This window comes from Actinomyces respiraculi (genome assembly GCF_014595995.2).
Lineage (GTDB): Bacteria > Actinomycetota > Actinomycetes > Actinomycetales > Actinomycetaceae > Actinomyces > Actinomyces respiraculi.
This window is the reverse complement of the sequence record NZ_CP063989.1, coordinates 1-115,343: the sequence shown is the minus strand read 5'-3', so window position 1 is coordinate 115,343 and position 115,343 is coordinate 1. Positions and strand designations below refer to the sequence as shown.

Sequence of the window (115,343 nt, the reverse complement as noted above, 5' to 3'; positions counted from 1 at the left end):
CCCACGTGCTCACGCGGGCAGCTGGCGGGCACGCCGGAGACCAGGGCGTGCTGGGCGACGGCGGTCAGGGCCTGGCAGGACTCAATGACCCGACCCAGCTCCGCGAGCGCATCCTCGTAGGCCCAGGCGATCGACGAGCCGGGCAGGATGTCGTGGAACTGGCACAGCAAGGTGGTGCGCCACAGCTCGTGCAGGTGGGCCGCCGGGTAGGCGTCGTCGGCCAGCAGACCCCGCGCCCAGGCGGTGGTGCGCCAGGTCTCCGCCTCCCGCAGGGCCGCCTCGGCGCGACGGTTGGCCCGCTTGGTGGCCGCCTGGGTGGTGAGGGTGCCCCGGTGCTTCTCCAGGTACAGCTCGCCCACCCACACCGGAGCGTCCGGGTACTCCTGGCGGGCCTGGGTGAAGAACTCCTGCGGCGTGGTGTGCCGGGTGCGCGGCATCCCGGCCAGGTCCGCCACCCGCTCGACACGCTCCACCATCTCGCGGGTGGGGCCGCCCCCGCCGTCGCCGTAGCCGTACAGGAACAATTCGGTGGAGGCCCGGCCCTTGTCCTTGAAGTTGACCTCGGCGTGCCGCAGCTGCTCGGCGCTGACCTCCGCACCGTAGGTGTCGGCGGGCGGGAAGTGGGTGAAGATCCGGGTGCCGTCAATGCCCTCCCACCACAGGGTGTGGTGGGGGAAGACGTCCACCTGGTTCCAGGAGATCTTCTGGGTCAGGAAGTTGTCATAGCCCGCCAGGTGGGCGATCTGCGGCAGGGAGCCGCTGTACCCGAAGGAGTCCGGCAGCCAGATCTCGTGGCACTGCGCCCCCAGCTCCTCGCGGAAGAAGGCGGTGCCTTCGGTCAGCTGGCGGGCCAGCGACTCCCCGGAGGGCAGCACGGCGTCGGGCTCCACCCAGGAGCCGCCCACCGGTACGATCCGCCCGGCCGCCACCTGCTCCTTGACGCGGGCAAAGACCTCCGGGGCATCCTGCTGGAGCCAGGCCAGGTGCTGGGCGGCGGGCAGGGCGAAGACCATGGGGGCACCGTCCTCCAGCAGTCGCAGCACGTTGGCCATGGTGCGCACCACCTTGCGGCGGGTCTCGCGCACCGGCCACAGCCAGGCGGAGTCGATATGGGCGTGGCCCACGGCCCCCAACCGGATCGAGTCCGGGGCGGCGGGCACGGCCAGCAGCGGGGCCAGCAGGGCCCGCACCCGCTCCGCCGAGCCGGGCACGTCCGCCAGGTCCAGCTGGTCCAGGGCCTGGCTGGTGCCCAGCAGCACCGTCCAGCCGCGCGGAGAGTCCTCCGGCAGGGTGCGGGCCAGGCCCAGTAGGACGTCGACGTCGGCGGCCAGGGCCCGCACCTGGTCGTGCACCTGAACCAGGTCGGCCGTGGTGAAGGTGTAGATCGGCTCGTGGCCCTGGGTGGCGCGGGCGCCGTCGTCGGTGGGCAGGAAGGGGTGGATGTCCAGCAGCAGGGGGTTGGAGGCGGCCTCGAGGTAGAGCTCCAGGGTGCCGTCGGCGTCCAGCAGGTCGCTGGTGACCGGGACCCAGCGGTTGCGGGGGTTGACGGCCTTGAGCGCCCGCCCGGCGGGAGTGAGCACCAGGCCCTCGCACTGGAAGCCGGGCGAATGGTCGGCCCAGCCCAGGTCCAGGTCCAGCTCCAGGTGGCGCTCGCGCAGCGCCTCGGGCACTCTCACGCGCAGGCGGAACCAGGTGGTGCCCCAGGGCGGCCCCCAGCGCAGGGGCAGGTCGCAGGGGGTGTACTCGGCCTGCCGGGCCTGGGCAAAGGGCACCGGCTCGCCCGCTCCCGGCACCCCGGCCACCGGTCCGACGGCGTCGGTGAGCGCCCAGTACGCGGTCTCGACCTGGCGGACGGTGCGGGTGGCTGCTGGGTACAGGCGCTCTGTCAGGATCCGGTCGATGTGCTTGAGAAGCATGGGGCGGTTGTCGTGCATGGCGTGGCTCCTGGGTCAGCAGACCGGCTTCTGAAGGGGCGTGGACCGGCGGTGGCACCACGGTGGCGCGACCTTGCGCCGAACCCCGAGACTAAACCGCATTAGGACGTGTGGTCAAGCCGATCTGAGGGATCTGTGTAATCGCTTCAGTGATGACATACTGACCCCATGGAACGCCCCACGATCCGGGACATCGCCAACGTTGCCGGCGTCTCCCCCTCGGCTGTCTCCTTCGCGCTCAACGGCCGCCCTGGAGTCTCCGAGAACACTCGCCAGCGCATCCTCGCCGTCGCCAACGATATGGGCTGGACCCCCAACGCCGCCGCCCGCGCCCTGTCCGTGTCCCGGGCCGGCACGGTCGGGCTGGTGCTGGCCCGCCCCAGTCAGTCCGTGGCCGCGGAACGCTTCTTCTTCGAGCTGATCATCGGTATGCAGGCCACCCTGGCCACCGCGGACCTCGCCCTGCTCTTCCAGATCGTCGACGACGTCCACCAGGAGGTCGCCGCCTACCGCAGCCTGTGGTGCCAGCACCGCGTGGACGGCGCCGTCGTGGTCGACCCTCGCCAGCACGATCCCCGCCTGCCCGCGCTCGCCGGGATCGGCATGCCCTACGTGCTCGTGGGCGAGGAGGACCCCAACGGCATGCCCTCGGTCACCGGCGACGAGGAAGGCATGATGGCGCTGGTCGTCAACCACCTGGCCTCCTGCGGCGCCCAGCGCCTGGCCTACGTGTCCGCCCGCACCTCACTGCTGCACACGGAGCGGCGCAGCCACGCCCTGACCCGCATGGGGCGCGAACGCGACCTGGAGGTCATGTTCTCCAGCGCCGTGGACTACACCGAGCGCTCCGGGGCCCAGGCCACTGCCGAGCTGCTGTCCGGCACCCGCACACCAGACTCGATCATCTACGACAACGAGGTCCTGGCCCTGGGAGGCGTGACCGCCGCCCGCGAGCTGGGCTCCCGGCTGGGGCAGGACCTGGCAGTGGTCTCCATGGAGGACTCTCCCCTGTGCCGCCTGCTGACCCCGGCGGTCAGCGCCGTCCACCGGGAGCCCGCCGTCATGGGGAACCTGGCCGCCCAGCTGCTGGTGGAGCTGCTGGACGGGCAGAGCGCCCGAAGCGTCAAGGCCCCCACCCCGGAGCTGGTGGTGCGCGCCTCCTCAGCCGGCCAACGGTAGAGCTCGGGCGCGCCGAACCATCCCAGACCCATGACCATCTCCTTTGACGCGCGGGCGGACGACGACGTCCGGCCCCTGGGCGGAACGCCATCGCAGCGCCGAGCCGCCTCGTAACGGTTCCGGCGCCCAGCCTCCATAATGGACGAGGACTGTCGCCACGGTCGGGAACGGAGCCCAGGTATGCGAGCACACGCCAGCCCTCGCCCGGTTGCTCCGACGCGGGCGCTCATCCTCGCGTCCATCCGCCGTGCGGGCGACGGCCTGACTCGCGCGCAGATCAGCCGCGCCACGAGGATCGCGCCCCAGACGGTCTCGAACGTGACCCGCGACCTGCTGGCGGAGGGCCTCCTGCGCGAGACCGGTGTCGTCCCGCCCGAGGGGCGCGGACGTCCGGGAACCGTGCTCGAGCTCAACCCATCCGGCGGCTACGCGGCGGGGATCCACCTCGACCCGTCCGCGCTCAGCATCGTCGTCGTCGACCTGCTCGGCCACATCGTCGCCGAGGACCACGGCCCGCTGCCGTCACCGGTGTCGGCGGACGCCATCGTCGAGCACGCGCGCAGCACCGTTGAACGCCTGTGCGCGCAGGCCGGGGTCGCCTCAGAGCAGCTGCTCGGCATCGGTCTGGCCGTCCCCGGCCCCGTCAACCACGAGGACGGCACGACGTCGCCGCCGCTGCTGCCAGGGCTCGGGACGGTCCCGTTGCGGCGGCTGCTCGCGGAGGCGACCGGGCACCTCGTGCTCATCGACAAGGACCTGCCGGCGATGGCGCAGGGGCACCTGTGGACCGGCGAGGCCCATGAGGGCGACACGTTCATCCTGCTGTACATGGGGGCGGGCACGGGCATGGCCACCGTCGTCGACGGCCGGGTCCTGCACGGGCAGACGGGCAACGCCGGCGAGACGATGCACCTTCCCGGCAACCCCTTCTCCACGCGCCCCGGCAGCCACTTCCTCGGGGACTCGCTGAGCGAGCGGATCCTCGCCCTGCAGGCGCGCAACCGTGGCCTCGCGCTGCCGCACCCGGCCGACACCTGGGACCCGCACTCGATCAGCGAGAACCTCACCGCCCTCATCGCCCTCGCGCGCGCCGGCGACGCCGACGCGCGAGCCGTCTTCGAGGATGCCGGCGAGACGCTGGCAGCGACGACGCTCGCGCTCACGGAGGTCCTCGACATCTCGACCGTCATCATGACCGGCCTGGTGTGGCAGTCGTTGGAGGACCTCGTCGCCCCGACGCTGCACGCCCGTCTGGCCGGGCACACGATTCACGGCGTCGCGCGTCCGATCTCGATCAGCACGTCCGCGATGGGCCGCAACGTCGGCACAATCGGGGCCGCGTGCCTCGTCCTGGAGTCGGTGCTCGGCACGACGACACCCGCTGCCCGGGAGCGGTGAGCCCGCCGGGCGCCGGTGCCGCCGTCGGACCCTGCCGGGGTGCCGAGCCCGGAGGCCCGCCGGGGCCCGCCCGGGGTGCTGGAATGTAACAAAACCATCACAGCGTTCATGTGACCGTTGACACTATTTTATCCACCTGATGTAGTTAATCGGTCCTGGCATCCAGAGCGGATGCCCCTCGGTGCAAAGGAGCTCCGGAGATGACCCCCACCCCCGTCCTGTCCCAGATCACCCCGAGCCGACGCGCGCTGCTGGGCGGCGCCATCACCCTCGCCGCAGCCGGGGCGCTCAGCGCCTGCTCAGGCCCGGACGGCTCGTCACGCAACGAGAACACCTTGCGCGTCGTGTACCAGAAGACCGCCGCGTTCCAGCAGCTTGAGCACGTACTCACCAAGGCGAAGGAGGAGTACGAGGCCTCCCAGTCCACTGTCGCCATCGAGCTCGTCCCCATCGAGGCCGAGCAGGACAGCTACTTCACCAAGCTCGCCCTCATGAACGGCTCACCGGACACCGCCCCGGACATCATCTACGAGGACGCCTTCCAGATCCGTACCGACGTCGCCGCCGGGTACCTCCGACCGATCGACGAGTACGTCGCGACGTGGGAGGAGTGGAACATGTTCCTCGACTCGGTCAAGGATGTCGGCAAGGGAGACGACGACAAGCTCTACGGCATCTCACTGGGCACCGACACCCGCGGCATCTTCTACAACAAGAAGCTCTTCGCCCAGGCCGGCCTGCCCGAGCAGTGGCAGCCCACGACCTGGGACGACATCCTCCAGACCGCCCGCACCCTCAAGACCGCGCTGCCCGACGTCATCCCCTTCAACATGTACGCCTCCAAGGCCTTCGGCGAAGGAACGTCGATGCAGTCCTTCGAGATGCTCCTGTACGGCACGCAGGACACCCTGTACGACACCGACACCAAGAAGTGGGTCACCGGCTCCCAGGGCTTCAAGGACGCACTGACCTTCCTCAAGACGATCTACGACGAGGGCCTCGCCCCCGGGCTCGACATCGCACTCGACACCAACATCGGCTCGCGCATCGCCACCGAGCTCCTGCCGCAGGGCAAGGTCGCCATGTGCGTTGACGGCTCCTGGCTGCCCGGCGGGTGGATCAACGGCGACAACGCCTGGCCCCAGTGGGAGGAGAGCATCGGCTACGCGGCCATGCCCACGCAGAACGGCAAGAAGCCCGGCTTCACCTCCATGTCCGGTGGCTGGACCCTCGCCATGGGCTCCCAGACGAAGAACCCTCAGGCCGCCTTCGACTTCATGGCCGTGGCCCTCAACAAGGACAACGCCCTGAAGTACTACACGGAGAACTCGCTCATCGCCGTCCGCTCAGACATCGCCGAGATGGAGGAGTACCTCACCTGCAACTCCTCCTTCGAGTTCTTCTCCAGCCTCGTGCAGTACACCCACTTCCGCCCCGCCACGCCCGATTACTCGCGGATCTCCGGAAGCATCCAGATCGCCTGCGAGGACGTCGTCTCCGGCGGGGCCTCCCCCGAGGAGGCGGCCGCTACCTACGACAAGAGCCTCGTCGGCATCGTCGGGGACGACATGGTCCAGGCGGCCTGATGCACCAGTCACCCGCCTGCGGTGTGCCGACGGCGGGAGGCGCCTCCCGCCGTCGGCACACCGGCAGAGCACTCAGGCGCGAGCTGCCGCTCCTGCCCGCGGTCCTCATGCTGCTGGCCTTCATGGCCGGCCCCATCGCCTACGCCTTCTACGGGGCCTTCACCAACCGCACCATGAGCGGGTACAAGGCGGTCAACCCCGACTTCATCGGCGTCGACAACTACGTCTCCCTCTTCTCTGACCCCGACTTCTACACCTCGGTCCTGCTCACGCTCGCCTTCCTGCTCGGCTCAGCCATCATCGGGCAGAACGTCCTGGGGATGCTCGTGGCGGTCCTCATGCGGCACACGCCCCGAAGCGTGTCCAGCGCGGTCGGCGCCTGCATCGTCGGGGCCTGGGTCATGCCCGAGATCGTCGCCGCCTTCGCCTGCTACGCCTTCTTCCACACCGAGGGCACGCTCAACACGGTCCTTGACGCCATCGGCCTGGACGGCCCCGCCTGGCTCGTCACCTTCCCGATGCTCTCCGTCATCCTCGCCAATATCTGGCGCGGCACCGCCTTCTCCATGATGAACTACAACGCCGCCCTCGCGGAGATCCCCCCGGAGATCAAGGAGTCCGCCCAGATCGACGGGGCCGGAGCCCTCCAGTCCTTCTTCCGGATCTCTCTGCCGATCATTCGCCGCACCATCGCCACCAACCTCATGCTGACGACCTTGCAGACCCTGGGTGTCTTCACCCTCATCTTCGTCATGACGGGAGGAGGCCCGGGAACACGCTCCTCGATCCTGCCGGTGCTGGCCTACCAGGAGGCCTTCAAGTTCTCGCAGATCGGCTACGGCTCGGCCATCGCCACCGTCACGCTCGTCATCGGGGCCGTCTTCTCGCTCGTCTACACCCGCGTCCTCAGGCCGGAGGTCGAGTGACCGTGAGCGCTCACAGCCTCTTCGGCGGCTCCGCCCGCCTTGCCTCGCCCCGCGGCCGTGGCCTTCGCGTCACGGCGACAGCGGTTCTCCTGCTCATCGGCATCGCCTTCGTCCTGCCGCTGGCCTGGCTCGTCCTGGCCTCCCTCGACGACGCGGCCACCCTCAGCGTCCGCCTCCCTCGGGTCTGGACCGCCGACAACTTCACCGAGATCCTCACGCCCGAGCAGACCTTCCGGCCGCTGTGGAACTCCTTCGTCATCTCCCTGGGCACCGCCGTGCTCACGATCGTCGTCTCGCTGCTGGCCGCCTACCCCCTGTCGCGCTACAGCATCCGCTTCAACAAGGGGCTCATGTACACGGTCCTGTTCGGAACCTGCCTGCCGGTCACCGCGATGATGGTGCCGGTCTACTCCCTCTTCGTCTCCTTCAAGCTGCTGGACTCCCTGGCGGGCACCATCGTGTTCATGGCCTCGACGTCGCTGCCCATGGCGATCTGGATGATGAAGAACTTCATGGACTCCGTGCCCGTCTCGCTTGAGGAGGCGTCCTGGGTCGACGGCGCCTCCTCCATGACGGCCCTGTGGCGCGTCGTCGTCCCCCTCATGAGGCCCGGTATCGCCGTCGTGTTCATCTTCGTCTTCACGGGGGCGTGGGGGAACTTCTTCGTCCCCTTCATCCTGCTGTTCTCCTCCGAGAACCAGCCCGCCGCCGTGGCCATCTACAACTTCTTCGGCCTCAACGGCGCGATCGCCTACGGCAAGCTCGCCGCCTTCTCCATCCTCTACTCCCTTCCCGCGGTCCTGCTCTACGTCATCACACAGATGCGCTCAGGCAACAGCTTCGCCATGGCGGGCGCGGTCAAGGGCTGACAGACGCGAACAGATGCTGACAGACAAGGACGTCACCATGACACACTCCAACCCTGACCTCACCGAGCGCCGCGCCCACCGTATGCTCCACGAGCAGGTGCAGGCGGCCATCTACGCAGAGACCGTCCCGCTGCAGCTGAGCGCGTGGGAGGCGCCGGGAGAACCCGTCGCCTTCGCCGAGGCCGTGGCCGCGAGCTACACGCCGATGACCACCGGAACCCCCTGGGGGCTGCCGTGGGGCACAACATGGCTCCATGCGACAGGCCGTGTTCCCGCCGAGTGGCGTCAGCGCGAGGACTTCGACGTCGAGCTCGTCGTCGACCTCGGCTTCACCTCCACGCAGCCCGGCTTCCAGGCCGAGGGCCTGGTCCGCCGTCCCGACGGCTCAGCCGTCAAGGCGGTCAACCCGCTTAACCAGGCTGTGCCGTGGGCGAGGGAGCCCGACGCCGTCGACGTCTACATCGAGGCCGCCTCCAACCCCAACGTCCAGGGAGCCGACCCCACGCGCCCCGGGGAGGGCAGCTACCGTCCCACCCTCATGGGCCGTGTCGAGACCGCCCCCAAGGAGCACCTGTACACCCTGCGGCGCGTCGACGTCGCCCTGCGGGACACCGAGGTGTGGGAGCTCGCCCAGGACCTCACCGTCCTGCTGCAGCTGGTCTCGGTGCTGCCGCCCGCCTCCGCCCGCCGCGCCTCGATCGACGTGGCCCTGGAGCGCGCGATCGACCGCATCGACCCCCGCAACGTGTCGGCGAGCGCCGCGGACGCCCGCGCGGCGCTGGCCGGCGTCCTGGCCTCCCCCGCCTCGGCCTCCGCGCACCACGTCATGGCCACCGGGCACGCCCACATCGACTCCGCCTGGCTCTGGCCCGTGCGCGAGACCAAGCGCAAGTGCGTGCGCACCTTCGCGTCGGTCCTTGAGCTCATGGACCATGACCCCGACTTCGTCTTCGCCTGCTCCTCCGCCCAGCAGTACCTGTGGGTCAAGGAGGAGCAGCCCGAGCTCTTTGAACGGATCCGCCAGCGCGTCGCCGAAGGACGCTTCATCCCCGTGGGCAGCATGTGGCTGGAGTCGGACACCAACATGCCCGGCTCCGAAGCCATGGCCCGCCAGCTGATCGAGGGCAAGACCTTCTTCATCGACGAGCTCGGAGTCGAGACCACGGACGTGTGGCTGCCGGACTCCTTCGGCTACACCGGGTCACTACCGCAGATCATCCGCGGCGTCGGGTCCCGCTGGTTCCTGTCGCAGAAGATGTCGTGGAACGACAGCGACACGATGCCGCACCACACCTTCGACTGGGAGGGTATCGACGGCTCGCGCGTCCTGGCCCACTTCCCGCCCGTGGACACCTACAGCGCCTGCCTGAGCGCCGCCGAGCTGGTCCACGCCGAGGAGAACTTCGCGGAGAAGGGCCTGGCCACCTCCTCGATCGTGCCCTTCGGGTGGGGCGACGGCGGTGGTGGCCCCACCCGGGAGATGCTCGCGGCCGCCACCCGCTTCAAGGACCTCGAAGGCGTGCCGACCGTCGAGATCGCCGGCCCGAACACGTTCTTCTCCCGCACGGAGGAGGAGTTCGTCGACCGTCCGGTGTGGACCGGTGAGATGTACCTGCAGTTCCACCGCGGCACCTACACCTCCCAGCTGCGCACGAAGCAGGGCAACCGGCGCAGCGAGCACCTGCTGCGCGAGGCCGAGCTGTGGGCGGCGACCGCCGCCGTGCACCAGGGCCTGGCCTACCCCTACGAGGAGCTCCGGGAGTGCTGGCGCACGGTGCTGCGCAACCAGTTCCACGACATCCTCCCCGGCTCGTGCATCGGGTGGGTCTACGACCGTGTCGAGCAGGAGTACGCCGAGGTCGCGGCCGTCCTGGAGGACGTCATCGTCTCCAGCGCCCGAGCCCTGACCGGTGAGGGGGACCGCCTCCTGCGGCTCAACGCCGCCCCGTCGGCGCAGGACGGCGTCCCCTCCCTCGCCATCGGCGAGCCGGAGCCGCCGCGCGGCTCGGTGAGCGTCGAGCAGGGCGCGTCCCTCGTGCTCGACAACGGGCTCCTGCGGGTGGCCATCGAGGCGGACGGGACGATCAGCTCCGTGCGCGACTATGAGGCGGACCGGGAGGTGCTGCCCCCGCGGACGCGGGCGGCGCTGCTCCAGCTGCATCGCGACGTGCCGCGCCAGTGGGACGCCTGGGACATCGACCCCGAGTACCGCAACGTGGTGGAGGACGTCACCGCGGTGACCTCACTGACCGTCGTCCAGGAGCCGGGCTGCGCCCGTGTGCGCATCGAGCGGCCGCTGGGAGAGGCCTCGACCCTCGCCGAGGAGATCACCCTCGCCGCGCACTCCAAGCAGGTCTCCCTGTCCTTCGACATCGACTGGCACGAGCGCCAGAAGCTGCTCAAGCTGGCCTTCCCCGTGGACCTCATGGCGGCGGAGTCCACCTCGGAGATGCAGTTCGGGCACGTCGCCCGGCCCGCGCACCGCAACACCTCCTGGGACGCGGCCCGCTATGAGATCTGCGCCCACCGCTGGATCCACGTCGCCGAGCCCGGCTACGGCGTCGCCGTCCTCAACGACTCGACCTACGGGCACGACGTCACCCGCGGCACCGACGCGGCCGGCCACCCGACGACGACGGTGCGCCTGTCCCTTGTGAGGGCACCGCTCTTCCCGGACCCGGAGGCAGACCAGGGCAGGCACGGCCTGTCGGTCGTGCTGCGCCCGGGCGCGTCGATCGCCGACGCCGTCCAGGAAGGCTACGCGCTCAACCTCGGCACACGGGAGGTCCGCGGCGCCCACGGCATCGACCCGCTCCTGCGCGTGGCCGGCGAGGGCGTCGTCGTCGAGGCCGTCAAGCTCGCCCAGGACCGCTCCGGCGACGTCATCGTGCGCCTGTACGAGTCGCTGGGTGCCCGCACCCGCGCGCAGGTCAGCCCCGGGTTCCCGGTCTCCTGCGTCAGTGCGGTCGACCTGCTGGAGCGGCCGTCCGACGACGTCGGGCTCACGCCCTGCGAGGGGCAGGAGGCAGGCGTCTCCTTCGAGATGAGGCCCTTCCAAATCGTCACGCTGCGCCTGCACCGCTGAGCGCACGAAACCCCGCAGGCCCGCCCCCCGCACTGGCGGAGGGCGGGCCTGCGGGCACGCCTCGGAACCGAATCGGGACCGAGGCGGGGGCTCAGCGTCCGGCGGGCCAGGCCTCCTCCGCCTGCCTCAGAGCCCTGGCGGCGTCGGCGTCGCCCTTGGCCCAGCCCACCAGGGCGTCCCACAGGACCCGGGTCCCCACCTGGGAGGGCATCATGTCGGAGGCGTCGAAGCGGATGACGGACTGGCGGGACTGGAGGATCTCGAAGGCGGCCTCGGCGACCGGGGAGGAGACGCTCACGCCGCGCGCCCCCCGGTTGGCCGAGGCGACCCCACCCAACGAGACCCGCTCGACGGCCCACTGGGCGCTGGTGAGGTAGCTCATGACGGCGGTCCTGGCCTCGCTCGGGGCACTGCCCGCGGCGTCTCCACCATCCGCACCGTCGGAACCGCGCCCGTGCGCCAGGGACACGAGGTAGTCCCCGCCGACGAGGATGGCCCGCTCGCCGTCGTCGACCGAGGGCAGCAGGAAGGTGGACACGCCGTTGGACTGGGTGCCCGCGCCGTCGGTCACGATGGTGCCCTTGGGCAGCAGGGTCTCGAAGGAGCTGGAGGCGTGGAGCATGAGGCAGGAGCCGGAGACGAGCTGCTCACCGGCCTGCTCGACCGTGGTGGTCACAGCACCCTGACCCCCGCCCGTGACGTGCCCCTCGGCCAGGAGCAGCCGTTCGAGGTCGTTGAGGGCGTCCACGGCCCGACGGTCGTCGAGCGGGGCCTCATGCCCTGCCCAAGCGTCGTAGGCGGCGGTGCCCTCAGTGGCGAGCAGGGCGTCCTCGAGCCAGTCGGACAGCGGCCAACCAGTGGTGGCACCGTCAGCGGCGCCCAGGCACCAGGGGGTGACGTCGCCGTCGGGGTGGTCCTTGACGACCTGCCGGGTGAGGGTGAGCAGCTCCTCCCAGGTCTCGGGGACCTCGTAGCCCGCTTGAGCGAAGGCGGCGGGCGAGTACCAGATGAAGGACTTGACGCTGGCCATGAGGGGTGCGGCGTAGAGGGTGCCGTCCACGGTGCCGGTCCGGGCCCACGTGTCATCCCAGCCGAGCTCGATGTTGGCGGCGACAGCCTCGGGCATCTCGGTGATGAGCCCGGCCTGGACGAGCTCGGCGATGAGGCCGGGCTGGGGGACGACGGCGAGGTCCGCGGTCACGGGGCCCACAGCCAGGTCCTCACCCCCGGCGGTGGCCGCGGAGTCGGTCGCGGCGGCATCACCGGACGCGGCGGCCTCACCGGTCGCGGCGGCAGACTCAGACGCGGCGGCCTCAGTCATCGCGGACTCGGCCGGGACGGCCTGCGCCGTCGGATCTGCCGTCTGCTGCGCCGTCGGATCGCCCGCCTGTGCTGAGGGTCGGGCGCTGGCCATGCCCGTGGGCCGAGCCGTCGGGGTGGGCAGCTGGGCGCGCAGGCTCGCCTCGAGCGTGTCGGAGCCCTCCTGCACGATGGTGATCCCGGTGCAGTCGGAGAAGGCGGCGAGGGAGGCGTCGAAGGCGGCCGCCTCCTCACCCGAGAAGGGGGTGGCGATGGTGACGGTGGTGCCCTGCGGGAAGGTTCCGTAGGCCATGGTGAGGGCGGCGCAGGCGGCAGCGGCGTCGGTGGCCCCAGGGCTCGCCTCGTCGCTCGCCCCGGCAGCGCAGCCCACCAGCGCGGCCCCGGCCAGAGCCAGGGAACAGACGACGGCCGCGGCGCGGCGCAGGTCGGCGCTCATGCCCGTGCCTCCGGGTGGGTGGCGGCCCCGGAACGCAGCAGGACGGCGTCGAGCAGAGCCGCACAGCCGTCACGCCACACGGGCTCGGTGACGAGGTCCCCGACCTCCTGAACCTCGGTGGGAGCCGAGCCCATGACGGCGCCGACCCGGGCCCACTGCAGCATCTCGAGGTCGTTGGTGCCGTCTCCGACGGCGATGGCGCAGCTGGCGTCGGTCCCCAGCTCGGTGGCCAGCGCGTCGAGGGCGGAGGCCTTGGTGATGCCGTTGGGGGCGACGTCGAGCCAGGCGGTCCAGCCGATGGCGTACTCCACCGAGTGCAGGCCGGCGCCGACGACGAGCTCACTGAAGCGGCTGACGGGCATGCCGGGAGCCCGCAGGATAACGCGGGAGACGGGCCGCGAGCGCAGGTCGTCGAGGCTGACGACCGTCTGGCGCTCAATGAGCTCGCCCTCGGGGAACAGCCGGGTGGTGCGGAAGCCGGAGTCGACGTCCTCCACGGCGATGATGCCCTCGGGCACGGCCTCGAGCAGGGCGTCGATGGCGGCGGCCGGGTCGAAGGTGATCTGCTCGACGACGCTGTGGCCCGCGGCCTCATTGGGGTCCATGCGCAGGGTCAGGGCGCCGTTGGCGCACACCATCCAGCCCTCGGTCAGACCCACGTGGTGGGCGACGGGCACCGCGGCCTGGACGCCGCGACCGGTGGCGATGACGACGTGGGCGCCGCGCCGCCGCAGGGCGTCGATGCTGGCGCGCACGCGCATCGAGACCCGTCCGTCCATGTCGAGGATCGTGCCGTCGACGTCGAGGGCGACGACGAGGGAGGGTCCGGCCACGAGGTGGCGGCCGCCCGGGTCGAGGCGGTCGAGGTCAGCGGCGCGCTCGCGCACGAGGGCGGCGTACTCGCCGTCGGACAGTGGCCTCAGGGCGCCGCGAGCGCCGTTGAGGAACTCGGTGGAGCCCCCGAGGCCCCGCGGGCCGTCGGGAATCTCGGACAGGTCCTGGCGGGGTCCGCTGGGCAGGACGCTGACGGGCAGGGTGCCTGTGGAGTACGTGTTGCTCACGGCAGCTGCGGGTCAGGCGCGGGGCTCGATGACCTCGAGGCCGCCCATGTAAGGGCGCAGTCCCTCGGGGACAACGACGCTGCCGTCGGCCCGCTGGTTGTTCTCGAGGATGGCGACGATCCAGCGGGTGGTGGCGAGCGTGCCGTTGAGGGTGGCCACCGGGGAGGTCCGCCCATCGCGCTTCTCGCGGATGGCGAGTCGGCGCGCCTGGTAGGTGGTGCAGTTGGAGGTGGAGGTGACCTCCATCCAGCGGTTCTGGGTGGGCAGCCAGGCCTCGCAGTCGAACTTGCGGGCGGCGGAGGAGCCGAGGTCCCCGGCCGCGGTGTCGATGACCCGGTAGGGCAGGCCGACCAGGCGCAGCATCTCCTCTTCGAGGGCGAGCAGACGCTCGTGCTCAGCGACGGCGTCCTCGGGGCGCACGTAGGAGAACATCTCGGCCTTGTTGAACTGGTGGACGCGGATGATGCCGCGGGTGTCCTTGCCTGCGGCGCCGGCCTCGCGGCGGTAGCAGGTGGACCAGCCGAGGTAGCGGCGCGGGCCGTCGGTCAGGTCGAGGATCTCGTCGGTGTGGTAGCCGGCGAGGGCGACCTCGCTGGTGCCGGTGAGGTAGAGGTCGTCCGCCGGCAGGTAGTAGATCTCGTCGGAGTGCTGGCCGAGGAAGCCGGTGCCGCCCATGACCTGCGGGGTCACGAGCGTGGGGGTGACCATCGGGATGAAGCCGTAGCCGGCGGCGGCGTCGAGGGCGGCGGTCATGAGGGCGAGCTCGAGGCGCATGCCCGCGCCCTTGAGGTAGTAGAAGCGGGAGCCGCTGACCTTCGCGCCGCGCCGGGTGTCGATGATGTCGAGACTCTCGCCCAGAGCGAGGTGGTCGGCGGGCTCGAAGCCTTCGACGGCGAAATCGCGGGGGGTGGGGCCCTCGTGGCGCAGGACGATGTAGTCCTCCTCGCCTCCGACGGGTGCGCCCTCGATGAGGTTCTGGAACTGGTGGGCGAGCTTGTCGAGGTGGTCGGCGGCCAAGCCCGAGGCCGCCTCGGCCTGCTTGACCTGCTCGGCGAGCTCCTTGGCCTGGGCGAGGACGGCTGCGCGCTCCTCGGGGGCGGCCTTGCCGACCGAGCGGGAGACGTTCTTCTGCTCAGCGCGCAGGGCCTCAAAAGCACCGAGCCGGGAGCGGCGGGCCTCGTCCGCCTCGATAATGCGGTCGACGAGGTCGACGTCGGCGCCGCGGGCTCGCTGGCTCTCGCGGTAGCGCTCGGGGTTCTCGCGGAGGTCACGCAGGTCGATCATGAGGCCGAGTGTAGCCAGGGCGGCTCGGGCGTCGTCGGCACCCCCTCGGAGTGACCGGCACGGGCCCGCCGGGGCGACCCGCGCGCGGCTCTTTCAAATTGCCTACCGAGTCAGGTGCACCTATAGTCACTTCCATCCCACCTATCCCGATAACTGTAATCGGCGCTCCGTACCATCTCCTCCCGGCGCGACCACCGAGCACACCCCGCGCACCAGCAGCGCCACACTGACAGGACCGCAGCCATGCCCGCCTCCTCCCTGCCCTCCTTCTCCCAGCTGCGCGCCTTCGTCGCCCTGTGCGACCACCAGCACTTCGGCGAGGCCGCCAGCACCCTCGGCGTGAGCCAGCCCAGCCTCTCCCAGGCCATCACCGCCCTGGAGAAGCGTGTCGGCGGTGAGCTCGTCGAGCGCACCACCCGTCGCGTGCTCGTCACCCCCCTGGGTGAGACCCTGCTTCCCTACGCGCGCGAGGCCGTCCTGTCCGCCGAGTCCTTCAACGAGGCGGTCGTCAACCGGGGCCAGGCCCTGACCGGCATGTTGCGCCTGGGTCTTATCCCCACGCTCGCCCCCTACCTCATCCCCGTCATCGCCGACGGCATGGCCAACGAGCTGCCCCGACTCTCCCTGGAGCTGCGCGAGCTCGTCACCAACGACATTCTCGACCAGCTCAACCAGGGACACCTCGACGCCGCCGTCGTCTCCACCGAGGCGGACCTGCCGCGCGTGGCCGCCATCGACATGTACGACGAGCCCTTCGTCGTCCTCGTCCCCGTCTCCCACCCCTGGGCCGGGCGCGAGGACGTCAACCCCACCGAGCTCGATGACCAGGAGCTCCTCCTGCTCGACGAGGACAACTGCCTGCGCGACCAGACCCTGGCCCTGTGCCAGCGTTACGGCACCAACCCGCCCGTCGCCGTCGCCACCACCCTGTCCACGGTCGTGTCGATGGTCTCCCACGGCATCGGCGTCACCGTCCTGCCCGAGGGTGCCCTTCGCATCATCGCCGACCGCCACGGCTACGCCGTCGCACGCTTCGGCGGCACGCCCCCCATGCGCCGGATGGGGCTGGTCCACCGCGCCTCCTCCTCCCGGACCGCGGATTTCCAGCGCCTGGCCCGGGTCATCACCGACCTCGCCATCGACGCCGACCTGCCCGTCACCCCGCTGACCGACTGACCTCCGCCGCAGTCAGCCAGCCACTGGCGGGCCGCCGCAGCCCGCCGCCCGCTAGGCTCCCGGACATGACCCAGGGCACACGCGACGAGGCGCCGCTCGCCTGCGTCGTGCTCAACCCGTCCAAGCCCGCGGTCACCCCGGCGCTGTGCTCCCACCTGGCCGACGCCCTTGAGGCCGCCGGCTACCGCGGCCCCCTGTGGCTCGAGACGAGCCGCACGCAGACCGGCACCGCCCAGGCCCGCCAGTGCGTCGCCTCCGGTGCCCGCCTCGTCCTCGCAGTCGGCGGCGACGGGACCCTGCGCTCGGTGGCGGCGGGCCTGGCGGGCACGGACACGGTCCTGGGGATCATCGCGCTGGGCACGGCAAACCTGGCTGCACGCAATCTTGGCCTGCGTGTGGGCAGCCTCGACGCGCTCATCGCCACCGCCCTGCACGCCCGCCCCCGCGTCGTCGACCTGTCCTGGGTGAGCACGGACCCCTCCGACGCCGACCTCGCCGACCTGTTCGAGGAGCCTCCCGGCGGCTGGGCGCGGCCCTCGCTGGGCCACGAGCATGCCTGCCTCGTCGTCGCCGGGATCGGCTTCGACGCCGACCTCGTCGCCTCGACCCGCCCCGATCTCAAGGCGCGCCTCAAGTGGGGCGCCTACGCTCTGGCCGCCTTCGAGAACCTGTCCTCGCCGCGCATGGACCTCGTCGTGTCCATCGGTGAGGAGGTCGGCGGTCCGGGACGGGCTGAGGTTGTCAGCCCCCGCCGTCACCTCGAGCGCCTGAATGCCCGCACGCTGCTCGTGGCCAACGGCGGGCGCCTGCCCGCGGGCATCGTCCTGCTGCGCGAGGCCGCCATGGACGACGGCGTGCTCGACGTCGCCGCCATCGACACGGTCGGGGGGATCGTCGGCTGGACCTCCCTCGCGCGCCAGGTGCTACCCCCCTACGCGGCCACCTACACCCCGTCGGAGCGGGCGCTCGGTCGCGTGGTGCTGCGGCGCGGGCGCGACGTCGTCGTGCGCACGGCCACGCCCGCGCTCGTCCAGGTCGACGGCGACCTCCTGCCTCCCACGCGCAGCCTGCGGGTACGGCTCCAGCCGGCGGCGGTGCGCGTGAGCCTGCCCGAGGGCGCCCACTGACCCGGGCCGACGCCGCCCCCAACCGAGGAGTTGGGGGCCGGTGGCTCGACTGAGGCGGCTCCCGCGGGGGGCCTGTGCTGTCGGGGTGCACGCTCATGCACGCTCACGCTTTTCGGTCTCCGTCAGAATCCGCGGAATTCTGCGGTTTTCGGGATCGACGCTCTGGAGTCCTTCGGCTCCCATGTGCATGAGCAACGCCCCTGCACATGGGAGCCTCAGAGGCCGTTTCGGCCCGAAGGGCGCGATCCGCGGAATACCAACGAAAAGTCTGAATCGGCCGAATCACACCAGTCACATGAGCGTGCAAGCCCCACCCGGTACCCCGGTCCAGGCACTCATAGCGAGCTCGAGGCCGACGTCGCCACCACGCCCACCCCCGCGCCCGCAAGGAGAGCGCAACGCCTCGAAACTGATCTGCCCGTCTGGCGCAAGCCCACCCGCGCCCGTACGTCAGGCCCGCGCGTCACCGACCGGCCACCCACCACGCACCCGTCGCAGGACACCCCGCGCGCACCAGAACAACGTGCGCGCCGATGGACAACCTGCGTGACTCCACCAGGTTGTCCTACGAGAATGACGTCGTTCTTGGCCGCCTACGTTGTCCTGGCGCCGGCCGCTGAGACCGGCTCAGAGGGTTCGGCCGTCGAGGACGTCCTTGACCCAGGCGCGCGCGACGATGAAGTCCTTGTCGCTCGTGCCCGCGGGCACGACGACGGGGCGGGCGTCCAGGCGCGGGTAGGAGCCGAGGAAGCGCACCTGCGGGCAGGTGCGGTGCAGGCCGATGAGGGCCGCCTGCACGCGCTCCTCGCGCACGTGCCCCTCAATGTCGATGGAGAAGCGGTAGCGGCCCAGGGAGTCGCCCACGGGCCGCGACTCAATGCGCGAGAGGTTGACGCCGCGGGCACTGAACTGCTCGAGCATGCCGAGCAGGGCACCGGATCGGTCGTGCGGGAGCTGGACCTGGAGGGTCGTCTTGTCCGCCCCCGTGGGCTCCCCGATACGCCCGGGGCGGGTGACCTTGACGAAGCGGGTGATGGCGCCGGCGTTGTCCGCCACGCCCCCGGCGATGACCGCGAGCCCGTACTGCTCGGCGGCCAGCGGGTTGCACAGGACGGCCTCGTAGCCGAGCGAGCCGGGATCCTCACTGCCCGCCAGGGCCTTGGCCGGTGCGGAGGTGGAGGTCCCGGCGACGTAGACGGCATCGGGCAGGTTGCGGTGGACCCAGCCCCGGCACTGCGCCCAGGCGTGGGGGTGGGTGGAGATGGCGCGCACGTCCTCCAGGCGGGTGCCCTCGCGCCCGGCCAGGACGAAGGTGATGGGCACGGCCACCTCCGCGGCGATGGTGAGCGGGGCACCGGAGACGAGATTGTCGAGGGTGGCGTTGACCCCGCCCTCGATGGAGTTCTCGATGGGGACGACGGCGGCGTCCGACTGGCGCTCACGCACCCGGTCGAGGGCGGTGGGCACGTCCTGGCAGGAGTCGAGCTCGACGTCGGGCGGGGCGACCTGGCGCAGGGCCATCTCGGTGAAGGTGCCGGCCGGGCCGAGGAAGGACCAGCGCTGGGGGGTGGTGGGGGCCGTCATGGGCTGAGGTTATCGACCGGGCGTGGGCCGTGGTGGATGTGCCTGCCTGATGAGAGGCCGGAATCATCTGCCAGGAGGGTTGCTCACGACGATGACAACCGTAAGGTGGCCGCATGAGTCCGCAGGTCCGCCGCCACCAGCGTCTGGCACGCACGTGCGCGCTCCTCCTGCTGACGGTGCTGGGCGCGGTCCTGGCGGTCGCCACCCCCGCCCTGGCGGGCTCCGCCCCCGCCCTGGCCGCGCCGAGCGCCCCCTCCGGGGCCTCGACCACGGGCACGAAGCCCGCCCCCGTCATCCTCATTGCCACAACCGGCCTGACCTGGGGCGATCTCATCGCCGAGCACACCGCCCCGCTCGACGGCGGCCCCACCCCGGATCCGCAGGATGTCACCGAAACCCTCCTGAGCCTGACCTGGGCGGCCACGCCCGCCAACCTCGTTCAGCGCACCGCCTCCGCCACCACCTGCCCGGCCGACGCCTGGCTGTCGTTGTCCGCGGGCGCCCGCACGCGAGCCCTGCCCTCCTCCGACGGGACCGACTGCGGCTGGCCCACCGACTGGAACGACGCCGTCGCCGCCTCGCAACAGGCCGGCTACGGCGCCCAGCCCGGGGCCCTGGCGGACGCCCTCGCCCAGGCGGGCCTGAGCACGCTCGCGGTCGGTCGTGGCGCCTCGCTCATGCTCACCACCTCCGACGGCGACGCCCCCGCCTCAGTCCGCTCATTCGAGCAGGCCGTCTCATTCAACAGACTGGCGGACCTCACCGTCGTCGACGCGACGGAACCCCACGTGCTGATCGAGTCGCTGCGGCTGGCGTCCGCGCTGGACGACGCCCGCGTCGTCGTCGCCTCTATCGCGGACCCCACGGACCCGGGCCTGCAGGCGCTGGTCCTGCCGAAGGGCACCACCGGCTGGAGGGGCACGGGTGCCGTTCCCGCCGACGCCGTCGTCAGGGCCGACGACGCGCTCCTCGTCACCTCCCCGTCGACCCGCCAGCCGGGCCTCGTCCAGCTGACGGACCTGTCCCCCACACTCCTGACCGCGCTAGGAGTTGAGGTGCCCACCAGCATGACCGGGCAGGCGCTCGCCCTGCCCACCACCTCCCCGGCTGTCGAGCTCAAGCCGCTGGATTCGCGCCACGCGCCCCTGGGCGTCCTGCCCCTGGCCCGCGACGCCCTGCACGCCGAAGCCTCGCAGATGACGACGCTGCCGGTCGGCGGGGCCCTCGTGCTCGCGTCCCTGGCATGCCTCGTTGTGGCCGCGGTGGTCCTGCGCGGCCCGGCGGGGCCACGGCACCTGCGCGCAGTAGGCATCACCGCGACCTGTGTGGCCGCCCTGCCGGCGGGCGCCTGGTTGGGCGCGACGATCCCGTGGTGGCATGCGGGCGCGAGCACCGCCTACGAGCCGGGCCGGCAGGTGGTGCCCGCCGCGCTGGCCGCGACCGTCGTCATGGCCCTGTGTCTCCTTGCGCTCCTGCACGGCGCCTCCGCCGCGGTGACCGCGCTGCACGCTCGTACGCTGCTGCGCGCACAGGCCCCAAGCGCTTCCGAGGCATGGCGCCTGGGGCGCCTGGTTCAGCCCCACTCCTTCTGGGAGCCCACCGCGCCACAGCTGACGGTCGTTCTACTCGCGGCCACCATCGCCGTCGTTCTGTTCGCCGACGGCGCTGCCGGCGCCCCCCTGGGCTTCAACGGCGTGCTGGGCATGGACGCCGTGGTGGCGGGGCGCTTCTACGGATTGTCGAACACGGCTTTCGCCCTGGGGGCGGCGGCGCTGGTCGTGGCGGTTGGGGCGGTGGCCGGGCCGCTCGTCGCAGTTCAGCCCTCGCCGGCGCTCAGGCGCACTGCGGCCTTTGTGGGCGTGGGGGTGCCCGGGGTGGTGGCGCTGATCGTGGTCGGGCTGCCGTCTCTGGGGGCCGACGTCGGCGGGGCGCTCACGCTGGTGGCGGCCTTCGCGGCCTTGGCCGCCGGGATGGCGGGTGGCCGCATCACGTGGAGGCAGTGGCTCGGCGTCGGCGTCGGCGCGGTCACGGTGGTGGGTGCCTTCGGTCTCGCGGACCACGTGACGGGCTCGGGCACGCATATGGGCCGCTTCGTGGGCCAGCTCCAGGACGGGACGGCGGCGACGACGGTGCGCCGCAAGGCGTGGGCGCTGGTGGCTCCCTTCGCGTCCTCGCCGCTGGCCCTGGTGGCACTCGTCCTCGCCGTCGTGGCGGTGGCGGGGGCCTGGTGGTGGCTCGCGCGTGAGCGCTGGGCCTGGCGGGCGGGGGTCTCCGGCTACGCGCCGCTTGTGGCGTCGATGAGCACGGCGGTTGACTCGGCGCAGGACCGGTCGGAGGGCCGGGTCGGGGATGCGGCCGACGGCGGTCAGGTCGGCGGCCCGGACGGCTCAGACGGTCCCAACGGCGGTCGGGTCGATGGCTCGGTGGACGGCCTAGGCGGCCGGGAGGTCACGCAGGGGCTCGTGCCCAGATGGTTCGTGCCGGTGCTGCGCGCGCTGCTGGTGCTCGTCGTCGTCGAGGTGCTTGTCAATGACTCGGGGGCGTCGATGGCGGTGCTGTCCGCAACCTGCGCGGCCCCGCTCCTGCTGGCACTCGGCTGCGCCCGACTCCGGCCCCGCACACGCTGAACCGCCTCGCGCTCAATCGAACCGGCTCAGCCGGGCTCTGCCGTTCAGGCCCGGGCCCCGTGCGGGTGCGGGTTCTCAGTCCTCGCGCACGGCCCGGTAGGCGCGGAAGGGCGACTGGGCCCGCACGGTGTCCTCGTCGAGGCCGCGCACGCGGCGTCCGCGCAGTCGGCGGGCGGCGACGGCGCGCAGGACGTCGCGGTACTGGGTGGCGCGGTGGACCTTTCCGGCCCGGTCATTGCCGGTGACGCGGTGGGTGATGTCGCAGGGGACCTCGATGACGGTGAGTCCGGCGGCGAGCACGTCGATGCTCAGTGCGACTTCGACACCCCAGCCGGTGGCGAGGGGCGCGGCCGCCTCATAGGCCTCACGGGTGAGGCAGCGCTGGCCGGACAGCGGGGCGACGGGCGCCCAGCCGGTGGCGCTGGCGATGGCGGCCCGGGCGGCGCGCACGACCCGGCCCCGGCCACCGGCGCCGACCTGCTTGGGGGGCACGGCGATGGCCATGTCGGCGGCGCCGTCGAGCACCGGGGGGACGAGCTCGGAGCAGGCGGCGGCGGTATCGCCAAGGTCTGCGTCGATGAAGAGCAGAAGCCGGGAGGGGCCGTCGGAGTAGTCGCGCATGGCGACGATGCTGGCGCCGGTCTCCAGGGCGGAGGCCTTGCCCCGGGTGACCGAGTGGCGCACGGTGACGGCGCCGGCGGCGCGGGCGTGGCACTGGGTGTCGTCGGTGGAGCCGTCATCGACAACGACGACGAGGTCAACCCGGGGGATGGCGCGGCAGGCCCGGACGGTGGCGGCGATGGAGGCGGCCTCGTTCTTGGCTGGGATGACGACGGCGGCTCGTTGGTCCGGGGGCTCTGACGGGCTCACGGCACAAGCGTATCCACTTCCGCCCAGGAGATCAGACCACGGCACGCGCACCACGCCGACGGAGCTGGACGCACGGTTTCCCGGGATCTGCCTGCGAGCCCACCACGCGTCAGACGCCGGTGCGCGATAGTCGTCGTTGGTCGTCTTAGGACATGTCCTGAGACGACCAACGGCAGTGATGGTGACGTGGGGTCCGACGTCGTCGGGGCCTCAGGCGACCAGGCCGTGGCGGACGAGGCGGCCGTCGGCGTCGACGACGTTGCTCGGCTCACCCAGGGCCTTGACCTCGCGCTGGGCGGCGAGGTCACCGTAGAGCTCGCCCGTGTAGGGGTTCTTGCGGGTCCTGACGACCTTGAGGGCCATGTAGGCGGCGACAAGGACGTTGCACAGCAGGGCGGCCGCGGAGACGAGCGTGAGGGAGGTGGTCGAGTACGTTGAGCTGACGTGGAAGGCGCCCTCGTCAATGAATGCAGGCACGGTCTGGGCGAACATGCACCACAGGGCGAGGGTGTGGGCGCGGTGCTGGAGCCAGGCGCCCTTGCCCAGCGTGAAGGAGCACAGGGTGGGGGCCAGCAGGAGCGCGAAGCCGCAGTACCAGGCGTGACCGGGCAGGCAGTTGTAGGTGTAGGCGAAGTTCCACAGGTCGTAGGCGATGATCCAGAACCACAGCATGTCCGGCCAGAGCATGTCGCGCGAGCCGTCGCCCTTGACCTTGCGGCGCACGACGATGCCCATCCAGCCGGTGATGGTGATGATGTTGAGGACGCCGGCGGCGGCGTTCATGTAGTTCCAGGGTCCGCCGACCACCCACATGCCGTCGGCGGTGCCGCCGCCCACGTACTGCAGGCCCACCTGGATGTCACGGGCGACGGCCTCGCAGATGTTGAGGGCGAGGATGAAGGGAGGGAAGCTCAGGGCGAGGCGGTTGTCGGCCAGGCGCCAGGTGGTGCCGTCCTTGCGAGTGCCCTGCAGGTAGCGGATGCACCAGAAGCCGATGCAGCCGGCGGTGGCGGAGTAGACCTTGGCCAGGTGGAACCAGTCCGTGTAGGTGGTCTCGGACAGGACGGTGAACCACAGGACGGACAGGACCAGCGGCAGGGCCACGAAGGCGGCGAACCCGACCCACTTGAAGCGGCGGGTGACCTCATTGAAGCCGAAGAGTGCGGCGAAAACGAGGATCCACACGAGCCAGACCTCGATGGCCGAGGCTCCGGCGTCGTAGTTGAAGGTGAACAGCATTGTTCTCTCCTGCGGCAGCGGTGTTCCGGCGCCGTCCTCGGGGTGCGGGGTCGCGCCGGCTGCGGGGCATCCGGGTGGCGGACCTCAATCGCCCGTCGTGGATGTCTACAACATATTGTCCCGTGCGTTGGAGGATTTCTCTGGGGCTGAGGTCCCGGCCCCGGCCCTCAGGTCACGACGCCCGAGCGGGCGGTCCGCGCGTCGTCACCGAGAAGCCGACGGCGGGTGCGCAGGTAGGCGGGGACGAGCAGTGCGACGGCGCCCACCCAGGCCAGGGGCTCACTGGCGCACACGCCGAGGTAGCCGAACAGCCCTCCGAGCCAGACCGCGGCGATGACGCGCATGACGAGCTCGGCCACGCCCGAGTAGAAGGGGGCGCGCATCTTGCCCAGGCCCTGCAGGGCGCCACGCATGACGTAGAGGATCGCGAGGATCCAGTATGTCAGGGAGAACATGATGACCGCCTGGGCGGAGAGGGTGACGACCTGCTCGGAGCCGTCGCCGACGAAGACTCGTGACAGTGGCGCGGCGGTCGGTACGAGGATGAGCGCGAGCACCAGCGAGGTCACGAGGGCCAGGACGTTGCCCTGCCTGACACCCAGGCGCACGCGGTCCAGGCGTCGCGCCCCGAAGTTCTGGGCGACGTAGGTGGACACGGCTAGGCCGATCGAGGACAGGGTGGAGTTGGCCAGCCCGTCGATGCGGATGGCGGTGGTGAAGGCGGCGACGGCGTCGGAGCCGAGCTCGTTGAGCCGCACCTGCATGGCGACCGCGCCGATGGCGATGATCGACATGTTGAAGCCGAGGGGCGCGCCCATTCGCAGGTGGTGGGCGAGCTCGGCGCGGGTGACCCTCCAGTCCTCGCGGCGCAGGTGGAAGACGGGGAAGCGCAGCCGGATCCACCACAGGCACAGCAGGGCGCTGGCGACCTCGGCGATGGCGGTGGCGTAGGCGGCGCCCTCGACACCCATGCCGAACCAGGCGATGAGGGCGATGTCGAGGACGATGTTGAGGCCGGAGGCGATGGCGAGGAAGACGAGCGGGGTGCGCGAGTCCCCGACCGCGCGGATGATCGCGGACAGGTAGTTGAAGGCGACGATGGCACAGGAGGTGGCGAAGCAGACCAGGCCATAGCTCATGGCGTCGTCCATGAGCTCGGCGGGCGTGCGGAACAGCACGAGCAGCGGCCTGAGCAGCACCGTGCCGATGACGGTGAGCACGACGGTCAGGGCCACGGACACGAGGGTGCCGGCCGCCACGGAGCGACGCACGGCCACCTCGTCCTGGGCCCCGTAGGCCTGGGACAGGGGGATGGTCAGGCCGCTGGTCATGCCGAAGGAGAAGCCGATGACGAGGAACAGCAGGACGCCGGTGGCACCGACGGAGGCCAGCGGCAGGACGCCGAGGAAGCGGCCGACGACGATGGTGTCGGCGAGCTGGTAGGCCTGCTGGATGATGTTGCCCAGGACGAGGGGGACGGTGAAGGCGCCGATGACGCGCCAGGGGGTGCCTTCGGTGAGCGGGGTGGGCATGGAGTCCTCGGGTCGGGCGGGGGCGTTCAGATCAGAAGACTCAGCCTAATGGTCTTCCCGATTGTTTTCCTCTCGCATTTTTACGAGTCTCGTCACGTTGCCACCCTCCGCACAGGACACCCTCAGGACAGACGGCCCCCGTCCATCGTGAGGACCCGGTCCGCGACCCTGTCCGCCTCGGCCTCGTGAGTGACGACGAGCACCGCGCTGCCGTCGTCGGCCGCCTGTCGCAGGAAGGTCAGGGCCAGCTCGACGTTCTCACTGTCCAGCCCGGCCGTGGGCTCGTCGGCGAGCAGGACGGCGGGGCCCATGAGCAGGGCGCGGGCGAGCGCCAGGCGCCGCAGCTCGCCGCCGGAGAGCTCCTGGGGACGCTCCTCCGCAAGCCCGGTCAGGCCGACGTCGTCGAGCAGCGTGAGCGCACGCGCCACCGGGGGCTCGGCGTCGCCGTGGATGACCGCGGGCAGCAGGACGTTCTCCAGGACGGTCAGTGAGCGCAGGGCGGCGTGCCCCTGGGGCACGAGGCCGATGCTCTCGTTGCGCAACCGCGAGCGCTCGCCCTCCGCCAGGGCGTAGAGGTCCTGGCCGCCCACCTCGACCGTGCCGGCGGTGGGGGTCAGCAGCCCGGCGAGCATCATGAGCAGCGTGGACTTGCCGGAGCCGGAGCGGCCGGTCACCACGGTCAGACTCCCGGGGTCGAGGTCGAGGTCGGTGGGGGCCACGGCGGTGAGCACCGCGCCCGAGCGGCTGGAGCGGGGGTAGTCCTTGGTCAGGGCCCGAGCCCGAATCGTCAGGTTCGTCATGTCACTCGCCCTCCTTGAGCACGAGGCTGGGGTCCATGCGGTGGGTACGGCGCAGGCTGATGGCCGCGCTGAGTGCCGCGGCGAGGACAGCCCCGGCGAGGGTGGCGACGGCGATGAGGACAACGGCGCCCACCCCCGGCAGGACGAGGCCCACGCCCAGGGCCTGGCCGATGGCCGTGGCGAAGGAGGGCACGAGCACTCCCGCGACGACAATGCCGGTCAGCGCCCCGGTGAGGTTGACGATGACGGCCTCGGCGACGACGGTGCGTGCCACCGCTCGGTCACCGGCCCCCAGGGCGGTGAGGGTCGCGAGCTCCCGACGGCGCTCGTGGACCACCAGGGCGTGCACGAGCACCGTGACGGCCAGTCCCAAGCCCCAGATGAGGGCGACGATCGCGGTGACGGTGCGTGCGGCGCTCTCGAGGGAGGCGGCGACGCCGGCGACCATGCCGGAGGCGGTGGTGACGGTGACCCCGTAAACCTGCGCGGCGATGGCGGCGGCCACGGCGTCAGGGTCGGCGTCGTCGGCCAGATCCACGGTGACGGCGGAGACGACGTCGTCGGCGTTGACGTAGCCGTAGCGGTTGAGGTTCTTGTCGAAGGAGGCCTTGAGGACCGTGGCGAAGGTGTCGCGGGTCATGTAGACGGCGCTGTCGAGGCTGGTGCCGGAGGGGGCGAGCTGGCCGGCGATCCGCAGGTCGTGGTCGAAGAGGGTCAGGCTGTCGGAGATGGTGACATTGGCGCCGACGACGACCTCCATGTCGCCAACACCCCCGTCGTCACCCGCGCCGCCGCGCGAGTCGGCGATCCACGGCTGGATCGTGAAGTCGGTGGCGGGATCGAAGGCGATGAGCTGGAGGCGGGAGGAGCAGCAGGAGGACTTGGCCGAGGCGAGGTAGAGCTGGGCGGAGACGCGCCGGACGCCCTCGACGGCGGCGACCTGTGCGACGACGTCGGCGTCCATGTAGAAGTAGTCGGGCTCGGCGGTCAGGAGGGCCTGCTGGGGGTTGAAGCCGGTGCCGGTGTCCTCGGGGGTGACGAGGATGTCGGCGCCCAGGCGCGTGCGGGCGAGGTCGAGGCCCTGGCGCACGCCCTGGATGACGAGCCCTCCGCCGAAGGCGGCGACGGCCATGAGCCCGGTGAGGGCGAGCAGGGCGGCGGTGCGGGCGGGGTAGCCGCGCAGGTTGTGCCACGGCAGGGTCCTCATGGTGAGCACGTGTGTTCCTCCGATGGTGTCAGACGGTCAGGAGCGCCTGTCCGCCGTCGCGGCGCAGGGTGCGGCGCAGGGCGAGGCGGGTGCTGGCGGCGGCGGTGAGCAGGGTGAGGCCGACGGCGGTCGCGGCGGCGAGGGCGAGGGCGGTGGGCTGCGGTGGTCCACCGGGTAGGGCTCGGCCCGCCAGGGCCAGGGCGGTGGCGGCCACGGCCGTGCCGGTCAGGGCACCGACGACGTGGACGAGCAGCGTCTCGTGGGTGAGGAGGCGGCGCACGGTGCGGGCGCTGGCCCCGACGGTGCGCCAGACCCGGATCTCCTGGCGGCGCTCATGCATGAGCAGGAACTGGGTGACGGCGTGGGCACTCACGAGCAGGGCCCAGGCCAGGGCGGTGGCGCCGACGACGAGGCCCAGGTGGGCGGTGACGGTGGTGGCGGTGGACACCAGGGCGGCGTCGGAGTAGTCGGCGGTGACTTTGCGGACGTAGACGTTGACCCAGCCGGCGACGGAGGCGGCGGCGTCGCGCTCGCGGAGGGTGAGCAGGGCGGCGGAGTAGCTGGTGGCGGGGTCGATGCCCTGGTAGCGGGTGTCGCCCGCGGTGGCGGCGGCGTCGAGGAGGGGGCGCAGCGTCTCGGTGCTGGCCACGACGGCGTCGTCGAGCCGGGTGCCGGTGGCGGCGAGGTGGGCGGTGACGGGCCAGGGGCGGCCCCACAGGGTGACGGTGGTGGGGTCGCCGCCCAGCCGGGTGGCGACGTTGGCGCCGACGGCGAGGGCGCCGGTGGCCGGGTCGGCGTCGGGACCCTCCTCGAGCCAGGCGGACAGGGCGGTGTCGGTGGCGGGCTCGTAGCCGACGATCCACACGTCCTGGCCGTCACCGAGGGTGGTGGTGAGGTAGAGCTGGTGGGTGACGACGGCGATGTCGTCGTTCTGGGCCAGGCGTGCCAGGGCGGTGCGCTCGCGCTGGTAGTCGACGGGGGTGCCCAGGACGGTGAGCGCGTTGTTGGGGATCTGCTGGCGGCCGGCGGTGGGGTAGACGATGACGTCGGCGCCCAGGCGCTGTTCGGCGAGCACGAGCTCGGCCCGGGTGCCGGCCAGGAGGGTGAGCCCGGCCATGAGGCAGGCGGCCTGGGCGAGCGCGAGGGCGAGGAGGATCGCGGTGCGGGCGTGGTGGGCGAGGGCGGTGCGGGCGGGGATGGCACGCAGAGTCAGGGGGCGCTGAGTGCGGTGGCGGGTCACGGGCGCGGCTCCCCGCTCGACGCGCTGGACGGGGTGGTGGTCCCCCAGACGCTGAGCCATAGGGCGGGGCGCACCCCGAGCTCGGCGTCGGCGGCGATCCCGGCGGTGATGGGCTCGCCGTCGGCGGAGACGTACTGGGCGGCGTAGTCGTCTCCTCCGGGCGAGCGCAGCCACCAGTCGGTGTGGCCCTCGTCGTCGGTGTACAGGGCGGGGCTGGAGGCGGCGTCGGTGACGGTGGCCCGGCCGGTCCACTCGCGGTCCCAGTCGGTGGAGAGGTAGATGACGGCGTCGGTCTCGCTCAGGGCCAGGACGCGGTCGGTGGTGGGAGCGCCGCCGTCGGTTCCGGCGATGGACTGGTCGAGGTTGTCCAGGACGGTGGGCTGAACGAGGTCCTGCTCGGCGGGGGTCAGCGCCTGGGTGAGGAAGTCGGTGTTGAGCCAGGCGCGCAGGTCGGAGTCGGCCCAGGTGATGGGCTCGAAGGGGACGTGGTGGTAGGGGCGGGCGGCGACGACGTCGGCGGTCAGCAGCAGGAGACGGTCGTCGATGCGGTCCAGGACGATCCACTCCAGCGGTTCGGCGCCGTTGGTGGCGTCGCCGTCCTGCTCCCAGGTGCCCAGGATGACGACGTCGCCCTTGTGCGCGGTGGCGTAGTCGGTGGTGGGGGTGGGGGCGCAGGAGCCGAGGGCGCCTGGGAGCAGGAGGGCGAGCGCGGCCACGACGGCGCGCACGCGAGTGGTCATCGACCCTGGTGTGGCGGGCCGTCAGGCGGCGGCCTGGGCGAGGGTGCGTGCGGGGCGGCGCAGACCGCGCAGGGTGGTGACCAGGGAGGTGACGCCGGTGCCGGCGATGAGGACGCTCATGATGCGGGTGAAGGGCAGGAAGACGGTGCGGCAGCGCATGGTCTCCATCATGCACAGGGGGCAGATGACGCCGGGCAGGAGGAAGACGACGGCGGCGCCGATGACGCCGAGGGCCTGAAGGCCGGCGCGCAGGGCGCGGTTGCTCACGAAGGCGCTGGAGCCCCAGACGAGGGCGAGGACGCCGGCTCCGGCGGTGACCTGGTTCTGGCAGTGGTGGCAGTGCATCCAGGTGCCGTCGGGCTTGGGGTCGCAGGCGGAGAAGGCGGTGTTGACGCCGACGGCGAGGAGGGCGGCCAGGGCCGCGGCGGCGAGCGGGAGGGAGCGGGCGATCTTCACGGGGGTCCTTAATGGTAACGACGTCCGGCTGGGGTGACGGAGGATAGTTAAGTCTGCCCTAAGTAGCCTCGTCAAAGATGGAGGACGTGGCGTCAGCATCCGCGGGGCGAGCGGAGTGGCCGGGGTCAGGCTCGGCAGACCGTACGACAGGACATTCCTAGGGTCTTCACAGCGTGGACCGGGGTAGTTTTTCAGGGTGCTTGGGTTGCATATAAGTCACCGCCGGACGGAACGGGTCGCGAGGGTTGGGGAGCCCCGTGACCGGCCCGGACCGAGGATGGCGAGGGTCCAAGGGAGCTCTCGCCATCCGTTCTGGCGAAGGAGGAGCGCTCCCCCTGTGAGGGATAGGGCGCGGAGCCCCTCACGACGAAGGCCCCCGGGCCGGGACGACACCCCGGGCCCGGGGGCCTTGTCCGCACACCCAAACCCAAAACCAGCAGGCCCACACGACACCCCCGGGCCCGGGGGCTTTGTTCTTGCCCACGCGGGTGTGCGGAAGCCATCACTGGCCTCACTCAACCCCTCACTGAACCCTCACTGAACCCTCACTGAACCCTCACTGCATACAGTGACGATCTCACTCTCTACAGTGAGGACCACCCGACCCACGACGTCGGACCCACGACCTCGCTGCCACAGTGGCCGCCGACGGCGTCCGGACGGGAGGGGCGGGCCTGGATTTCCTAGGCTCTTTTCAGGTTGACGGGGGGTGGCCTTTCAGGGTGCTTGGGTTTCATATGACTTACCGCCGGACGGAACGAGTCGCGAGGGTTGGGGAACCCCTTGACCGGCCCGCACCGAGAGCCACCAGGGTCTAAGGGAGCCCGGGTGACTCGCTCCGGCGAAGGAGTAGCAGCTCCTTCTCGTTGGGAACCGGGGAGTGCAGCGCCTCACGACGAAGGCCCTCGGGCCCGGGAGACACCTCCCGGACCGAGGGCCTTGTCATTGTTAGCACCGGAACTCGCGGAGTCAGTGCGCGATGAGGTACTTCCTCCTCCGGCTCTGCGGCGGCGCCGTCGCCTCCACGAGTCCCCTCTCCACAAGATCACGGAGCAGAGGACGCACGTAGCCGACGCTCCTGCCCGTCATCTCCGAGACCTCATGGATGGACCGGGGCTCATCCGTGCGCAGGACCCGCAGGATCTCGCGCCGAGCCTCGCTGATCACGCGCATGGCGGACCTACGGCCAGCGGCGTCCGGGAGTTCGTTCGGCCCGGCGTCGGCCTGCGGGGCGAGGGACCCGAAGCGGTCGAGGCGCACGACGACGTGGTCGACGGTGGAGGCGCTGTAGTCGGGGGCGTCGAGCCCCTGCTGGCGCATGGCGACGACCATCCGCAGGACGCCGGAGCCCTGCTGCTCGGCGACGGTGGAATGGCCATCCAGTGGCACCAGACTGAGGAGCCGGACAAGAACCTGGTTCCGAGCCTGGGAGCGACCGTCCGCGACGTTGTCCTTGGTCTTGTCCCCCCAGAAGCCGCCAGGGCTGGAGACCTCCACCCAGTCCGGGTAGACGTCGACGGCGACCTGCTGCCCACGTACCCAGTGGGAGTAGTCGCGGTGCATCACGGCATTGGTGATGGCCTCACGAAGAACCTCCTCAGGGAGCTCTGCGACGTCGCGCCCGCCGGTGCCGTCGACAACTCTGTGCACGCGCAGGTTGCGCAGCACCGCGGCAACGGCGTCCTGGATCATCCGCGGCAGGGGGCCGTCGCAGTTCTGACGGTCGATGAAACGGATGCTCGGGTCCTGCGACGTGTCGAGTCCGGGGTGCACGGCGACGTCAACAGTGAGCTGGGGGTACTCCTGCTGCGGATAGGCGCCGAGGGCGAGATACCCGGCCAAGGTCACCTCGCCGTCCCGGGTGAGGACGTTGATCCTCGCGAGGGCTGCTGCGACGTCGTCGGGAGCGATGCCCTCAAGTGCGTGTGAGCGCCCCGCTCGAAGCACGTCAAGGGTCCGGGCCACACTTTCCTTGGAGAGATCGGCGAGAGTTGCGCCGGGGACGACCTCGCGGTCTGTGCTGTCCATCTGGTTCTGGGTGCGCAGGAGGTACCCCTCATAGGGGGTCAGGCGCACATCGGCGTCGTCGGCCCGCCTGTAGCTGCCGCGCTCGACGCCCTGGTCGTAGACGAAGCACGGCATGGCAATGCCCGGTTCGGCCCGGAGGGGGTGGATGGTGAGGACGAGGACGTCGTGGTCGTCCACGCTTCCCCGTGCCAGCTCGTAGTCGGGCACCGGCTGCACCTTGGGGCTCTCCCCCAGGGCTCGGGAGAGACCGACGCGCAGGCCGTTCACGAGGGCGGGCACGTCGAGGTCTGGAACCGAAGCGAAGCCGGCGCTCTCATCCAGCCCGAGGATGATGACTCCGCCATCGGTGTTCGCGAAGGCCGACACCGACTCGCTGATTCCTCGAGCCACTGTCACACCTGAGGATGCGGCAGACTTGTCACTGTCTATTCATCACGGGCGGAAGGACCAGCGTTGGCAGGCGGAGCGAAGTTCTCGCCGGACGAGGAGCTGGATGCTCACCTCGCCATGATGGCCTGGTTCGACGCTCGTCGCCACGAAGGACGCGAGCTCACCACCTTCCGCGACCTCGAGGTCGGTTTCCTCTGGCACGGACATCGAATCTCTCTCATCGCACGCAACCAGGGAATCTGGAAGCCCGCTGCCTTCGCCGCTGCGTTGACATTCAAGACGACAGCGCCCAAGGAGGGGCGAGAAGCTCCTTACGAGGACCGCATCGATGAGGACGGCACTCTTCGATACAAGATGGCCGCCACCCGGGACAAGGAGTGGACGAACCGAGCCATGATGTTGGCTGCAGAACGCGGCTACCCCCTCGCGTGGCTCGTGGGGACGAAGCCAGCCAACACCCTCTACTACTACGCACGATTTCCTGCGTTCATCACCGGAGTGGATCTCGAGAATCGGGAGTTCCTCATCACCATCGGTGGTGACCCCGACCAGCCTGTTGACCTCTCTGACATCAGGAAGCGCGCCGCCGAAGGAATCGAACGAAAGTACGTCTCTCGCTGGACGAAACAGCGGCTACATCAGCAGCGGTTCCGTGAAAACGTCCTGTCTGCATACGACATGTCATGTGCGGTATGCGACATGCCTCATGCCCAACTGATCGAAGCCGCCCATATCGTGGCCGACGCGGACGACGCCGGCATCCCCGTCGTCGCCAACGGACTGGCCCTGTGCCGGGTGCACCACACCGCCTATGACAAGCATCTTCTCGGCATCGACGAGTCACGCCGCATCCACGTCGCGGAGCGAGCACGACGTCTGGAGGAGGTAACCGGCAGGAGCGCACTCGCCCCCTTCGACGGCGGACGCCTGACTCACGTCCCCGAGAGAAGGGCGCTCCAACCGGACGGTCAGCGCCTTCGCCGGCACTTCGATCGATTCGTCGACCTGAACCAGGGCGGCCTTCTCGGTGCCGTAGACCTCTGAGCTTCCAACAAGCTACAAGCCCAAGCTCATGCTCCTGCCATCCGTCCTGGAAGGAGCCCTTCATGTCCACCGATCGCAATATCGCCTCAGAGGAGCAGGAGTTCATCCTCGCGAACGCACGCCGTCTGTCCCGAAATCTGTCGATAACCTGGAGCCAAGGCACCCGCTACGACGACGTCATGCTCCTCGTCGCCAACCTTCTTGATGCCCACGCTGACACGGGCATCGAACTACAGAGTTGGCCGGTGGCGCTCGACGTCGTCACTTCACACCTCGCTCAAGACGACATCGGCCAGCGCTTTCTTGAGCGAGCGAAGCTCGTCCCCTGGTTCACCGTTGTCGGTACGCGCAGGGATCACAGGCGTGACGCCGTAGCGGTCATCGCCGGGCGCCGCGTTGTCGATGTCGCCATCGGCTGCTGGCAGCAGCAGGTTCAGGCCCCTTCGGCTGCAGCCGCGGTGGAGATCGCCTTACGCGAGACTGCTGTCACCTTCAGCACCGGATGATCGAGCCGATCGTCGTACTGGTCCTCAACATCCCCTAGCCCAACAGATCTCCTGACAGGCCTCACGCTGAGTACACTCCCGCACGGAGCAGCACCCACCCAAAGTCATAGTCATAGTGCTACTCTCGCACTATGACTATGACTGTGAGTTCGGTGGACCTGCCGGGGCTCGTCTCTCACCTGCGTCGGCGTGGGGGTGACTCGTCCGATATCGAGGTCAAAACTGCTCGCGGCGGATGTCCCGCTCTCGGCGAGACGCTCTGCGCATTCGCCAACACACCAGGCGGCGGTCTCATCATCCTCGGCTTGGACGAGAACAACGGCTTCTCCCCCGTCGGCTTGACCAACATCGCCGCGCTTGAGCAGGGCATCGCCGCACAGGCCAGGGAGGCCGTCTGCCCACCTGTCACCTGCGACTTCACCACCGAGGAGATCGACGGCAACGAGGTGCTGCTCATCCGGGTCAACGGCCTCCCGCTGCAGCATCGGCCCGCGCTCTACCGCGGCAACGCCTACCTGCGTCAGTCCGACGGCGACTACCGCATGAGCGACCTTGAGATCGCACAGATCGAACTGCTCAAGATCCAGCAGACCAACCCCACGCACCCGGACCTCGCAGCCGTCCCCAGCACCTCCTTGAACTCGCTCGACGCATCGCTCGTTGAGGCCTACGTCAATCAGGTACGTACTCGATCACGCCGGCTCGCCTCGCTCGACACCGACTCCCTCCTCACCGCCACTGGCGTCCTCACGACCACCGGCGAGGCCACCCTTGCCGGCCTCTACGCACTCGGCACGTACCCCCAGGGTCTGCGCCCCTCTCTCGGCGTCACCGCTGCGGTTCTCATGCCATCAGGCGCCGAGACCCGCACGCAGGACCTCGCCCACTTCACTGGCCCGATCCCGGACCTCCTCCAGGACGTCATGCAGTGGATCGCCCGCAACACCCCCACGGACATGGGATACGACGCCGCCGGTCATGGCCGCGATCTCTCGGCCCTGCCGAATCGTGCGGTGAGAGAGCTCATCGCCAACGCACTCGTCCACCGCAACCTCGACGGCGTCACTGACAGCAAGCGGGTGGAGGTCCGTATCAAGGCCGACAAGCTCATCATCACGAGCCCCGGAGGTCTACGCGCGATCACCGTCGACCAGCTCGGCACACCGGGCGGCAAGGCCGCCGTCAACCCCACGCTCTATGACATCTGCAAGGACGTCAGAACGGAGGACAGCAGCCGACTGATCGAGGGGGAGGGCGGTGGCATCAAGGAGATCCGCGAGGCCGCAGCCGACGCGGGCCTGCCGGAGCCGCTGTTCCGCGACAGCGGCGTCTCCTTCACCGCGATCCTCAGGTGGCGTCACGCAGGAACCACGCCCGTTCCGCCTCCCCGACCACGCAAGGCCATCGCTCAGACGCACCCAACAAGCGTCCGGCCCGCGTCCTTCCCCTCGAAGAACGCGCCTGAGCTCTGGGACCAGCTCGACGCACCACGCACCTTCGACGAGCTGCGCCAACGCACAGGCTTGTCCCGAGCGCAGACGCGCTACGCGATCACCAGCCTGCTCACCGCTGGACTCGTCGAGATGGTCGGGGGCCGGGGAGACCGACAGACGACTTACCGCCGTACCAGCCGGACGCCCCGATACCCAAAGTGATAGTCATACTCTCAAAGTTTGGATATGCGACTATGACTCACAGTCTCACTTTGCCCTTCACCCGTTGAAGGGCAGCGGCGCCAGACCCCTGACACCCGCCTCGGCGTCGTAGCACCTGACCGCCCCACCACGGTGCAGGGCCACCCACACGCCAATCTCGACATCAATCACATAACGAGGGCCAACACTTCACGAGCATCGGCACGATCCTGACGACACCTATCGTGTCCCCGACTCCGGGCGCTTAACCTCGTGCCTGTGCCCGCTCATCCAGGTAGGCGATGAGAAGAGGTAACTGAGAGGAGCGATCCATCGGCCAAACTCCGTCATTCCGCTCACCATTAAGGAAGACCGACTCCCGTCGGCAGGCATTGTCCGTGTTCTCGATCAGCCACTCCGGTATCATCTTGCCCTTCTCATACCGTTCCCACTGCTTGCAGACGAGACTGAAAGCCTCCCCGCTGCTCGTGGGCCGGGACGGCTTATCGAGGTGCTGGAGAATCCAGCCCTCGATCGACACCGCCTGGAGGGCGCTCCTATGGGCGGTATCGCCCTCCCGCCATTTCTCAAGCCGCTCGCGATGCGCCTCATTCTCATCGACGTCGCACACCACCCAGATCACTCTCTGACGATGTCCCCCCTCTTCCGCGAGCCGAGCCTTATCCAACAAGCCCTTGAGAGAGGTGCGCGAGCCCGATCCTGAGCGATGCCACTGCGGGGCGAAAACGTCAGGATACCTGTGATCCAGCAGCGCCTGCAGGTAGGCCTTCTCCGTCGCACCCTCGACGATGAGGTCGATGGTCTCACGAGACTGTCTCATGCCCGTTCGGCGCGAACCTCGTCGCTCGTCCTTCCGCGACGTTTTGCGCTTCTTGACCACGACTGCCCCTCAGACCCGGGGGACGCCGCCGATGCGGCCGGACATGTAGAAGCCCAGGAGATCGGCATCCTTGCGAACCCCCACATCCGCGAAGTCCGACACCCGCGCCAGCACGGACCGCCCATCCACCTTGTCGGCCAGCCAGATCTCGTCACGGCGCAACAGGTCGGAGCGCATGAGCTGGATCTCGTGCGTGGTGAAGATGAGCTGGCGACGACCCTCCGGCCCCAACCCGTCGAGGAAGGAGGCGATGAGCTCCTCCGTGAGCCTGGGGTGCATGGAGCTCTCCAGCTCGTCCACGACGAAGACGCTGCGCTCATCCACCGCCCGCAGCTGGAAGAGGATCGGCAGGAGGTTCATGAAGCGCCGTGTCCCGTCGGACTCCTCTCGCAAGGGCAGGCTGAAGGACCGCCGGTCCTCCGCGCCCGGTCCCAACTCCACCTCATGGCGCGCAACCAGCCGCCGCGCGACCGGCTCCCCGTCGTCGTCGAGGGTCAGGAGGGTATGGTCGCCGTCACTCATTGAGAGCATGACGGTCCCACCCGCCTCCCGCAGCGACTCGACGAGCTTATCCACCTCATCACTGGGTATCGACAGGGCTCCCACGGACATGTCCTCGAAGTCCAGTTTCGAGATGCCTGTGTCCGCCCGCGTCAGACCGGCGTTCATCGCGTCAGCGAAGACGGCGTCGACATCCAGGCGGCTCGGCAGGTGCACATACTCGGCCCCCGGGTGGATGACCGTGAGATGTCGGGCGAACCAGTCATAGGCCACGGATACCACGCCCTCAGAGTCCGCGCCCAGCACACCCAGGAAGGTCTCGTTGTCCGCGATCACCGTCTTGTGCGCGTTCACCCTCTCGTCCTCGTCGAGGTCCCCATACAGCTCGACATTCCTGCCCTCACGCTCGAAGAGGACCTCCTCGGTACGGGACCGCACCTCGACAAGGGACTCACGGTGGATGCGACGCCGGTCGGCAACGACGTCGTACAGGAAGGTGCGATCCTCAACCGCGCCATCCGGCCGGGGGGCGCCGGCGACGAACTCGATGGTGAACGACGTCGGCTCACCCGCACCCTTGAGCAGGTGGGGCGTCAGCCGCAGCATCGCCCCGACGGGCCTCGCCTCGAGGATGAGGCCACGCAACGCCTCCAGCGCGTCGACGAGCGTGGACTTCCCCGAGGCGTTCGCCCCGTAGACCGCTGCGACAGGCAGGATCCGGGAGCGGCCGACCTTCGCCAGGCGCTCACCATGGCGGCGCTCACGCGTCGCCACCATCGTGAACTCGACGGGCTCGTAGTAGGACTTCCAGTTGTGGATCCGTAGGTACCGCAGCATCGCATCCCCCATCCGGATGACGCAGGTTAACTGCGAGAAATGTACGCCAACGCAGCCGCCCGGTCCAGTCCCTCGAGGGCCCGTCCGGCCGCCAGTACCGGACGGACGTCATCCCTACCGGGGCTCACGGCAGCTCCGACCCGCCCCTCACCCCGCGAATGCCAGCGGGGGCAGACCCTTCACCCCGACCTCGGCAACGTACACGGACCCGGAGGCGGGCTCGACATCGTCGGGCAGACCCTCGCGCGACGTCGTGATGAACAGACGGTCCAGCCCCACCCCACCAAAGGTGCAGGCCGTCGTCTTGGAGACCTCCACCTCCACAGCCGGCTCAATGGCCCGTCCCAGCGCTACACCCCGCTCTGGTGCGACGACGGCGCCGCCACCCACCCCTCTTCCGGGACATCGGCGAAGGTCCCTGCCCGTCCATCTCGTTCCTCACCCGTCCATCTCGTTCCTCACCCGTCCATCTCGTCCCCCAGCACTCCACCTCGTTCGATCAAGGAACGAGATCAACGGCAGTAACCGAGTCCTCAGTGGGCCACGACGGGCACCAACCACTCTCAACCAAGCCCGCCCGGGCCCGACCGCGCCCGCCTGTCCGGTCCGCCACGCCCACGAACACGACGAGACGCCCATGACACAGCGCACATCCCGGTCATGGAGCGTGTACCAGAAGATGGTCGCCGCCTACCGCCATCGCGACAGGATCCAGGGCACGACCCTCATGCAAGAGCTGCTCACCAACACCTCCTGGGCGTGCCACAGGCACTGAGCGAGGTCACCACCCACAGAGCGCACCCTGCACACGCGGGCCGCTGACATGCCGACCTACCTCAACAGGCCCCACATCCAACGGCCCCACCCAAGACCCTCAACGGCCGCCTAGAGCACCAACGCGGCTCAGCTCCCGGCTTTCACAACCTCACCAGCTACACCACCCGCAGCCTCCTCGAAACAAGCGGGTCCAGACCCCTCCTACACCCTTAAATCGGAAGAGCCGCTGAGGTCGATGGTCTCACGAGACTGTCTCATGCCCGTTCGGCGCGAACCTCCTCACTCGTCCCTTCCACGACGTCCCGAGCCTCTTGACCACGGCTGCCCCTCAGACCCGGGGGACGCCGCCGATGCGGCCGGACATGTAGAAGCCCAGGAGATCGGCATCCTTGCGAACCCCCACATCCGCGAAGTCCGACACCCGCGCCAGCACGGACCGCCCTGCCGACGAAGGCGTCGTCGACAGGCTGGACGGCCGACACCCGCGCCAGCACGGACCGCCCATCCACCTTGTCGGCCAGCCAGATCTCGTCACGGCGCAGCACGTCGGAGCGCATGAGCTGGATCTCGTGCGTCGCGAAGATGAGCTGGCGACGACCCGCCCCTCACCCCGCGAATGCCAGCGGGGGCAGACCCTTCACCCCGACCTCGGCAACGTACACGGACCCGGAGGCGGGCTCGACATCGTCGGGCAGACCCTCGCGCGACGTCGTGATGAACAGACGGTCCAGCCCCGCTCCACCAAAGGTGCAGGCCGTCGTCTTGGAGACACCCACCTCGACAACCTCACTCACGCGCCCCTCGGCGTCGTAACGCCTGACCGCACCACCACGGTGCAGGGCCACCCACACGCCACCCTCGGCATCGACCGTCAGGCCGTCGGGCTTGCCGACCCCCTCCTCGATCGTCACCCACGGGCGCGGGTTGATCAGCCCGGCCTCGGCGTCGTAATCGAGCAACGTGATCGTGCGCGTCGGGGTGTCCACCCAGTAGGCGCGCGTGCCGTCCGGGCTGAAACCCAGGCCGTTCGCCGTCGTCGCCCCGCCCCAGGCCACAACCGGCTCAGTTCCCGGCCCGTCCCAGCGGTAGACCTTCGCCGCCCCCGCGACCCGATCCCAGGACATCGTGCCGATCCACAGCCGCCCGTCCAGATCGCAGCCGCCCTCGTTCGTGCGGATCGTCGGGTCCGAGTACAGCTCGACGGCCTCCACCAGGTCCGACAGGTCCTCTTCCCGCCCCAGCGCCACACCCCGCTCAGTCGCGACGACGGCGCCGCCACCCACACGCGGGCGGATGACGGAGGCGACGCGCGAGGGGACGGCCAGACGGCGGTGGGCGCCGTCGTCGTCAATCTCAATGACCGCCCCGTGCAGCATGTCCACGAAACGCAGACGCCCGGCGGCCGGCCACCACACCGGGCCCTCACCGTGGTAGGAGATCGTGTCAGTCAGTCGCTGTGCCCTCATGCGGTCAGGCTAGCGGGCGGTGGCGCCGGTCGAGCCCGGGTTCATGTCAGAGACCCACGGCATAATCGTCGGCATGGAGCACTCCCCGGCCGTCTCGAAGAGCCAGGCCTACACCATCGTCGAGTTGCGCGAGCTCGTGCGCGCCGGAGGGCTGCGCGTCCCACAGTTCCAGCGCTCCTTTCGATGGGAGGCGAAGGACGTGAGGGACCTGCTCGACTCCATCCTGCGGGGCTACCCCATCGGCAGCCTGCTCCTGTGGCAGCGCGAGGCCCCACCCGGGCGGCTGATGATCGGTGCGCTGTGCGTCGACGCCCCCGAGCGCCCCGACGCCCTGTGGCTGGTGGACGGCCAGCAACGCGTCACCAGCCTCGTCAACGTCGTCGATCCCGACGGCGCCCAGGACCCGCGCTTCGCTCTGGGCTACTCCCTGCGCGATCACGAGATCGTCGGCGCGCACCGCCTCAACGATCACCTCGTCATCCCGCTCGCGGACCTGTTCGACTTCAGCCGGGCACTGCGCTGGCTCGCCGACAACCCGTTCGCCGCCGACCACGCCGAGCACGTCCAGGACATTGCGGGCCGGCTCAACCGCTTCTCCATCCCCGCGACGGTCATGATGCAGGCGGATGAGGGCACCTTGCGCGAGGTCTTCGACCGGATCAACTCGCGCGGAAAGCGTCTCAACGCCGCCGAGATCTTCAATGCCATCCACGGCGGTCCTGATCCCACGCTCACGACGGCGGGCATCTCGGCGAGCGTTGACGCCCTCACGCGCTTCGGGCAGCTGGGCGAGCAGACGATCGTCCAGGCGCTCCTCGTGCGACGGCACACGGATATCAGCCGGGACATCCACGGGGAGTTCTCCGAGAGCCGACGGCGTGTGAGCAGCTTCCCGGCCGAGAACGAGGCCGACGCCTACCAGGCCACCGAGCGCGCCCTCGTCGCCGCCGTGCGTTACCTCCAGGACTACTGCGCCATCCCCCACCTCAGCTTCCTGCCCTTCCGCTTCCAGCTGCTGGTGCTCACCCGCTTCTTCGCCCTCTTCCCCGACCCGTACGAGCGCAACCTCGTGCTCCTCGCCCGCTGGTTCTGGCGCACGAGCGCGAATGCCGACGTCCTAGGAGTGAGCGGCTCACAGACTGATCTGCGTGCCATGGCCGGCCTCGTGGTACCTGGTGAGGAATCGGCGTCGGTGCAGCGGCTGCTGGCGGCCGCCACCCGGCCCGGGCGGCCGCAGGTCCCCGACCTGTCCGTCTTCCGTGCCACGCGCGCGAGCTCGAAGATCATCCTTGCCGCCCTGTGGAACCGTCACCCCATCGACCCGGAGACCGGCGAGGCGCTGACGCAGGAGACGCTGGCGGACCAGCTAGAGACGGAGACCACGCCCAGCGCACTCGTCACCGACCTCGTCGCGCCGTCGCACCTGCCCACCGACGCTGCGACAGCGGCCACCAAGGTCATCTCCCTCCTCGACCGTCGCGACCTGCTGGGCCTCCTGCGCCCCGACGTCGACCTCGCCTCCCTGCTGCTGGACACGGACATGCTCGACTGCCTCCAGCGCAACGACGTCGACGGGTTCCTCGCCCTCAGGACCGCCGCGCTGCGCCAGTACCTCACGGACTTCCTCGACGTGCACACCGCCTGGGACCACGACGACACGCCACCGCTCGAGGAGCTCATGAGCCCCACAGCGCCTGAGGAGACGGGCTCATGACCGATGTCCTCTACGCCGTCATGCTCGGCGGCGAGCACATCGGCACCATTGAGCGTCGTGACGCCGACACGACCTTCACCACCTTCACCTTCGACCGCGATTACTGGGGCCGCCCGGACCGGCAGGTCCTCGGTGCCTGGTTCGAGAACCACCCGCGGCGGCATCCCCATGCCAACAACCGTGTTCCCGCCTGGTTCTCCAACCTCCTGCCAGAAGGACGCCTACGTGAGCGCATCGCCCGCGAGCAGGGGGTGAGCACCTAGTGGGCCGACGGCGCCGTCGAGCACGCCCCCGAACCCGTGCTCACGTGGATCGATGCGCATCTGGCCGGCACCCGGCAGCGGCTCCTCGGGCACTGAGGAGATCATCGCCCCGGCATCCGCCCACGCCCCCATATTCAGGAAAACACATGGATCACTCAGATTTTATTCAGGAACATCTATGAAACTGGCCTCACCCAATAGCGACGGAGCACCCAGCTCCACCGCAGAACGGAGCTCACACATGAGTGACAACAGCACCTTCGACCAGGTCGCCGGCAAGATCAAGGAGACCACGGGCAAGGTCGTCGGAGACAAGGAGCTCGAGACCGAGGGCGTCCTGCAGAACCTCCAGGGCAAGGCCACGGAGGCCGTCGAGGATGTCAAGGACACCATCAAGGGCGTCGTCGACCACTTCTCCAAGGACGACGACGAGCCCAGCGCCGTCTGATCCCACCAGTCATGCGAGTGCCCCTCGCCGTCGAACACACGACGGCGAGGGGCACCGTTGCACTCAGGCCCGCATCAGCAGGCCCGTTGCGGGGCTCAGAGGTTGACCTGGCGGGAGGTGATGCCCGCCTTGGCGCGACGCGCCTCGGCGTCCAGCGGGGTGGTGTCCGCCAGTGCGGCGTCAAGGCGCTCGCCCATGGCCTTCAGTGGGGCGGTCAGCTCCTCGGCCTCCGTGCCGCGATTGAGCTCCCACACCGGGATCGCCAGGCCGCAGGCGCGGAAGGCGCCGATGAAGCGCGCCCCCTCCTCCAGGTCGGAGGCGCGGGCCGCGTGCACCCGGGCGAAGGCGTTGAAGAAGACGTCCTCGTCCTCGCCACGCACCCAGCGGACGAACTCCTTGCCGTTGATGCGGCACCAGTAGGCGTGCGGCACGCCCGGGACGGCCGCCGTCGGGGCGATCTCCTCCTTGGCATGCTCGAGCTGCTCCACAGCCTCCGGGGCCTTGGCCTCCTCGGCGCCGAGCCAGAAGTCGAAGGTCTCACGCACGCTCACCACCGGCTCCACCGCCGGGTCGAGGATGTCCTGCAGGCGCTCACCCGGCTCGGGCAGGCCGTTCATGAGCAGGCCGGAGCCCTCCTCGAGCTCGAGGGTCGCGAGCACCGCGGCCGCCACGTCACGGCTGGCGTCGCCCGAGTGCATGGTGGTCTGCAGGGCAACGAGCACCTCGCCGTCGGCCCGCTTGAGGCCCTGCGTCAGCTCGGGCAGCAGGGTGACGAGCTGGACGTCCTGCCCGCCGTACTCCTTCGCCAGGCGCACGGTGGCGGTGGCGGCCGGGATGATCTGCATCATCGCGACCAGATCCTCCTCGTTCGCGAGCCCGGCGAAGGGGCGCGCGACGAACTCGATCTTCTGCTTCTTCGGCGCGGCGGGAGCAGCCTGACGCTGCTTGCGCTTCTTCTTCGACATGGACGAAGCGTAGCGGCTGGCGCCGACCCGCCGCCGACCGCTCAGAAGTGCGAGGACGAGCCCGCGCCCGGCAAGGTCACCTGCTGGAGCCACCCAACAGGTCGAGCCCTACCCCCAGCAGGGCCTCAAGCGGATGGTCGCCCCTCTGGTAGTAGTCCTCCTGCGTCTCCTGCACGTAGAAGGCCTGCCCGAGTGCGGTCAGGGGCGCGCACACGCCCTGGAAGGCTGCTACCTCAGCGGGTGGGTGGTTGGGGTTGACCCGCACCGTCTGTTCCGGGCGGTACCTACCGGTGGTCCTTCGGAAGGACCACCTACCCGTATACCGAGTGGTGCTGCGGCCCGTCCAGTAGGCGTTGCGGTAGGACTCATGCATCTCGGCCGCACGCGCGCTGATGTCGTCCCGGTAGAACTGTGTCACTGCCTGACCGAGCCAGTCCGCCTGCACGCGCAGTTGATGGGCCGTCTGATCCAGGGCCTGTAGGGCCTCAACAGGGGTGACCTGGCGTGCCCCCAGCTGTTGGCCTAGCGCCTGCAGCCCCTGAACGCACTGCAGCAGCCATTGACGGGTAGGCGCTGTGGGCACACCGGTCCGGTCCCGTTCCGCGGTCATACACCAGCGGTCCACGGTACCCACATCCTCCATCACCGGCCCCACCTCATTTGCCCACGCCTGGGGCCACTGTGGGCCCAGGCTCATCAACTCCTGTGCGTACTGCATCCGATGTCCTTCCACCGGTTGATCGGGGCACCCACTGATCAGAAGTGCGAGGACGAGCCCGCCCCGGAGAAACCCCCGCCGCCCCCACCGTAGCTGCCGCCGGAGCCGGAGGAGGTGGACGCCGACCAGTTCGCGGCAGTGGAGTAGCCCGTCACCAGGCCGGCCACGGGAGCGAAGCCCGACGCCGAGCCCTTTGCCGGTCCCGCGCCCTCCAGACCGGCCGAGGAGGAGTTCAGGCGGATGGTCGAGGCCGGGTGGTAGGTCCCGGTCGTGTCGCCGACCCTCCACGTGCCTGCATAGGGGTCCGAGCTCTTCTTCCAGCTCTTGCGAACCTCCTTGTACCGCTTCTTGCGGAGGTCGGCACTCGCGGACTGATCGGCGCTGATGGCCTGCTGGGACAGGTCCATCGCACGGCTGCGGATCTTCTCGCTCACCGAGTCCAGGTGGTCCAGGGCCGCCGACGGCGTGACCCGGCGCGCCTCCAGGTCCGCCGTCCACTGGCCGAGGCCGTTGACGGTGGTGCGCAGCCACGCGCGCTGCTCGAGCGTGGAGACACCGAGAGCCTTCCTGTCGATCTGGTCGCACAGGGACTCGAAGGCGGCGGCGTCCTCGTACACGGGCCCGAGCTCGTTGTTCCAGACCTCACGCCACGTCGAGGACATGGTGAGCAGGGCGGAGGCGTTGGCAATCGTGTCGTCGAGCTCGTCGAGGGTGGCGGCCTCCTCGGCGATGGAGCCGGTGAGCCCGATGTTGCGGAAGCGGAACCAATCGGCCCCCTTGTTGATGCTGATCTCCTGCATCTTCTTGGTCAGGTCGAAGTAGCGGCCGCGGAACCAGGAGTAGCGGATGAGGACCTGGGCGCCGTGGGGCTCATTCTCGGGGACCGTGCGTGCCAGGACCTCCGTCTCCTCCCAGTCACGGGTGACGTTGGCGTAGTGGCGCTCGGCCCGCCGGTAGCGGCCACGGCTCATCAGGCCCGCCCACCACACGGACACGGTCCCGAACAGCCCGGCGATGGCACCGACGACCCACACCACGCCGGCGCGGGCGAAGGCGGGCTTTCCGACGGCGAGGGCGGCCTCCCGCCCCATGTCCACCAGGCCTCCGGCCCAGTCGCCGTCGCGGAAGGCGTTCTTGCCCGCCTCCTGGATCCCTCCCTGGGTGGCGGTGTCGACCTTGACGTCCTCGCCGAAGTACACGCCAACCCAGCGCCCCGACGGGGAGACGGCAAGAATCACGAGCCCGTCGGCCCAGTAGTTCGGGTCCTCGGCACTGATCCACTGCGGCTGGTTCTCACGGGCGTACGTGAGGACCTCGAGGTTGAAGTTGGCGGAGTAGTCGGCGTCGAGAGTAACGACGGCGAGGGTGACGTCCTGGCGGAAGCGCAGATCGGAGAGCCTGTCCTCGACGGCGGCCGGCTGCAGGACCCCGTACTCGTCGTGGATCTCGACCTGTGGGGCGTGGGTGCGGCCGAAGGGCCACAGAATCATCAAAGGTGCCAGCGCGATCAGCAGCACGCCGACGGCGGTCTTGGACGTCAGCGCGAGGACGGAGCGGAGTCCGCCGAGTGCCACCATTGGGCCTTCCTTTCCGAAGAGTGCGACCAGGTTATCGATCGGGGCAGGGTGTGCCCGCGCCGACCCCACCGTCGGCCCCTCCGTCAGGAGCGGACGGCGACGGCCTCGATCTCCACGCCGGCCCCCAGCGGCAGGGCGGCGACCTGAAAGGCGGCGCGGGCCGGCAGGACGGGGCCGGTGAAGAAGCGCGAGTAGACCTCGTTGACCGCCGCGAAGTCGGCGATGTCGGCCAGCAGGACCGTGGTCTTGACGACGTCGCCGTAGCCCAGGCCCGCGGCCTGAAGGATCGCGCCGACGTTGCGCAGCACCTGCTCCGCCTGGGCCTGGATGTCGCCGTCGACCAGCTGCCCGGTGGCGGGCACGAGCGGGACCTGGCCGGAGATGTACACGGTGCCGCCCGCCTCGACGGCCTGCGAGTAGGGGCCAACGGCGGCGGGGGCGTTCTCGGTGGCGATGCGGGTGGGGGTCATGACGGTCCTTCCTCGGCGGTCCGGGCGGCTGCCGGGCCTGCCGCCCGACTCAACGCCACCCTAACCATGAGCCCCACCCCGGCCACGGGTCTGCCGGTTGGAACCCGGGTGGTCGCCGTTGCCGGACCGCCCCAGCACCGGGGCGGGGGCGAGACGGACCGGTCCGCCAGCCGGGAGGATTCCGTCCTGCCCAGTGGCCCGTGACACACTGATAACCATGCATGCACGCGCCGGACAGACCGCCCTTCCCGAAGACCTCATCAACGTCGACGAGCTCATCAACGCCTACTACGACCTCGTACCGGACCCCGCTGTCCCCGAGCAGCGGGTCGTCTTCGGCACCTCGGGCCACCGCGGCTCCTCCCTGGACACCGCCTTCAACGAGGCCCACATTGTCGCCACGACCGCCGCCATCGTCGAGTACCGCCGCTCCCAGGGCACCGACGGCACCCTGTACATCGGCCGCGACACGCACGCCCTGTCCGAGCCGGCCTGGCGCACCGCCATCGAGGTGCTCACGGGCGCAGGCGTCACGGTGGCCGTGGACGCGCGCGGCGCCTACACACCGACCCCGGCCGTCTCCCACTCGATCCTGCTGGCCAACGGCGCCGGCACCGAGGCCGGCGTGCGCACCACGGGCCCGGGCCTGGCCGACGGCATCGTCGTCACCCCCTCCCACAACCCGCCGCGCGACGGCGGCTTCAAGTACAACCCCCCGCACGGCGGCCCCGCGGACTCGGATGCCACCAGCGTCATCGCCGAGCGCGCCAACGAGCTGCTGGCCGACGGCTGGCGGGACGTCAAGCGCATCCCCATCACCGATGCCCTGGACTCCAGCTGGGTCATCAAGCACGACTACCTCGAGTCCTACGTCGCGGACCTGGAGAACATCATCGACGTCGAGGCGATCCGCGAGGCCGGTGTGCGCATCGGTGCCGACCCGCTGGGCGGAGCCTCCATCGACTACTGGGGTGCCATCGCCGAGCGCTACGGGCTCGACCTCACGGTCGTCAACCCCACCGTGGACCCAACCTGGTCCTTCATGACGCTGGACTGGGACGGCAAGATCCGCATGGACTGCTCCTCCCCCAACGCCATGGCCTCCCTGCGCCAGACCATGACCCCGGGTGCCGACGGCACCACCCCCTACGACGTCGCCACGGGCAATGACGCCGACTCCGACCGCCACGGCATCGTGACGCCGGACGGCCTCATGAACCCCAACCACTACCTGGCCGTGGCCATCGAGTACCTCTTCACCCACCGTCCCGGCTGGCCTGCCACGGCCGCCGTCGGCAAGACGCTCGTGTCCTCCTCCCTCATCGACCGGGTTGTCGCCTCCATGGGCCGCACGCTCATCGAGGTGCCGGTGGGCTTCAAGTACTTCGTGCCCGGCCTGCTCGACGGCACGGTGGGCTTCGGCGGTGAGGAGTCCGCGGGCGCCTCCTTCCTACGCAAGGACGGCACCGTGTGGTCCACCGACAAGGACGGCATCATTCTGGCGCTGCTGGCCAGCGAGATCATCGCCGTCACCGGCAAGACGCCCTCGCAGCTGCACGAGGAGCAGGTTGAGCGCTTCGGCGCCTCCGCCTACGCCCGCATCGACGCCGCCGCCACGAAGGCGGAGAAGACCAAACTCGCGGCCCTGTCCCCCGAGGACGTCACGGCCACCGAGCTCGCCGGTGAGGCGATCACCGCCCGCCTCGTGCGCGCACCGGGCAACGACGCCGCCATCGGCGGGCTCAAGGTCACCACCGACAACGCGTGGTTCGCCGCCCGCCCCTCGGGCACGGAGGACGTCTACAAGATCTACGCGGAGTCCTTCAAGGGCGCGGAGCACCTGGCACTCGTCCAGGAGGAGGCCAAGAAGGTCGTCTCTGCGGCGTTGGCCTGAGAGGGCGCTAGCCTGAGAACGTGACCGCGCGCTTCGAGGGCCGTGAGCCCGCTCCCATCCCCTCGCACCAGTCCCGGCCTGGCCCGGAGGACGACATCATGCTCGCCACCGGCAAGCCGAGAGAGGAACCGCGTCCGCGCACCGCGGCCGAGCACGTCGAGGCCGCCAAGGCCAAGCAGGAGCGCATCCGGCATCAGCCGGGCCGCAAAGCGTGGGTGCCCAACCAGCACGGCGCCTGGTCGATGCTGGCCCTGCCGCCGGTGGTCGGCTGGGTGGTCGGCGGCTTCTCCTGGGTCAACCTCCTGTTCGTGCCCGCCTGGTGGAGCGCCTACCTCACCTACTGGGCCTGGTCACAGTGGCTGCGCACCCGCTCGCCGCGTCGGCGTCGGCTCATCCTGGTGCCGCTGGCGGTGTACACGGGCATGACGGGGCTGCTTGGCCTCATCACCCTGGCGGCAGCCCCCTACCTGTTCGGTTGGGCGCTGCCGCTGACGCCGCTGTTCGCCGTCGCCCTGTGGGAGGTGTGGCAGGGCCGCGAGCGCTCACTGCTGTCAGGGCTCTCGACGACGACGGCCGCCTCCCTCATGGCGGCGGTGACCTACCACCTGGCGGTCGGCGGCGCCGGCGGCCTGCTGGGACTGACGCCGACGGCGGGCCTGCCGGGGGCGAGCCCGAACGGCGAGCTGACCGGCTGGCCGTGGATGTGGCTGGTGACGGGACTGACGGCCGCGTACTTCTGCGGGACGGTGCCCTACATCAAGTCGATGATCCGCGAGCGCTTCAACAACCGCCTCCTGGCGGGGACGGTCGCCTGGCACACGGTGGTCGCGCTGGCAACAGTGTGGGCGGCGTCGGCCGGGTTCCTGCCCCGGGCGCACGCGCTGCTGTGGGTGGCGCTGGCGGTGCGCTCCTTCGTCCTTCCGAGCGTGCAGTGGCAGCTCGTGCGCACGCGGCACCGCGGCCTGCGCCCGGGGACGATGGGGGTCGTGGAGATCGTCATCTGCGTCCTGTTCCTGCTCACCGTCGCCTCCTGGTAGGCCGGTCGGCAGCCCGGCCCGTCTGGCTGCCCGGACCGGCCGCTCAGGCGCGGGCGCGCCAGGAGGCCAGGGCGCTGATCACCCGGTCGTTCTCCTCGGGCCTGCCAACGCTCACGCGCACACCCTCCCCGGCAAAGGGGCGCACGAGGATCCCGGCCTCGGTGCAGTGCCGGGCCAGCGCCGTCGTGGCCTGGCCGACGGCGAGCCAGTAGAAGTTGCCCTGCGCATCGGGCACGTCCCACCCGCTCTCGCGCAGCGCCGCCACCACCCGGTCACGCTCGGCGGCAACGAGCCCGGCCCGGCGGGTCGTCTCGGCCAGGGCCTGCGGTTCCAGAGCGGCGAGCGCCGCGGCCTGGGCGGGCAGGCTGACGCCGAAGGGGGTCGCGACGGAGCGGACGGCGCCCATGAGCCCGGCCTCCCCCATGAGGTAGCCCACGCGCATGCCGGCCAAGGCGTGCGCCTTGGAGAAGGTGCGTGAGACCACGAGGTGGGGGTGCTCGGCCAGCAGGGTGGTGGCGTCGCCGACGGCGGGGTCGGTGACGAAGTCGAGGTAGGCCTCATCCACCATGACCACCACGTTCTCGCTCACCCGATCGAGCAGCTCGCCGAGCTCGGCGGCGGTCAGGGCCGTCGAGGTCGGGTTATTGGGGGTGCACACCATGAGCAGGCGCGTGCGGGGGGTGACCGCGTTGACGAGGGCGTCGACGTCCTGGCGCGCGTCGGCGGTGAGCGAGACCGTGACGGCCCGGGCTCCGGCGACGGCGACGCAGATCGGGTAGGCCTCGAAGGAGCGCCACGGCATGACGACGTCGTCGCCGTCGTCACAGACCGTGTCGAGTAGGTGCTGGATGAGCGCGGTCGAGCCGTTGCCGACGGCGATGGTCTCGGCGCTCAGGCCGTGGCGCGCGGCGAGGGCGGCGCGCAGAGTGTCCCCGGTCATCTCCGGGTAGCGGTGGGCGCAGCGGGCCGCGGCGGTCACCGCATCGAGGACGCTGTCCTGGATGGGGTAGGGCATCTCGTTGGAGGAGAGCTTGGCGATATCGGACCGGGCGGGCCGCGCCCCGGGGACGTAGGCGGGCAGGGTGGTGACGGCCGGGCGGATGTGTGCGCTCATGCGGGCATCCTCGCACCGTCACCACTGGCTCGCCGACCCGCTCCCCGGGTGCTGGACGACGGGCACGGGGGTGGGTGCGGGCCCGGGCTGGGGGTCGGGCTCGGACCTGTGCTCGGACGTACCCGCCACCTGCTCCCACACGGTGACGTCAGTGCTCCTGGTGATGTCGAAGACGTACTCGGTGGTGACGGCCCCCTCCTCCCCGGCACCCGTGACGTCGGCGAGCTCGGCCTGGAAGTCGGCGAGGGCGGGCTCGGAGTCCATGTGTTCGACCGCCTGCGCGTAGTGCTCGGTGCCGTGCGGGTAACCGTCGATACCGGCCTCGGTGGTGTTGAGAAGAACGGTGGTGCGTGTGGCGCTTGTGGGGTTGGGGGCGGCGTCCAGGGCGGGCACGATGTCGGCCGTGTCTTCCAGGTGGAGGGCGGTGACGTCGTCGGGCACTGCCGCTCCGGCGACGGGACCACCGGCGGTGAGCAGATGGGTGATGTTGAAGTGATCGGCGACGGCGGGGTCGGCGGCAACGTTGGCGACGCTGATGGCCCCCTGGCTGTGACCGTAGATGGCAACGGGGTCGCCCTCCTGGATACCGGCCGCCCGCATGGCGGTGACGACGGCGCTCTCCATGTCGGTGGGCTGTCCAGCCACGGCCTCGAAGTTGGTGAGCAGGTCCTGAGGGTTGGAGTCGCCCATGCCCCAGTCCGTGGTGCCGGGTACGACGACGAGCCAGGAGGTGGTCCCGTCCGCGTGGTCGGTGCGCAGGACGGAGATGACGCCGGTGGAGGGGTCCGTGTCGGCCTTCTTGAGCCCGGCGCTGTAGCGAATGACGTCGGCGGCGGTGGCGGGGGCCGTCACTGGAGTCCCGTCAGTGGTGAGGACGGGGACGGCGGTTCCCAGTGCGAAGGGGTCGACGGAGGGGGTGGGGACGGTGACAGAGCCGCCGCCCTGTGCGGAGACGACGACGCCCGTGCGAGCGCCGTGCAGGCGCGCCCCGGAGGCCGCTCCGATCATGGCGAGGTAGGCGGAGACACGCTGCATCTCGGTGAGGCTGGAGGTGGGGACGCTGCGCGAGCCAACCTGAACGGTCTTGGGCAAGCGCTCGGTCACCACAGGGTTGAGGCGGTGGGCGACGTCGGCAAGATAGGCCTCCACGGCGGCCGCCTCAGTGCCGGTGCCGGCATCCCGGACCCATTGGCTGGCGATGATGACGAGCATGAGGTCCCGGATGGCCCAGAGGGCCAGGGCGTCGTCCTGGAGGAGGCTCGCGACCTGGATGAGGTCGGCGTCGGAGTCGTCGAGGAGGGCGCCGTCGAATGTGAGCGCCCGGATGACCATGAGGGCCTGGAGGCCGAGGATGGTGACGAGCGGGGAGGAGGCGTAGTTCAGCACGTCCGTTCTCAGGTCTGACAGGGTGCCGGTGGCCCAGCGGGCCCGGACCGCCGACTCGGCGCCCGAGTAGGCATCGGCGGCCTCAGTGACCGCGGACGCGAGGTCGTGCAGGGCGCCGGCGGTCTCCGCCAGGGAGCTGGGACCGTCCGCGAGCACCTCGAGAGCATTGATGGCGTGGTGCTGGCCGAGCATGCAGGTGACGTTCCTGCTTAAGCGTCCGACGCCGGGGACGGGAACGCTGTCGTTGTCACCCCAGGCCCAGCCGGCGGTCGTCCCACCTGCGGGCTCGGCGCCGGGCAGGGTTACTGGCACCATGGAGGGGTACGCCAGGACATGCGTCGGGGCCTCCACCGGTGGCGGGCCGGCACTCTCGACCTCGGTGATAGTCTTGAGCACCTCGAGGCGGGCCTGGTCGAGATGGTCGCCCGCGGCGGTGAGGGCGAGAGCGAGGCTGTCGAGGTCCGAGGTGTCGACGGAGCAGGTACCACCGACGACGAGGGCGGTGACAGTGCCGGAACCGGCGCTCCAGCTGGTCTCGTAGGGCTGCTCGACGAGGGGGGTGGCAGTGTCGGAGGCGCCGTCGGAGGAGTAGGTCACGTGGGTCGTGGCGTAGGTGGTGCTCATGGCGTGCCCCAGCAGACGAGCGTGTCCTCGCAGGAGACGGCGGCGAGGGCGCTGGCCGCCTCGTCCAGGAGCGTTTCGACGGTGACGAGGAGGGCACGGGCCTCGTCGAGGTTGCGCTGGCAGGATTCGGAGGCGCCACCGGTCCAGGTGTCCGGGACGAGGGCGGGGACAAGGGCGACGGCCTGCTCAATGCTGGTGCGTGCCGCACCGATATGGAGCGAAATCATGCTCACGACGGTAGGCAGCGGGCCCCGGGTAAGCGAGGCCGGTCGCCGAGCCTGTGGACAACTGGCCCCCAGGGCGTCACGGCAGGGCCCTGTGGTGCCCGGGCCGGATGACTAAGACGGGTGCCCGGGCCGGATTACCGGGCCGGATCAGCGAGGTCGCGACGTCGTCCGGCCCGCAGGGCGAGCAGACCCGCCAGGTCGGCGACGACGGCGAGCCCGAGCACCAGCCACCACAGGCCCCGCCCGAGCGCGAGCACGCCCCCGCTTGCGAGCAGCACGAGAAGCGCAGCGGTGCCAGTGCCGCCGAACCACCTGAGGCGCCATCCCGGGAACAGCTCGTCAACGAGCACGCCCGCCGTCCCGACGGCGATGAGCACGCCCACGAGCAGGGCCGCGCCGACGAGAGCGCCGTCGATCCCGCACAGTGCCGCCGCGGCGAGCACCACGAGACCGAGCGCGGTGCCCACGATGTCGAGGACGAGCAGCGCGGCGAGCGTGCGCCCGCCGGGACGCAGGGGCGCCGTGCTCTCACCGGGCGACGTCGGGGTGGGGCCGCTTCGTCTCAGACGGCCTGTGACCACGCCCGCGAGCAGCAGGCCGGTGACGCCGGAGACGGGCAACAGAGTGGTGGTGAGCCCGCTCGTCCCGGTGCTCAGGCAGGCGCCACCGACGATGGCGAGCACGACCACGACGGCTGTCCAGAGGCTGGCGCGCAGGTGGTTGCGAGCGAGGTCGGCGACGGGGACGAGGTCGAGGATCCACGCGGGAACCTCAACGTCGTCGGAACCAGGAGTGGCTGGGTTCTCGTCGTCGGAACCAGGGGCGGCCGGGCGCTCGTTCACGCTCCGCATTGTCCATTGTCCCCCGACGTCGCGCCCACCCCCACCGCTGAGGCATGACCCTTCCGCGCAGGGCTCAGCGTGAACACGCAGTTCTCAGCGAGCGATGGGCCACAGCCATCCCGCGCACCACGTGGGAGGATCGATCTATGGAATTCATCGCGCGCACCATCGGAAACGCCGCCGGTTTGTGGTTGGCCGCCTCGATCCTCAGCGGCATCCGGGTCACGGGCGGCTCCACGACGTTGGACACCGTCCTCATCTACCTGCTCATCGGGCTCGTCCTCGCGCTGGTCAACTCCATCGTCAGGCCCATCGCCAAGGTGATCGCCTTCCCCCTCTACATCCTCACCTTCGGGCTCTTCGCCCTCGTCGTCAACGGGGCGATGCTCATGCTCACCTCCGCGATCAGCCAGATGACCCCTGCCGGACTCGTCGTCGACTCCTTCGGCTACGCGGTGCTCGGCTCACTCATCGTGTCGATCATCTCGGCCCTCGTCGTCGGCCTCATCGGCCCCGGGGACAGGGACTAAGGCCCGGCAGAAGGCCTCACCGAAGCCCGTTCAGGCAAGGCGGCGCCAGCAGACGATTCCATCGGAGCGACGCCCCGCCTGGCCGTCGGGACCGGTGACGTCCCGCCACTGCTCCGCACAGCTCTCGACCTCCCACGCGCCCTCGGGCAGGAGGGCCAGGACCTCCGCCGCCAGGGCCTCGGGCCGGAAGGAGCGCACGTGGTGACGGCGCCACGGCGGGTTGCTGCAGTGCACCGCCGCGAGCAGACGCCCGCCCTCGACCACACGCTCAGCCGCCTGCACGAGCACGTCCTCGAGGACAATCGAGCCTTCGCTTGGCCCCCCATGCATGAAGAAAGAGGTCACCAGGTCAAAGGGCCCCACCGGCAGCGGTTCGCTGGACAGATCGACGACGACGCCCTCAACCCCCGTCAGCCCGCGCTCGGCAGACCGCGAGCGCAGACGCGCGATCGCCGTCGGGGAGACGTCAACACCCACGACCTGCCAGCCACGCGAGGCGAGCCAGAGGACGTCATCGCCCTCGCCGCAGCCCAGGTCAAGGCTGTGGCCGGGCTGCCACCCCTCAGCAAGGCCCATGAGGAGATCGTTCGGCTCCCCGGACCACAGCTGCCCGACGGAGGCGTAGCGCTCCTCCCACCTGTTCTGCCACTGGCTGCTCATGGGGCGAGGGTAGCGGCTCGCCACCACCCCACCACCCTGTAGTAAGGTGCGCCTACCTTATGCGGAGGAGTGGTGGGATGAGGCATCCACGGCGCCGTGCTCACGGCGCTGCGCGCGCCCGAGCCCGGCCAGCGCCTCCTCCTGCTCGGAGACCCCGCCTCCGCCCCCGCCTGGCAGAATCCTTCTCATGGTCGACCTCTCCACCCTCAACCCTCCCATCGCCCTCGGGCCCCTGGACGGCCGCTACCGCGCCGTCGCCGCACCCCTGGCGAACCACCTGTCCGAGGCGGCCCTCAACCGGGCCCGGCTGAGGGTGGAGGTCGAGTGGCTCATTCACCTCACCGACAACCGCGTCCTTCCGGGCGCCCCAGCCCTGACCGAGAAGGACAAGACCTACCTGCGCGGCGTCGTCGAGAGCTTCGGCGCCGAGGAGATCGCCGAGCTCGCCGAGATCGAGGCCGGCACCCGCCACGACGTCAAGGCGGTGGAGTACCTGCTCAAGCGGCGCCTGGACGCCGCGCCCGCCGACAGCGTCCTGCCCACCGTGCACGAGATCGTCCACATCTTCTGCACGAGTGAGGACATCAACAACCTGTCCTACGCGCTCACGGTGCGCGACGCCGTCGAGCAGGTGTGGCTGCCCGCCGCCCGCGGGCTCGTGGAGGACCTGGCCATCCTGGCCCGGGACAACGCTGACGCCGCCATGCTCAGCCGCACCCACGGGCAGGCGGCCACACCCTCCACCCTGGGCAAGGAGATGGCGGTCCTCGCCTGGCGCCTGTCGCGCCAGGTGGCGCGCATCGAGCGCACCGAGTACCTGGGCAAGATCAACGGCGCGACCGGCACCTACGGGGCGCACGTCGTCTCGGTGCCCGGGGCCGACTGGGAGCAGGTGGCGCGCACCTTCGTCGAGGGCCTGGGCCTGACCTGGAACCCGCTCACCACCCAGATCGAGCCGCACGACTGGCAGGCCGAGCTCTACTCCGACGTCGCCCGCCTCAACCGCATCGCCCACAACCTCGCCACCGATGTATGGACGTACATCTCGCTGGGCTACTTCCACCAGCGCCTGAGCGCGCAGGGCTCCACCGGCTCCTCGACGATGCCGCACAAGGTCAACCCCATCCGCTTCGAGAACGGCGAGGCGAACCTCGAGATCTCCTGCGCGCTGCTGGACACGCTGGCCGCCACGCTCGTGACCAGCCGCCTGCAGCGCGACCTCACGGACTCCACCACCCAGCGCAACATTGGTGTCGCCTTCGGCCACTCCCTGCTGGCGCTGGACAACATCCGCCGCGGCCTGGCCGGTCTCGACGTCGACCGTGCCCGCCTGCTGGAGGACCTGGACCAGACGTGGGAGGTGCTGGGCGAGCCCGTGCAGCAGGCGATGCGCGCGGCCTCCGTGGCCGGGGCGACCGGCATGGCGGACCCGTATGAGCGGCTCAAGGAGCTCACGCGCGGCAAGAAGGTGACACCCGAGGCGATGCGCGAGTTCATCTCCGGCCTGGGGATGCCGTCCGACGTCGAGGAGCGCCTGCTGGCGCTGACCCCCGCCACGTACACGGGGCTGGCCGAACAGCTGGTCTCGCACCTGCACTGAGGGCGGTCCCGACCGGGTGACGGTCCCGGCCGGAGCGAGGCCGGGGCACCGACCAGCGGTCTCGGCTGGGCCCCCGGCTCAGCCGGCGCAGGCGCGAAGCAGCAGCATGAAGCCGAGAACTGCGAACCCGATCCGGGGGACAGGACCAGTCTTCTTCTGCTCACTGGCCCGAGATCGCGGCTTCTGGCGGCGCGCAAACGGATCGGCGGCCGGACGACCCATGGTGTGAGCAAGGCGGCGGCTGTGCTGACGGGGGACGACGGGCGCGGGCTGGCGGACGGGCTGCCCGTACTGGGCCGGGACAGGACCGCCCTGCTGCCCGTACTGGGCCCGCTGTCCGTACTGGGCCGGGATGGGCTGACCCTGCTGCTGGAAGGCGGGCGGCGCCGTCGGGACGTTGCCGTACTGCGGCACACCGGGCATGAGGACCTGCTGCTGGGGAGGCTGGGGCCCGCGGGCCGGGCCGCGGGTCTGACGGTGGGTCTGGTGGTGGGCGGCATCGCGCCTCGCGGCACCCTCCTTGATGCGGTCGGCGCGGGAGACCTGGGCGCGCTCCTCGTCGGACAGGCCGGCCCGGTCCTGGAAGAGGACGTCATCCTCCGGCTGGGTCCCGGGGGTGGCGTCGAGAACGGAGACGTCGAACATCAGCGGCCCCATGAGCGGATCACCAAGGACGGACCCGAAAGGCGTGTCGTCGGCGAACAAGCCCCCGGTGGCCGGGGCCCAGGAGGTGCCGTCGACGGACGTGACCCGCTGCTCGTTCATGAGGCCAGCATCCCATGCCGTCGGCGGCGGGGCGAGGAGATCGGGCGACGACGGGGCGAGACGGGCGGGCCGACGTCGTCATCCCCCGCTACAGGGCCGGACCCGCTCCGACCCACCCACCAGCACCCACCGCAATACCCCTAGGGGGTAGGGGCTGCGAATGCGTACCCCCTAGGGGTACCGTGTCGTCGTCAGCACCCCCACACCAGGAGGGCCCATGCCTGGATACACCGGCACCAAGGAGCAGTACCTCGCACGCCTCGGGCGCATCGAGGGACAGGTCCGCGGCATCTCCCGCATGGTCGAGCAGGACACGTACTGCATCGACGTCCTCACCCAGATCGCGGCCGCCACCAAGGCCCTCGAGGCCGTCAGCCTCGGCCTGCTTGAGGACCACATGAGCCACTGCGTCCTGCACGCCGCCCAGTCCTCCGATGAGGAGGGCATGGCCAAGATCCGCGAGGCCTCCGACGCCATCGCCCGCCTCGTCCGGTCCTGACACCCACACGTCCTGACACCCACACTCGACAAGGAGCACACCATGACCGCCTTCACCTCCGACGGCATCGACCGCACCACCACCCTGCGCCTGTCCGGCCTCACCTGCGGCCACTGCGTCACCCACGTCACCGAGGAGCTGGAGGCGCTTGAGGGCGTCAAGAACGTCTCCGTCATCCTCAACAAGGGCGGCCAGTCCGTCGCCACGGTCGTCTCCGACGTCCTTCTCGACGACGCCCGGCTGCGCGAGGCCATCGACGAGGCGGGCGATTACACCCTCGACGCGATTGAGCGGGACGAGCAGTAACAGCAGTAGCTACTACTGGACTACTGGACTACCACTACCTCCTTCCACTGTTTTCTCTGCCCCCGTCACGACCTCAGGACTCCTCCCATGAGCACACCGGCCCCCATTGCCACCGTGGACCTCGCCGTCGGCGGCATGACGTGCGCCTCCTGCGTAGCCCGTGTGGAGAAGAAGCTGAGCAAGCTCGAGGGCGTCGAGGCCTCGGTCAACCTCGCCACCGAGACCGCCCACCTCGTCCTCACCGCCGACGTCGACGACGACACCCTGGTGAGCACGGTCCTCAAGGCCGGCTACACCGCCACCGTCACCCGACGCGAGACGGCCGGTGGCTCCGACGGCGGGGCGCCCAGCGGCTCCGACGGCGAACCCGCACGTGCCCTGTTGGCCGCCGAGCCGACCTCAGGCTCCGTCGACGCCGAAGGCTCGGCGCCCATCCCGAGCGCCGAGCCCGGCACCTCCAGCGGGCCCACCGGACCCGCCGCGCCCGCCACCCCAGCCCTGGGCGCCTCGCACCTGGAGCGCGCCCGCCACCTGCGCACCCGCACGCTGGTCAGCCTGGCCCTGTCCGTCCCGGTCATGCTCGTGTCGATGGTGCCCGCCCTGCAGGTCTACGGATGGCAGTGGGCGGTCGCGGCCATGGCATTGCCCGTGGCGACCTGGGGCGCCTGGCCCTTCCACAAGGCCGCCCTCCAGGCGATCCGCCACGGCGCCTTCACGATGGACACGCTCGTGTCCCTCGGCGTCATCTCGGCCACCGGCTGGAGCCTGTGGGCGCTCATCTGGGGCGGGGCGGGCGAGCTCGGCACGACGATGGAGATGACCTTCCTGCCGCGCCACTCCGGTCACAGCGCACACATGTACTTCGAGTCGGCCGCGTGGGTCACCACCTTCCTCCTCCTCGGGCGCTGGGCGGAGGCGCGCGCCAAGTACCGCTCGGGCGACGCGCTGCGCGCCCTGCTCGAGCTGGGCGCCAAGGAGGTCACCCGCGTAAGGCTGACGTCGCCGTCGGGCTCCTCAGCGGCCATTGACGTGCTGGACGACGACGGCGCCCCGCGCGCCGACGCCCAACGCCACGAGGAGACGGTGCCGGTGGAGGTGCTGCGTGTCGGCGACCTGTTCGCGGTGCGCCCGGGAGAGAAGGTCGCCACCGATGGCGTCGTCGTCGAAGGGTCCTCGGCGGTGGACGAGTCCATGCTCACGGGCGAGTCCGTGCCGGTGGAGGTCGCGGTGGGCGCCACGGTGACCGGGGGCACCGTCAACACCTCGGGCTCCCTGCTCGTGCGGGCCGCCCACGTGGGCGAGGGGACCACCCTGGCGCAGATCGGCCGGATGGTGACGGCGGCCCAGGCCGGCAAGGCCCCCGTGCAACGCCTCGCGGACCGCGTCTCGGGCGTGTTCGTCCCGGCGGTCATCGTCCTGGCGGTGGGCACCGTCCTGGCCTGGCTGGCGCTCGGGCACCCGCTGCAGCAGGCCTTCATGGCGGGCGTGGCAGTGCTTGTGATCGCCTGCCCGTGCGCGCTGGGCCTGGCGACGCCGACGGCGCTGCTCGTCGGCTCCGGGCGGGCCGCGCAGCTCGGCGTCGTCATCAAGGGCCCCGAGGTGCTGGAGTCCACACGCACAATCGACACGGTGGTGCTGGACAAGACCGGCACGGTGACCGAGGGGCGCATGAGCCTCGACGTCGAGCGCGACCTCGTCGTGCTGGGCGCGGACTCCCAGGCGCGGGCTCTCGCGCTCGCCGGCGCGGTCGAGGCCTCCTCCGAGCACCCGGTCGCCCAAGCGATCACGACGGCGGCCCGCGACCGCCTCGGAACCCTGCCCGCGGTGCGCGGCTTCTCCAACCACGAAGGGCGCGGTGTGTCCGGCACCGTCATGCTGGACGGGACCGAGCACCGCGTCGCCGTCGGACGACCGGCCTGGCTCGTGGAGCAGGGGGTGGGCGTGTCGCAGGAGGCGAGCGCCTCCGTCGCCGCCTTCCAGGCCAGTGGCGCCACCGCCGTCGTCCTCAGTGTCGACGGCGAAGCCGCCGCGGTTCTGGCCGTGCGCGACACCGTGCGGGCCTCCTCTGGTCAGGCGGTCGCACGGCTACGGGCGCTGGGGGTGCGTCCGGTGCTGCTCACGGGCGACAACGCGCGCACGGCCGCGTACGTGGCCGAACAGGTCGGGATCGCGACCGACGACGTCATGGCCGAGGTGCTGCCGGCGGACAAGCGCGACGTGGTGGCGCGCCTGCAGGAGCAGGGACACGTGGTCGCGATGGTGGGCGACGGCGTCAACGACGCGGCCGCGCTGGCGCAGGCGGGCCAGCAGGGGTTGGGCATGGCCATGGGCTCGGGGACGGACGTCGCGATCGAGGCCGCGGACATCACGCTCGTACGGGCGGACCTGGGCGCCGTGGTCGACGCGATCACGGTCAGCCGCGACACGCTGCGGGTCATCAAGCAGAACCTGTTCTGGGCCTTCGCGTACAACGTGGCGGCGATCCCGCTGGCGGCCGCGGGGCTGCTCAACCCGATGATCGCTGGTGCGGCGATGGCTGCCTCGAGCGTCATCGTGGTGACGAACTCCCTGCGGCTGCGCGGTGCAGGAGGCCGGGCCGGCGAGTAGCCTGTGATACCCATGAGTGTGGGTGTTGCACGCTCATGTGACTGGTGTGACTCGGCCGATTCGGACCTTTCGTTGGTATTCCGCGATTTGTGTCCTGTAGCCGGAAACCGTCTCTGAGGCTCCCATGTGCATGGGTGTTGCTCGTGCACATGGGAGCCTAATGACTCGAGAGAGCCGATCCTAAAATCCGCAGAATCCTGCGGATCCTGACCGGCACCGGAAAGCGTGAGCGTGCATGAGCGTGCAGCGCTGGCAGCACAGGTCTCCGCGGGAACCTCCACCACGCCGCAGGACACCCCCTCTGCCGAGGACTTCGGCAGGGTCAGTGCTGGTCGGGCCCCACTCCTACCTACGCACGGGGCCTGTCCTCCCACGAACTGGGGACCGCCCGACACCCCGCCCGTAGACTCCAGGACATGACCGACGCCGTGCTCCCTGACGCCTCGGCCGACGACCTCTCCGGCACGTCCCCCGCCAGTACCGCCTCCGACCGCACCTCCCCGGTCGGCATCCCGCGCATCGGCCTGGCCCCGGTCACCGCCCCCACGCCCCGCCCGACCCCGGCGGTCCGCTCGCACACGCTCCTCGTTGACTCCCAGCCACGGCGTCTGCGCCGCGCCGAGGACCTGCTCGACCTGGTCCTCGCCGTCGTCGGAGCCCTGGCGACGATCGTCCTCGCGATCTACGCGCACGAGACGACAACCGGCGTCACCCAGGACGTGCAGAACGTCCTCACCACGGTCCTGCGGCAGATCCTCGTCCTGCCCCTCCAGGCGGTCGAGGGCCTGGCCACCTTCCTCATCCCGGTGACGGTCCTACTCACCCGCCTGTTCCAGGGCTCGTGGCGCAGCGCCCTGCAGGGCGCCCTCGGCGCGCTCGGCGGCTGGTTCGCCGGCCTGTTCATCTACCAGATGCTCGTCACCTGGGCCCCCGAAGCCCTGGTCGCGGGCTTGACGGTCACGGCCTCGGGCACGGCGCAGATCGGCGTATCGGCAATCTTCGCCGCCCTCGCCGGCCTGCTCACCGGCGCGGGCGACCGGCGCACATCGACAACGGTGCGCGTCGCCTGGGGCGTCGTGTGGGTCATCGTCGGGCTGACGGTGCTGCGCTCGGCCCTCACCCTGCCCGGCGCTCTCCTGTCCGTGCTCATCGGACGCGCCGTCGGCATCCTCGTGCGCCTGGCCCTCGGGGTGGACGACCGCCGTGCGCACGGCGTCGCCCTCATCCGTGCCCTGCGCCGTGCCGGCGTCGACGCGGTGCGCGTCGTGCGCATGGATCCGGCCCCGGACCCGCGCGCCTGGACGGTGACGACCGACGCGCCCCTGGGCTACACCGAGCGCGTGCGCGAGACCCCGCTGGCCGCTCCCGTGGACCTCAGTCCCCCGCCCGACACGGCAGGCACGCCCGACGCCGATGCCGCCGTCGGCCCCTCTGCCCACCCAGCACCCGCCCCGGCCGCCGAGGGGGAGGCCGCCCCACCCTCCTCCCGGCCCCCGCATCAGGCGCCCATTCACACGGAGTCGGCGAACACGATCGCCCCGGCCGACGACGTCGAGACCGCGGCCGCGCTCGCCGAGGCCCACTCCTCCGCGCTCACCGAGGGCCGCCCCTCCGTCCACCGGGTCTACGCCGTGTGGGACTCCCAGGGCGTGCGCCGCGACGTCACCGTCCTGGACGCCGACCGTCAGGTCGCCGGCTTCCTCGCCGGCCTGTGGGACCGCGTGCGCGTGCGCGGCCTGTCCCCCACCCGCGACCTGTCGGTACGGCCCGCCGCCGAGCACGCCGTCCTCATGACCCTCGAGGCCCGGCGCGTGGGCGTGCGCACCCCCGCCCTCCTGGGCCTGGCCGAGGCGCAGGAGTCCGTCATCCTCGTCACCGAGCACGTCGCCGACGCCCGCTCCTTCGACGCCCTGGGCTCCGATGTGCCCGAGGCGGTCCTCGACCAGCTATGGGAGCAGGTCGCGGCCGCGCACGCCTCCGGGCTGGCTCACCGCGAGCTCGACGGCTCGCACGTCGTCGTCGACGCCCGCGAACAGGTGTGGCTGCTCGACTGGGACTCCGGCGAGACCGCCTCCAACGAGATCTCCCGGCGCGTGGACCTCGCCCAGGCGCTCGCCCTCATCGCCTCCGCCGTCGGCGTCGAGCGGGCCATCGCCTCCGCCTCGCGGGCGCTAAGCACCCAGCAGCTCGCCTCCATCGCCCCGATGCTGCAGAAGGTCGTGCTGCCGGACTCCACCCGACAGGCGATGGGTCGGCGCGGCACGGTGCTGCAGGAGCTGCGCGACGCCCTCGTGGCTCTGACTCCGACGGCGCACGCCGAGCCCGCCCGGCTCACCCGATTCTCCACGCGCACCGTCATCATGGCGGTCGTCGCCCTGGCGGCGCTGTGGACCCTGCTGGCCCGCATGAACCTCGAGCAGATCAGCGAGGCGGTGCGCCAGGCGAACGCCTGGTGGATCCTGGCGGCCCTCATCTTCTCCCTGGCGACCTACGTCGGCGCCGGCCTCGCGCTCGTGGCCTTCTCCCCGGTACGCCTGGGCGTGCTGCGCTCCACGGAGGTGCACCTGGCCTCCTCGGTGGTCTCACTGGTCGCCCCCGCGGGTGTGGGTGGTGCCGCCATCAACCTGCGCTTCCTGGCACGTAAGGGCGTTCCGACGGCGATCGGCGTGGCAACCGTGGCCCTCGTCCAGGTGGTCCAGTTCGCCGTCACGGTGCTGCTGCTCGTCCTGCTGGCGGCGCTCACGGGCCGCTCGACAGGACTAACCCTGCCGTCGGGGTGGATCATGCTGGCCGCGGTCGTCCTGGTGGCGGCCGTCGCGGCGGCCCTGCTCATCCCGCGGGTGCGCTCCTTCCTGTGGGACAAGATCGAGCCGACCTACCGGCAGGTGTGGCCGCGCGTGGTGTGGATCCTGTCCAACCCGCGTCGCCTGGCGCTGGGTGTGGGGGGCACGCTGCTGCTGAGCCTGTCCTATGTCCTCGCCTTCGGGGCCAGCCTGTGGGCCTTCGGCTACACCCTGCCCTTCTCGGTCCTGGCGATCACCTACCTGGCCTCGAACACGGTGGGAAGCGTGGTGCCCTCGCCGGGTGGTATCGGCCCGGTGGAGATCGCGCTGACGGCGGGCCTCGTCGCGTCGGGCATCCCCTCGGGCGTGGCCCTGTCCGCCGCCATCGTCTACCGCCTCGTGACCTTCTGGATCCCCATTCCCGTGGGCTGGCTCAGCCTCCAGCGACTGCAACGCGAGGGCGACCTGTAGCGGGGCGGGTACTGCTCCCCTCGGCGCGGACCGGTGGAGCGTGCCAGACTCCTGGCAACCGCCCCGTCCTTCCGGAGGTTCCCTCATACGCTCTGCCCGCAGTCCTGGCCGCCGTGCTCGCCGCCGTGCTCGCCGTCTCCGGCGTGCTGCCAACCGGCTCCGACACACAGGCCGGCCCACAGCCGGCGTGGACGCTCCCGACGCCGTCGACCCACCCAGTTCCGGCTGGCTCAAGAACAGGTAGGTTCCGCGCGCGCCGTCTAGAGTGGGACGTGTAGACCGCCCACCCGGCGAGGAACCCGGTCGCACTGTCGCGGCCCATGCACAAGGAGATCCCATGCGTGCACTGCGCAAGCCGGCCCCGGGACCTGGGCTCGAGCTGCAGGACATCCCCGAACCCACCACCGGATTCCGGGAGGTGAAGATCCGCGTCCTGCGCACCGGCCTGTGCGGAACCGATCTGCACCTGGCCGGCTGGGACGACTTCGCGGCCGCCCAGCTGCACCCGCCGATGACCCTCGGCCACGAGTTCTACGGCGAGATCGTTGAAATCGGCTCCGGCACCGCCACCGACGAGTCCACCGCCGACGACGACACCGACTACCTGTCCATCGGTCAGCGGGTGAGCGTCGAGGGGCACATCACCTGCGGGCGCTGCCGCAACTGCCGTGCGGGCCGGCGCCACATGTGCATCCGCACGAACTCCATCGGCGTCAACCGTGACGGCGCCTTCGCCGACTACGTGGTCGTGCCGGCCCGCAACGTGTGGCCGCAGGCGGATACGATCGACCCGGACCTCGGGGCGCTGTTCGACCCCTTCGGCAACGCCGTGCACACCGCGATGCAATTCCCCCCGGCCTCCGAGGACGTCCTCATCACCGGAGCCGGCCCCATCGGTGTCATGTGCGCCGCCATCGCCCGGCACTGCGGGGCGAGGAACGTCGTCATCACGGACCTGTCCGACTACCGGCTCTCCCTGGCTGAGAAGGTCGGGGTCACCACGGTCAACACCGGCCGCGAGGACCTGCGCACGGTGATGCACGACCTGGGGATGACGGAGGGCTTCGACGTCGGCCTTGAGATGAGCGGGGCGCCGGCCGCGACCCGTCAGATGATCGACGTGTGCAACCACGGTGCGAAGATCGCCATGCTGGGGCTGCCCAAGGCGGGCTACGAGATCGACTGGAACAAGGTCATCACCCACATGCTCACCATCAAGGGTGTCTACGGCCGCGAGATGTATGACACCTGGTACAAGGGGTCGTTCATGCTGGGCTCGTCCGAGCGCCTGCGCAACGAGATCCGTGGGCTCGTCACGCACCGCTTCGCCCCCGAGCAGTGGCAGGACGCCTTCGAGACCGCCCGCTCCGGCGAGTGCGGCAAGGTCATCATCAACTGGGAGGAGTGAGGGATGTTCGCCTTCAAGCAGGAGATCAGCGAGGAGCTGGCCGCCATCGAGTCCGCCGGGCTGTACAAGCGCGAGCGGGAGATCACAAGCGCGCAGGGTTCCGAGATCGAGACCGCCGAGGGGCCCGCCCTCAACTTCTGCGCCAACAACTACCTGGGGCTTGCCGACGACTCGCGCGTGCGCGACGCCGCTCACGAGGCCCTGGACCAGTGGGGCTTCGGCATGAGCTCGGTGCGCTTCATCTGCGGCACCCAGTCCCCGCACCGCGAGCTCGAGCGCGAGCTGGCCAGCTGGCTGGGGACCGAGGACGCGATCCTCTTCTCCAGCTGCTTCGACGCCAACGGGGCGATCTTCGACGTCCTGCTGCGTGCCGGGGACGCGATCATCTCCGACGAGCTCAACCACGCCTCCATCATCGACGGCGTGCGCCTGTGCAAGGCGACCCGCTACCGCTACCGCAACGCGGACATGGAGGACCTGCGCACCCAGCTCGAGGCGGCGAAGGCGGCGGGCGCGCCGCGCATCATGATCGTCACCGACGGCGTGTTCTCCATGGACGGCTCCTACGCGCCCCTGCCCGAGATCGTGGCCCTGGCCGAGGAGTACGGGGCGCTCGTCATGGTGGACGACTCCCACGCCACCGGTTTCGTCGGGGCGAGCGGCGCGGGCACGCCCGAGCTGTTCGGGGTGACGGTGGACGTGCTGTCGGGCACGCTCGGCAAGGCGCTGGGCGGGGCGAGCGGCGGATACATCGCGGGCCCCCAGGAGATCGTCGACCTGCTGCGCCAGCGGGCCCGCCCGTACCTGTTCTCCAACACGGTGGCGCCCTCCGTCGTCGGCGGCTCGCTGCGGGCAGTGCGGATCGCCCGTCACGCGGACGAGTCGCGCGCGGTGCTGGCGCGCAACGCCGAGTTGTTCCGCTCCCTTATGGAGCAGGCGGGCTTCACGCTGCTGCCCGGTTCCCACGCGATCGTGCCGGTGATGTTCCCCGGGATGCAGGGCGCGGTGCTGGCCGGGCGCGTCGCGGACCGCATGCTGGAGCTGGGCGTGTACGTCATTGCCTTCTCCTACCCGGTGGTGCCCAGGGGCAGGGCCCGGATCAGGGTGCAGCTGAGCGCGGCGCACACCGAGGAGGATGTGCGCCGGTGCGTGGCGGCCTTCACCCAGGCGCGCGACGAGGTGCTGCACCGCTGACGCCTCGCCGGAGGGGCCGGCCGGGGCGGCGCCCTGCCTCAGCGACGCGCTCGCCGACGGTGAACCACCCACGCCACCGCCATCGCCGCGAACCACAGAGGCGAGGCGAGGAGCGCTTGGCGGGTGTCCTGCGCCAGCGTGAGCGTCCAGGCGACGAACGCGAAGAAGGCCAGGCTCGCCCAGGCCGCCGCCCGCCCACCGGGAACCTTGTAGGCGCTCGCCTCGTGACGCTCCGGGTAGCGCGTGCGGTAGCGCAGGTAGGACACGACGATGACGCCCCACACGACGATGAACAGCACGGAGGCCACCGTCGTCACCGTCGTGAAGGCCGACATGATCGAGCCTGACAGACTCATGAGCGGGATCGAGGTCAGCAGACCGACGCAGGTCACCAGCAGGGACCAGCCCGGCACACTGCGACCGCTCAGCCGCTTGAACACGCGCGGCGCCTGGTGGGCCCAGGCCAGGCCATAGAGCATCCGGGAGGTCGAGTACAGACCGGAGTTCGCGCTCGAGGCCGCGGCCGTGAGGACAACGAAGTTGACGACACTGGCAGCCACCCCGAGCCCGGCCAGGGCGAACATGGACACGAAGGGGCTGTTCTCTGCGGAGACCTCACGCCAGGGGGTCACCATCATGATGGCCGTCAGCGCTCCGACGTAGAAAAGCACGATGCGCACGGGAATGGCGTTGATCGCCTTGGGCAGGGTGACGTGCGGGTCCTTGGCCTCTGCCGCCGTCGTACCGATGAGCTCGGTGCCGATAAAGGCGAAGACGGCAATCTGGAAGGCCCGGGCGAAGCCGTCGAAGCCGCGGGGGAAGAAGCCGCCGTCGGACCACAGGTTGGTCACGGAGGCGACAGCCCCGTTGGGGGCGGTGAAGCCCACAGCCACCATGGCGACGCCGACAGCGACAAGCGCGAGGATCGCCACGACCTTGATGATGGAGAACCAGAACTCGATCTCCCCGAAGGCCTTGACCGTCGTGAGGTTGATGGACAGCAGCAGCGCGACGGTGACGACCGGCGGCAGCCACAGGGGGACCCCCGGCCACCAGAACCGGACGTAGCCCGTGATGACGATGACCTCAGCCACGGCCGTCACCAGCCAGGAGAAGTAGTAGGTCCAGCCGGTGAGGAACCCGGCCCACGGCCCAACGAGGTCGGCGGCGACGTCGGCAAAGGACTTGTAACTCAGGTCGGAGAGCATGACCTCGCCCAGGGCCCTCATGACGAGGAAGAGGACCGCACCGATGAGGGTGTAGACGACCACCACGGAGGGCCCGGCCAGGGAGATTGTCTTGCCGGAGCCCATGAACAGGCCGGTACCGATGGCCCCACCGATGGCGATGAGCTGGACGTGGCGATTGGTGAGCCTGCGCTGGAGCTGGCCCTCGGCAACGATCTCATCGACGGTCTTCGGCATGCGGCCTCCTGGGAGCGGGACGTGGGGGCAGCCTACGTCCGCGCGCCCCGGTCACCGAACTCAGGCGGCCCCGGTATCTCCTACTCGCTAGGCTCGTCGCCGATGAGCCTTCTCGCACGCACTGTCCGCCGTCCCCCCGCCGACATCCCTCCCGCTGTTGTGGCAGTCGTCGTCGGTGCCGTGCTTATGTGCACGTACTCGGTGGGCCAGTGGGTCTCGATGCAGGTCCCCAGCTGGGACCTGGCGATCTTCTCCGAGCTGGCGAAGGCCTACGCGCACCTCGAGGCGCCCATCGTCCCCATCAAGGGTGAGGGCTATAACTTGCTGGGGGACCACTTCCACCCGATCCTCGTGCTGCTGGGTCCCGTGTGGGCGCTGTGGCCCTCGCCGCTGGCGCTGCTCATCGTGCAGGACCTTCTCCTGGCGGTCTCCGCCTGGCCCATCACCCGGCTGGCGGCGCGCACGACGAGCCCGTGGGCCGGCGGTGCGCTCGGCATCTTCTACGTCCTGGCGTGGGGCATGCAGGGGGCGGTGGCAGCCCAGTTCCATGAGATCGCCTTCGCGGTGCCGATGCTCGCCTGGGCCTCGGTCGCCTTCGTCGAGGGCCGCTGGCTGGCCAGCGCCCTGTGGTTGGTGCCGCTGGTGCTCGTCAAGGAGGACCTGGGCCTGACCGTGCTCATGGCGGGCCTGGCCATCGCGTGGCGTGCCCGCGGCGAGCAGGTCCAGGTGCGAGGCCGGCGCATCTCGGGTGCGGGCCTGGGCCTGGGGGTGGCGCTCTTCGGCCTTGCCGCCTTCCTGCTGACGGTGCTGGTGCTTCTGCCCGCCCTGTCCCCGACGGGCACGTGGGAGTACGGGCTGGGCGGCAACGCAGGCGACGGGTCGACGGCGGCCGCCACCCCCGGCGGTCTGCTGGCCCGGCTGCTGTCCCCATCGGTCAAGCTGGCGACCCTGGCAGTGCTGGCGATGACGGCGGGACTGGTGGGTCTGGCCTCGCCGTGGATGACGCTGGTGCTGCCGACGCTCGCCTGGCGCTTCCTGGCCGGCAAGGAGGCCTACTGGCAGTGGGAGCACTGGCACTACAACACCGTGCTCATGCCTATCGCCCTGGGCGCGCTGCTGGACGTACTCGTGCGTCTCAAAGGCGAGCGCACGTGGATGCAGGCGTCGGTGCCGGTGCGCTGGCTGTCGGTGCTGGCGGTGGGGCTGCCCCTCGTCCTGGGGGTGGTGACGACGCCGCGCCTGGCCTTGGCCGCCATGCTCGAGGAGGGCTGGGGGCAGGAGCCGCCGCGTGCGGCGGCCGCCCAGCAGGTGCTTGAGACGGTGGCCGAAGGCTCGACGGTGAAGACGGACCTGGGGCTGCTCGCCTACCTCGTGCCGCGCGCCAACGTGTACTGGGTGGGGAGCGCCTCAGTGGATACGGATTACGTCATCATCGACACCCAGTCCTCGGCCTGGGGCGGCAACCCGCCGGTCAACGCGGCCGAGTGGGCAACGAGCACGTCGTCGGGGGCCGTGTACGAGCTGGTCCTCGACGTCGAGGGCTACCAGGTGGCTCAGCGAGTGGCACGGTGATGCCGGCCCCGCGCTCGTCTGAGAGACTGTCCTTATGACCACGGTCCCCACCCCAACCCCCGAGTCCACTTCCCCCGCGAGCAACAAGCCGGGCCCTCACCCGGCGGTCCTCACGGTCCTCATCATCATCGCCGTGCTGCTGGCCCTTATCGCGGCCATGTTGGTCGTGCGTGACACCGACGGCCCGGCGGCGTCCACCACCTTGCCGGTGGTGGCCGGCTCACCCACGCAGGAGAGCCAACAGACCCCGGCACCTGCCCAGCCGACGGCGCAGCCGACCTCCGCTGCATCGGTGACGGACGAGCAGGTCCTGGAGCTCATGCACGCCGAGGTGCACAGGGACCCCGAGGACGGTCGGGCCAGAGGCGCCCTGGACGCGCCGGTGGTGCTCGTCCTGTACTCGGACTTCTCCTGCCCGTACTGCACGCTGTTCGCCCAGAACGTCGAGCCGGGTCTGGCCGACCTGGTCAAGGACGGCACGCTGCGCATCGAGTGGCGCGATCTGGCTCAGATCTCCGCCTCCTCGCCGCTGGCGGCGCAGGCGGGGATCGCGGCGGCGAACCAGGGGCGCTTCTGGGAGTTCCACGACGCCGTGTACGCGGCCGCGGACCCGCAGGGGCACCCGGAGTACACCGAGGAGTCGCTGGTGGCCTTCGCCGAGCAGGCGGGGGTGGCGGACCTGGAGCGCTTCCGCACGGACATGACCGCCCAGGAGACGGTGGACCGAGTGAGCGAGGCGACGGCGCACGCCCACCAGCTGGGCATCAAGGGCACGCCCTTCCTCATCGTCAATGACGCGGTCATCGGCGGCTACACGCCCGTGGAGTTCGTGCGCCAGACGGTGCTGGAGCAGGCGGAGTTGGTCGGCTGAGTTCCGATGGCGATGCTGGCGTCCCTCGTTGATCGTCTGCCCCACACGCCATCCACCCCCTCCCACCCCGCCGAGGTCCCCGGCATATGGCTGCGGGCGCGGGCGGGGTGAGGGCGGGGGTGGGGCCACCCGGCCTGCAAGAACCTTGCAGCGTCTTGCGTCGTCCGACACTGTGACCTACGCTGCCGTAGCGCGCCCTCCTCGGAACACACCGGGCATGAGCCTCGCATTCCCTTGGAATCTCATCCTCGTTCCTCCCAGCTGGGGCGCGTCGGCACAGACGAAGGAGTCACCGTGCACATGCAAGCCCTGCACGCCTTGCGATCCATCTGGTCCTGCGTCCCCATCCGGAGCACACACCCCGGCAGAGCAGCACACCCTCCTCGGCTGGTACCCACCCATCGGCACCCCTGGGCACGGGCCCTGACCGCCGCCGTCGCCACGCTCGCACTCGTGGGCGCCTCCCTCAACTCCGCCCTGTCACCCACCGCCCAGGCCGCCGACGAGGCCACCCCCGGCCTCCAGGTCACCGTGCCCGGCAGCCACAACGACGAGATGGGCTGCGCCACTGACTGGGCACCCGACTGCACCGCCGCCACCCTGACCCGCGATGCGCTCTCCGGCCTCTACACCGCGACCTTCGACCTGCCCGCCGGCACCTACGACTACAAGGTCACCATCGGCGCCACCTGGGATGAGAACTACGGCGCCAATGGCGCGGCCGGCGGCGCCAACATCACCTACACCACCGGCGGTGGACCGGTCACCTTCTTCTACGACCCCGTCAGCCACGTGTCCTGGACTGACGCCACCACCCCGTACATCACCCTGCCCGGTTCCTTCCAGGACGAGCTCGGCTGCCCCTCCGACTGGACGCCCGACTGCCTGGCCACCCTCATGCGCCCGGCGGCCGACGGCACCTTCACCTTCACCACCGCCGCCCTGCCAACCGGCTCCTACGAGGTCAAAGTCGCCCACGGCCGCTCCTGGGACGAGAACTACGGCGTCGACGGCGCGCCAGGCGGCACCAACTACACCTTCTCCGCCACCACAGGCAAGGACGTGACCTTCACCTACGACCCGGCCACGCACCTGCTGAGCATCGCCGTCGCCGACCCGCCCGTAGCCGGCACCGGCGAGGAGCGCGCCTACTGGGTCGACGAGACCACCCTGGCCTGGCCCACCTCCCTCCTGCCCGAGTCAGTCACCCGCGACCAGGCGGTGGCCGCGGGCACCCCCGCCGCCGTCAGCTTCGCTCTGGTCACCTCCCCCGACGGCGGAGCGGGCCTGTCCGACGGCACCGTCACCGGCGGCACCGAGACGCCGCTGCGCGTGAGCGGGGACCTGAGCGCCGGCGTCCTCGCCAACCACCCCAACCTCACCGGCTACCTCGCCCTGTCGCTCACGGGCGCCGACGGCACCACGCTGCTCAGCCGCAGCCAGGTCGAGCAGGCCCTGAGCGGTCAGGTCGCGGTCGTCGAGCGCCGTGCCGACGGCACCGTGGCCGCCTTCACCGGTGTGCAGAACGCCGCCGTCATCGACTCCCTGTTCACCCCGGCCCCCGACGCCCCACTGGGCACCACCTTCTCCGACGGCGTGCCGTCCTTCGCACTGTGGGCCCCCACCGCCCAGTCGGTCACCCTGCTCACCTGGGCCACCGGCCAGGCCACGGGCTCAGCCCCGCTGGTGGCCGGGCAGGCCGTGCGTACGCAGGCCGTGCGCGGCAGCGACGGGCGCTGGAGCGTGGCCAACACCGACGGCGCCATCACCGCCGGCTCCCAGTACCTGTGGGAGGTCACCGTCTACGTCCCCGACACGGGCCGAGTCGAGACCAACACGGTCACCGACCCCTACTCGCTGGCCCTGACCATGGACTCCCAGCGCTCGGTCGCCGTCGACCTCAGCCGCCCGGACCTCATGCCCCAGCAGTGGGCCCAGACCGCCAGCCCCGTCGTCACCTCCGACGCCGGCCGCACGATCTACGAGCTGCACGTGCGCGACTTCTCAGCCGCTGACACCTCCGTGCCCGAGGCCGAGCGCGGCACCTACCTTGCCTTCACCCACCCGGAGTCGGCGGGGATGACCCATCTGGCCGAGCTCGCCGAGGCGGGCATCGACACGGTGCACCTGCTGCCGACCTTCGACATCGCCTCCATTGGGGAGGACCGCAGCCACCAGCAGGTGCCGGACATCCCCACGGACGCCGGCCCAGCCTCGGAGGCCCAGCAGGCCGCCGTCGCCGCCGTGCGTGACGCCGACGCCTACAACTGGGGCTACGACCCGTGGCACTACCGGGCGCCGGAAGGCTCCTACGCCACCGACGGCAACCAGGACGGCGGCGCCCGCACCTACCAGTTCCGCCAGATGGTGGGGGCACTGCACGCCGCAGGCCTGCAGGTGGTGCTCGACCAGGTCTTCAACCACACGGCCGCTGCGGGCCAGTCGCCCGCCTCGGTGCTCGACCGGATCGTGCCGGGCTACTACCAGCGGCTCGACGCCAAGGGTGACATCTTCACCTCCACCTGCTGCTCGAACACGGCCACCGAGAACACGATGGCTGAGCGCCTCATGATCGACTCCGTGGTCACCTGGGCACGCGACTACCACGTGGACGGCTTCCGCTTCGACCTCATGGGCTACCACTCGGTGCAGACCATGCAGGCGCTGCGCACCGCCCTGGACAAGCTGACCCTGGAGACCGACGGCGTGGACGGCTCAGCCATCTACCTCTACGGCGAGGGCTGGAACATGGGGGAGATCGCCAACAACGCGTTGTTCACCACCGCCACCCAGGGCCAGCTCAACGGCACCGGCATCGGCACCTTCAACGACCGTCTGCGTGACGCCGTCCACGGCGGCGGCCCCTTCGACCAGGACCCGCGCACCTACCAGGGTTTCGGCACGGGCCTGTACACGGACCCCAACGGGATGGACCCGCGCAGCAGCCAGGAGCAGCTGGCGGACCTGGGGCACGCCACCGACCTCATCAAGCTGGGTCTGGCGGGCAACCTGTCAACCTTCACCTTCACCAACCATGACGGCACGGTGCGCTCGGGCGCCCAGATCGACTACAACGGGCAGCCCGCCGGCTACGCATCCAGTCCGGAGGAGACCATCAACTACGTTGACGCCCACGACAACGAGTCCCTCTACGACCTGGGGATCTTCAAGCTGCCGACGGGCACGAGCGTGACGGACCGAGTGCGTATGAACACGCTGTCCTTGGCAACCGTGGCCCTGGGGCAGTCGCCCACGCTGTGGGCCGCGGGCACAGAGATCCTGCGCAGCAAGTCCCTGGACCGCGACTCCTACAACTCCGGGGACCACTTCAACGCCATCGACTGGACGTACCAGACCAACGGCTACGGCAACGGCCTGCCCGTGGCGTCAGCCAACAGCTCCAAGTGGGACATCATGCGGCCCCTGCTGGAGGACCCCACGCTCAAGCCGAGCCCGCAGGACATCGCCACCTCTCAGGCGCAGGTTCTCGACCTGCTGCGCATCCGCAGCTCAACGCCCCTGTTCCACCTGGGTTCGGCCGAGCTCATCCAGGAGCGGGTGTCCTTCCCGAACTCGGGTCAGGGTGCGACACCGGGCGTCATCGCGATGCTCATTGAGGACCGTCCGCTCCCGGGAGCCGGGATCGCCGCAGGCACGATGCGGGCCGCTTCCACGAGCACGGCCGACATCGACCCGCAGGTCGGGGCGCTGCTCGCGGTCTTCAACGCCACTGATGAGCCGGTGGCCGAGACGATCACCGACCTGCAAGGCCGGCAGTTCGTCCTGCACTCGGTCCAGGCCGAGGGGGCCGACCCGGTGGTGAGGACCTCCACCTTTGATGCTGCGACGGGTACCGCGACGGTTCCCGCCCGCACGGTTGCCGTCTACGTCGAGGTACAGAAGCCGGCTGCTCAGCCGACACCGGAGCCCAGCGCCCCGAGCGGTGACACTCCGGGCGCAGACACCTCGGCTCAGTCGGGTGGTACCTCCACCAAGGCCCCGGCGGGTGACTCGGGTACCAACACGGTGGCCGGGGCGTCCCAGCACGGCGGTGAGTCCACGACGCTGGCCCGCACGGGTGCCGGCGACCTCGTGCTGCTCTGGGTCCTGTGCATGGTGCTGGTGGGCGCAGGAGTGTCTCTGCGTCATCGCCGGGCCTGAGGGTAGGGCGCCGGCGGCCCAGCCTGCGGTCGGGCGAGAAGCTCGCGCGCGGCGGCGAGCACGGCCTCCTCGCTGCGACTGACACGCACAGGGATGGTGCTCACCAGCCCGGGCGGCCTGTGGGGACTGAGCGTCGACCATCTCGGCACACCGGACGGCAAGAGCGCCGTCAACGAGTTCCTGTACGGCATCTGCCGACATGTGGGCGCACGCGACCACCGCGTTATCGAGGCGATGGGCGCCGGCATCCGGACCGCGCGCGACGCTCTGAGGGAGGCCGGCCTCGAGCCCCCGCAGTTCATCGACAACGGGCTGCGCTTCACGGTCATCTTCCCCAACCACGCCTTGTACCCGCACGGAGACCTCCAGTGGCTGGGCACCATCGAGACGACGGGACTCAGCAGAACGCAGCGGGAGGCCCTGCTGCACATGCGCTCAACCGGCCCCATGACGAACGGCGCCTACCGACGCCTCGCCGGGGTGGACTCGACAACCGCCCGAACCGATCTCAAGGACCTCGTCGCCCGCGGACTGGCGGTCCAGACAGGCCAACGACGTGGCACGCACTACGTCCTGGCGCCCGGCCTGGCCTCCGGCATCACTCGCGAACCGGTATGAGATCACTCGACCGGTTGTGAGATAACCCCGGTGTTCTCGTTGACCGCCTCTGCGCCGTCGGAACCCTCGCGGGAGTCCCCGATGGCCTCACGCAGCTCGTCAGAGACGGCGTCCACGGCCTCGTCCATCCCATCACCATCCGGGTCGAGGGCGGCAACCGTGCGCGAGTCCACCGCCCCGGGGCGGTCCACCGGCTCGTCCCCCGCGGACAGGAAGATCCCCACCCAGGCCGAGCGCGGGTCGGAGTCGATAAGGACCGCCTTGGCGAACAGCGTGAGCGGCACGGCCAGGATCGTGCCCAGCGCGCCGATGACGCTGGACCAGAACACGAGCGACAGGAAGGTCGTCGTCGTGTTGAGCCCCACCGCGTCACCGGTGAACTTGGGCTGGATGAGGGTCTGGATGACGAAGTTGAGCACCGAGTAGGCGATGACCACCCACAGGGCGGTCCACGCCCCGGAGTCCACCAGCGCCAGCAGGGCCGGCGGGACGACGCCGATGACGAAACCGATGTTGGGGATGTAGTTCGTGATGAAGGCGAGCACGCCCCAGGTCACCGCCATCGGCACCCCGAGGATGCCCAGGGCCATGACGTCCAGGACCGCAACGATGAGACCGAAAATCGTCGAGACCAGCCAGTAGGAGCGCACCGACTGGGCGAAGCCGACCAGGCCCGTGGCGATCCCCGGTTTGAGCTCGGCCAGGGCCGTCGCCCGCACCTCGACGCGGGCCATGTCGAACATGAGGAAGACCACCGTCATCGCCATGATCATGAGGATCGACCCGAAGGAGGTCAGCTGGCCCATGAGCTGTTGGGCGAGGTCCACCACGCGGCTTGTGGAGACCATCGAGGAGACCTGGTCCAGGAGCGTGTCCTGCTCGATGCCGAGCGAGACCAGCAGCGCCTGGGCCTGCTCCCAGATCTGCTGGAACTTCTCGGTATAGCGCGGCAGCGTCTCGATGAGCTGGGCGATGGCGACACCCAGGGCGACGAACAGCCCGATGACGAAGGTGTAGATGATGAGGATCGCCGCCAGGGCGGACACGGGGCGCGGGACGCGGTGGCGTGAGGCCCAGGACACGAACGGGCGCACCGTGAGCACGAGGGTCAGCGCGAAGAAGGCCGGCCCGATGAGGTTGCGCATGAAGTAGATACCGATGCAGCCGACCACGAGGGCGGCAACGGTGACGATGGTGGCCTCTCCCTGAGTTCGTCGGCCTGCGATAGCGTCCTGGTGGTCACTCATGGCACACGATCCTTCCATGCCACCGGCCAGTGCGCCCTGCGCCCCTGGTGTGAGCCGACGCTCAGCGCAGCATCTCCATGGCCCGGGCGCCGTCGATCGCCCGCAGGTGCGGCAGGGGGTCCAGGCCGGTGCCCACCACGAAGTCCGTCAGCTGCTCACGCACCACCGCCTGCATCTCCTCCGGCCGCCAGGGCTTGGCCACGTAGTGGTCGAGGCCCGCCTCGTTGACGGCGCGGATCGTATCCGCCTGGTCCGCCTGACCGGTGACGAGGACCTTGCGCGCGTCGGCCGTGCGCTCGTCGCCCTCCATGGCGATGAGCATGTCGACGCCGGTGGTGCCGGGCATGCGGTGGTCGGCCAGGACGAGGGCGACGACGTCGCCGTCGGCCTCCACCTCCTGAACGACCTCCCAGGCGTCCTCGACGTCCTCAGCCGGCTCGACACGGACAACGTCCGCGAAGGGCAGCAGGTCGCCGACGACCGCGTCGCGGACCTCGGGCTCGTCGTCGACGACGAGAATAGTGAGCTTCATGGCTGCTCCTTGGGTCAGGGCGCTGGGCGCCGGTTGGTCGGCAGGACAACCCGGACGCGGGTGCGACCGGGACGGGAATCGACGTCGATCGTGCCGTCATGCGCGTCGACGACCGACTTGGCCAGGCCCATCCCCAGACCGAGGCCGAAGCGGACCTTGCCGTGGTTGGTGGTGAAACGCGGCTCAAAGATGCGCGGCAGGGTCTCCGGGGCGATGCCGGGACCATTGTCGACGACGTCGACCCGCACCCCCGCCGCCTCGGACGCCACCCGGACGGACACCTCCGGGTGGAACTCCCGCCCCTGCGCCTCAGCCTCCTTGACCGCGCCGGTCAGGGCGTCCGCGGCGTTGGACAGGATGTTGGTCCACACCTGGGCGAGCTCGCCCGCCCGCCCCGGGACCGTGGGCACGTCGTCGTAGTCGCGCTCGATCTCGACGCCGCGCAGCCGGTGGGCGGTGAGCCTGAGGGAGTCCTCCAGGACCTCGCGCACGTCCACCTCCTGCTCCATCTCCCCTTCGGGGCGCACATAGGTGGACAGGGAGGACACCAGTCTGCGCACGCGCTCGGTGGCGGTGCGCACGTTGCGCTCCTCGCGGCCGATGGAGGCGGCCGCGAGCGCCACCTCCAGGCGTGCCGGATCAGCGACGAGGGCGCGCACCTCCTCGTGGGGGGTGTCCGCGTCCATGCCGAGGCTGACCAGGCGCCGGGCGAGCTCGCGGTCCCCGACGACCTTCTCCAGGGCCCGGCGGGCGGCGCGCTCATCACGGGTGGAGACCGCGGAGCGGCTGAGTGCCGCCATGACGGACTCGCGGATGAGGGGGCCCTGCGGGTGCGTGGACATGATGGTCATGAGGTCGGCGCGCAGGTGGTCGTTGGCGCGCTCGAGGGCGGAGACGGGGTTGTTGAGCTCATGGGCCACACCGGCCGCCAGCTCGCCGAGGGTCGCGAAACGCTCCTGCGCCAGCAGCTCCAGGCGGGCCTGCTCAAGGGCGTCCAGGGCCTCCTGGGTGGCCACGCGCTGAGCCTCGACGGCGGCGGCCAGCTCGATCTTCTCCACCTGCAGGATCTCGGAGCGTGCCAGGCGCTTGGTGAGGGAGGAGATGAGCAGGGCGGCAAGGATCTGCTCGGTGACCGGGTTCTCCTTCAGGGCGCGGTCAAGCTGCTCGATGGACAGCAGGATGAGCTCGACGTCGGTGGTGGTGGTGGCGGTGACGAAGGCCTTGCCGCGCTCGGCCAGGGACACAAGGCCGACGATGCGCCCGGTGGTGGCGTGGTGGAGGATGACCTCGCCGACGGGGGTGTCACGGGTCAGGGCAACGGAGCCGGACAGGACGACGCCGACGGCGTCGACGGGCTGACCCTGGTGGGTCAGGCGCACCCCGGCGGGCAGCTGGAGGCGCGGGCGGGGGCCCAGGACCTTCTCGCAGGCGTCGATGAACTCCTCGGTGAGCCGGTCGGTGGAGTGGGACAGGGACTCGATGAGCGGGGCGTGGGTGAGCGTGGCGGAGCGTCCGGCGCCAAGCAGACGGCGTCGGACGTCGCCGGGACGGTTGTCGCGCATCCACCGGCGCAGCTGGGCGGCGGCACGGGACTCGATGGCGCCGGGGCGCCAGGGCACGGCGATGACCTCGCGCACAAGGTCCGTGTCGAAGGCGTGGCCGATGCCGGTCAGGGCGGTGCGCTCGGTGAGCAGGGCAAGGCGGGCGGTGGCCAGGGCGTGGTGGCCGGCCAGGACGGTGGCGACGTCGTCGAGCCGGCCAACCTCGTCGGTGGCGAAGATGACGGCGACGTCGCCGATCCGCTCGGCCTCGGGCCCGTCAACGAGGGCGACGAGCTCATCGAGGAAGTGCAGGCGCTCGACATTGGCGACCTCCCCGACCGAGCGCCCGGCCTCGTGGGCCACCTGCCCGCCGACCATGCCCGGCGAGATGACGGCGACGGTGAGCGGGGCCTGGGTGTGCTCGCCGTGCGCGTCGGGCCCGCTCATAGCAGCCCCAGGGCGCCCCAGATCGAGGGCATGAACAGCACAAGCAGGACGGTGCCGATGACGCCGACGACGATGCCGACCTTGGTCATGTCCGCGGTGGTGACCTCACCGGTGGCGTAGGCGATGGCATTGGGAGGCGTTGAGATCGGCAGGCTCATGCCCAGCGAGCAGGCCAGGGCCAGGACGACGGCGATGGTGACGGGCTCGAGGCCGTCAATGCCGGTGGCCAGGCCCATGGCCAGTGGGATGAGGAGGTTGGAGGCGGCGGAGTGGCTGATGACGTTGGACATGCCCAGGCCCAGGGCCCCCATGACGATGACGACGACGAGGGCGGGCATAGCGCCCCAGTTGAAGAGACTGAGGATCCAGGCGTCCAGGCCGGTGGCGCCCACGCCGTCGCCGAGCGCGATACCACCGGCGACGAGCCACAGGACCGGCCAGGACAGTCGGCCGAGGTCCTCGCCACCCATGACCTTGGTGACGAGCAGGGCGACGACGGCGAGGAAGCCGACGACGTTGGCGTTGATCCCGTGCAGGGACTCGGTCATCCACGCCAGGATGACGCAGTCGGCGATGACATAGAAGGTCACGGCCTTGCGGTCGGTGGCCCAGGAGGCCTTCATGTCGAGCTCGATGCCCAGGCCATTGGGGATGAACAGGGCGATGAGCAGCAGCCAGGCGCCGATGAGGATGACGAGCATGAGCGGCACGGCCATGACCATCCAGGAGGCGAAGGAGATGTGGTAGCCGCGCTCGGCCAGGGCCCCTAGGGCGATGGCGTTGGGGGGCGTGCCCACGGGAGTGCCGATGCCTCCGACGTTGGCGGCCACGGGGATTGACAGGGCCAGGCCGGTGCGGGGCTTGCCGGAGGGCAGGGCACCGAGGATGGGGATGATGACGGCGAACATGGTGGCCGTGGTCGCCGTGTTGGACATGAACATGCTCAGCAGGGCGGTGATGACCATGAGGCCGAGAACCGTGGTGCGCGCCGAGCCGGTGAAGGGCTTGATGAGGACGGCCGCGAGGTTCTTGTCCAGGTGGTACTTGGCGGCGCCGTCGGCGATGAGGAAGCCGCCGAGGAAGAGGATGATGACGGGGTTGGCGAGCGCCCCGAGGAACGTGGAGTAGGCGGTGGCGTCCTCGGGCACCGGCAGGAGTGCCTGGTTGGACACGAGCAGGACCTCGAGCCCGATGACGAGGACGGCGGTGGCGACGAGCGGGATGGCCTCGGTGACCCACAGGACGATCGCGAGGAGGAAGATCGCGAGCATGCGCTCGCCCATGTCGTCGAGGTCCGGCACGTCGAGGACGAGCGGCAGGAGGAAGGCGATGCCCCCGAGGATGAGGCCGATCACCTGCTTCGTGCTCAGGGGCTCTCTGCGCGCGGGACGGGAGGCGGCGGCGCGGCGATCGCGCACGGCGGCTGGCCTGGAACGGCGCACGGACGGCGTCGGCATGGTCTTCCTTCCTGGGCCCCGTCGTCGGGGTACGGGATTCCCGGCCTCACTGCCGGGGCAGGATGATCTTATGCGGTTGATCACAGGTGCGTCATGGTTCCGGCGCCCGTTCTCGCCGGACCCCGGCCCCGGTGGGACCCCGGCGTGACAGGCGTGACAGCGGACGGTCAGGCGCCCAGGTAGCGGCGCAGCCAGGGGTCGACCACCCGGTGGAAGGCCTGCGGATCGCAGCGGCGCACGTCATGACCGGCACCGGGCACAAGGGCGGTCTCGATCCACGGGTTACCCAGGCGGCCAAGGAGCGCCAGGCCTTCGGTGCCCACGCGGGCCGAGCCCGGGCGGTCGCCGGTCACCAGCAGGGTCGGCACCGCGAGCGTCGCCATGGCCTGCTCCCACTCGGCCTCTGGGGCGACGACGCCGGTGACCAGCAGTGCGGGGTCCGTGTGCTGCTGCGCCCAGACTCCTGCCACGGCCTCGGTCTCGGGCACCTCGTCGTCGGACAGGATCCGGGCGAGGGCGGCGGGCAGGTCCGCCAGGTCCCGGCCGCGCATCCGGGCCCGGGCGGCGCCGCGGGCGCGCAGCTCCTCGGGGCCGCGGGTGCCGTAGCGGGCGGGGTCGATGAGGACGACGCCGCCAAGCAGGTCGGGACGTCGGGTGGCGGCGACCATGGCGGTGGCGGCCCCCATGGAGTGTCCGACGACGACGGGGCGGGCCGCGGCGACCGGCAGGTCGGCACTGCGCCGGGCGTGGCTCTCCTGGGCGAGGTCGGTGAGGGCCTGCAGGAGGTCGTCGGTGAGGATGGCGCCGGCGTCGGACAGCTCCTCCTGGCTCCAGCGGGGCGACAGGCCGTGCCCGCGGGCGTCGAGGGCGATGACCCGGTAGCCGGCTGCGGCCCAGTGCTCGAGGGCCTCCGAGCTGCTGGCGGCGCTGGAGGTGATGCCGTGGAGGTAGACGAGGGTCGGCGCGTCGGGGGCGCCGAGGACGTAGCGGGCCAGCCGACGGCGGGTCGGGGCGGGCGGTTCGGCCTGGGCGTGGGTGTCGGGCACGCCCCCATCCTGCCCTGTCACCCGCCTACCCTGGGGCCATGAGCGAGCAGAACGAGTCGCACACCCTGACCGATGGCCCCCGGATGAACGTCGAGTCCTTCAACCTCGACCACACGAAGGTTCGTGCGCCCTTCGTGCGGGTGGCGGACCGCAAGCGCCTGCCCGGTGGGGATGAGCTCGTCAAGTACGACGTGCGCTTCTGCCAGCCCAATGTCGAGCACCTGGGGATGCGGGCCGTGCACTCCATCGAGCACCTGACGGCCGAGCTCATGCGCAACCACACGGACCGGCTCATCGACTTCTCGCCGATGGGCTGCCAGACGGGCTTTTACGCCCTGACCCTCGGCGTCGAGCCGCAGGAGTTCGCGGCGCTGCTCGAGGTGACCTTCCGTGACGTGCTGGAGGCCGGGCAGGTGCCGGCGGCGAACGAGGTCCAGTGCGGCTGGGGGGCGAACCACTCCCTGGCCGAGGCGCAGGAGGCGGTGCGCGCCTTCCTGGCCGAGCGCGAGACGTGGGACGTCGTCATCCCCGACTAACCCCCCTCGAACTCCTCGGTCTGCTCTCGAACGTAAACGGTGAATCGCCGTACGTTCGAGAGCAGATCAAGGAGTTGGGCGAGAAGTTGGGCGAGGGCACTTTAGGCTCGAAGCATGAGCCTGAGCCCCCGACCGGTCGCCGCCCTCGTCGTCGTCGCCATGCAGGAGGAGGCCGAGCCCTTCCTCCACGCCCTGCCCGCGCGGGCGGAGGCGCCCGCCGTCGAGCTGCCCGGGCGCGCGCAGGCCTGGTCCCTCAACCTCGACGGGCGCGAGCTCGTCCTCCTGCGCTGCGGCATCGGCCTGGTCGCCGCCGCGAGCGCCCTGGCCTCCACCCTGACCCAGGTCACCCCCGAGGCCATCGTCTCGGCCGGCACCACGGGGGGGCTCGCCCGCACCGTTGAGGTCGGTGACGTGTGCGCCTGCACCCAGGCGGCCTACAACGACGTCGACGCCACCGCCTTCGGCTACGCCCTGGGCCAGACGCCGGGTCAGCCGGCCGTCTTCACCGCCGACGACGCCCTGGTCGCACGCGTGCGCGAGGTGGGCGAGGCCGCACTGCTCCAGGCGACCGCGACCTCGGGCGCCTCGCGGGTGCACGTGGGCCAGATGCTCGCGGGGGGCTCTTTCGTCACCGCCACGAATGTGGGCGCCACGCGCGAGCTCTTCCCGCAGGCGGTGAGCACGGACATGGAGACCACCGCCGTCGCGCAGGTCGCGCACGCCCACGCCATCGCGTTCCTCTCGGTGCGCGGGGTCAGCGACCTGTGCGGGCCCGAGGCCGGGCAGGACTTCCACATCGGTGCCGATGAGGCGGCGGCTCGCTCGGCCGCCGTCGTCCTGGCCGTGCTGCGCTGACGGCTGGGCGCTGACTGACAGCCGGACACTGCGGGGCCCGGCTCAGCCGCGGCGCAGGTGCTGCTCGATGCGCTCGACCTTCGCGCTCAGCTGGCCCTGCCAGCCGGGGCGGATGTCGGCCTTGAGCACGAGCGCGACGCGCGGGCTCACCGCGGCCACGGCCTGGCAGGCGCGCTTGACGACATCCATGCACTCGTCCCACTCGCCCTCGAGGGTGGTGAACATGGCGGTGGTCTCGTGGGGCAGGCCGGAGTCGCGCACGACGCGCACGGCGGCGGCCACGGCCTCGGAGACGGAGCCGTCGGGGGCGTCGGTGGTGGTGGGGGACACGGAGAAGGCAACGAGCATGCCCTCAGGCTAGGTGTACTTCCCCGTGGGGTTGTGGACGTGGCTGGCGTGGTCTGGTCGTCCAGGACCTCGCAGTAGACCAGGCGCGAGTGCGCGTCGGTGGTGTGGTGCAGGCAACCGGTAGCCGCCAGTGGCCCGTGCCCTTGCGGCCAGGGTCCCGGTCCTTGGCCCGCTGCGCGCTCAGCGCGGACCGCCATTGATCAATTCGGACCACCTTCGGTCGTTCGGACCACCTTCGGTCGTTCGGACCACCCCAGACGCGTCCGTAGGTGGTCCAAACGACGGCAGGTGGTCCAAATGGCAGTAGGTGGTCCAAATGGCAGCACCCCACCCACCGGCTGACCGTCGCCGGCCAGACCTGCAAGCACTCGGCCGCCCGACGCCGCCCCGCGGCCCCGGCGAGCGGTCAGGAGTTGCAGTTCGGGTGGGCGGTCAGACGGGCGCGGTCCCGGCGGGCGCTCAGGAGGCGCAGTTCCGGCGGGCGGTTCGGACGGGCCGCCAGGCGGGCGTTCAGGCCACGAGCACCAGGACGCCCACCAGCGGCACCAGCGCGCCCACCACCCCCGCGAGCGCACCGAGCAGCAGGGCGCGACCGCCTGAGCGCGCCAGACGGCGCAGGTTGACCCCGGCGCCCATGGCGCACATCGCCATCGTCAGCAGGAAGCTCGCCACGACGTCCACCCCGCTGAAGACGCCTGCGGGGATACTGCCCTCCAGCAGGGAGCGCAGCACGACGGCGGCGAGGAAGCCCAGGACGAAGAGCGGCACGACGGGCGTGCTCGCACGGTGGGTGACGCTCTCTCCGCGCAGGACCTGGCCGACCTCCTCGGCCGCCGTGCGCTGGGCCACCAGCCGTGCGGCCCGGCGGGTCTCCAGGACGCCCACAATCGCGACGAGCGGGGCGAGCAGAACCACCCGCCCCAGCTTGGCGACGACGGCGACGTCGAGCGCGGCCGTGGAGACCAGTCCGGCCGCCGCCACCACCTGGCCGACCTCGTGGACGCCGGCGCCCACCCACACGCCGGCGGGCACGGCGCCCAGGCCGAGCGCACTGACCAGCAGGGGCAGGACGAGGATGGCGACGGTGCCGAAGAGGGTGACGGAGGCGATGGCGGTGGCGGCTGCCTCCTCCACGCTCTCGGCTTCCTCGTCGTCGGCCCGCAGGACGGCGCTCATGCCGGCTACGGCGGCGGCCCCACAGATGGCCGTGCCGGTGGCGGTGAGGATGGTCGTGGCGCGCGGGACGCCGAGCAGCCGCCCGGCCCACAGGGTCGCGAGGTAGACGCAGGTGACAGTGGCGACGATGACGCCGATGGCCCCCCATCCGAGCGAGAGCACGGCCGGCACGGACAGGCGCAGGCCGAGCAGGACGACGCCGGCGCGCAGCACCGTGCGGGCGGTGATCTTGAGGCCGGATTCGGCGAGGGCGGGGACGAGGCCCAGGTTGCGCAGGAGCAGCCCGACGAGGATGGCGATGAGCATGGCCGAGACGAGGGGGACGGCCGTGTTGACAGCGGTGGCCACGGCGGCGACCGCCGCGCACAGCATGATGCCGGGCCATCCGGCGGCGAGGGCGGGCCGGGACGATGAGGAGGGGGTGCTCACCATCCAATCCAATCATGCACCTGCCGCTACAACGCGACGAGCACCTGGACCATGACGATCTTGACGACGATGGCCAGGGCGAAGAGCGTGGCGTAACCGGCCTCGACGCGCTCATCGTCGCGCTTGGACAGGGCGAAGACGAGGATCGCGGGCTGGCCGACGAGTCCGGCGAAGCCGCCGGCGGCGCGGACCGCGCTCACGCCGGCCAGTCGCGCCCCGGTGAGCAGCACCGCGGCGTTGACCAGAACGATGAGTGCGGCCAGGCCCCCAACGGCGAGGCCGGTGAGCGAGAAGGCGGCGGCCGCGAAGTCCGGGCCGGAGGCGAGCCCGATGGCCGCGAGGAAGAACAGCAGGCCGAGCTGGCGGATGGTGGCGTTGGCGGCGTGCGGCAGGCCCCACAGGAAGGGGCCGGAGCGCCCCAGCCGCCCGAGCACCATGCCGACGACGAGCGGCCCGGCGGCGACGCCCAGCCTGAGGGTCAGGCCGCCGGGCAGGGGGAGGGCGACCAGGCCGACCAGCACGCCCAGGGCCATGCCGAGGCCGACGCTGAAGGCATCGATCTGGGCGATGGAGCGCTCGGAGTCGCCGAAGTAGTCGGCGGCCCTCTCCAGCTCGTCGGAGGGCACGACGGCCAGGACGCGGTCGCCGAGCTCGAGGACGAGGTCGTCGTGGGCGAGCAGGTCGAGGTCGCCGCGCTTGACGCGGGTGATGACGCCCTGGAAGCGGCCGGGCATGTCGAGCTCGCCGATGGTGCGCCCGGCCACGCGGGTGGAGGAGACGGTCAGGCGCCGGTGGTCGACGACGCTGTGGTCCTTGGCCAGGCAGCGGTTGAGTCCGGAGCCGAGCTCGTGGACGGCCTCCTCGACCGCCGTCGGGGAGCCGACGACGACGACCTTGTCCCCCGGCAACAGCTCCTCGCCGGGGGCGGCGACGCGGGTGTCGCCGTCGCGCTCGAGGTAGGAGATGCGGATGCGGGCGCGCTGGAAGGCCTCCATCTCGTCGAGCCGGACGCGGCGCAGGAGGTGGACGCTGGTGGCGGTGATGCCGTCGGCGCTGGCGGGTCGGGGGTCGCGTGCGGCGGGCCAATCGCGCTGGATGATGAGGGCGACGACGAGGATGGCGACGGCGACGCCCACGGGGTAGGCCAGGGCGTAGCCGACGGCGGGTTCCTGGGTTCCGGCGGCCTCGATGGCGGCGTCGAGCACGGGGGAGGTGAGAGCGCCGGCGTAGGCGCCCGCGTCCATGGCGGGGCTGACGCCGACCAGCTGGGAGTAGAGGGCCCCGGCGCCACCGGCCAGGACGAGGGCGCCGACGGCCAGGCTCATGAGGGGCAGCTGGCGCGTCAGGTCGCGGAAGAAGGTGTTGCCGGCGGCCAGGCCCACGGTGTAGCAGAACAGGGCCAGTCCCAGGCTGCGCAGCAGGCCCAGGTCCTGGCCCAGGCGGGGGTCGAGGGCGCCGACGGCGAGGCCGACGAACAGGGCGCCGGCGGCACCGAAGCGGATGGGTCCGAAGGGAATGTGTCCGACGGCGGTGCCGAGCCCGATGACGAGGAAGACGGTGAGCAGGGGCACGGCGGCCAGCAGGTCGGTGATGGGGGTCAGGAGGTCGGGCACGCGCCCAGGCTAGCCAGGTCCTGTGACGCCTTCAGTGCCCCGGCGCACTGCCCGGCCGTGGTGCTCGCCGCCCACCCCGGCCTCCCGCACCTGCACTGCTGCGTCGGGGATGTGCCGGGGGTGTGCTGGGGTGCGCCGGGTTGGGTGGGGGCGCCGTCGGCCATTACCCTCTGGCGGGTGAGCGACGCGAGCAGCACCCCCACCACCCGCATGCCCTTCGACGACGGCGCCACCTCGGACGCCGCCCCTGAGCGGGAGGAGCTCACCTGGGAGCTGTTCGGCCGGGCCGAGCGTGAGCTGAGCGAGCAGATCGTCGCCTCCGGCTGGATGCCGGACCTCATCATCGCCATCGCCCGCGGTGGCCTCATCCCAGCCGGCGCGATCGGCTACGCCATCGGGATCAAGGCGATGGGGGCGATGAATGTCGAGTTCTACACGGGTGTCGGCCAGACCCTGCCGGAGCCGGTCATTCTGCCTCCGCTCATGGACGCCTCCGAGCTGCCGGGCAAGAAGGTCCTCGTGGTCGACGACGTCGCCGACTCGGGCAAGACCCTCAAGATGGTGATGGAGATGCTGCGTCACGAGGGCCTGGACCTGGGTGATGAGACGATTGCGGTGGACGCGCGCAGCGCGGTCATCTACCGCAAGCCGCGTTCGGTGTTGACGCCGGACTACTGCTGGCGTGAGACGGACAAGTGGATCAATTTCCCGTGGTCGGCGCTGCCGGTCATGACGCCGCATGCTCAGGACCAGGCGGATGTCGCCGTCGGCTCCTAAGCGACGCTAATCTCACCTATTGTTCTGACATCCCTTACGGCATTGTCTCTTTGGGGCTAGTGTGTCTTATACCCCAACGATGTGGCTTCCTACCCTAAGAAGGCTCGTTCATGGACACAAAGGAACAGTCGGCTCCTTCCTCGTACACCCCTGAGGAAGAGCGGCTCATCATCCGCAACAAGCACGGCGTCGCCGTCGGAATCAAGCCCCACCACACGTGGACCCCGAAGTCGATCGCCCTATGGGTGGGCATCACGGCTGTCGGCGTTCTCGGTTGGTACATGCTGGCCATTGCCCGCGGCGAGAGCGTCAACACCATCTGGTTCGTCGTCACCGCCGTGTGTACCTACGCCATCGGCTACCGCTTCTACGCGCTCTACATTCAGCGCACGATCATGCGGCCCGACGACTCCAACGCCACACCGGCCGAGCGCATCAATAACGGCCGCGACTTCGACCCCACGCACCGCGTCGTCCTCTACGGCCACCACTTCGCCGCCATCGCCGGTGCCGGACCCCTCGTTGGCCCCGTGCTCGCAGCTCAGATGGGCTACCTGCCGGGCACGCTGTGGATCATCCTCGGCGTCGTCGTCGCCGGAGCGGTCCAGGACATGCTCGTCCTGTTCTTCTCCATGCGCCGCGGCGGGCGCTCCCTGGGCCAGATGGCGACCGACGAGATCGGCAAGATCGGCGGCACCGTCGCCACCATCGTCGTCTTCGTCATGCTCATGATCGTGCTCGCCGTCCTCGCGATGGTCTGCGTCAACGCGCTCGCCGAGTCCCCCTGGGGTGTCTTCAGCGTCGGCATGACGATCCCGATCGCCGTCGGCATGGGACTGTGGCTGCGCTTCGTCCAGCCCGGCAAGATCACCCAGGTCTCCATCGCCGGATTCATCATCCTCATCGGCGTCATCATCGCCGGCCGCTGGGTCGCCGAGTCCCCCTTCGGTGAGTACCTGCACCTGTCTCCCACCGTCCTCGTGTGGTGCATGATCGTCTACGGCTTCTTCGCCGCGGTCCTGCCCGTGTGGGTCCTGCTCACCCCGCGCGACTACCTGTCGACCTTCATGAAGGTTGGCACCATCGTCATCCTGGCGGCCGGCATCATCATCGTGCGCCCCGTCGTGGAGATGGCCGCGGTCTCCGAGTTCGCCCTCAACACCAAGGGCCCGGTCTTCGCCGGCACGCTCTTCCCCTTCCTGTTCATCACCATTGCCTGCGGTGCCCTGTCGGGTATGCACGCGACCGTCTCCTCGGGCACGAGCCCGAAGATGATCCAGAAGGAGACCCAGGTGCGCATGATCGGCTACGCCGGCATGCTCATGGAGTCCTTCGTCGCCATCATGGCGCTGGCCGCAGCCGTCTCGCTGTCCCCCGGCATCTACTTCTCCATGAACACCTCGGCCGCCACCATGGACGCGCTGGCCGGGTCCGACGTGGTGGCCGCCGCCGCTGACCGTGAGGACGTCGCGGCTCAGGCCGTGGCGAACCTGGGCGTGACCGACGCGCACGGCGAGTCGCTCGTGCCCGTGTGGGAGTCCTGGGACGAGCAGGGCAACCCGACGACGTACACCGGTGCCGACGCCCTGCGCCAGGTCGCCTCCGACGTCGGCGAGCCGAGCATCGTCTCCCGCACCGGCGGCGCCCCGACCCTGTCGGTCGGCATGTCGCACATCCTGCACCAGATCGGTGGAGGCAGGGCCATGATGGGCTTCTGGTACCACTTCGCCATCATGTTCGAGGCGCTGTTCATCCTCTCGGCCGTGGACGCGGTGACCCGTGTGGCCCGCTTCCAGCTCGGCGACGCCCTGGGCAACATCTGGCCCAAGTTCCGCGACCCCTCCTGGCACGTGGGCGCGTGGGCGACAACCGCCGCCGTCGTGTCCGCCTGGGGCTCGATGCTGCTCATGGGCGTCACCGACCCGCGCGGTGGAATCCAGACCCTCTACCCGCTGTTCGGTATCGCCAACCAGCTCATCGCGGCCATCGCCCTGCTGGTGTGCCTGGTAGTGGTCGTGCGCAAGGGTTACCTCAAGCACGCGTGGATCCCGGCGATTCCGCTGGTCTTCGACACGGTGGTCACCTTCACCGCCTCGTGGCAGAAGATCTTCTCGACGGACTCGCGGGTGGGATACTTCCAGCAGTGGCGCGATGCCAGGGCGCTGGTGGGGACCCTCACCGACCCCGAGGCAATCTCCATCCAGAACGCGATCATCCGCAACACGATGATCCAGGGCACGCTCAGCGTCATCTTCCTTGTGCTCGTCGCCTTCGTCATGGTCTGCGCAGCCGTCACCATGATCAAGGCGGTGCGAGCCAAGGACACGACGACATCTGAGGATCCCTACCAGGAGTCGAACTTCTACGCCCCCGAGCACCTCTTCGCCACCCCGCTGGAGAAGAAGCTGGTCGCGGACTACGAGGTCCTGGGCGACCCCGCCCTCATTCCTGGGCGCGCGCACGCGCACCACTGAACGGAGAACACCATGACGCAGCAAGTGGCCCGCATCCGCAGCGGCTTCACGAAGGCCCGCACCTTGTGGCGGGACTTCACGGGCGAGTCGGCCTACGACCGCTACGTCGAGCGGCATCGCCGCGAGCACCCCGAGTGCGAGCCGATGACGCAGCGCCAGTGGTGGCGGGCCAAGGCGGACTTCGACGAGGACAACGTCCAGGCCCGCTGCTGCTGAGCGCTTGCTGAACGCAGCTGTCACGGAGCGTTCCGACGACGAAGGCCCGGGCTGGGAAACCAGCCCGGGCCCGACTCGTGCGCGGGGGGGGACTCGAACCCCCATGATCGTAAGATCACACGGACCTGAACCGTGCGCGTCTACCAATTCCGCCACTCGCGCGAGAAGCGAGAACGACGATAGCGGCCGCAGCGCCCCCGCGTCCAATCCTGTCCCGCAGCCGCCACGGTGAGACCCGTCACCTGGACGCCTGCCCCGGCCCTGCCCTTCTCCCGCAGCATGACGCCACCCAGCCTCCCCACCGTCCGTGCCTCAACCGTTACGATGGGCGCGGCCGGTCCGTGCCTTACGTGTCGGCACAACAGGGAGGAGAGGAACATGGGGTTCCTTGACAGGTTCGAGAAGGGCGTCGAGAACGTCGCCGGGCGCGCAATGTCCCGCTTCTCCAACGACGTCGAACCCATCGAGATCGCCTCCAAGCTCCGCGAGACGATGGACAAACGTGCTGCCGCCTTCGCACGCGACCGCTCGGTCGTGCCCAACGTCTTCCTCGTGCACCTGGCCCCCTCCGACATCGAGCGCATCAACGCCTGGGGCGGCGACGAGATGGTGCGTCAGATGGTGGAGGTCCTCACCTCCCACGCCGCCGAGCAGGGCTACTCCTTCGTCGGGCCTGTGGAGGTCTCCTTCCTCCCCGACCAGACCCTGACCGCCCCCGCCATCGAGATCGACTCCTCCACGCGCCGCGGCGCGGCTGCCCCGGCCGCTGCGGCCGCCCCCACCCCCTCCACCCCGATCCTCGACGTCGACGGCCAGCACTACCTGCTCACCGGCCCGGTCACCATCATCGGACGCGGCTCGGAGGCGGACATCATCGTCGACGACTCCGGCGTCTCGCGCCGCCACCTCGAGATCCGCCTCACCCAGGGCCACGCCATCGCCACGGACCTCGGCTCCACCAACGGCACCTTCGTCGAGGGCCACCGCATCGACGCCGCCACCCTCCTGGACGGCAACACCCTCACGGTGGGGCGCACCCGCATCATGTTCTGGGACGGCACCCACGGAGCCGAGGCGCACGGGTGAGCGCGCTCGCCTTCACCGCCGCCAGGCTCGGCTTCCTCGCCCTGCTGTGGGTCTTCGTGCTGCTCATCGTGCGTGCCCTGCGCCAGGACGTGGCCAGCGCGGTTCCGGCAAGCCGACGGCGTGAAAGCGGCACCACCCAGGCGGCCCCCACGGGTCGCCGCCGTGGCGCGACGCGCCTGGTCATCACCGAGGGCCCCCTGGCAGGCTCCACCGTCCCACTCACCCCAACGTCCATCACTATCGGCCGCTCACCCTCGTGCACGCTCGTCCTGGAGGACTCCTACGCCTCGTCACGCCATGCCCGGGTCTTCCCCAAGGACGGGGCCTGGTGGCTGGAGGACCTCGGTTCAACCAACGGCACCATGGTCGGCGGCCGCCCGGTGAGGGGCACCGTCGAGCTCCCCGTGGGTGAGCCCGTGCGGATCGGCCAGACCACCCTGGAGCTGCGCCCATGACCACCTCCCTGCGATACGCCGCCCGCTCCTCCGTCGGGCTCGTGCGCGCCTCCAACCAGGACTCCGGCTACGCCGGGCCGCACCTGATGGTCCTGTGCGACGGCATGGGCGGCCCCGCCGGCGGGGACATCGCCTCCGCCGTCGCCATTGACCACCTCAGCCCCCTCGACGCCGACTCCCACCAGGCCGGCGAGCTGCTGGACCTGCTGCGTACCGCCGTGCAGGACGCCCATCAGGACCTCATGTCCCGCTCGGCCTCCGACCCCGCCCTGGCGGGCCTGGGCACCACCTGCATCGCGGTGATGCGCAGCGGCAACAAGCTCGCCATGGTCCACGTGGGCGACTCGCGCGCCTATCTCCTGCGCGAGGGCGAGCTCACCCAGGTCACCACCGACCACACCTTCGTCGAGTACCTCGTCGAGACCGGGCGACTGACCCGCGAGCAGGCCCGCGAGCACCCGCAGCGCTCGGTGCTCCTGCGCGTCCTGGGTGACGCGGAGGGCGATGTCCAGCTCGACGAGTCGATCCGTGAGGCCGTCCCCGGCGACCGCTGGCTGCTGTGCTCGGACGGCCTGAGCGGCCCGGTCTCCGCCGACACCATCAAGGACGTCCTCACGCGCGTCGCCGACCCGGGGGCCGCAGCGGACGAGCTCATCAACCTGGCCGAGCGCGCCGGGGGCCCGGACAACATCACCGCGGTCATCTTCGACGTCGTGGACACGGACGCACCCGCCCAGACGGGTGCCCAGGTGGTCGGCTCCGCCGCTCGGCACCGCGAGCGCGCCGCCGAGCCGGAGGACGGGCCCCGCACCCCCGCCGCCAAGGCCGCCGCCCTCGTCGCCGGCCTGGAGGACACGGAGGGTGACTCCCGCAGCCGCGAGGATGAGGCCCTGGCCTCCCTGGCCGACTCTCATGCCCGCCTGCGCCGCACCCGGCGCCGTCGGGCTGTGCTCAGCACGCTCGTCCTCATCGTCGCCCTGGCCGGCGCTCTTGTCCTGGGCTACCGGTGGACGCAGACGCAGTTCTACGTCTCCACCTCCGGCGGGAAGGTCGCCATCTTCCAGGGGATCCCACAGACCCTGGGGCCGCTGAGCCTGTCGCACCTGGTGGAGACCTACTCCGAGCCCTCCCTGGCCGAGCTCGACGAGCGCATGCGCCAGCGCCTGGAGGAGACGGTCTCCCAGCCCTCCCTTGAGGCCGCCCGCGAGTACGTCAACACGACGGTCGTCGGCTACACGAGTGAGGTCGTCTCCCCCTCGCCGTCGGCCCGGGCGACGCCGACAGACCCGGCGGGCCCGTCCCCCTCGCCGACCAGCGGCCCGACGGGGCAGTGAGGCCGGTCGTGCCCAGTCCCGCTCCCGTAGCCGTCTCCTCCGCCCGGCATCCGTCCGGGCGCTGGGATGAGGCCGTGCTGCTCGTCGCCGCCCTCGCCCTGGGCCTGGGCGGCTTCGTGCTGACCACCATCAACCGCACGGGCAGCCAACCCGCCGATGTGCTGCCGTTGGCAGGCGCTCTCGTGGCGGTCACGCTCGTTGTCCACCTGTGGGTGCGGCGCACGGCCCCCTGGGCGGACCCGGTGCTCCTGCCGGTGGCGGTGGCTCTCAACGGCCTGGGCCTGGCGATGATCTACCGACTCGACCTGTCCTACGAGCGCACCGGCGATATCCACAACTACGGCACGAAGCAGGCCGTGTGGACCGCCCTGGGCGTGCTCCTGTTCTGCCTCGTGCTGCTCGTGCGCGACCACCGGATGCTGCGCCGCTGGGACCGGCGGGCGATGTGGGGGGGGCTGCTCTTCCTCATCCTGCCCTTCGTGCCGGGCCTGGGCACTGAGGTCAACGGCGCCCGCATCTGGATCCGCGTGGGCCCCATGTCCTTCCAGCCCGCGGAGCTGACGAAGGTGCTCCTGGCGGTCTTCTTCGCCTCCTTCCTCGTAGCCAACCGGGACAACCTGGCACTGGCCGGCCGCCGCGTGCTGGGCATCAACCTGCCGCGGGTCCGCCACCTCGGGCCGCTGCTCGTCGTGTGGGGCGCGAGCATCCTCGTGCTCGTGGCGCAACGGGACCTGGGCTCCTCCCTCCTGCTCTTCGGTCTGTTCGTCGTCACCCTGTACGTGGCGACCGACCGCCCCTCCTGGCTGCTGCTCGGAGCGGGCCTGTTCACGCCCGCCGCCTGGTTCGCCGCCACCCACCTGTCCCACGTGCAGCAGCGCGTGACCGCCTGGCTCGACGCCATGGATCCCGAGGTCTTCGACATGCCGGGCGGCTCCTGGCAGCTCGTCACCGGCCTGTTCGGCCTGGCCTCGGGCGGCCTGCTGGGCTCGGGCTGGGGCGAGGGCTACCCCAACCTCGTGACCTTCGCGAACTCGGACTTCATCGTCGCGGCCCTGGGTGAGGAGCTGGGGCTCACGGGCCTGCTGGCGATCCTCATGCTCTACCTCGTGCTCGTCCAACGGGGCATGAGCACGGCCATGCGCCTGCGTGACGGCTTCGGCAAGCTGCTGGCGGTGAGCCTGTCCTTCACCATCGCTCTGCAGGTCTTCGTCGTCGTCGGCGGCGTCACGCGCCTCATCCCGCTGACGGGACTGACGACGCCCTTCCTCGCCTACGGCGGGTCCTCCCTTGTGGCCAACTGGGTGATCCTGGCGCTGCTCGTGCGCCTGTCCGACGCCGCCCGCCGCCCGGCCGTGGCCGCACCGCAGATCATCGACACGGCCGAGCTGCCGACGTCGATCCGCCGCAGCGTGCTGGACGCGGACACCCAGGAGAACAGTCCTGAGGACGCCGCCGAGAATGCCGCCGGGCACAGTCCGGCACCCACGCGGACGAAGGAGGGGTCGTGAACCGTCAGATCCACCAAATGACCGTCCTGGTCCTCGTGATGTTCCTGGCCCTGGCCGCCTCCATCACCTCCGTCCAAGGCCTGTCGCGCCCCGCCCTGTGGGAGTCCTCCTCCGAGCAGGGCACGCTCGTGACCGACCCGCGCAATTCGCGCACCATCTTCGCCCAGTACGGCACGGACCGGGGCCAGATCATCGTCGGCGGCAACGTCATCGTCGACTCCCAGCCCGTCGACGACGCCTACGCCTACCAGCGCCTCTACCTGGGCGGTCAGATGTACTCCCACGTCACGGGCTACTTCTCCACGGCCTTCGCCTCCATGACGGGCCTGGAACAGGCGGAGAACTCCGTGCTCAACGGGGACGACCCCTCCCTGCTGTCCTCACGGCTCAGTGCCCTCGTGACCGGAGGCTCACTGTCGGGAGGCTCGGTCGAACTGACCATCAACCCGCAGATCCAGCAGGCCGCCTGGGACGCCCTGGACGGACGCCGGGGCTCCGTCGTCGCCCTCGACCCCTCCACGGGCGCGATTCTCGCCATGGTCTCCTCCCCGTCCTACGACGCGAACCTGCTGGCCTCCCACGACGCCGACGCCGCCGTCGCTGCCTACTCCCAGCTCCAGGCCGACGAGGCGAACCCGCTGTCCAACCGGGCCATTGCCGGTGACCTGTACCCACCGGGCTCCACCTTTAAGATCCTCACCCTCGCCGCGGCCCTGCGCGCGGGCATGCTCAGCCCTGAGACCGAGGTCGCCGCCCCGAACAGCCTGGCGCTGCCGGGCACGAGCCATGAGCTCATGAACTACGCCGGTGAGTCCTGCGGCAATGGGACGGTGACGGTCGCCTACGCCTTCGCCGAGTCTTGCAACACCCCCTTTGGCCAGATGGCCATGGACCTGGGTGACGCTGCCCTGGCGCAGGAGGCTGCGGCCTGGGGCTTCGGTGCCCGCATGAACGTGCCCCTGGCCGTCACGCCCTCGGTCTACCCGGCCAACGACGACACCGCACAGACCGCCATGGCGGGCATCGGCCAGTCCTCGGTGCGCGTGACTCCGCTCATGATGGCGCTCGTGGCCGCGACCGTCGCCAACGGCGGCGAGCAGATGAGCCCCTTCCTCGTGGCCCGCACCCTCGACCCGGACCTCAACGTCGTGTCGACGACGACGCCGAGCGTGGCGCGCACACCCGTCAACACCCAGACCGCGGCGACCCTCGCCTCCCTCATGACTCAGGCCGTTGCTGAGGGCACCGGGTCCAGCGCCCAGGTGCCGGGGGTTTCCGTGGCCGGCAAGACCGGCACGGCCGAAACCGGTTCCGACGTCGGCGGCCCAATCACCTGGTTCATCGGCTTCGCGGGGACGGACCCGCAGCACCCGAGCATCGCGCTCGCCGTCGTCCTTGACGGCGGGGAGCAGACCGCCGACGGCGGCACGGGAGGTTCCGTGGCCGGCCCGATCGCGGCGGCAGTCATCGACGCGGCGGTGGACCAATGAGGCCGGAGGTCGGCCTGCAGCTCCAGGGCCGCTACCAACTCGTGGAGCGCATCGCCGTGGGCGGCATGGGCGAGGTGTGGAAGGCCACCGACCTGCGCTCGGGACGCGCCGTCGCCGCGAAGATCCTGCGTCATGAGTTGACCGGGGACGAGATCTTCCTGTCGCGCCTGCGGGCGGAGGCGCGCAACTCGCGGGGCCTGCGCCACCCGAACCTCGCCGTCGTCCTGGACTCCGGGGAGAGGGACGGCTCGGGCTGGATCATCATGGAGCTCGTCCAGGGCCGGGCCCTGGCCGACATCATCTCCGAGCAGGGCACCATGCAGCCCGCCGACATCCTGCCGGTGCTCGCACAGGTGGCGCGCGCCCTGCAGGTGGTGCACGACTCGGGGGTCGTCCACCGTGACGTCAAGCCCTCCAACATCCTCATCAACCGTGAGGGACTGGCCAAGCTCACGGACTTCGGGATCTCCACGGGCACCCATCAGCGCCCGCTGACGGCCACCGGCATGGTGATGGGCACGGCCCAGTACCTGGCGCCCGAGCAGGCGATGGGCAGCATGGCCACGCCGGCCGGGGACCTGTACGCCCTGGGGGTCATCGGCTACGAGGCGCTCGTGGGGCGGCGTCCCTTCATGGGTGCCACCCAGGTGGACATCGCCTTCGCGCACGTCAACCAAGAGGTCCCGCCGATGCCTGACTCGGTGCCCCCCGAGGTCCGTGCGGTCGTCATGGACCTGCTGGAGAAGAAGCCCGCGGCGCGCCCGCACTCGGCCCGTGAGGTGGCGCGGCGCCTGGACCGGATCGTCGTCAACCTGCCGGCCGAGTCCTGGGACCCGCGCCAGGCCCCCACCTGGGTGGCGACCGGCCGTGCCGCCGCGAACCCGGGTAAGGGCCCGGCCTCCGCCCCGGCCTCCTCCGCAGGGCTCAATCGCGGCACCGCGGCCACGTCCGCAAGCGCTGAAGCGAGCACGGTCCGCACCTCCAGCACCTCGCGTCGCCCGGGCACACCCACCGTCCCGGCCGTCGGACGTCTGGCCACCACCCACCGTGCCGCGGGCACCACCGGGCGTCATTCCACCGACCGTGGGCTGCTGGGACTGCGTCTTGAGATGTGGTCCTGGATCGTCCTCGCCGTCGTCACCACACTCGTTCTGGCGCTATGCCTAGGTACCCTGGCGCAAGCGCGAGCGGTGCTGGGTGACGGCGTCCTCACGTCCGCTACCCCTTTGAAGGAGGCACTGTGACTGGCCAGCATCCCCAGGTCCTCGCGGGTCGTTACGAGATCCGCGAGCTCATTGGCCGCGGCGGCATGGCCGAGGTCCACCTCGGCTATGACACGCGCCTGTCGCGCATCATCGCCGTCAAGCTGCTGCGCTCGGACATCGCCGGTGACCCCACCTTCCAGGCGCGCTTCCGTCGTGAGGCCACGAGCGCGGCCGCGCTCAACCACCCGTCGATCGTCGCCGTCTACGACTCCGGTGAGGAGCAGCTGACCAGCCCGGACGGCTCGGTGAGCACCGTGCCGTACATCGTCATGGAGTACGTCGAGGGGCACACGGTGCGTGAGCTGCTGGGCGAGGGCGAGGCCGTGCCGATCCCAGAGGCCGTGGAGATCGTCACCGGGGTGCTCGACGCCCTGGAGTACTCCCACCGCGCCGGCATCGTCCACCGCGATATCAAGCCGGGCAACATCATGCTCACCTCCACGGGCGCCGTGAAGGTCATGGACTTCGGCATCGCCCGCGCCGTCGAGGACTCGGCGGCCACGGTGACCCAGACGCACGCCGTCGTCGGCACCGCCCAGTACCTGTCCCCGGAGCAGGCGCGTGGAGAGATCGTCGACTCGCGCTCGGACCTGTACTCGGCGGGCTGTCTGCTCTATGAGCTGCTGACGGGCCAGCCGCCCTTCGTGGGGGACTCGGCGGTGGCGATCGCCTATCAGCACGTGCGTGAGATCCCGCGCCCGCCCTCGTCCGTCGCGGCGGACGTGCCCGAGGCTCTGGACCGGGTGGTCCTCAAGTCGCTGGCGAAGAACCGTGACGACCGCTACGAGGACGCCGCCCACATGCGCACGGACCTGCTGGCCGCCGCCCGCGGTGCCGCGGTGCTCGCGCCCGCGGTCGACACGTGGACCTCCGCCACCACCGTCCTGGCGTCGGCACCGACCCCCGCGCCCGCACCGGCACCCACACCGGCACCTCCGGCCGCACAGAACGCCGTCGCCGAGGAGCAGGACAAGCGCCCCGCGCGCTGGTGGGTGTGGGCCCTCATCGTCGCCCTGCTCATCGCCGCGGGCATCGGCATCGGTCTGCTCATGACCGACCGCCTGGGCGGCAGCACACCGGCACCCACGTCGACGGCGACGGCCGCGGCGGTCCCCGACGTCAAGGGCAAGAGCGAGTCCGAGGCGCGTCAGGCCATCGAGAGCGTCGGCCTGGTCTTCGTCAAGGGTTCCGACGTCGCCTCCGACGACATCCCGTCCGGCCAGGCCGTCTCCTCCGAGCCGGGTGCGGGCACCTCCGCGCTCCTCGGCACGGAGATCACCGTGCACTTCTCGGCCGGCTCGGCGATGGTGGAGGTGCCCGACGTCTCCGACATGACGCAGGAGCAGGCCAAGGAGGCTCTGGAGAAGGCCGGGCTCAAGGTCGGCACGGTCACCGCTGAGGACTCTCCGAAGATCACCAAGGACAAGGTGGTGCGCACGAGCCCCGTGGCCGGCACCTCCGTCCAGCGCGGCGAGTCCGTGGGCCTGGTCGTGTCCACCGGCAAGACCACCGTCCCGGACCTGACCGGCCACACGCAGGAACAGGCCCGTCAGGCCCTGGAAAAGGCGGGGCTGAGGGTCGGCGACGTCGTGCGCGGTGACTCGGACGCGGAGCACAAGGACCTCGTCCTGTCCTCTGACCCGGCCGCCGACTCCCAGGTGGAGCTGGGCAGTTACGTATCCATCGTCGTCGGCTCCGGGCAGGCGGCCTCGCTGCCCGTGCCCGATGTGCGCGGGATGACGCAGGAGCAGGCCCGTCAGGCCCTGGACGGTTTCACTCAGGTGATCTTCCAGTCCCGCACGACGACGAACCAGAACGAGGACGGCCTCGTCGTCGAGGTGACGCCGGCGCCCGGCTCGACGATCAGCGCGGACACCCTCGTGACCGTGACACTCGGCAAGTACCAGGCCGCCACGCCGACGCCGACGTCGGGCCACTGAGCCCAGCCGGGGCTCGCCTGCCGGTCACGACAGCAGCCGTGTGAGACGTGAGACGCCCTTGGGCGGGCTCTCACACGGCTGCTCACGTCTGTGCGTCGACTGTGTGCGTTGATCGTTAGACCGTCGCCTCCCCGGAGATGTGGAAGGTCTCGTTGGCCCAGGGGAAGACCACTTCGAAGAGCAGCAGGACGGCGCCCGCGGCCAGCAGGAGCACCTCGATGACCTTGAGCCAGGTCGGGCCGGGCAGGTGGCGCCAAATCCATCCGTACATCAGTTGACCTCCGGGTCGTTGAGGATCGACTCTGGGCGGCCCTCCGAGCGGGGCATCCAGTAGGACAGGGTCGCGTGGGTGATCCAGCGGTGGTCGTTGCCCCACTCGCCGGTGGTCACGGAGTGGCAGGTGGTGAGCGTGAGCATGCGCTGGGTGGGCGTCGCCGTCGGGTCACCCGGCACGGGGGCGATGACCTCGACGTCGTAGGGCTCGACGATCTGGTAGTCGGTGACGACGTAGACGTACCAGGTGTCCGTGGTAGCGACGATGATCTCGTCGCCGGGCTCGAGCAGGTCGATGCGCCTGAAGGAGTTGCCGTTGGTGCGTCGGTGCCCGGCGATGGCGAAGTTGCCGACCTCACCGACCTGCTGGGTGTAGTCGTAGTGACCCGCGGCGGCCTGGTCGAGCACGTCGGCGCCGGTGCCCTCGAGGATCGGCATGTTGTTGTTCGTCACGCCGTACCACTTGGGCACGATGAGCATCCCGATGGTCTCGCCGTAGCCGACGGGCGCGACGGGCGGCGGGTCCTCCGTGTGGCGTTTGCCGGCGATCAGCGGTGAGGCGACCTGGGTGGTCTCGAATTCCTCCTGGATCGCCTGGGCGCTCTCGACGGCGTCGATGCTCGTCCACCACAGCTGCCACACAAGGAACAGGGCGATGACGATGCCGGAGGTGATGAGGAGCTCCCCGATGCCTCCCACCAGGTAGTCGAACCAGGTGCGCCGATGATGGCAGGCGTGCCGACGAGGCATCCGCGGCCGGTTGAGGGTCTGTACAAAGTCCACTGGACCTCCTGACGGGTTGCGCCGTCAGTGTAGAGCCCCGGGGCCCGGCCATCGGCACGTGGGCGCCATGTCCCGGCTCGGGGCGGGTGTGACGACGGCGATGGCCTAGGCTGGGCGCCGGAGCGCACCACGACGGGCCCACCGGCCGACGACGTGGGCGCGGTGACGTATGGACGATGAGACGAGGAGGCCCGGCGTGGCCGACAAGAAGAAGACCGACCCCAGCCGTTCGGGCAACCCCGCCAAGGCCGCTGCCGCTGAGCGCGAGCACCTGGAGGCCTCTCGCGCGGCCGCGAACCGCGTCTCGCGCACGCCGCAGAAGGTCCGCGACACCTCCTCACCCAGGTGGTACGCACCCACGATGGTGGGCCTCATGATTGTTGGCCTGCTATGGGTGGTGGTCACCTACCTGTTCCAGGGGCGCTACCCACTGCCGTACTTCACCCAGCACCACGGCTCGGACTGGCTCATCAACGGCAACCTCTACATCGGCTTCGCCGTCATACTGATCGGCTTCCTGGGACTACTGCGCTGGAAGTGAGCAACGCGGTCCCGTCAGCCGTCGCGGGTGGTCCGCAGGTGGGCGGGCCCGCCGGCAGGCGGTGACCCCGCAGACACACGCACGAGGGCGCCCCCAGTGGGGGCGCCCTCGGTCATGCTCAGACGGATCAGAGATCAGCAGTGCCGTGCTCAGTCAGCCGGCGGAGTGGGTCACTCGGCGTCGGCGTTCTCGGGGGAGTCGGACCAGTAGCCCTCCTCCTCTGTCTCTGTGGAGTCAGCCCAGTACTCCTCGGCCCACGGGTCCTCCACCGGCTGGCTGCGGCGCCAGACGACGTAGGCCGCACCAGCGGCGACACTGGCGATGGTGAGCCAGCCCAGGGTCTTGAGGACACGGCGGGACTTGCGGGGGGCAGGGGTCTGTGCAGCGTTCACAACAGCTACAGTAGCGCGCTGGGCCCGCTCCGTCACGGTTCCCGGCGCCTCAATCGCCGTGCGTGCGGCCGAGGCGGCACGCTCGGCGCGCGAGCGGGTGTCCTCGCTGAGGACCTCGATGCGCCCCTGCGCCTCCTTGGCGACCTCGGCGGCCTCCTTGGCGAGGCGGTCCGCACCGGTGCGGGCGCGGTCCACGGCGGGGGCGACCCACTCCGCGGCGCGACTCGCGGCACGCTCGGCGCGCTCGCCGAGAGATTCGGTCAGTGCGGCGACCTCACTGCGGATCTGGTCGGTGTCGAAGGTGATCTCGTGCTTGGTGAGCTCCATGGCTCCTCCTCGGACGGGTCGGTGAGGCCGGGCGGGCGCCCAATATTATCCCGAGCCACATAGTGTCACCTCATCCTGTGTGTCGCCTGAAGACCGGCCGGACACGGGCGGAGGTTTTGCCTGCGGTGAAATGCGCCTGGACCTGGCAGCCCTCTCAGGCTCCTGGGCGCCCTCCGTGCGACTATGACGCCATGGAAGCCACACTGCACACCTCCCTCGGCGACATCCGCCTCGAGCTCTTCCCTGAGCAGGCGCCCGAGACCGTCTCCAACTTCGTCGGCCTGGCCACGGGTGCGAAGAGCTGGACCGACCCCCGTTCGGGTGAGGAGTCCTCCTCCCCCCTGTACGACGGCGTCATCTTCCACCGCGTCATCCCCGGCTTCATGATCCAGGGCGGTGACCCGCTTGGCACGGGCACGGGTGGTCCCGGCTACGTCTTCGACGACGAGATCGACGCCTCCCTGACCTTCTCCGCCCCCTACGTCCTGGCGATGGCCAACGCCGGCCGCCGCATGGGCAAGGGCACCAACGGATCGCAGTTCTTCATCACGACCGCTCCCACCGAGTGGCTGCAGGGCAAGCACACGATCTTCGGTGCGGTTGCCGACGACGCCTCCCGCGCGGTCGTAGACGCCATCAGCGCGGTGACCACGGATCCGCGTGACCGCCCCCTTGAGGACGTGGTCATCACCTCGGTGTCCGTCACTGAGTGAGCGCGTGACCTGCATCAGTTCTTCGGGGCATGCGCCCCTTCGACGCCGTCGGACCACAGGGCCCGACGGCGTCGGCACACCCGGCCCCTTGTCGCCGCTGTGAGGAGCAACCATGAGCCAGTACGCCGACACCTCGGCCGCCCCCGTGTGCCCCAGGCACCCCGACCGCGTCTCTTACGTCCGCTGCCAGCGCTGTGAGCGGCCCGTGTGCCCCGAGTGCCAGGTACCTGGGGCGGTGGGTGTGCACTGCGTGGACTGCGCGCGCTCGGCCCAGGCCGCGCGCCGTGGGGCGCGCACCATCCTGGGCGGCAGCGTCGTGGCGGACGCACTGCTGACGAAGGTGCTCATCGGGGCCTGCGTCCTGGTCTTCATCGCCCAGCAGGTGCTGGGTTCGCTGACCTCCGACCTGCTGTTCGCTCCGGCGGTGGCGCTGAGTGAGCCGTGGCGGTTCCTCACCACGGCCTTCTTGCACTCAAGCCTCATGCACCTGGCCTTCAATATGTGGGCCCTGTGGGTGACGGGCACGGCGCTGGAGCCGGTGCTGGGCCGGTGGCGCTTTGGGGCGTTGTACGGCCTGAGTGCGTTGGGCGGCTCGGTCATGGTCTATCTGCTGGCCTCGCCGTCGGGTGCGTCGTGGTGGACGGGGACGGTGGGTGCCTCGGGCGCGGTGTTCGGCCTCTTCGCGGCACTGTTCGTCATCCAGCGACGCTTTGGGCGCGACACCTCGGCCATCGTCGGTCTGCTGGCGGTCAACCTCGTCATCTCCTTCACGGGGGCATCGATCTCCTGGCAGGGGCATCTGGGCGGTCTGCTCACCGGTGCCGCGGTGGCGGCGCTGTTCGCCTGGGCACCGCGCGAGCGGCGCAAGGCGGTGGGGCTGTGGGGGCCGGTGGGTGTAGGGCTTGTGCTCCTCATCCTTATCGCGGTCAAGGCGCTGGTGAGCTAGCGACCCGAAGTCAGCACGCGCGGCCCCGTCCATGATGGGCGGGGCCGTGTCGTGTCCCGGGCGCCGAGTCGAACAGTGATCCACAGGGTTTCTGTTGGCTGTGGGTTCTGGGGAAGCACATCGCTGTGATTCGTCCACACCTGTGGACTGCGGTGTGGAACGACATGGCTGTTGTTCTCCACAGGGATGCGCACAGGTGGGGAGAACGTTGGCATCACGGGAGCCGAGCGGGCGAGATTTCCACACGGTTGTCCACCGACTGGGGAGCCGGGGTTGCGCACCACCTGTGGGCGGCGGGCAGCCGGGCTGTGGCTCCAGCCGGGGGCACGGGCTGCGGGCCTCGTGACGCCGGTACTCACACCCGTTCCACTTGGGATACCACCATGTTGCTACCCAGTTCGCGCAGTGCGGCTGCGGTGGGGAACCGCAGGGCTCGCAGGTCCGTGGCGTTGACCTGGGTGTGACCGGAGAACGTACGGAAGAACCTGTCGATGACGGAGGAGTTGAGCCACACGGCAATGCCCTTGGCGAGGTCCTCGTCCAAGCCGTGGCCTCCACTATGGAAGACGTTGAGATGATTCTCGAAAGCGACCTCACCGGGGTGCTCCACGGGTGACCAGACCGAGGCAACGATTCGCCGGCGCTCCTCCTTGGCGCTGAAACGCTTGACGACCGCATACCACCCTTCTGGCAGCAGCATTGCGCGGTCCTTGTCATCCCCTGGATGGAACCACTGGGACTTACGAATCTCTCGCGGCCAGAGCACGCTGCCATCGCGGAGGTTACCGGGGTAGACCAGAGGCACGGCGTCCGGTCGTTCGACCGCACTCAGAGCATGACGTGACCGGTAGTCGACCACGCGACCAGTGGAGACCTGAACACCAAGATCCATCAGTGTGCAGGGTTGGGACAGCACGATGTCGGCAACAGCCGTGTCCTCGGCATCGGTCGCCAGCCGGATGAATCGATTGGGGTCGTGAGGGAAGACGACCTCCTCGTAGGCAACGGTACGCGATGAGATGTCGTCCGTATGGTCACGACTGACCGACAGTTCGACGACCTCAGGCGTCGCGCCCCGCGTTCCAGCGACAACCACGTTCTCCTGGAGGACTCCGGTATCCGCGAAAACCGTCGAGCGGGAGTCGAAGACGTGCACCCGGTCAAGCGCGATCGAGTCGAGCAGGTGAGCGCGGAACGCACTGAAGTACGGGCCATTGAAGAACGAGCTGGGAGTGATCGCGACAACCTGTCCGCCCACCTTGAGGGCCGAGATGGACAGCGAGAGGAACGCTGCGTACACGTTCGGCGCATCAACACCGGTGGCCCGCATGGCCCTGCGATGAGCACTCGACACCGCCAACTTCCCGTACGGAGGACTCTCGATGACGAGATCGAACTGGCCATCCAGGCTCAGTGACGCTTCCCAACCGGCAGAGTCCAGGATGAAGTCCGCTTCAACAGCCTCCGCGTGGACCCGACCTCTGCCGACGTCTTCACAGGCAGACAGCGTCGCCCGAAGATTCGACAACACCGCAGGATCGCGCTCAACCGCCACGATCTCAATTGACAGGTCCGGCCGCTCCATCAGCGCACGACTGACCAGTGCTGCGGACAGCACGCCCGAGCCCGCGCCGGGGTCGAGCACACGCAGCGTCCCAGCTTCAGGCAGGCGGGGCATCGACGCGATGAGCCGAGCCGCAGCCGCAGGTGTGAAGAACTGACCAAGCTCACTCTGAGTGAGCGCGTCAAGCTCGCTGAGGGCGGCAACTCGCTCGACCTCGGCGATGCTCAGTAGATCTGTCGCCAACACCCCGTCATGGTATCCGGGGCCACTGACACTTCACGAAGCACGGGCGATGGCGGCGGCCCGACAAGGGCGTACAGGAGGCCGACGACGACGTCCCTGTCGCGTCGTCGGACACGTGGGGTGGAGCCAACGGGACTCGAACCCGTAACCCCCTGCTTGCAAAGCAGGTGCGCTACCAATTGCGCCATGGCCCCCGGTGCTCAGGTCGCGTCAGCGACCTCAACCCAGGCTGAGCGCTCCACGCGCTCAGACTCATGCCGGAGCCACGCCGCGTAGGCCAGAACCCCAAGACATGAGAAAACCGCGGCTAAGACGATCCTCCGGTTCATCCGAACCCTCCTCATCGTTCCACCGCGGGTGGTGGGCCTAGCTGGACTCGAACCAGCGACCTCATCCTTATCAGGGATGCGCTCTAACCAACTGAGCTATAGGCCCGTGCGACCGAAAGAGACTAACTCAGCCGGTCTGAGGCGGCCAAATCAGATCACTCGTCCGCCAGTGTGAGATGGACCCCACCCACGAGGGCCGCCGTGACGTTGTACAACAGCGCCCCGATGGCGGACAGCGCCGTGGTCAGAACGATATTGACCACCGCGATGATCGTGGCCATGGAGATCGCGCGGGAGAACCTCATGTACTCCACCAGCGCCACGAAGGCGTTGGAATCCGAGTCGAACATCGTGCCCACGAGGTCCTGGATCGTGGAGAACACGTGCATCTTGTCGAGCATGAACCACACGAGGGCGGCGGCAACAACAATCATGATGCCGGAGGCCACGGACAGCAGGAAGGAGACCTTCGTGACGGACAGGACGTTGACCCTCGTCAGCGCCAGGCGCACCCGACGCGGCGCGACCGCCGGCTGCGTCGTCGCTGCCTGCGTCTTCACCCCAACCTGGGCCTGCCCCTGCTCAACCGACGCCGGGGCGTCAGCACTCATGTCCCCGCTCACGGGCGGGTGGATGACGGGCTCACTCATGCCTGCTCCTCACTGTCCTCGTCAGCCAACGCTACCGCCTCCGGGTCATCAGCGGAGGAGGCTGAGACGGCACTCTCAGCGCTCCCAGCACTGTCGGCACTGCCGGTGGGCTCATCCCCGTCGAGCTCCCGCTCGGCATTGCGGGCCACCGCGATGATCCGGTCGCCGTCGTCGGGCTTGGCGAGGGTGACGCCCTGCGTGTTGCGTCCGGTCACCGAGACCTCTGCGACCGCCGAGCGCACCACCTTGCCAGACGCCATGATGCACATGACCTCATCGTTGGGCGCCGTCACCAGCGCACCCACGAGGTCCCCACGCTCCTCAACAAGGTTGGCCACCTTGACCCCCAAGCCACCACGGTGCTTGGTCGGGTACTCCTGGACGTTCGTGCGCTTAGCGAAACCACCCTCGGTGACAACGAACAGGTCCGCGTCCGTCCAGGACGGATCAACGACGTCCATCGCCAGCAGCGAGTCGTCACCACGGAAGCGCATGCCCGTGACACCACTGGTTGCGCGCCCCATCGTGCGCAGCTCGTTCTCACTGGCCGTGAAGCGCGTGGACTGTCCGTGGCGCGAGACGAGCAGCAGGTCCTGGCCCTCGCTCAGCAGGCTCGCTGAGACGAGCTCGTCCGCCTGCCCGTCCTCGTCCTCACGCAGGTTGATGGCGATGAGGCCGGCCGAGCGCGGGGAGTCGTAGTCCGCCAGGCGGGTCTTCTTCACCCGGCCACGGCGCGTGGCGAGCACAAGGTAGTCCGCCTGCTCATAGTCCTTGAGCTCCATGACCTGGGCGATCTCCTCGCCCTGCTGGAAGGCGAGCAGGTTCGCCACGTGCTGGCCCTTGGCGTCACGCCCGCCCTCGGGCAGCTCGTAGCCCTTGGCGCGGTAGACACGTCCCAGGTTCGTGAAGAACAGCAGCCAGTGGTGGGTGGTGGTGACGAAGAAGTGGTCGACGACGTCGTCCTCGCGCAGGGCCGCACCCTTGACCCCCTTGCCGCCGCGGTGCTGCGAGCGGTACTGGTCGGTGCGCGTGCGCTTGGCGTAGCCGGACCGGGTGATCGTCACGACGACCTCTTCCTCCGGGATGAGGTCCTCCATGCTCATCTCGCCGTCGAAGGGCACGATCCTCGTGCGGCGCTCGTCGCCGTACTTCTCGACGATCTCCGCAAGCTCGGTCGAGACGATGCCGCGCTGACGCTCGGGGGAGGCGATGATCTCCTTCAGGTTGTCCACGCGGGCCTGGAGCTCGTCGGCCTCCTGCTGGATCTTCAGGCGCTCAAGGGCCGCGAGGCGGCGCAGCTGCAGGGACAGGATTGCGTCGGCCTGGATCTCATCCACCCCGAGCAGACCCATGAGGCCCGTGCGGGCCTCGTCGGCCGTCGGGGAGCGGCGGATGAGGGCGATGACGGCGTCGAGTGCGTCGATGGCCTTGAGCAGGCCGGCCAGCACATGCAGGCGCTCCTCCGCCTTGCGCAGGCGGAAGCGGGAGCGGCGCACGATGACGTCGATCTGGTGGGTCACCCAGTGGCGCACGAAGCCGTCCAGGCTCAGCGTGCGCGGCACACCGTCCACCAGGGCGAGCATGTTGGCCGGGAAGTTGTCCTGCAGGGGCGTGCGCTTGTACAGGTTGTTGAGGACCACCTTGGCGACCGCGTCGCGCTTGAGCACGATGACGAGCCGCTGGCCCGTGCGACCACTGGTCTCATCACGGATGTCCGCAATGCCGGTGATCTGGCCATCGCGCACCAGCTGGGCGATCTTGTCCGCCAGGTTGTCCGGATTGACCTGGTAGGGCAGCTCGGTGACCACCAGACACTGACGGCCCTGAATCTCCTCAACGCTGACGACGGCACGCTGCGTGATCGAGCCGCGACCCGTGCGGTAGGCGTCCTCAATGCCACGGCGTCCCAGGATCGTGGCGCCCGTGGGGAAGTCCGGGCCGGGGATGCGCTTGATGAGCTCTTCGAGCAGCTCCTCACGCGAGGCATCGGGGTGCGCGAGGAACCACTGGACGCCGTCGGCCACCTCACGCAGGTTGTGCGGCGGGATCCGGGTGGCCATACCGACGGCGATGCCCTCGCTGCCATTGACCAGCAGATTCGGGAAGCGGGCCGGCAGGATCGTCGGCTCCTGGTTCTTACCGTCGTAGTTGTCCTGGAAGTCGACGCTCTCCTCGTCGATGTCGCGAACCATCTCCATGGCCAGCGGCGCCATCTTGCACTCGGTGTACCGGGGGGCGGCCGGCCCCAGGTTGCCGGGGGTGCCGAAGTTGCCCTGCCCGGCCACCAGCGGGTAGCGCAGGGACCACCACTGCACAAGACGGGCCAGAGCGTCGTAAATCGCCCCGTCACCATGCGGGTGGTAGTTGCCCATGACCTCGCCGACGACGCGCGAGGACTTGGAGAAGGAAGACGTGGGGCGGTAGCCGCCGTCGTACATGGCGTACAGGACACGGCGGTGGACGGGCTTGAGGCCGTCACGCACGTCCGGCAGGGCGCGCCCGACGATGACGCTCATGGCGTAGTCGAGGTAGGAGCGCTGCATCTCCATCTGGAGGTCGACCGGCTGGACGCGGTCGTGGGTCTGCTCCTCGACGGGGAGGTTGGTGGTCTCGTCACTCACGGTGGCTGTTTTCCTTTGCTGCCGACGGCGGTCGGCGGGTCAGATGTCGAGGAAGCGGACGTCGGCGGCGTTGCGCTGGATGAAGGAGCGGCGCTGCTCGACGTCGTCGCCCATGAGGATCGAGAAGGTCTCGTCGGCGTCGGCGGCCTCGTCGAGGGTGACCTTCTTGAGGATGCGGGTGGCCGGGTCCATCGTCGTCTCCCACAGCTCGTGGTCGTTCATCTCGCCCAGACCCTTGTAACGCTGGATGCCGCCCTCCTTGGGCAGACGGCGCCCGGCCTCGGCCCCGGCCCGCAGCAGCTGGTCGCGCTCGGCGTCGGAGTAGGCGAACTCGTGCTCCGCGTTGGACCACTTGAGGCGGTACAGCGGCGGCATGGCGATGTAAGTGTGGCCCTGCTCGATGAGGGGCCGCATGTAGCGGAAGAGCAGCGTGAGCAGGAGAGTGGCGATGTGCTGACCGTCGACGTCGGCATCGGCCATGATGACGATCTTGCCGTAACGCAGCCGCGCGATGTCGAAGTCCTCACCGATGCCCGTACCGAAGGCGGTGATGAGCGAGCGGATCGTGTCCGAGGACAGGGCCCGGTCCAGGCGCGCCTTCTCGACGTTGAGGATCTTGCCGCGGATCGGCATGATCGCCTGGTGCTCGGGGTCGCGCCCGCCGACGGCGGAGCCCCCGGCGGAGTCGCCCTCGACGATGAAGATCTCGCAGTCGGCGGCGTTGCGGCTCGAGCAGTCACGCAGCTTGCCGGGCATGGAGGCGGACTCCAGAACGCCCTTGCGCCTGGTGGCCTCACGCGCCTTGCGGGCCGCCACCCGGGCGGCCGCGGCCTGCAGGGCCTTGGAGATGATCGCCTTGGCCTCGGCCGGGTGGGAGTCGAACCAGTCTCCGAGCCTGGAGTTGACGGTCTGCAGGACGAAGGTGCGGGCCTCGGTGTTACCGAGCTTGGTCTTCGTCTGGCCCTCGAACTGCGGCTCGGAGAGCTTGACGGAGATGACGGCGGTCAGGCCCTCACGGATGTCATCACCGGTGAGGTTGTCGTCCCGGTCCTTGATGAGGCCCTTCTCGCGCCCGTAGCGGTTGACCAGGGAGGTCAGCGCCGTGCGGAAGCCCTCCTCGTGCGTGCCACCTTCGGTTGTGTTGATCGTGTTGGCGTAGGTGTGCACCGACTCGGAGTAGGCGCTGGTCCACTGCATGGCGATCTCGAGGCTGATGCCGCGCACGTCGTCGAGCTGCTGCTCGGCCTCGAAGTCGATGATCTCGGGGTGAACGAGCTCGACCTTCTTCGCCTTGTTGAGGAAGGCGACGTAGTCGTGCAGGCCGTTGGCGTAGCAGTAGGTGACCTGGCGGTGGCCCTTGACAGGGTCATCGGTGGTGCCCGGCTCGTCACCGGTGATCTCGTCGCCGTCGTCGGTGACACCCTCGCGCTCATCGGTCAGGCTGATGCGCAGGCCCTTGTTGAGGAAGGCCATCTGCTGGAAGCGGCGGCGCAGGGTCTCATAATCGAACTCGACGGTCTCGAAGATCTCCGGGTCCGGGTAGAAGGTCTGGGTCGTGCCGGTCTCCTCGGTGGCCTCACCCTTGACAAGCTCGGTCACGGGGCGGCCGCCGTCGGCGAAACTCATGCGCCACACGTGCCCCTGGCGGCGAATCTCGGTGTCCACCCGCGTCGACAGGGCGTTGACGACGCTGATGCCCACGCCGTGCAGGCCGCCGGAGACGGCGTAGCCGCCGCCGCCGAACTTGCCGCCGGCGTGCAGGATCGTCATGACGACCTCGACGGTGGGGCGGTGCTCGGTGGGGTGCTCGTCCACGGGGATGCCGCGGCCGTTGTCGACCACTTTGAGGCCGCCGTCGGCCTGGATGGTGACCTCGATGTGGTCGCAGTAGCCGGCCAGGGCCTCATCGACGGCGTTGTCCACGACCTCGTAGACCAGGTGGTGCAGGCCGCGCTCGCCGGTGGAGCCGATGTACATGCCCGGGCGCTTGCGTACGGCCTCCAGGCCCTCGAGAACGGTGATGTCGCTGGCGCCGTAATCGGCGCTGCCCTGGCCGACGGGACGGGTCCCAGCCGGGCTCTCGGCGCCGGTGGTCACAGGCAGGTCCTGGTCAGACACGTGTCAGGTGCTCCTCGTTCTGTGCGCCGGACGGGACATGGTCCCTCAGACGGCCGATTCCGGGTCCGGGGCCGTGTTGTGTAGGTGGGTACCTCTCGGGCACCCCGGGCGCACTATGGGCAATTCCAGCCCGATCCTACCGTGGTGCACCCCCAGGACCCCGCTGTGAGGGCCCGTCGGGGAAGTGGGCAGTCTCACCCTTGGAGACTTGGAGACACCATCACCGGCGCTCAGCCGTAGGTGTCGCGCGGTCCGCGGCCCCCGCGGGCCGCACCAAAGCGCCCATGACCCCAGGTCGGACCCGTGGGCCCCAGCACGCGCATCTCGACCTGCGGCACCTCGACCCGACGTCGGCCCCCGGGTCCCGGACGGGCCCGTGTGATCCGCTCCAGCTCCGCGGCGATCTCCCGCTGGATCGAGGGCATGAGCAGGCGCAGCTGCTGGGCCCACGCCGTCGACGTCGCCCGCACATCGAGACGGCCCACCTCGAAGGCCACCACCTGCGTGTGCTCGGCCACCCGCTCACCAACGATCCTGGGCCAGGCGACGGCGAGCTGGGCCATGGCGAGCTTGCCGGCCCAGCCGCGCTCGGCGAAGGAGTCGCCCAGCTCGCGCCCTCCCGGACGCGGGTCGAAGCGCGTGGGGCCGGGCCGATCTCGCCCCCGGGCCAGCCCGGGCCCGCGCTCCTCGTCGTCGCCCTCGTCGGCCCGCTCACTCCGGCGACGGCGCGGCGCGTCCCAGGCCGCCACCCCGTCCTCACCGGCCGGCGTGCGTGCCAGGCGCGCGCGCTCGTCACCCGAGCCCCAGGCTCGTGACTGGGCGCGGGCGAGCACCTGCAGGGCCAGCGAGTCATCCTCCTCGTCCGGGCGTCGGGTTGCCGGGCCTCCCGGGCGCTCCTCGGCCTGCTTGTCCTCGCCCATCTCAGGTCACCGCCGTCAGTGTCGAGGCCTCGACCTTGAAGCGTGCACCGTCGATCTCGCTGGGCACATCCTCGTCAACGGCCGCCGTCACCAGGGCCTGCTGGGCTCCGGCGACAACGCCCGTCAGGGCCCGGCGGCGGCGGGCGTCCAGGGAGGCGAAGACGTCATCGAGGATGAGCACGGGCTCGCCGTCGCCCCCGAAGGCGTCGACGTCGTGGCGCAGCATCTCGTAGGAGGCGAGCCTGAGCGCCAAGGCCATGGACCACTGCTCACCGTGGGAGGCGAAGCCCTTGGCGGGCAGGCCGCCGAGGAAGAGCGACAGGTCGTCGCGGTGCGCACCCACAAGATTCGCCCCGCGCTCAACCTCCTGCGGGTGCAGGTCCGCCATCGCTGCGATGAGCCGCGCCGTCGTTGCCTCGACGTCGAGCAGTTCCTTCTCCTCCTCCAGCCAGGCCGTGCTCCGCCGGGGGTCGGGCTCCGCGGCCCCCTCGCGCAGCAGCAGGCTCGCGCGGTAGGCGATCTGGGCCTCGGACTGGGCTCCACTGACGGTGCTGACGGTGGCGTAGGAGGAGGCCACCCAGTCACGCAGGTGGGTGACGACGTCGACCCTGGCGGCGATGAGGCGGGCGTCTACCGCCGCCAGCTGGGCGTCCCACACCTCCAGGCTCGTCGCCATCGACGCACTCACACCCCGGGCGGCACGCGCCGCCTTGAGCAGGCTCGCACGCTGGGCCAGGATCCGGTCGTGCTCGACGCGCACGCCGGCCAGGGCGGGGCGCAGGGTGACGGCCAGGTCATCGAGAAAGCGGCGGCGCACCACCGGTTCCTCACGCACAAGCGCCAGGTCCTCGGGGGCGAAGGCCACGGTGCGCAGGAGTCCGAGCAGCTCGCGCGGCCGGGTCTGTCCCCGGTTGAGCCGGGCGCGATTCGCCTTGCCCGAGACGATCTCGACTTCCAGAACCGTCGGCCGCTCACCGTGGATGACCTTGGCGCGCACGACGGCGCCCCCGGGCTGTTCCTCGCCCGGAGCGGCCCGGCGCACAAGTGCCGACTCGCTGCCCACGCGGTGGCTGGACAGGGTCGACAGGTAGCCGATGGCCTCCACGAGGTTGGTCTTTCCCTGCCCGTTGGGCCCGACGAAGGTCGTTATGCCCGGCTCAAAGGAGACGACGAGGTGCTCGTAGGAGCGGAAGTCGTCGAGTGCGAGGTCAGAGACGTACACGCCGTTCAGGCGCCGAAGCGGATCGGCATGATGAGGTAGCGGAAGGACGTGTCCGGCTCCCCGCCGATGGAGTCCACGCCTGTGAGGACAGCGGGCTTGGAGGCGTGAGTGAAGTCAAGGGTGACGTAGGGCTGGGTGATGGCGCCGAGCCCATCGAGCAGGTATCCCGGGTTGAAGGCGGTCGTGATGTCCTCGCCCTCAAGGTGGGCGACGAGCTGCTCAGAGGCCTGGGCGTCCTCGACACTGCCGGCGTCCAGGGCCAGGTTGCCCTGCGTGAAGGTCATGTGAATGGGGGTGGAGCGGTCCGCCACGAGACTCACGCGCCGCACCGCGCCCATGAGCTCCTCACGGCCGACGGTCGCGTGGATCGTCGTCGTCTCCGGGAACAGGCGCAGGACCGGCGGGTAGTCGCCGTCGGTCAGCAGGCTGGTGGTACGACGGCCCCCGGCCTCGAAGCCGATAAGGCTGGAGGTGGTCGATCCGGGCTCGGTCAGGGCGATGGTGACATCCCCCGTCGAGGTTAGGGACTTGGCGACGTCGGACAGGGTGCGGGCCTTGAGCAGCGCACGGGTCTCCAGCGCGGAGTCCCCACTCCTCCAGGTCATCTCGCGCACGGCCAGGCGGTAGCGGTCCGTGGCCATGAGGGTCAGGGCGTCGCCGTCGACCTCCATCTGCACGCTCGTGAGCAGCGGCAGGGTCTCGTCGCGCGAGGCGGCGATGGAGACCTGGGCGACCGCCTGGGCAAGGTCGTGGGCATCGACGGTGCCGGCCGCGCCGGGCATGAGCGGTAGCGCGGGGTAGTCGTCGGCCGCCATGGCGGCCAGCGAGAAGCGGGAGGAGCCGCAGGAGACGGTCACCTTGGTGCCCTCAACCTCAAGGTCCACGGGCTTGGAGGGCAGTGCCTTGGCGATGTCGGCCAACAGGCGGCCGGAGACGAGGACGACGCCCTCCTCCTCGACCTCGGCGGGTACCTCGCAGCGCGCGGAGACCTCGTAGTCGAAGGACGCCAGGACGAGGCTGGCACCCTGGGTCTCGAGCCGGACGCCGGCGAGCACGGGAACAGGCGGGCGTGCGGGGACGGAGCGGGCGGTCCAGGTCACGGCCTCGGCGAGGACGTCGCGGTCAACCCTGAGCTTCACGGTGGGCTCCTTCTGCTGGCGTGCCTCGGGCGCTGGCGTCTGAGGCGGTGCTGTGGTCCTGGGGTCAGGACGATCCATCCGGATTCTAGACGTACCTCGTGCCCGAGGCGCCCGGAGTGGGACCACGTGCGGGCAGAGATGTTGTTCCTCGCGTGAGATAAGTCTTTGTAGGGGTAATAGGAGATGTGGATCCTGGGGAGAACCGGGTTTCGGGCCGAGGACGTGGGGAGGGTCGCTGTGGAATCACACGGGCGTGCTTCGGTGGGCGGCCGGCCTGGTCGGTGGACGGACGGGGTCGACCAGTGTCGGCGTCCCCAGGACAGGGCCGGTGGTCCACAGTCGCACAGGGGGCTTGTCCCCCCTCGATTCCCAGGTTGTCCACAACTCGGGTTGGTCGGGTGCCGACGACGACGCACGGGCAGGTTGTCCGCGCAGCTGGGTCGTCGTCGGCGCTGACGGGCCGACGACGGAACCGGGACCTCAGCGCCGGGCGGTCTGGGCGGCCTGCTTGATACGGCTGGTCAGCTCCATGACCTCGTTGTAGGTCGAGCGTCGCTCGGACATCTGCTCGACGATCTTGCGGTTGGCGTTGATGACGGTTGTGTGGTCCTTGCCGAACTCCCGGCCGATCTGTGGCAGAGACATGTCGGTGAGCTCGCGGCACAGGTACATGCCCACGTGACGAGCGTGCACGAAGGTCTTGGTGCGGACCTTGCCGCACAGGTCCTCGATGGTGATGCCGAAGTAGTCGGCCGTCTGCGCCATGATGAGTGAGGACGTCATCTGCTCACCCTCGGGGTCGGACAGGATGTCCTTGAGCACCATCTCCGCCAGGGTCAGGTCGATGGGCTGCTTGGTCAGGGAGGCGAAGGCGGTGACACGGATGAGTGCGCCTTCGAGCTCGCGGATATTCGTCGTCACGCGCGAGGCGATGTACTCCTGGACCTCGACCGGCACCTCCTGACCCTCGGCGCGGGCCCGGCGCGCAAGGATGGCCAGGCGCGTCTCGAGGTCCGGCGGCTGCACATCCGCGGTCAGTCCCTCGGTGAAGCGCGAGATGAGCCGGTCCTCGAAGCCCTTGAGATCCTTGGGTGGCTGGTCGGAGGTCAGGACGATCTGCTTGTTGTCCAGGCGCAGGGCGTTAAAGGTGTGGAAGAACTCCTCGAGGGTGGACTCCTTGCCGCTGAGGAACTGGATGTCGTCGAGCAGGAGGATGTCGACGCCCCGGTAGCGGTCCTTGAAGGAGCTCATGCGCCCCACCTGGACGGAGTCGATGAAGTCGGAGACGAACTCCTCGCTGGAGACGTACTTGACGTGGGTGGTCGGGTTCAGCTCGCGCGCGTAGTTGCCGATGGCGTGCAGCAGGTGCGTCTTGCCCAGGCCGGAGCCGCCATAGACGAACAGGGGGTTGTAGCCGGTGCCCGGAGCCTCGGCGACGGCGAGGGAGGCGGCGTTGGCGAAGCGGTTGGACCCGCCGGTGACGTAGGTGTCGAAAGTGTAGTGCGGGTTGAGGCGCGAATAGTCCGGGCCGGCCGGACGGTGCTCGGGCACGACGGTCGGCTGCGGCACCGAGCGCAGGCCGGCCCCGGGGCGGGGAGGAGTCGAGGACTCGAGAGGCTGAGTGCTGCTCATCGCAGCTGCCGTGTTGCTGGCGGCGTCGTTGACGTCGGTGGGGTCGGCCGGACTGTCGAAGCCCGTCGCGGCCGACTCGTTGCCGACCCGGCTGGAGGAGGGCAGGGGCCCGGCGGGTGCGGCGGCGGGGCGCGGCTCACGCCGGATGGGCGCGGACAAGGCCTCCAGGGAGGGATCGATGATGATCTCGAAGGGCACCTTGTGGCCGGCGACAGCGGCCAGGGAGGCGGCGATCGTGGCCCGTGCCTTCTCGAAGGTGTCGCGGGCGAAGGCGGAACCGACGACGACGACAAGCGTGTCATCGACGTCGAGAACACTCGTCATGCGCATCATGGCGACCTTGCCCGTGCCCATGGTGCCCGCTGCCGCGAGGTGATCGATGGCTGAGACCCACAGGTCGGTGGTGTGGTCGGGCACGGGCCCTCCTCCGGGCTTGGGACGTCTGCGGGTGCGTCGATCGGATCGGTCCGGCGGGTGGCCGGGCTGTCATCATCGTAGTTCTCCACAGAGTTGTCCACACGTGGGGAGAACGTGCGGACAATGTGGTTGTCTGATCTCATGGCTGAGAACTGCCCGTGCCATCCATGGCCACCGTGTCCCGACAGCAGTGCTCTCCACACGTTGTGACGCCCCTTTTCCCACACCCGTGG

At 70.2% G+C, this 115,343-nt stretch carries 93 protein-coding genes, 3 tRNA genes and 1 pseudogene (1 of these 97 running past the window's edge); 45 read left to right on the top strand and 52 right to left on the bottom strand.

Features of this window, described 5'->3' with window-relative positions; translation table 11 throughout:
* On the bottom strand, nucleotides 1–1,934 hold the 5' portion of the coding sequence (locus tag ID810_RS00480; protein WP_166857599.1) for an alpha-mannosidase. 1,504 nt of this gene lie to the left of the window's left edge; 1,934 of the gene's 3,438 nt are visible here — the first part of the coding sequence; its start codon is at nucleotides 1,932–1,934; its stop codon lies off the left edge, out of view.
* A gap of 168 nt (nucleotides 1,935–2,102) precedes the next feature.
* On the opposite strand from ID810_RS00480, the gene ID810_RS00475 reads away from it, so the two are divergent.
* From ID810_RS00475 to ID810_RS00450, 6 genes are all read left to right on the top strand, one after another.
* Nucleotides 2,103–3,113: a LacI family DNA-binding transcriptional regulator gene (locus ID810_RS00475; RefSeq protein WP_166857597.1), complete on the top strand. Its 1,011-nt coding sequence runs from the start codon at nucleotides 2,103–2,105 to the stop codon at nucleotides 3,111–3,113.
* A 180-nt stretch (nucleotides 3,114–3,293) separates the two neighbouring features.
* On the top strand, nucleotides 3,294–4,511 hold the full coding sequence (locus ID810_RS00470) for an ROK family transcriptional regulator (protein ID WP_166857596.1): 1,218 nt from the start codon (nucleotides 3,294–3,296) through the stop codon (nucleotides 4,509–4,511).
* Nucleotides 4,512–4,711: 200 nt separating this feature from the next.
* Nucleotides 4,712–6,097 carry an extracellular solute-binding protein gene (locus ID810_RS00465; protein WP_166857594.1) on the top strand — a complete coding sequence of 462 codons (1,386 nt, stop codon included), beginning with the start codon at nucleotides 4,712–4,714 and terminating at the stop codon, nucleotides 6,095–6,097.
* Nucleotides 6,097–7,023 carry a carbohydrate ABC transporter permease gene (locus tag ID810_RS00460; protein ID WP_166857592.1) on the top strand — a complete coding sequence of 309 codons (927 nt, stop codon included), beginning with the start codon at nucleotides 6,097–6,099 and terminating at the stop codon, nucleotides 7,021–7,023. Before ID810_RS00465 ends, ID810_RS00460 begins: the two co-directional genes overlap by 1 nt.
* A gap of 2 nt (nucleotides 7,024–7,025) precedes the next feature.
* Nucleotides 7,026–7,892: a carbohydrate ABC transporter permease gene (locus tag ID810_RS00455; RefSeq protein WP_166857590.1), complete on the top strand. Its 867-nt coding sequence runs from the start codon at nucleotides 7,026–7,028 to the stop codon at nucleotides 7,890–7,892.
* Nucleotides 7,893–7,929: 37 nt separating this feature from the next.
* Complete coding sequence (locus ID810_RS00450; protein WP_166857588.1) at nucleotides 7,930–10,977, top strand: alpha-mannosidase; 3,048 nt, start codon at nucleotides 7,930–7,932, stop codon at nucleotides 10,975–10,977.
* Between the two features lie 91 nt (nucleotides 10,978–11,068).
* Here ID810_RS00450 and ID810_RS00445 read toward each other — a convergent pair whose 3' ends face one another.
* The 3 genes from ID810_RS00445 to serS are packed head-to-tail and all read right to left on the bottom strand — an operon-like array spanning nucleotide 11,069 to nucleotide 15,078.
* Nucleotides 11,069–12,733, bottom strand: a complete 1,665-nt coding sequence (locus tag ID810_RS00445; protein WP_235931670.1) for an ABC transporter substrate-binding protein — start codon at nucleotides 12,731–12,733, stop codon at nucleotides 11,069–11,071.
* Entirely contained in the window at nucleotides 12,730–13,794 is a 1,065-nt protein-coding gene (locus ID810_RS00440; RefSeq protein ID WP_166857586.1) for an HAD family hydrolase, read from the bottom strand. Before ID810_RS00440 ends, ID810_RS00445 begins: the two co-directional genes overlap by 4 nt.
* A gap of 12 nt (nucleotides 13,795–13,806) precedes the next feature.
* Nucleotides 13,807–15,078 (bottom strand): serine--tRNA ligase, encoded by a 1,272-nt coding sequence (gene serS, locus ID810_RS00435; protein ID WP_166857584.1) that lies wholly within the window; start codon nucleotides 15,076–15,078, stop codon nucleotides 13,807–13,809.
* Between the two features lie 243 nt (nucleotides 15,079–15,321).
* On the opposite strand from serS, the gene ID810_RS00430 reads away from it, so the two are divergent.
* Both ID810_RS00430 and ID810_RS00425 read left to right on the top strand, forming a co-directional pair.
* Entirely contained in the window at nucleotides 15,322–16,254 is a 933-nt protein-coding gene (locus ID810_RS00430) for a LysR substrate-binding domain-containing protein (protein ID WP_166857582.1), read from the top strand.
* A 65-nt stretch (nucleotides 16,255–16,319) separates the two neighbouring features.
* Nucleotides 16,320–17,381, top strand: coding sequence for a diacylglycerol/lipid kinase family protein (locus ID810_RS00425; RefSeq protein ID WP_166857580.1), 1,062 nt, complete (start codon nucleotides 16,320–16,322; stop codon nucleotides 17,379–17,381).
* Between the two features lie 627 nt (nucleotides 17,382–18,008).
* Here ID810_RS00425 and pheA read toward each other — a convergent pair.
* The gene (gene pheA, locus ID810_RS00420) at nucleotides 18,009–18,965 is read right to left on the bottom strand and encodes a prephenate dehydratase (protein WP_166857578.1); all 957 of its coding nucleotides are present in this window, start codon (nucleotides 18,963–18,965) and stop codon (nucleotides 18,009–18,011) included.
* A 113-nt stretch (nucleotides 18,966–19,078) separates the two neighbouring features.
* Here pheA and ID810_RS00415 point away from each other — a divergent pair, with 113 nt between their 5' ends.
* On the top strand, nucleotides 19,079–21,592 hold the full coding sequence (locus ID810_RS00415; RefSeq protein ID WP_166857576.1) for a hypothetical protein: 2,514 nt from the start codon (nucleotides 19,079–19,081) through the stop codon (nucleotides 21,590–21,592).
* A gap of 75 nt (nucleotides 21,593–21,667) precedes the next feature.
* Here ID810_RS00415 and ID810_RS00410 read toward each other — a convergent pair whose 3' ends face one another.
* From ID810_RS00410 to ID810_RS00370, 9 genes are all read right to left on the bottom strand, one after another.
* Entirely contained in the window at nucleotides 21,668–22,462 is a 795-nt protein-coding gene (locus ID810_RS00410) for a glycosyltransferase (protein WP_166857574.1), read from the bottom strand.
* Between the two features lie 210 nt (nucleotides 22,463–22,672).
* Nucleotides 22,673–23,701 carry a DUF5692 family protein gene (locus ID810_RS00405; RefSeq protein ID WP_196781510.1) on the bottom strand — a complete coding sequence of 343 codons (1,029 nt, stop codon included), beginning with the start codon at nucleotides 23,699–23,701 and terminating at the stop codon, nucleotides 22,673–22,675.
* A gap of 167 nt (nucleotides 23,702–23,868) precedes the next feature.
* Nucleotides 23,869–25,233: an MATE family efflux transporter gene (locus ID810_RS00400; RefSeq protein WP_166857572.1), complete on the bottom strand. Its 1,365-nt coding sequence runs from the start codon at nucleotides 25,231–25,233 to the stop codon at nucleotides 23,869–23,871.
* A 122-nt stretch (nucleotides 25,234–25,355) separates the two neighbouring features.
* Entirely contained in the window at nucleotides 25,356–26,024 is a 669-nt protein-coding gene (locus ID810_RS00395; RefSeq protein ID WP_188232620.1) for an ABC transporter ATP-binding protein, read from the bottom strand.
* Between the two features lie 10 nt (nucleotides 26,025–26,034).
* Nucleotides 26,035–27,240, bottom strand: a complete 1,206-nt coding sequence (locus tag ID810_RS00390; protein ID WP_243856669.1) for an FtsX-like permease family protein — start codon at nucleotides 27,238–27,240, stop codon at nucleotides 26,035–26,037.
* A 28-nt stretch (nucleotides 27,241–27,268) separates the two neighbouring features.
* Nucleotides 27,269–28,480 (bottom strand): FtsX-like permease family protein, encoded by a 1,212-nt coding sequence (locus tag ID810_RS00385; protein WP_166857566.1) that lies wholly within the window; start codon nucleotides 28,478–28,480, stop codon nucleotides 27,269–27,271.
* On the bottom strand, nucleotides 28,477–29,220 hold the full coding sequence (locus tag ID810_RS00380) for a DUF6273 domain-containing protein (RefSeq protein ID WP_166857564.1): 744 nt from the start codon (nucleotides 29,218–29,220) through the stop codon (nucleotides 28,477–28,479). Before ID810_RS00380 ends, ID810_RS00385 begins: the two co-directional genes overlap by 4 nt.
* 21 nt (nucleotides 29,221–29,241) lie before the next feature.
* Nucleotides 29,242–29,676, bottom strand: coding sequence for a DUF4418 family protein (locus ID810_RS00375; protein WP_235931672.1), 435 nt, complete (start codon nucleotides 29,674–29,676; stop codon nucleotides 29,242–29,244).
* 969 nt (nucleotides 29,677–30,645) lie between these two features.
* A complete protein-coding gene (locus ID810_RS00370) occupies nucleotides 30,646–32,094 on the bottom strand; it encodes an ATP-binding protein (protein ID WP_166857560.1) in 1,449 nt (482 codons plus the stop codon).
* A 63-nt stretch (nucleotides 32,095–32,157) separates the two neighbouring features.
* Here ID810_RS00370 and ID810_RS00365 point away from each other — a divergent pair, with 63 nt between their 5' ends.
* The 3 genes from ID810_RS00365 to ID810_RS00355 all read left to right on the top strand — a co-directional run bounded on the left by ID810_RS00365 (nucleotide 32,158) and on the right by ID810_RS00355 (nucleotide 35,299).
* Nucleotides 32,158–33,138, top strand: a complete 981-nt coding sequence (locus ID810_RS00365; RefSeq protein ID WP_235931674.1) for an HNH endonuclease — start codon at nucleotides 32,158–32,160, stop codon at nucleotides 33,136–33,138.
* A gap of 62 nt (nucleotides 33,139–33,200) precedes the next feature.
* Nucleotides 33,201–33,644 (top strand): hypothetical protein, encoded by a 444-nt coding sequence (locus ID810_RS00360; protein ID WP_166857558.1) that lies wholly within the window; start codon nucleotides 33,201–33,203, stop codon nucleotides 33,642–33,644.
* Nucleotides 33,645–33,775: 131 nt separating this feature from the next.
* The gene (locus tag ID810_RS00355) at nucleotides 33,776–35,299 is read left to right on the top strand and encodes an ATP-binding protein (RefSeq protein ID WP_235931676.1); all 1,524 of its coding nucleotides are present in this window, start codon (nucleotides 33,776–33,778) and stop codon (nucleotides 35,297–35,299) included.
* Nucleotides 35,300–35,543: 244 nt separating this feature from the next.
* Here ID810_RS00355 and ID810_RS00350 read toward each other — a convergent pair whose 3' ends face one another.
* From ID810_RS00350 to ID810_RS00340, 3 genes are all read right to left on the bottom strand, one after another.
* Nucleotides 35,544–36,179: an RloB domain-containing protein gene (locus tag ID810_RS00350; RefSeq protein ID WP_166857556.1), complete on the bottom strand. Its 636-nt coding sequence runs from the start codon at nucleotides 36,177–36,179 to the stop codon at nucleotides 35,544–35,546.
* Between the two features lie 9 nt (nucleotides 36,180–36,188).
* Complete coding sequence (locus tag ID810_RS00345; protein WP_166857554.1) at nucleotides 36,189–37,517, bottom strand: AAA family ATPase; 1,329 nt, start codon at nucleotides 37,515–37,517, stop codon at nucleotides 36,189–36,191.
* A gap of 147 nt (nucleotides 37,518–37,664) precedes the next feature.
* Complete coding sequence (locus ID810_RS00340) at nucleotides 37,665–37,841, bottom strand: hypothetical protein (RefSeq protein ID WP_166857552.1); 177 nt, start codon at nucleotides 37,839–37,841, stop codon at nucleotides 37,665–37,667.
* A 334-nt stretch (nucleotides 37,842–38,175) separates the two neighbouring features.
* Between ID810_RS00340 and ID810_RS12730 the strand changes: the two are divergent.
* Nucleotides 38,176–38,507, top strand: a pseudogene (locus ID810_RS12730) (transposase); the annotation flags it as partial.
* A gap of 392 nt (nucleotides 38,508–38,899) precedes the next feature.
* On the opposite strand, the gene ID810_RS00330 reads toward ID810_RS12730, so the two are convergent.
* A complete protein-coding gene (locus ID810_RS00330; protein WP_166857548.1) occupies nucleotides 38,900–39,760 on the bottom strand; it encodes an SMP-30/gluconolactonase/LRE family protein in 861 nt (286 codons plus the stop codon).
* A 73-nt stretch (nucleotides 39,761–39,833) separates the two neighbouring features.
* On the opposite strand from ID810_RS00330, the gene ID810_RS00325 reads away from it, so the two are divergent.
* From ID810_RS00325 to ID810_RS00315, 3 genes are all read left to right on the top strand, one after another.
* Entirely contained in the window at nucleotides 39,834–41,474 is a 1,641-nt protein-coding gene (locus tag ID810_RS00325; RefSeq protein WP_166857546.1) for a DUF262 domain-containing protein, read from the top strand.
* A complete protein-coding gene (locus ID810_RS00320) occupies nucleotides 41,471–41,737 on the top strand; it encodes a HipA N-terminal domain-containing protein (RefSeq protein WP_235931681.1) in 267 nt (88 codons plus the stop codon). Before ID810_RS00325 ends, ID810_RS00320 begins: the two co-directional genes overlap by 4 nt.
* Before the next feature lie 241 nt (nucleotides 41,738–41,978).
* Nucleotides 41,979–42,185 carry a CsbD family protein gene (locus tag ID810_RS00315; RefSeq protein ID WP_166857544.1) on the top strand — a complete coding sequence of 69 codons (207 nt, stop codon included), beginning with the start codon at nucleotides 41,979–41,981 and terminating at the stop codon, nucleotides 42,183–42,185.
* 95 nt (nucleotides 42,186–42,280) lie between these two features.
* On the opposite strand, the gene ID810_RS00310 is transcribed toward ID810_RS00315, so the two are convergent.
* From ID810_RS00310 to ID810_RS00295, 4 genes are all read right to left on the bottom strand, one after another.
* Nucleotides 42,281–43,150 carry a DUF5926 family protein gene (locus ID810_RS00310; protein ID WP_166857542.1) on the bottom strand — a complete coding sequence of 290 codons (870 nt, stop codon included), beginning with the start codon at nucleotides 43,148–43,150 and terminating at the stop codon, nucleotides 42,281–42,283.
* Nucleotides 43,151–43,226: 76 nt separating this feature from the next.
* Nucleotides 43,227–43,733 carry a hypothetical protein gene (locus ID810_RS00305; protein WP_166857540.1) on the bottom strand — a complete coding sequence of 169 codons (507 nt, stop codon included), beginning with the start codon at nucleotides 43,731–43,733 and terminating at the stop codon, nucleotides 43,227–43,229.
* 173 nt (nucleotides 43,734–43,906) lie between these two features.
* Nucleotides 43,907–45,445 carry a DUF5129 domain-containing protein gene (locus ID810_RS00300; protein ID WP_166857538.1) on the bottom strand — a complete coding sequence of 513 codons (1,539 nt, stop codon included), beginning with the start codon at nucleotides 45,443–45,445 and terminating at the stop codon, nucleotides 43,907–43,909.
* Nucleotides 45,446–45,528: 83 nt separating this feature from the next.
* Entirely contained in the window at nucleotides 45,529–45,915 is a 387-nt protein-coding gene (locus ID810_RS00295) for a RidA family protein (RefSeq protein WP_166857535.1), read from the bottom strand.
* A gap of 217 nt (nucleotides 45,916–46,132) precedes the next feature.
* Between ID810_RS00295 and pgm the strand changes: the two genes are divergently transcribed.
* Together pgm and ID810_RS00285 are read left to right on the top strand one after the other, a co-directional pair.
* Nucleotides 46,133–47,809: a phosphoglucomutase (alpha-D-glucose-1,6-bisphosphate-dependent) gene (gene pgm / locus ID810_RS00290; RefSeq protein ID WP_166857533.1), complete on the top strand. Its 1,677-nt coding sequence runs from the start codon at nucleotides 46,133–46,135 to the stop codon at nucleotides 47,807–47,809.
* A 20-nt stretch (nucleotides 47,810–47,829) separates the two neighbouring features.
* Nucleotides 47,830–48,846, top strand: a complete 1,017-nt coding sequence (locus ID810_RS00285; protein ID WP_243856667.1) for a YwiC-like family protein — start codon at nucleotides 47,830–47,832, stop codon at nucleotides 48,844–48,846.
* Nucleotides 48,847–48,889: 43 nt separating this feature from the next.
* Here ID810_RS00285 and hisC read toward each other — a convergent pair whose 3' ends face one another.
* From hisC to ID810_RS00265, 4 genes are all read right to left on the bottom strand, one after another.
* Nucleotides 48,890–49,960 (bottom strand): histidinol-phosphate transaminase, encoded by a 1,071-nt coding sequence (hisC, locus tag ID810_RS00280; protein WP_166857531.1) that lies wholly within the window; start codon nucleotides 49,958–49,960, stop codon nucleotides 48,890–48,892.
* Nucleotides 49,961–49,978: 18 nt separating this feature from the next.
* Nucleotides 49,979–51,970 (bottom strand): hypothetical protein, encoded by a 1,992-nt coding sequence (locus tag ID810_RS12600; RefSeq protein ID WP_166857530.1) that lies wholly within the window; start codon nucleotides 51,968–51,970, stop codon nucleotides 49,979–49,981.
* Complete coding sequence (locus ID810_RS00270; protein ID WP_166857528.1) at nucleotides 51,967–52,197, bottom strand: hypothetical protein; 231 nt, start codon at nucleotides 52,195–52,197, stop codon at nucleotides 51,967–51,969. Before ID810_RS00270 ends, ID810_RS12600 begins: the two co-directional genes overlap by 4 nt.
* Before the next feature lie 134 nt (nucleotides 52,198–52,331).
* On the bottom strand, nucleotides 52,332–53,039 hold the full coding sequence (locus tag ID810_RS00265) for a hypothetical protein (protein ID WP_166857526.1): 708 nt from the start codon (nucleotides 53,037–53,039) through the stop codon (nucleotides 52,332–52,334).
* Between the two features lie 146 nt (nucleotides 53,040–53,185).
* Between ID810_RS00265 and ID810_RS00260 the strand changes: the two genes are divergently transcribed.
* Entirely contained in the window at nucleotides 53,186–53,569 is a 384-nt protein-coding gene (locus ID810_RS00260; protein ID WP_166857524.1) for a phage holin family protein, read from the top strand.
* Between the two features lie 30 nt (nucleotides 53,570–53,599).
* On the opposite strand, the gene ID810_RS00255 is transcribed toward ID810_RS00260, so the two are convergent.
* Nucleotides 53,600–54,229, bottom strand: a complete 630-nt coding sequence (locus tag ID810_RS00255; protein WP_166857522.1) for a class I SAM-dependent methyltransferase — start codon at nucleotides 54,227–54,229, stop codon at nucleotides 53,600–53,602.
* 57 nt (nucleotides 54,230–54,286) lie between these two features.
* Nucleotides 54,287–54,418: a hypothetical protein gene (locus ID810_RS12595; RefSeq protein ID WP_268916231.1), complete on the bottom strand. Its 132-nt coding sequence runs from the start codon at nucleotides 54,416–54,418 to the stop codon at nucleotides 54,287–54,289.
* Between ID810_RS12595 and purB the strand changes: the two genes are divergently transcribed.
* Nucleotides 54,417–55,829: an adenylosuccinate lyase gene (purB, locus tag ID810_RS00250; RefSeq protein ID WP_166857520.1), complete on the top strand. Its 1,413-nt coding sequence runs from the start codon at nucleotides 54,417–54,419 to the stop codon at nucleotides 55,827–55,829. The two genes, ID810_RS12595 and purB, sit on opposite strands and share 2 nt — an antisense overlap.
* A gap of 78 nt (nucleotides 55,830–55,907) precedes the next feature.
* On the opposite strand, the gene ID810_RS00245 is transcribed toward purB, so the two are convergent.
* Entirely contained in the window at nucleotides 55,908–56,594 is a 687-nt protein-coding gene (locus tag ID810_RS00245; protein WP_188232617.1) for a hypothetical protein, read from the bottom strand.
* A 217-nt stretch (nucleotides 56,595–56,811) separates the two neighbouring features.
* On the opposite strand from ID810_RS00245, the gene ID810_RS00240 reads away from it, so the two are divergent.
* From ID810_RS00240 to ID810_RS00215, 6 genes are all read left to right on the top strand, one after another.
* Nucleotides 56,812–57,093, top strand: a complete 282-nt coding sequence (locus ID810_RS00240; RefSeq protein WP_166857518.1) for a metal-sensitive transcriptional regulator — start codon at nucleotides 56,812–56,814, stop codon at nucleotides 57,091–57,093.
* A gap of 42 nt (nucleotides 57,094–57,135) precedes the next feature.
* Nucleotides 57,136–57,399 (top strand): heavy-metal-associated domain-containing protein, encoded by a 264-nt coding sequence (locus ID810_RS00235; protein WP_166857516.1) that lies wholly within the window; start codon nucleotides 57,136–57,138, stop codon nucleotides 57,397–57,399.
* 87 nt (nucleotides 57,400–57,486) lie between these two features.
* The gene (locus ID810_RS00230; protein ID WP_166857514.1) at nucleotides 57,487–60,006 is read left to right on the top strand and encodes a heavy metal translocating P-type ATPase; all 2,520 of its coding nucleotides are present in this window, start codon (nucleotides 57,487–57,489) and stop codon (nucleotides 60,004–60,006) included.
* 416 nt (nucleotides 60,007–60,422) lie between these two features.
* Nucleotides 60,423–63,260: a lysylphosphatidylglycerol synthase transmembrane domain-containing protein gene (locus tag ID810_RS00225; protein ID WP_166857512.1), complete on the top strand. Its 2,838-nt coding sequence runs from the start codon at nucleotides 60,423–60,425 to the stop codon at nucleotides 63,258–63,260.
* A gap of 337 nt (nucleotides 63,261–63,597) precedes the next feature.
* Nucleotides 63,598–64,668, top strand: a complete 1,071-nt coding sequence (tdh, locus tag ID810_RS00220; RefSeq protein WP_166857510.1) for an L-threonine 3-dehydrogenase — start codon at nucleotides 63,598–63,600, stop codon at nucleotides 64,666–64,668.
* A gap of 3 nt (nucleotides 64,669–64,671) precedes the next feature.
* A complete protein-coding gene (locus tag ID810_RS00215; protein ID WP_166857508.1) occupies nucleotides 64,672–65,862 on the top strand; it encodes a glycine C-acetyltransferase in 1,191 nt (396 codons plus the stop codon).
* 38 nt (nucleotides 65,863–65,900) lie between these two features.
* Here the strand turns inward: ID810_RS00215 and ID810_RS00210 are convergent, their stop codons facing one another.
* A complete protein-coding gene (locus ID810_RS00210) occupies nucleotides 65,901–67,286 on the bottom strand; it encodes an amino acid permease (RefSeq protein WP_166857506.1) in 1,386 nt (461 codons plus the stop codon).
* Between the two features lie 102 nt (nucleotides 67,287–67,388).
* On the opposite strand from ID810_RS00210, the gene ID810_RS00205 reads away from it, so the two are divergent.
* From ID810_RS00205 to ID810_RS00190, 4 genes are all read left to right on the top strand, one after another.
* Nucleotides 67,389–68,858 carry a DUF2079 domain-containing protein gene (locus tag ID810_RS00205; RefSeq protein ID WP_166857504.1) on the top strand — a complete coding sequence of 490 codons (1,470 nt, stop codon included), beginning with the start codon at nucleotides 67,389–67,391 and terminating at the stop codon, nucleotides 68,856–68,858.
* A gap of 34 nt (nucleotides 68,859–68,892) precedes the next feature.
* Nucleotides 68,893–69,729 carry a DsbA family protein gene (locus tag ID810_RS00200; RefSeq protein WP_166857502.1) on the top strand — a complete coding sequence of 279 codons (837 nt, stop codon included), beginning with the start codon at nucleotides 68,893–68,895 and terminating at the stop codon, nucleotides 69,727–69,729.
* Between the two features lie 453 nt (nucleotides 69,730–70,182).
* Nucleotides 70,183–73,890 (top strand): pullulanase-type alpha-1,6-glucosidase, encoded by a 3,708-nt coding sequence (pulA, locus tag ID810_RS00195; RefSeq protein ID WP_235931685.1) that lies wholly within the window; start codon nucleotides 70,183–70,185, stop codon nucleotides 73,888–73,890.
* Between the two features lie 96 nt (nucleotides 73,891–73,986).
* Complete coding sequence (locus tag ID810_RS00190) at nucleotides 73,987–74,508, top strand: ATP-binding protein (RefSeq protein ID WP_188232616.1); 522 nt, start codon at nucleotides 73,987–73,989, stop codon at nucleotides 74,506–74,508.
* Nucleotides 74,509–74,510: 2 nt separating this feature from the next.
* Here ID810_RS00190 and ID810_RS00185 read toward each other — a convergent pair whose 3' ends face one another.
* The 5 genes from ID810_RS00185 to ID810_RS00165 form a co-directional block, all read right to left on the bottom strand.
* Nucleotides 74,511–75,755, bottom strand: coding sequence for an AI-2E family transporter (locus ID810_RS00185; RefSeq protein ID WP_243856666.1), 1,245 nt, complete (start codon nucleotides 75,753–75,755; stop codon nucleotides 74,511–74,513).
* 61 nt (nucleotides 75,756–75,816) lie between these two features.
* On the bottom strand, nucleotides 75,817–76,287 hold the full coding sequence (locus ID810_RS00180) for a response regulator (protein ID WP_166857496.1): 471 nt from the start codon (nucleotides 76,285–76,287) through the stop codon (nucleotides 75,817–75,819).
* 14 nt (nucleotides 76,288–76,301) lie between these two features.
* A complete protein-coding gene (locus ID810_RS00175) occupies nucleotides 76,302–78,275 on the bottom strand; it encodes a sensor histidine kinase (protein ID WP_166857494.1) in 1,974 nt (657 codons plus the stop codon).
* Nucleotides 78,272–79,732, bottom strand: a complete 1,461-nt coding sequence (locus ID810_RS00170) for an SLC13 family permease (RefSeq protein WP_166857492.1) — start codon at nucleotides 79,730–79,732, stop codon at nucleotides 78,272–78,274. Before ID810_RS00170 ends, ID810_RS00175 begins: the two co-directional genes overlap by 4 nt.
* A gap of 167 nt (nucleotides 79,733–79,899) precedes the next feature.
* The gene (locus ID810_RS00165; protein WP_235931540.1) at nucleotides 79,900–80,778 is read right to left on the bottom strand and encodes an alpha/beta hydrolase; all 879 of its coding nucleotides are present in this window, start codon (nucleotides 80,776–80,778) and stop codon (nucleotides 79,900–79,902) included.
* A gap of 38 nt (nucleotides 80,779–80,816) precedes the next feature.
* On the opposite strand from ID810_RS00165, the gene ID810_RS00160 reads away from it, so the two are divergent.
* Nucleotides 80,817–81,314, top strand: coding sequence for an S-ribosylhomocysteine lyase (locus tag ID810_RS00160; RefSeq protein ID WP_166857490.1), 498 nt, complete (start codon nucleotides 80,817–80,819; stop codon nucleotides 81,312–81,314).
* Nucleotides 81,315–81,428: 114 nt separating this feature from the next.
* Nucleotides 81,429–82,169: a 5'-methylthioadenosine/S-adenosylhomocysteine nucleosidase gene (gene mtnN, locus ID810_RS00155; RefSeq protein WP_235931539.1), complete on the top strand. Its 741-nt coding sequence runs from the start codon at nucleotides 81,429–81,431 to the stop codon at nucleotides 82,167–82,169.
* 42 nt (nucleotides 82,170–82,211) lie between these two features.
* Here mtnN and ID810_RS00150 read toward each other — a convergent pair whose 3' ends face one another.
* The 3 genes from ID810_RS00150 to ID810_RS00140 form a co-directional block, all read right to left on the bottom strand.
* The gene (locus ID810_RS00150) at nucleotides 82,212–82,517 is read right to left on the bottom strand and encodes a thiamine-binding protein (protein ID WP_166857488.1); all 306 of its coding nucleotides are present in this window, start codon (nucleotides 82,515–82,517) and stop codon (nucleotides 82,212–82,214) included.
* A gap of 510 nt (nucleotides 82,518–83,027) precedes the next feature.
* Nucleotides 83,028–84,125: a YeiH family protein gene (locus ID810_RS00145; protein ID WP_166857486.1), complete on the bottom strand. Its 1,098-nt coding sequence runs from the start codon at nucleotides 84,123–84,125 to the stop codon at nucleotides 83,028–83,030.
* Between the two features lie 23 nt (nucleotides 84,126–84,148).
* Complete coding sequence (locus ID810_RS00140; RefSeq protein ID WP_166857484.1) at nucleotides 84,149–85,735, bottom strand: aspartate:alanine exchanger family transporter; 1,587 nt, start codon at nucleotides 85,733–85,735, stop codon at nucleotides 84,149–84,151.
* 210 nt (nucleotides 85,736–85,945) lie between these two features.
* Between ID810_RS00140 and ID810_RS00135 the strand changes: the two genes are divergently transcribed.
* From ID810_RS00135 to ID810_RS00125, 3 genes are all read left to right on the top strand, one after another.
* Nucleotides 85,946–86,512 (top strand): phosphoribosyltransferase, encoded by a 567-nt coding sequence (locus ID810_RS00135; RefSeq protein ID WP_166857618.1) that lies wholly within the window; start codon nucleotides 85,946–85,948, stop codon nucleotides 86,510–86,512.
* A 110-nt stretch (nucleotides 86,513–86,622) separates the two neighbouring features.
* Nucleotides 86,623–88,986, top strand: a complete 2,364-nt coding sequence (locus ID810_RS00130) for a carbon starvation CstA family protein (protein ID WP_166857482.1) — start codon at nucleotides 86,623–86,625, stop codon at nucleotides 88,984–88,986.
* A gap of 12 nt (nucleotides 88,987–88,998) precedes the next feature.
* On the top strand, nucleotides 88,999–89,202 hold the full coding sequence (locus tag ID810_RS00125; protein WP_166857480.1) for a YbdD/YjiX family protein: 204 nt from the start codon (nucleotides 88,999–89,001) through the stop codon (nucleotides 89,200–89,202).
* A 78-nt stretch (nucleotides 89,203–89,280) separates the two neighbouring features.
* Here ID810_RS00125 and ID810_RS00120 read toward each other — a convergent pair.
* Nucleotides 89,281–89,364: transfer RNA gene (locus tag ID810_RS00120), tRNA-Leu, on the bottom strand.
* A gap of 216 nt (nucleotides 89,365–89,580) precedes the next feature.
* Here ID810_RS00120 and ID810_RS00115 point away from each other — a divergent pair.
* Genes ID810_RS00115 through pknB form a run of 7 tightly spaced genes read left to right on the top strand, consistent with a single transcriptional unit; the run spans nucleotide 89,581 to nucleotide 98,280 of the window.
* Nucleotides 89,581–90,288: an FHA domain-containing protein gene (locus ID810_RS00115; RefSeq protein WP_166857478.1), complete on the top strand. Its 708-nt coding sequence runs from the start codon at nucleotides 89,581–89,583 to the stop codon at nucleotides 90,286–90,288.
* Nucleotides 90,285–90,743, top strand: coding sequence for an FHA domain-containing protein FhaB/FipA (locus ID810_RS00110; RefSeq protein ID WP_166857476.1), 459 nt, complete (start codon nucleotides 90,285–90,287; stop codon nucleotides 90,741–90,743). Before ID810_RS00115 ends, ID810_RS00110 begins: the two co-directional genes overlap by 4 nt.
* Nucleotides 90,740–92,077 (top strand): PP2C family protein-serine/threonine phosphatase, encoded by a 1,338-nt coding sequence (locus ID810_RS00105; RefSeq protein ID WP_166857474.1) that lies wholly within the window; start codon nucleotides 90,740–90,742, stop codon nucleotides 92,075–92,077. The genes ID810_RS00110 and ID810_RS00105 overlap by 4 nt, the downstream gene beginning before the upstream one ends.
* A gap of 8 nt (nucleotides 92,078–92,085) precedes the next feature.
* Complete coding sequence (locus tag ID810_RS00100) at nucleotides 92,086–93,585, top strand: FtsW/RodA/SpoVE family cell cycle protein (RefSeq protein WP_166857472.1); 1,500 nt, start codon at nucleotides 92,086–92,088, stop codon at nucleotides 93,583–93,585.
* Complete coding sequence (locus tag ID810_RS00095) at nucleotides 93,582–95,075, top strand: peptidoglycan D,D-transpeptidase FtsI family protein (RefSeq protein ID WP_166857470.1); 1,494 nt, start codon at nucleotides 93,582–93,584, stop codon at nucleotides 95,073–95,075. Before ID810_RS00100 ends, ID810_RS00095 begins: the two co-directional genes overlap by 4 nt.
* On the top strand, nucleotides 95,072–96,319 hold the full coding sequence (locus ID810_RS00090; protein WP_166857468.1) for a serine/threonine-protein kinase: 1,248 nt from the start codon (nucleotides 95,072–95,074) through the stop codon (nucleotides 96,317–96,319). The genes ID810_RS00095 and ID810_RS00090 overlap by 4 nt, the downstream gene beginning before the upstream one ends.
* Nucleotides 96,316–98,280 carry a Stk1 family PASTA domain-containing Ser/Thr kinase gene (pknB, locus tag ID810_RS00085; RefSeq protein WP_166857466.1) on the top strand — a complete coding sequence of 655 codons (1,965 nt, stop codon included), beginning with the start codon at nucleotides 96,316–96,318 and terminating at the stop codon, nucleotides 98,278–98,280. Before ID810_RS00090 ends, pknB begins: the two co-directional genes overlap by 4 nt.
* A gap of 115 nt (nucleotides 98,281–98,395) precedes the next feature.
* Here the strand turns inward: pknB and ID810_RS00080 are convergent, their stop codons facing one another.
* The gene (locus tag ID810_RS00080; protein ID WP_166857464.1) at nucleotides 98,396–98,551 is read right to left on the bottom strand and encodes a hypothetical protein; all 156 of its coding nucleotides are present in this window, start codon (nucleotides 98,549–98,551) and stop codon (nucleotides 98,396–98,398) included.
* A complete protein-coding gene (locus tag ID810_RS00075; RefSeq protein ID WP_166857616.1) occupies nucleotides 98,551–99,303 on the bottom strand; it encodes a class E sortase in 753 nt (250 codons plus the stop codon). The genes ID810_RS00080 and ID810_RS00075 overlap by 1 nt, the downstream gene beginning before the upstream one ends.
* 229 nt (nucleotides 99,304–99,532) lie before the next feature.
* Here ID810_RS00075 and ID810_RS00070 point away from each other — a divergent pair, with 229 nt between their 5' ends.
* Entirely contained in the window at nucleotides 99,533–99,877 is a 345-nt protein-coding gene (locus ID810_RS00070; protein WP_166857462.1) for a cell division protein CrgA, read from the top strand.
* Between the two features lie 170 nt (nucleotides 99,878–100,047).
* On the opposite strand, the gene ID810_RS00065 is transcribed toward ID810_RS00070, so the two are convergent.
* The gene (locus ID810_RS00065) at nucleotides 100,048–100,596 is read right to left on the bottom strand and encodes a hypothetical protein (RefSeq protein WP_166857460.1); all 549 of its coding nucleotides are present in this window, start codon (nucleotides 100,594–100,596) and stop codon (nucleotides 100,048–100,050) included.
* 191 nt (nucleotides 100,597–100,787) lie between these two features.
* Between ID810_RS00065 and ID810_RS00060 the strand changes: the two genes are divergently transcribed.
* Entirely contained in the window at nucleotides 100,788–101,309 is a 522-nt protein-coding gene (locus ID810_RS00060) for a peptidylprolyl isomerase (RefSeq protein WP_166857458.1), read from the top strand.
* 112 nt (nucleotides 101,310–101,421) lie between these two features.
* Nucleotides 101,422–102,255 (top strand): rhomboid family intramembrane serine protease, encoded by an 834-nt coding sequence (locus tag ID810_RS00055; RefSeq protein ID WP_166857456.1) that lies wholly within the window; start codon nucleotides 101,422–101,424, stop codon nucleotides 102,253–102,255.
* 355 nt (nucleotides 102,256–102,610) lie between these two features.
* Here ID810_RS00055 and ID810_RS00050 read toward each other — a convergent pair whose 3' ends face one another.
* The 10 genes from ID810_RS00050 to dnaA all read right to left on the bottom strand — a co-directional run bounded on the left by ID810_RS00050 (nucleotide 102,611) and on the right by dnaA (nucleotide 115,110).
* Nucleotides 102,611–104,065, bottom strand: coding sequence for an Eco57I restriction-modification methylase domain-containing protein (locus tag ID810_RS00050; RefSeq protein ID WP_166857454.1), 1,455 nt, complete (start codon nucleotides 104,063–104,065; stop codon nucleotides 102,611–102,613).
* A gap of 118 nt (nucleotides 104,066–104,183) precedes the next feature.
* Nucleotides 104,184–104,256: transfer RNA gene (locus ID810_RS00045), tRNA-Ala, on the bottom strand.
* Nucleotides 104,257–104,420: 164 nt separating this feature from the next.
* Nucleotides 104,421–104,497: transfer RNA gene (locus ID810_RS00040), tRNA-Ile, on the bottom strand.
* Nucleotides 104,498–104,546: 49 nt separating this feature from the next.
* On the bottom strand, nucleotides 104,547–105,041 hold the full coding sequence (locus ID810_RS00035; RefSeq protein WP_166857452.1) for a DUF3566 domain-containing protein: 495 nt from the start codon (nucleotides 105,039–105,041) through the stop codon (nucleotides 104,547–104,549).
* Nucleotides 105,038–107,662, bottom strand: a complete 2,625-nt coding sequence (gene gyrA / locus ID810_RS00030; RefSeq protein WP_166857450.1) for a DNA gyrase subunit A — start codon at nucleotides 107,660–107,662, stop codon at nucleotides 105,038–105,040. The genes ID810_RS00035 and gyrA overlap by 4 nt, the downstream gene beginning before the upstream one ends.
* Before the next feature lie 39 nt (nucleotides 107,663–107,701).
* A complete protein-coding gene (gene gyrB, locus ID810_RS00025) occupies nucleotides 107,702–109,759 on the bottom strand; it encodes a DNA topoisomerase (ATP-hydrolyzing) subunit B (RefSeq protein ID WP_166857614.1) in 2,058 nt (685 codons plus the stop codon).
* 251 nt (nucleotides 109,760–110,010) lie between these two features.
* A complete protein-coding gene (locus ID810_RS00020; protein WP_166857448.1) occupies nucleotides 110,011–110,700 on the bottom strand; it encodes a DciA family protein in 690 nt (229 codons plus the stop codon).
* A 1-nt stretch (nucleotide 110,701) separates the two neighbouring features.
* Entirely contained in the window at nucleotides 110,702–111,922 is a 1,221-nt protein-coding gene (recF, locus tag ID810_RS00015; RefSeq protein WP_166857446.1) for a DNA replication/repair protein RecF, read from the bottom strand.
* A 5-nt stretch (nucleotides 111,923–111,927) separates the two neighbouring features.
* Nucleotides 111,928–113,061: a DNA polymerase III subunit beta gene (gene dnaN / locus ID810_RS00010; protein ID WP_166857444.1), complete on the bottom strand. Its 1,134-nt coding sequence runs from the start codon at nucleotides 113,059–113,061 to the stop codon at nucleotides 111,928–111,930.
* A gap of 480 nt (nucleotides 113,062–113,541) precedes the next feature.
* Nucleotides 113,542–115,110 carry a chromosomal replication initiator protein DnaA gene (dnaA, locus tag ID810_RS00005; RefSeq protein ID WP_166857442.1) on the bottom strand — a complete coding sequence of 523 codons (1,569 nt, stop codon included), beginning with the start codon at nucleotides 115,108–115,110 and terminating at the stop codon, nucleotides 113,542–113,544.
* Nucleotides 115,111–115,343: the final 233 nt, after the last annotated feature.

What these genes read in the sequence shown, in the direction of transcription:
- ID810_RS00475 (WP_166857597.1), top strand. Translation starts at nt 2,103, where the DNA reads ATGGAACGCCCCACGATCCGGGACATCGCCAACGTTGCCGGCGTCTCC.
- ID810_RS00470 (WP_166857596.1), top strand. Translation starts at nt 3,294, where the DNA reads ATGCGAGCACACGCCAGCCCTCGCCCGGTTGCTCCGACGCGGGCGCTC.
- ID810_RS00465 (WP_166857594.1), top strand. Translation starts at nt 4,712, where the DNA reads ATGACCCCCACCCCCGTCCTGTCCCAGATCACCCCGAGCCGACGCGCG.
- ID810_RS00460 (WP_166857592.1), top strand. Translation starts at nt 6,097, where the DNA reads ATGCACCAGTCACCCGCCTGCGGTGTGCCGACGGCGGGAGGCGCCTCC.
- ID810_RS00450 (WP_166857588.1), top strand. Translation starts at nt 7,930, where the DNA reads ATGACACACTCCAACCCTGACCTCACCGAGCGCCGCGCCCACCGTATG.
- ID810_RS00445 (WP_235931670.1), bottom strand. Translation starts at nt 12,733, where the DNA reads ATGAGCGCCGACCTGCGCCGCGCCGCGGCCGTCGTCTGTTCCCTGGCT.
- serS (WP_166857584.1), bottom strand. Translation starts at nt 15,078, where the DNA reads ATGATCGACCTGCGTGACCTCCGCGAGAACCCCGAGCGCTACCGCGAG.
- ID810_RS00430 (WP_166857582.1), top strand. Translation starts at nt 15,322, where the DNA reads ATGCCCGCCTCCTCCCTGCCCTCCTTCTCCCAGCTGCGCGCCTTCGTC.
- ID810_RS00425 (WP_166857580.1), top strand. Translation starts at nt 16,320, where the DNA reads ATGACCCAGGGCACACGCGACGAGGCGCCGCTCGCCTGCGTCGTGCTC.
- pheA (WP_166857578.1), bottom strand. Translation starts at nt 18,965, where the DNA reads ATGACGGCCCCCACCACCCCCCAGCGCTGGTCCTTCCTCGGCCCGGCC.
- ID810_RS00415 (WP_166857576.1), top strand. Translation starts at nt 19,079, where the DNA reads ATGAGTCCGCAGGTCCGCCGCCACCAGCGTCTGGCACGCACGTGCGCG.
- ID810_RS00405 (WP_196781510.1), bottom strand. Translation starts at nt 23,701, where the DNA reads ATGCTGTTCACCTTCAACTACGACGCCGGAGCCTCGGCCATCGAGGTC.
- ID810_RS00400 (WP_166857572.1), bottom strand. Translation starts at nt 25,233, where the DNA reads ATGCCCACCCCGCTCACCGAAGGCACCCCCTGGCGCGTCATCGGCGCC.
- ID810_RS00390 (WP_243856669.1), bottom strand. Translation starts at nt 27,240, where the DNA reads ATGAGGACCCTGCCGTGGCACAACCTGCGCGGCTACCCCGCCCGCACC.
- ID810_RS00380 (WP_166857564.1), bottom strand. Translation starts at nt 29,220, where the DNA reads ATGACCACTCGCGTGCGCGCCGTCGTGGCCGCGCTCGCCCTCCTGCTC.
- ID810_RS00360 (WP_166857558.1), top strand. Translation starts at nt 33,201, where the DNA reads ATGTCCACCGATCGCAATATCGCCTCAGAGGAGCAGGAGTTCATCCTC.
- ID810_RS00355 (WP_235931676.1), top strand. Translation starts at nt 33,776, where the DNA reads ATGACTATGACTGTGAGTTCGGTGGACCTGCCGGGGCTCGTCTCTCAC.
- ID810_RS00345 (WP_166857554.1), bottom strand. Translation starts at nt 37,517, where the DNA reads ATGCTGCGGTACCTACGGATCCACAACTGGAAGTCCTACTACGAGCCC.
- ID810_RS00330 (WP_166857548.1), bottom strand. Translation starts at nt 39,760, where the DNA reads ATGAGGGCACAGCGACTGACTGACACGATCTCCTACCACGGTGAGGGC.
- ID810_RS00325 (WP_166857546.1), top strand. Translation starts at nt 39,834, where the DNA reads ATGGAGCACTCCCCGGCCGTCTCGAAGAGCCAGGCCTACACCATCGTC.
- ID810_RS00320 (WP_235931681.1), top strand. Translation starts at nt 41,471, where the DNA reads ATGACCGATGTCCTCTACGCCGTCATGCTCGGCGGCGAGCACATCGGC.
- ID810_RS00315 (WP_166857544.1), top strand. Translation starts at nt 41,979, where the DNA reads ATGAGTGACAACAGCACCTTCGACCAGGTCGCCGGCAAGATCAAGGAG.
- ID810_RS00310 (WP_166857542.1), bottom strand. Translation starts at nt 43,150, where the DNA reads ATGTCGAAGAAGAAGCGCAAGCAGCGTCAGGCTGCTCCCGCCGCGCCG.
- ID810_RS00300 (WP_166857538.1), bottom strand. Translation starts at nt 45,445, where the DNA reads ATGGTGGCACTCGGCGGACTCCGCTCCGTCCTCGCGCTGACGTCCAAG.
- ID810_RS00295 (WP_166857535.1), bottom strand. Translation starts at nt 45,915, where the DNA reads ATGACCCCCACCCGCATCGCCACCGAGAACGCCCCCGCCGCCGTTGGC.
- pgm (WP_166857533.1), top strand. Translation starts at nt 46,133, where the DNA reads ATGCATGCACGCGCCGGACAGACCGCCCTTCCCGAAGACCTCATCAAC.
- hisC (WP_166857531.1), bottom strand. Translation starts at nt 49,960, where the DNA reads ATGAGCGCACACATCCGCCCGGCCGTCACCACCCTGCCCGCCTACGTC.
- ID810_RS12600 (WP_166857530.1), bottom strand. Translation starts at nt 51,970, where the DNA reads ATGAGCACCACCTACGCCACGACCCACGTGACCTACTCCTCCGACGGC.
- ID810_RS00270 (WP_166857528.1), bottom strand. Translation starts at nt 52,197, where the DNA reads ATGATTTCGCTCCATATCGGTGCGGCACGCACCAGCATTGAGCAGGCC.
- ID810_RS00260 (WP_166857524.1), top strand. Translation starts at nt 53,186, where the DNA reads ATGGAATTCATCGCGCGCACCATCGGAAACGCCGCCGGTTTGTGGTTG.
- ID810_RS00255 (WP_166857522.1), bottom strand. Translation starts at nt 54,229, where the DNA reads ATGAGCAGCCAGTGGCAGAACAGGTGGGAGGAGCGCTACGCCTCCGTC.
- purB (WP_166857520.1), top strand. Translation starts at nt 54,417, where the DNA reads ATGGTCGACCTCTCCACCCTCAACCCTCCCATCGCCCTCGGGCCCCTG.
- ID810_RS12595 (WP_268916231.1), bottom strand. Translation starts at nt 54,418, where the DNA reads ATGAGAAGGATTCTGCCAGGCGGGGGCGGAGGCGGGGTCTCCGAGCAG.
- ID810_RS00245 (WP_188232617.1), bottom strand. Translation starts at nt 56,594, where the DNA reads ATGAACGAGCAGCGGGTCACGTCCGTCGACGGCACCTCCTGGGCCCCG.
- ID810_RS00240 (WP_166857518.1), top strand. Translation starts at nt 56,812, where the DNA reads ATGCCTGGATACACCGGCACCAAGGAGCAGTACCTCGCACGCCTCGGG.
- ID810_RS00235 (WP_166857516.1), top strand. Translation starts at nt 57,136, where the DNA reads ATGACCGCCTTCACCTCCGACGGCATCGACCGCACCACCACCCTGCGC.
- ID810_RS00230 (WP_166857514.1), top strand. Translation starts at nt 57,487, where the DNA reads ATGAGCACACCGGCCCCCATTGCCACCGTGGACCTCGCCGTCGGCGGC.
- ID810_RS00225 (WP_166857512.1), top strand. Translation starts at nt 60,423, where the DNA reads ATGACCGACGCCGTGCTCCCTGACGCCTCGGCCGACGACCTCTCCGGC.
- tdh (WP_166857510.1), top strand. Translation starts at nt 63,598, where the DNA reads ATGCGTGCACTGCGCAAGCCGGCCCCGGGACCTGGGCTCGAGCTGCAG.
- ID810_RS00215 (WP_166857508.1), top strand. Translation starts at nt 64,672, where the DNA reads ATGTTCGCCTTCAAGCAGGAGATCAGCGAGGAGCTGGCCGCCATCGAG.
- ID810_RS00210 (WP_166857506.1), bottom strand. Translation starts at nt 67,286, where the DNA reads ATGCCGAAGACCGTCGATGAGATCGTTGCCGAGGGCCAGCTCCAGCGC.
- ID810_RS00205 (WP_166857504.1), top strand. Translation starts at nt 67,389, where the DNA reads ATGAGCCTTCTCGCACGCACTGTCCGCCGTCCCCCCGCCGACATCCCT.
- ID810_RS00200 (WP_166857502.1), top strand. Translation starts at nt 68,893, where the DNA reads ATGACCACGGTCCCCACCCCAACCCCCGAGTCCACTTCCCCCGCGAGC.
- ID810_RS00185 (WP_243856666.1), bottom strand. Translation starts at nt 75,755, where the DNA reads ATGAGTGACCACCAGGACGCTATCGCAGGCCGACGAACTCAGGGAGAG.
- ID810_RS00180 (WP_166857496.1), bottom strand. Translation starts at nt 76,287, where the DNA reads ATGAAGCTCACTATTCTCGTCGTCGACGACGAGCCCGAGGTCCGCGAC.
- ID810_RS00175 (WP_166857494.1), bottom strand. Translation starts at nt 78,275, where the DNA reads ATGAGCGGGCCCGACGCGCACGGCGAGCACACCCAGGCCCCGCTCACC.
- ID810_RS00170 (WP_166857492.1), bottom strand. Translation starts at nt 79,732, where the DNA reads ATGCCGACGCCGTCCGTGCGCCGTTCCAGGCCAGCCGCCGTGCGCGAT.
- ID810_RS00160 (WP_166857490.1), top strand. Translation starts at nt 80,817, where the DNA reads ATGAGCGAGCAGAACGAGTCGCACACCCTGACCGATGGCCCCCGGATG.
- mtnN (WP_235931539.1), top strand. Translation starts at nt 81,429, where the DNA reads ATGAGCCTGAGCCCCCGACCGGTCGCCGCCCTCGTCGTCGTCGCCATG.
- ID810_RS00150 (WP_166857488.1), bottom strand. Translation starts at nt 82,517, where the DNA reads ATGCTCGTTGCCTTCTCCGTGTCCCCCACCACCACCGACGCCCCCGAC.
- ID810_RS00145 (WP_166857486.1), bottom strand. Translation starts at nt 84,125, where the DNA reads ATGGTGAGCACCCCCTCCTCATCGTCCCGGCCCGCCCTCGCCGCCGGA.
- ID810_RS00135 (WP_166857618.1), top strand. Translation starts at nt 85,946, where the DNA reads ATGCCCTTCGACGACGGCGCCACCTCGGACGCCGCCCCTGAGCGGGAG.
- ID810_RS00130 (WP_166857482.1), top strand. Translation starts at nt 86,623, where the DNA reads ATGGACACAAAGGAACAGTCGGCTCCTTCCTCGTACACCCCTGAGGAA.
- ID810_RS00125 (WP_166857480.1), top strand. Translation starts at nt 88,999, where the DNA reads ATGACGCAGCAAGTGGCCCGCATCCGCAGCGGCTTCACGAAGGCCCGC.
- ID810_RS00115 (WP_166857478.1), top strand. Translation starts at nt 89,581, where the DNA reads ATGGGGTTCCTTGACAGGTTCGAGAAGGGCGTCGAGAACGTCGCCGGG.
- ID810_RS00105 (WP_166857474.1), top strand. Translation starts at nt 90,740, where the DNA reads ATGACCACCTCCCTGCGATACGCCGCCCGCTCCTCCGTCGGGCTCGTG.
- ID810_RS00090 (WP_166857468.1), top strand. Translation starts at nt 95,072, where the DNA reads ATGAGGCCGGAGGTCGGCCTGCAGCTCCAGGGCCGCTACCAACTCGTG.
- ID810_RS00080 (WP_166857464.1), bottom strand. Translation starts at nt 98,551, where the DNA reads ATGTACGGATGGATTTGGCGCCACCTGCCCGGCCCGACCTGGCTCAAG.
- ID810_RS00075 (WP_166857616.1), bottom strand. Translation starts at nt 99,303, where the DNA reads ATGCCTCGTCGGCACGCCTGCCATCATCGGCGCACCTGGTTCGACTAC.
- ID810_RS00065 (WP_166857460.1), bottom strand. Translation starts at nt 100,596, where the DNA reads ATGGAGCTCACCAAGCACGAGATCACCTTCGACACCGACCAGATCCGC.
- ID810_RS00060 (WP_166857458.1), top strand. Translation starts at nt 100,788, where the DNA reads ATGGAAGCCACACTGCACACCTCCCTCGGCGACATCCGCCTCGAGCTC.
- ID810_RS00055 (WP_166857456.1), top strand. Translation starts at nt 101,422, where the DNA reads ATGAGCCAGTACGCCGACACCTCGGCCGCCCCCGTGTGCCCCAGGCAC.
- ID810_RS00035 (WP_166857452.1), bottom strand. Translation starts at nt 105,041, where the DNA reads ATGAGTGAGCCCGTCATCCACCCGCCCGTGAGCGGGGACATGAGTGCT.
- ID810_RS00020 (WP_166857448.1), bottom strand. Translation starts at nt 110,700, where the DNA reads ATGGGCGAGGACAAGCAGGCCGAGGAGCGCCCGGGAGGCCCGGCAACC.